This is a genomic window from Acidovorax benzenivorans, from assembly GCF_028680575.1.
Taxonomy (GTDB): Bacteria; Pseudomonadota; Gammaproteobacteria; order Burkholderiales; family Burkholderiaceae_C; genus Acidovorax; species Acidovorax benzenivorans.
On record NZ_JAPCKI010000009.1, the window covers coordinates 1 to 112,584 of the forward strand.

The 112,584-nt window shown below is 64.9% G+C and carries 100 protein-coding genes, 3 tRNA genes and 1 pseudogene (1 of these 104 only partly in view); 36 read left to right on the top strand and 68 right to left on the bottom strand.

Features of this window, described 5'->3' with window-relative positions:
* Nucleotides 1-178 precede the first annotated feature (178 nt).
* Nucleotides 179-733 (bottom strand): hypothetical protein, encoded by a 555-nt coding sequence (locus OIN59_RS15870; protein WP_274112028.1) that lies wholly within the window; start codon nt 731-733, stop codon nt 179-181.
* Nucleotides 734-1,436: 703 nt separating this feature from the next.
* On the opposite strand from OIN59_RS15870, the gene hrcA reads away from it, so the two are divergent.
* The 4 genes from hrcA to greB all read left to right on the top strand — a co-directional run bounded on the left by hrcA (nt 1,437) and on the right by greB (nt 3,480).
* The gene (gene hrcA / locus OIN59_RS15875) at nt 1,437-2,429 is read left to right on the top strand and encodes a heat-inducible transcriptional repressor HrcA (RefSeq protein WP_274112030.1); all 993 of its coding nucleotides are present in this window, start codon (nt 1,437-1,439) and stop codon (nt 2,427-2,429) included.
* A gap of 50 nt (nt 2,430-2,479) precedes the next feature.
* Nucleotides 2,480-2,556 (top strand) — tRNA-Ile (locus OIN59_RS15880).
* A gap of 201 nt (nt 2,557-2,757) precedes the next feature.
* A tRNA-Arg gene (locus tag OIN59_RS15885) sits at nt 2,758-2,834 on the top strand.
* Between the two features lie 79 nt (nt 2,835-2,913).
* Nucleotides 2,914-3,480 (top strand): transcription elongation factor GreB, encoded by a 567-nt coding sequence (gene greB / locus OIN59_RS15890; RefSeq protein ID WP_274112031.1) that lies wholly within the window; start codon nt 2,914-2,916, stop codon nt 3,478-3,480.
* Nucleotides 3,481-3,550: 70 nt separating this feature from the next.
* Here the strand turns inward: greB and OIN59_RS15895 are convergent, their stop codons facing one another.
* The 4 genes from OIN59_RS15895 to OIN59_RS15910 form a co-directional block, all read right to left on the bottom strand.
* Nucleotides 3,551-5,830, bottom strand: coding sequence for a RelA/SpoT family protein (locus OIN59_RS15895; RefSeq protein WP_274112033.1), 2,280 nt, complete (start codon nt 5,828-5,830; stop codon nt 3,551-3,553).
* A 97-nt stretch (nt 5,831-5,927) separates the two neighbouring features.
* Nucleotides 5,928-6,131 carry a DNA-directed RNA polymerase subunit omega gene (rpoZ, locus tag OIN59_RS15900; RefSeq protein WP_005794722.1) on the bottom strand — a complete coding sequence of 68 codons (204 nt, stop codon included), beginning with the start codon at nt 6,129-6,131 and terminating at the stop codon, nt 5,928-5,930.
* A 16-nt stretch (nt 6,132-6,147) separates the two neighbouring features.
* Nucleotides 6,148-6,768, bottom strand: a complete 621-nt coding sequence (gene gmk / locus OIN59_RS15905; protein WP_274112047.1) for a guanylate kinase — start codon at nt 6,766-6,768, stop codon at nt 6,148-6,150.
* A gap of 36 nt (nt 6,769-6,804) precedes the next feature.
* Nucleotides 6,805-7,722: a YicC/YloC family endoribonuclease gene (locus OIN59_RS15910; RefSeq protein WP_274112049.1), complete on the bottom strand. Its 918-nt coding sequence runs from the start codon at nt 7,720-7,722 to the stop codon at nt 6,805-6,807.
* 75 nt (nt 7,723-7,797) lie between these two features.
* Here OIN59_RS15910 and OIN59_RS15915 point away from each other — a divergent pair, with 75 nt between their 5' ends.
* From OIN59_RS15915 to hemW, 5 genes are all read left to right on the top strand, one after another.
* Nucleotides 7,798-8,814 (top strand): serine/threonine protein kinase, encoded by a 1,017-nt coding sequence (locus OIN59_RS15915; protein ID WP_274112051.1) that lies wholly within the window; start codon nt 7,798-7,800, stop codon nt 8,812-8,814.
* Nucleotides 8,815-8,896: 82 nt separating this feature from the next.
* A complete protein-coding gene (locus OIN59_RS15920) occupies nt 8,897-9,799 on the top strand; it encodes a PP2C family protein-serine/threonine phosphatase (RefSeq protein ID WP_274112053.1) in 903 nt (300 codons plus the stop codon).
* Between the two features lie 126 nt (nt 9,800-9,925).
* Entirely contained in the window at nt 9,926-10,660 is a 735-nt protein-coding gene (rph, locus tag OIN59_RS15925; RefSeq protein ID WP_274112055.1) for a ribonuclease PH, read from the top strand.
* 49 nt (nt 10,661-10,709) lie between these two features.
* The gene (rdgB, locus tag OIN59_RS15930) at nt 10,710-11,309 is read left to right on the top strand and encodes an RdgB/HAM1 family non-canonical purine NTP pyrophosphatase (RefSeq protein ID WP_056641312.1); all 600 of its coding nucleotides are present in this window, start codon (nt 10,710-10,712) and stop codon (nt 11,307-11,309) included.
* Nucleotides 11,310-11,325: 16 nt separating this feature from the next.
* The gene (gene hemW / locus OIN59_RS15935) at nt 11,326-12,573 is read left to right on the top strand and encodes a radical SAM family heme chaperone HemW (RefSeq protein WP_274112058.1); all 1,248 of its coding nucleotides are present in this window, start codon (nt 11,326-11,328) and stop codon (nt 12,571-12,573) included.
* An 86-nt stretch (nt 12,574-12,659) separates the two neighbouring features.
* Here the strand turns inward: hemW and OIN59_RS15940 are convergent, their stop codons facing one another.
* Entirely contained in the window at nt 12,660-12,944 is a 285-nt protein-coding gene (locus tag OIN59_RS15940) for an I78 family peptidase inhibitor (protein ID WP_274112184.1), read from the bottom strand.
* A 388-nt stretch (nt 12,945-13,332) separates the two neighbouring features.
* Here OIN59_RS15940 and OIN59_RS15945 point away from each other — a divergent pair, with 388 nt between their 5' ends.
* The gene (locus tag OIN59_RS15945; protein WP_274112060.1) at nt 13,333-15,084 is read left to right on the top strand and encodes a sensor domain-containing diguanylate cyclase; all 1,752 of its coding nucleotides are present in this window, start codon (nt 13,333-13,335) and stop codon (nt 15,082-15,084) included.
* Nucleotides 15,085-15,475: 391 nt separating this feature from the next.
* Nucleotides 15,476-15,649 (top strand): hypothetical protein, encoded by a 174-nt coding sequence (locus OIN59_RS15950; RefSeq protein WP_274112062.1) that lies wholly within the window; start codon nt 15,476-15,478, stop codon nt 15,647-15,649.
* Nucleotides 15,650-15,697: 48 nt separating this feature from the next.
* Here OIN59_RS15950 and OIN59_RS15955 read toward each other — a convergent pair whose 3' ends face one another.
* The 10 genes from OIN59_RS15955 to OIN59_RS16000 all read right to left on the bottom strand — a co-directional run bounded on the left by OIN59_RS15955 (nt 15,698) and on the right by OIN59_RS16000 (nt 22,327).
* Nucleotides 15,698-16,132 carry a hypothetical protein gene (locus OIN59_RS15955; protein ID WP_274112185.1) on the bottom strand — a complete coding sequence of 145 codons (435 nt, stop codon included), beginning with the start codon at nt 16,130-16,132 and terminating at the stop codon, nt 15,698-15,700.
* A gap of 220 nt (nt 16,133-16,352) precedes the next feature.
* Nucleotides 16,353-16,440, bottom strand: a tRNA-Ser gene (locus OIN59_RS15960).
* 19 nt (nt 16,441-16,459) lie between these two features.
* Nucleotides 16,460-17,149, bottom strand: coding sequence for an urease accessory protein UreG (gene ureG / locus OIN59_RS15965; protein ID WP_274112063.1), 690 nt, complete (start codon nt 17,147-17,149; stop codon nt 16,460-16,462).
* Complete coding sequence (locus OIN59_RS15970; RefSeq protein WP_274112064.1) at nt 17,146-17,856, bottom strand: urease accessory protein UreF; 711 nt, start codon at nt 17,854-17,856, stop codon at nt 17,146-17,148. The genes ureG and OIN59_RS15970 overlap by 4 nt, the downstream gene beginning before the upstream one ends.
* A gap of 23 nt (nt 17,857-17,879) precedes the next feature.
* Complete coding sequence (gene ureE, locus OIN59_RS15975) at nt 17,880-18,545, bottom strand: urease accessory protein UreE (RefSeq protein WP_274112065.1); 666 nt, start codon at nt 18,543-18,545, stop codon at nt 17,880-17,882.
* Between the two features lie 75 nt (nt 18,546-18,620).
* Entirely contained in the window at nt 18,621-19,100 is a 480-nt protein-coding gene (locus tag OIN59_RS15980) for a GNAT family N-acetyltransferase (RefSeq protein ID WP_274112066.1), read from the bottom strand.
* Nucleotides 19,101-19,111: 11 nt separating this feature from the next.
* Nucleotides 19,112-20,830 (bottom strand): urease subunit alpha, encoded by a 1,719-nt coding sequence (gene ureC, locus OIN59_RS15985; protein WP_274112067.1) that lies wholly within the window; start codon nt 20,828-20,830, stop codon nt 19,112-19,114.
* A gap of 88 nt (nt 20,831-20,918) precedes the next feature.
* Entirely contained in the window at nt 20,919-21,224 is a 306-nt protein-coding gene (locus tag OIN59_RS15990; RefSeq protein WP_099654828.1) for an urease subunit beta, read from the bottom strand.
* 24 nt (nt 21,225-21,248) lie between these two features.
* Entirely contained in the window at nt 21,249-21,854 is a 606-nt protein-coding gene (locus OIN59_RS15995; protein WP_274112068.1) for a HupE/UreJ family protein, read from the bottom strand.
* A 170-nt stretch (nt 21,855-22,024) separates the two neighbouring features.
* Nucleotides 22,025-22,327, bottom strand: a complete 303-nt coding sequence (locus tag OIN59_RS16000) for an urease subunit gamma (RefSeq protein ID WP_274112069.1) — start codon at nt 22,325-22,327, stop codon at nt 22,025-22,027.
* A gap of 225 nt (nt 22,328-22,552) precedes the next feature.
* Here OIN59_RS16000 and OIN59_RS16005 point away from each other — a divergent pair, with 225 nt between their 5' ends.
* The gene (locus OIN59_RS16005; RefSeq protein WP_274112070.1) at nt 22,553-26,194 is read left to right on the top strand and encodes a hybrid sensor histidine kinase/response regulator; all 3,642 of its coding nucleotides are present in this window, start codon (nt 22,553-22,555) and stop codon (nt 26,192-26,194) included.
* Entirely contained in the window at nt 26,194-27,264 is a 1,071-nt protein-coding gene (locus OIN59_RS16010; protein WP_274112071.1) for a response regulator, read from the top strand. Before OIN59_RS16005 ends, OIN59_RS16010 begins: the two co-directional genes overlap by 1 nt.
* A 157-nt stretch (nt 27,265-27,421) precedes the next feature.
* Here OIN59_RS16010 and OIN59_RS16015 read toward each other — a convergent pair whose 3' ends face one another.
* Nucleotides 27,422-28,108 (bottom strand): DUF3334 family protein, encoded by a 687-nt coding sequence (locus OIN59_RS16015; protein WP_274112072.1) that lies wholly within the window; start codon nt 28,106-28,108, stop codon nt 27,422-27,424.
* 409 nt (nt 28,109-28,517) lie between these two features.
* Here OIN59_RS16015 and OIN59_RS16020 point away from each other — a divergent pair, with 409 nt between their 5' ends.
* On the top strand, nt 28,518-29,576 hold the full coding sequence (locus tag OIN59_RS16020) for a sensor domain-containing diguanylate cyclase (RefSeq protein WP_274112073.1): 1,059 nt from the start codon (nt 28,518-28,520) through the stop codon (nt 29,574-29,576).
* A 17-nt stretch (nt 29,577-29,593) separates the two neighbouring features.
* On the opposite strand, the gene OIN59_RS16025 is transcribed toward OIN59_RS16020, so the two are convergent.
* From OIN59_RS16025 to OIN59_RS16040, 4 genes are all read right to left on the bottom strand, one after another.
* Nucleotides 29,594-30,895, bottom strand: coding sequence for a UDP-N-acetylglucosamine 1-carboxyvinyltransferase (locus OIN59_RS16025; RefSeq protein ID WP_218341491.1), 1,302 nt, complete (start codon nt 30,893-30,895; stop codon nt 29,594-29,596).
* A gap of 231 nt (nt 30,896-31,126) precedes the next feature.
* The gene (locus tag OIN59_RS16030) at nt 31,127-31,585 is read right to left on the bottom strand and encodes a (2Fe-2S)-binding protein (protein ID WP_274112074.1); all 459 of its coding nucleotides are present in this window, start codon (nt 31,583-31,585) and stop codon (nt 31,127-31,129) included.
* Between the two features lie 20 nt (nt 31,586-31,605).
* On the bottom strand, nt 31,606-33,876 hold the full coding sequence (locus tag OIN59_RS16035) for a xanthine dehydrogenase family protein molybdopterin-binding subunit (protein ID WP_274112075.1): 2,271 nt from the start codon (nt 33,874-33,876) through the stop codon (nt 31,606-31,608).
* Nucleotides 33,877-33,996: 120 nt separating this feature from the next.
* Nucleotides 33,997-34,596, bottom strand: coding sequence for a Crp/Fnr family transcriptional regulator (locus OIN59_RS16040; RefSeq protein WP_274112076.1), 600 nt, complete (start codon nt 34,594-34,596; stop codon nt 33,997-33,999).
* Between the two features lie 123 nt (nt 34,597-34,719).
* Between OIN59_RS16040 and OIN59_RS16045 the strand changes: the two genes are divergently transcribed.
* Together OIN59_RS16045 and OIN59_RS16050 are read left to right on the top strand one after the other, a co-directional pair.
* Nucleotides 34,720-35,496 (top strand): SDR family NAD(P)-dependent oxidoreductase, encoded by a 777-nt coding sequence (locus OIN59_RS16045; RefSeq protein ID WP_274112077.1) that lies wholly within the window; start codon nt 34,720-34,722, stop codon nt 35,494-35,496.
* Nucleotides 35,497-35,553: 57 nt separating this feature from the next.
* A complete protein-coding gene (locus tag OIN59_RS16050) occupies nt 35,554-35,892 on the top strand; it encodes a darcynin family protein (RefSeq protein WP_274112078.1) in 339 nt (112 codons plus the stop codon).
* Here OIN59_RS16050 and OIN59_RS16055 read toward each other — a convergent pair.
* Complete coding sequence (locus tag OIN59_RS16055; RefSeq protein WP_274112079.1) at nt 35,889-37,082, bottom strand: MFS transporter; 1,194 nt, start codon at nt 37,080-37,082, stop codon at nt 35,889-35,891. The genes OIN59_RS16050 and OIN59_RS16055 overlap by 4 nt on opposite strands.
* Nucleotides 37,083-37,498: 416 nt before the next feature.
* Here OIN59_RS16055 and urtA point away from each other — a divergent pair, with 416 nt between their 5' ends.
* The 5 genes from urtA to urtE all read left to right on the top strand — a co-directional run bounded on the left by urtA (nt 37,499) and on the right by urtE (nt 43,298).
* Complete coding sequence (gene urtA, locus OIN59_RS16060) at nt 37,499-38,761, top strand: urea ABC transporter substrate-binding protein (protein WP_056641426.1); 1,263 nt, start codon at nt 37,499-37,501, stop codon at nt 38,759-38,761.
* 155 nt (nt 38,762-38,916) lie between these two features.
* Nucleotides 38,917-40,497 carry an urea ABC transporter permease subunit UrtB gene (gene urtB, locus OIN59_RS16065; RefSeq protein ID WP_274112080.1) on the top strand — a complete coding sequence of 527 codons (1,581 nt, stop codon included), beginning with the start codon at nt 38,917-38,919 and terminating at the stop codon, nt 40,495-40,497.
* Between the two features lie 20 nt (nt 40,498-40,517).
* On the top strand, nt 40,518-41,657 hold the full coding sequence (gene urtC / locus OIN59_RS16070; protein ID WP_274112081.1) for an urea ABC transporter permease subunit UrtC: 1,140 nt from the start codon (nt 40,518-40,520) through the stop codon (nt 41,655-41,657).
* Nucleotides 41,654-42,529: an urea ABC transporter ATP-binding protein UrtD gene (gene urtD, locus OIN59_RS16075; RefSeq protein WP_274112082.1), complete on the top strand. Its 876-nt coding sequence runs from the start codon at nt 41,654-41,656 to the stop codon at nt 42,527-42,529. Before urtC ends, urtD begins: the two co-directional genes overlap by 4 nt.
* Before the next feature lie 76 nt (nt 42,530-42,605).
* Nucleotides 42,606-43,298 (top strand): urea ABC transporter ATP-binding subunit UrtE, encoded by a 693-nt coding sequence (gene urtE, locus OIN59_RS16080; RefSeq protein WP_274112083.1) that lies wholly within the window; start codon nt 42,606-42,608, stop codon nt 43,296-43,298.
* Nucleotides 43,299-43,302: 4 nt separating this feature from the next.
* Here urtE and OIN59_RS16085 read toward each other — a convergent pair whose 3' ends face one another.
* Complete coding sequence (locus tag OIN59_RS16085) at nt 43,303-44,160, bottom strand: phosphatase PAP2 family protein (protein ID WP_274112084.1); 858 nt, start codon at nt 44,158-44,160, stop codon at nt 43,303-43,305.
* A gap of 309 nt (nt 44,161-44,469) precedes the next feature.
* Here OIN59_RS16085 and OIN59_RS25370 point away from each other — a divergent pair.
* Nucleotides 44,470-44,793, top strand: a pseudogene (locus OIN59_RS25370) (diacylglycerol/lipid kinase family protein); the annotation flags it as partial.
* Between the two features lie 89 nt (nt 44,794-44,882).
* Here the strand turns inward: OIN59_RS25370 and OIN59_RS25375 are convergent.
* Nucleotides 44,883-45,407, bottom strand: a complete 525-nt coding sequence (locus OIN59_RS25375) for a DUF2694 family protein (RefSeq protein WP_407655110.1) — start codon at nt 45,405-45,407, stop codon at nt 44,883-44,885.
* A gap of 197 nt (nt 45,408-45,604) precedes the next feature.
* Between OIN59_RS25375 and OIN59_RS16095 the strand changes: the two genes are divergently transcribed.
* Entirely contained in the window at nt 45,605-46,393 is a 789-nt protein-coding gene (locus OIN59_RS16095) for a metallophosphoesterase family protein (protein WP_274112086.1), read from the top strand.
* A 300-nt stretch (nt 46,394-46,693) separates the two neighbouring features.
* Nucleotides 46,694-47,776 (top strand): adenylate/guanylate cyclase domain-containing protein, encoded by a 1,083-nt coding sequence (locus OIN59_RS16100; RefSeq protein ID WP_274112087.1) that lies wholly within the window; start codon nt 46,694-46,696, stop codon nt 47,774-47,776.
* A gap of 21 nt (nt 47,777-47,797) precedes the next feature.
* Here the strand turns inward: OIN59_RS16100 and OIN59_RS16105 are convergent, their stop codons facing one another.
* A complete protein-coding gene (locus tag OIN59_RS16105; RefSeq protein ID WP_274112088.1) occupies nt 47,798-48,544 on the bottom strand; it encodes a haloacid dehalogenase type II in 747 nt (248 codons plus the stop codon).
* Nucleotides 48,545-48,718: 174 nt separating this feature from the next.
* Between OIN59_RS16105 and alaC the strand changes: the two genes are divergently transcribed.
* Both alaC and OIN59_RS16115 read left to right on the top strand, forming a co-directional pair.
* A complete protein-coding gene (alaC, locus tag OIN59_RS16110; RefSeq protein ID WP_274112089.1) occupies nt 48,719-49,945 on the top strand; it encodes an alanine transaminase in 1,227 nt (408 codons plus the stop codon).
* A gap of 161 nt (nt 49,946-50,106) precedes the next feature.
* Nucleotides 50,107-50,484, top strand: coding sequence for a DUF4288 domain-containing protein (locus tag OIN59_RS16115; protein ID WP_274112090.1), 378 nt, complete (start codon nt 50,107-50,109; stop codon nt 50,482-50,484).
* Between the two features lie 49 nt (nt 50,485-50,533).
* Here OIN59_RS16115 and OIN59_RS16120 read toward each other — a convergent pair whose 3' ends face one another.
* The 13 genes from OIN59_RS16120 to OIN59_RS16180 all read right to left on the bottom strand — a co-directional run bounded on the left by OIN59_RS16120 (nt 50,534) and on the right by OIN59_RS16180 (nt 61,175).
* Nucleotides 50,534-50,728, bottom strand: a complete 195-nt coding sequence (locus tag OIN59_RS16120; RefSeq protein WP_274112091.1) for a hypothetical protein — start codon at nt 50,726-50,728, stop codon at nt 50,534-50,536.
* Between the two features lie 48 nt (nt 50,729-50,776).
* Nucleotides 50,777-51,613: an urease accessory protein UreD gene (locus OIN59_RS16125; protein WP_274112092.1), complete on the bottom strand. Its 837-nt coding sequence runs from the start codon at nt 51,611-51,613 to the stop codon at nt 50,777-50,779.
* A 92-nt stretch (nt 51,614-51,705) separates the two neighbouring features.
* A complete protein-coding gene (locus OIN59_RS16130) occupies nt 51,706-53,103 on the bottom strand; it encodes an FAD-binding oxidoreductase (protein ID WP_274112093.1) in 1,398 nt (465 codons plus the stop codon).
* A 104-nt stretch (nt 53,104-53,207) separates the two neighbouring features.
* Nucleotides 53,208-53,993 carry an ABC transporter permease gene (locus OIN59_RS16135; RefSeq protein WP_274112186.1) on the bottom strand — a complete coding sequence of 262 codons (786 nt, stop codon included), beginning with the start codon at nt 53,991-53,993 and terminating at the stop codon, nt 53,208-53,210.
* Between the two features lie 134 nt (nt 53,994-54,127).
* On the bottom strand, nt 54,128-54,970 hold the full coding sequence (locus tag OIN59_RS16140; RefSeq protein WP_274112094.1) for an ABC transporter ATP-binding protein: 843 nt from the start codon (nt 54,968-54,970) through the stop codon (nt 54,128-54,130).
* A 71-nt stretch (nt 54,971-55,041) separates the two neighbouring features.
* Nucleotides 55,042-56,046, bottom strand: coding sequence for an ABC transporter substrate-binding protein (locus tag OIN59_RS16145; protein ID WP_274112095.1), 1,005 nt, complete (start codon nt 56,044-56,046; stop codon nt 55,042-55,044).
* A 106-nt stretch (nt 56,047-56,152) separates the two neighbouring features.
* The gene (locus OIN59_RS16150) at nt 56,153-57,016 is read right to left on the bottom strand and encodes a creatininase family protein (RefSeq protein ID WP_274112096.1); all 864 of its coding nucleotides are present in this window, start codon (nt 57,014-57,016) and stop codon (nt 56,153-56,155) included.
* Between the two features lie 30 nt (nt 57,017-57,046).
* Complete coding sequence (locus OIN59_RS16155; RefSeq protein ID WP_137746665.1) at nt 57,047-57,511, bottom strand: RidA family protein; 465 nt, start codon at nt 57,509-57,511, stop codon at nt 57,047-57,049.
* Nucleotides 57,508-58,827: an amidohydrolase family protein gene (locus OIN59_RS16160; protein ID WP_274112097.1), complete on the bottom strand. Its 1,320-nt coding sequence runs from the start codon at nt 58,825-58,827 to the stop codon at nt 57,508-57,510. The genes OIN59_RS16155 and OIN59_RS16160 overlap by 4 nt, the downstream gene beginning before the upstream one ends.
* 10 nt (nt 58,828-58,837) lie before the next feature.
* Complete coding sequence (locus tag OIN59_RS16165) at nt 58,838-59,425, bottom strand: NAD(P)H-dependent oxidoreductase (RefSeq protein WP_044398955.1); 588 nt, start codon at nt 59,423-59,425, stop codon at nt 58,838-58,840.
* Between the two features lie 29 nt (nt 59,426-59,454).
* Entirely contained in the window at nt 59,455-59,757 is a 303-nt protein-coding gene (locus tag OIN59_RS16170; protein WP_274112098.1) for a 2Fe-2S iron-sulfur cluster-binding protein, read from the bottom strand.
* A 179-nt stretch (nt 59,758-59,936) separates the two neighbouring features.
* On the bottom strand, nt 59,937-60,593 hold the full coding sequence (locus OIN59_RS16175) for a TetR/AcrR family transcriptional regulator (RefSeq protein WP_274112187.1): 657 nt from the start codon (nt 60,591-60,593) through the stop codon (nt 59,937-59,939).
* A 66-nt stretch (nt 60,594-60,659) separates the two neighbouring features.
* Complete coding sequence (locus OIN59_RS16180) at nt 60,660-61,175, bottom strand: nucleoside deaminase (protein WP_407655111.1); 516 nt, start codon at nt 61,173-61,175, stop codon at nt 60,660-60,662.
* 448 nt (nt 61,176-61,623) lie between these two features.
* Here OIN59_RS16180 and OIN59_RS16185 point away from each other — a divergent pair, with 448 nt between their 5' ends.
* Nucleotides 61,624-62,619: an isopenicillin N synthase family dioxygenase gene (locus OIN59_RS16185; RefSeq protein WP_274112100.1), complete on the top strand. Its 996-nt coding sequence runs from the start codon at nt 61,624-61,626 to the stop codon at nt 62,617-62,619.
* 94 nt (nt 62,620-62,713) lie between these two features.
* Here OIN59_RS16185 and OIN59_RS16190 read toward each other — a convergent pair whose 3' ends face one another.
* The 11 genes from OIN59_RS16190 to OIN59_RS16240 all read right to left on the bottom strand — a co-directional run bounded on the left by OIN59_RS16190 (nt 62,714) and on the right by OIN59_RS16240 (nt 74,585).
* Nucleotides 62,714-63,130 carry a VOC family protein gene (locus tag OIN59_RS16190; RefSeq protein WP_274112101.1) on the bottom strand — a complete coding sequence of 139 codons (417 nt, stop codon included), beginning with the start codon at nt 63,128-63,130 and terminating at the stop codon, nt 62,714-62,716.
* Nucleotides 63,127-64,134 (bottom strand): isopenicillin N synthase family dioxygenase, encoded by a 1,008-nt coding sequence (locus OIN59_RS16195; RefSeq protein WP_274112102.1) that lies wholly within the window; start codon nt 64,132-64,134, stop codon nt 63,127-63,129. Before OIN59_RS16195 ends, OIN59_RS16190 begins: the two co-directional genes overlap by 4 nt.
* Nucleotides 64,135-64,147: 13 nt before the next feature.
* Entirely contained in the window at nt 64,148-65,176 is a 1,029-nt protein-coding gene (locus OIN59_RS16200; RefSeq protein ID WP_274112103.1) for an ABC transporter substrate-binding protein, read from the bottom strand.
* A 365-nt stretch (nt 65,177-65,541) separates the two neighbouring features.
* Complete coding sequence (gene otnI / locus OIN59_RS16205) at nt 65,542-66,339, bottom strand: 2-oxo-tetronate isomerase (protein ID WP_274112104.1); 798 nt, start codon at nt 66,337-66,339, stop codon at nt 65,542-65,544.
* 44 nt (nt 66,340-66,383) lie between these two features.
* Nucleotides 66,384-67,073: a class II aldolase/adducin family protein gene (locus OIN59_RS16210; protein ID WP_274112188.1), complete on the bottom strand. Its 690-nt coding sequence runs from the start codon at nt 67,071-67,073 to the stop codon at nt 66,384-66,386.
* Nucleotides 67,074-67,090: 17 nt separating this feature from the next.
* On the bottom strand, nt 67,091-68,368 hold the full coding sequence (gene otnK / locus OIN59_RS16215; protein ID WP_274112105.1) for a 3-oxo-tetronate kinase: 1,278 nt from the start codon (nt 68,366-68,368) through the stop codon (nt 67,091-67,093).
* On the bottom strand, nt 68,365-69,276 hold the full coding sequence (gene ltnD, locus OIN59_RS16220) for an L-threonate dehydrogenase (protein ID WP_274112106.1): 912 nt from the start codon (nt 69,274-69,276) through the stop codon (nt 68,365-68,367). The genes otnK and ltnD overlap by 4 nt, the downstream gene beginning before the upstream one ends.
* Before the next feature lie 37 nt (nt 69,277-69,313).
* The gene (locus OIN59_RS16225; protein WP_274112107.1) at nt 69,314-70,681 is read right to left on the bottom strand and encodes a GntP family transporter; all 1,368 of its coding nucleotides are present in this window, start codon (nt 70,679-70,681) and stop codon (nt 69,314-69,316) included.
* A gap of 376 nt (nt 70,682-71,057) precedes the next feature.
* The gene (locus tag OIN59_RS16230; RefSeq protein WP_274112189.1) at nt 71,058-71,837 is read right to left on the bottom strand and encodes a FadR/GntR family transcriptional regulator; all 780 of its coding nucleotides are present in this window, start codon (nt 71,835-71,837) and stop codon (nt 71,058-71,060) included.
* A 306-nt stretch (nt 71,838-72,143) separates the two neighbouring features.
* The gene (locus OIN59_RS16235) at nt 72,144-73,400 is read right to left on the bottom strand and encodes an alpha/beta hydrolase family protein (protein WP_274112108.1); all 1,257 of its coding nucleotides are present in this window, start codon (nt 73,398-73,400) and stop codon (nt 72,144-72,146) included.
* Nucleotides 73,401-73,535: 135 nt separating this feature from the next.
* Nucleotides 73,536-74,585 carry an SDR family oxidoreductase gene (locus tag OIN59_RS16240; protein WP_274112109.1) on the bottom strand — a complete coding sequence of 350 codons (1,050 nt, stop codon included), beginning with the start codon at nt 74,583-74,585 and terminating at the stop codon, nt 73,536-73,538.
* Between the two features lie 146 nt (nt 74,586-74,731).
* Here OIN59_RS16240 and OIN59_RS16245 point away from each other — a divergent pair, with 146 nt between their 5' ends.
* A complete protein-coding gene (locus tag OIN59_RS16245) occupies nt 74,732-75,364 on the top strand; it encodes a TetR/AcrR family transcriptional regulator (protein ID WP_274112110.1) in 633 nt (210 codons plus the stop codon).
* 98 nt (nt 75,365-75,462) lie between these two features.
* Here the strand turns inward: OIN59_RS16245 and OIN59_RS16250 are convergent, their stop codons facing one another.
* From OIN59_RS16250 to OIN59_RS16310, 13 genes are all read right to left on the bottom strand, one after another.
* The gene (locus OIN59_RS16250) at nt 75,463-76,503 is read right to left on the bottom strand and encodes a patatin-like phospholipase family protein (RefSeq protein ID WP_274112111.1); all 1,041 of its coding nucleotides are present in this window, start codon (nt 76,501-76,503) and stop codon (nt 75,463-75,465) included.
* 187 nt (nt 76,504-76,690) lie between these two features.
* Nucleotides 76,691-77,458 carry an ABC transporter permease gene (locus OIN59_RS16255; RefSeq protein ID WP_274112112.1) on the bottom strand — a complete coding sequence of 256 codons (768 nt, stop codon included), beginning with the start codon at nt 77,456-77,458 and terminating at the stop codon, nt 76,691-76,693.
* Nucleotides 77,459-77,476: 18 nt separating this feature from the next.
* On the bottom strand, nt 77,477-78,301 hold the full coding sequence (locus OIN59_RS16260) for an ABC transporter ATP-binding protein (RefSeq protein WP_274112113.1): 825 nt from the start codon (nt 78,299-78,301) through the stop codon (nt 77,477-77,479).
* Between the two features lie 72 nt (nt 78,302-78,373).
* Nucleotides 78,374-79,405 carry an ABC transporter substrate-binding protein gene (locus tag OIN59_RS16265; protein ID WP_274112114.1) on the bottom strand — a complete coding sequence of 344 codons (1,032 nt, stop codon included), beginning with the start codon at nt 79,403-79,405 and terminating at the stop codon, nt 78,374-78,376.
* Nucleotides 79,406-79,709: 304 nt separating this feature from the next.
* Nucleotides 79,710-82,016: an NADP-dependent malic enzyme gene (locus OIN59_RS16270; protein ID WP_274112115.1), complete on the bottom strand. Its 2,307-nt coding sequence runs from the start codon at nt 82,014-82,016 to the stop codon at nt 79,710-79,712.
* A 177-nt stretch (nt 82,017-82,193) separates the two neighbouring features.
* Nucleotides 82,194-83,681 (bottom strand): nucleobase:cation symporter-2 family protein, encoded by a 1,488-nt coding sequence (locus OIN59_RS16275; protein WP_274112116.1) that lies wholly within the window; start codon nt 83,679-83,681, stop codon nt 82,194-82,196.
* Between the two features lie 209 nt (nt 83,682-83,890).
* Entirely contained in the window at nt 83,891-84,595 is a 705-nt protein-coding gene (locus tag OIN59_RS16280) for a GntR family transcriptional regulator (RefSeq protein ID WP_274112117.1), read from the bottom strand.
* A gap of 38 nt (nt 84,596-84,633) precedes the next feature.
* A complete protein-coding gene (locus OIN59_RS16285; protein WP_274112118.1) occupies nt 84,634-85,914 on the bottom strand; it encodes a C4-dicarboxylate transporter DctA in 1,281 nt (426 codons plus the stop codon).
* A 193-nt stretch (nt 85,915-86,107) separates the two neighbouring features.
* A complete protein-coding gene (ggt, locus tag OIN59_RS16290) occupies nt 86,108-87,886 on the bottom strand; it encodes a gamma-glutamyltransferase (protein WP_274112119.1) in 1,779 nt (592 codons plus the stop codon).
* Nucleotides 87,887-88,059: 173 nt separating this feature from the next.
* Complete coding sequence (locus OIN59_RS16295; RefSeq protein WP_274112120.1) at nt 88,060-89,310, bottom strand: M20 family metallopeptidase; 1,251 nt, start codon at nt 89,308-89,310, stop codon at nt 88,060-88,062.
* Nucleotides 89,307-91,091, bottom strand: coding sequence for a 2-oxo-4-hydroxy-4-carboxy-5-ureidoimidazoline decarboxylase (gene uraD, locus OIN59_RS16300; protein ID WP_274112121.1), 1,785 nt, complete (start codon nt 91,089-91,091; stop codon nt 89,307-89,309). The genes OIN59_RS16295 and uraD overlap by 4 nt, the downstream gene beginning before the upstream one ends.
* A gap of 64 nt (nt 91,092-91,155) precedes the next feature.
* Entirely contained in the window at nt 91,156-92,106 is a 951-nt protein-coding gene (puuE, locus tag OIN59_RS16305; protein WP_274112122.1) for an allantoinase PuuE, read from the bottom strand.
* 13 nt (nt 92,107-92,119) lie between these two features.
* Nucleotides 92,120-92,788, bottom strand: a complete 669-nt coding sequence (locus OIN59_RS16310; RefSeq protein WP_274112123.1) for a GntR family transcriptional regulator — start codon at nt 92,786-92,788, stop codon at nt 92,120-92,122.
* Between the two features lie 108 nt (nt 92,789-92,896).
* Between OIN59_RS16310 and uraH the strand changes: the two genes are divergently transcribed.
* The gene (gene uraH, locus OIN59_RS16315; RefSeq protein ID WP_274112124.1) at nt 92,897-93,247 is read left to right on the top strand and encodes a hydroxyisourate hydrolase; all 351 of its coding nucleotides are present in this window, start codon (nt 92,897-92,899) and stop codon (nt 93,245-93,247) included.
* A 155-nt stretch (nt 93,248-93,402) separates the two neighbouring features.
* Here uraH and OIN59_RS16320 read toward each other — a convergent pair whose 3' ends face one another.
* On the bottom strand, nt 93,403-93,888 hold the full coding sequence (locus OIN59_RS16320) for a hypothetical protein (protein WP_274112190.1): 486 nt from the start codon (nt 93,886-93,888) through the stop codon (nt 93,403-93,405).
* Nucleotides 93,889-94,112: 224 nt separating this feature from the next.
* Here OIN59_RS16320 and xdhC point away from each other — a divergent pair, with 224 nt between their 5' ends.
* Both xdhC and OIN59_RS16330 read left to right on the top strand, forming a co-directional pair.
* Complete coding sequence (gene xdhC, locus OIN59_RS16325; RefSeq protein ID WP_407655107.1) at nt 94,113-94,937, top strand: xanthine dehydrogenase accessory protein XdhC; 825 nt, start codon at nt 94,113-94,115, stop codon at nt 94,935-94,937.
* 467 nt (nt 94,938-95,404) lie between these two features.
* A complete protein-coding gene (locus tag OIN59_RS16330; RefSeq protein WP_274112126.1) occupies nt 95,405-96,649 on the top strand; it encodes a urate hydroxylase PuuD in 1,245 nt (414 codons plus the stop codon).
* Between the two features lie 101 nt (nt 96,650-96,750).
* Here the strand turns inward: OIN59_RS16330 and OIN59_RS16335 are convergent, their stop codons facing one another.
* Nucleotides 96,751-97,134, bottom strand: coding sequence for a RidA family protein (locus tag OIN59_RS16335; protein ID WP_274112127.1), 384 nt, complete (start codon nt 97,132-97,134; stop codon nt 96,751-96,753).
* A 1,048-nt stretch (nt 97,135-98,182) separates the two neighbouring features.
* On the bottom strand, nt 98,183-100,060 hold the full coding sequence (locus tag OIN59_RS16340; RefSeq protein WP_274112128.1) for a phosphodiesterase: 1,878 nt from the start codon (nt 100,058-100,060) through the stop codon (nt 98,183-98,185).
* 100 nt (nt 100,061-100,160) lie between these two features.
* Between OIN59_RS16340 and OIN59_RS16345 the strand changes: the two genes are divergently transcribed.
* Nucleotides 100,161-101,516, top strand: coding sequence for a glycerate kinase type-2 family protein (locus OIN59_RS16345; protein WP_274112129.1), 1,356 nt, complete (start codon nt 100,161-100,163; stop codon nt 101,514-101,516).
* 73 nt (nt 101,517-101,589) lie between these two features.
* Here OIN59_RS16345 and OIN59_RS16350 read toward each other — a convergent pair whose 3' ends face one another.
* A complete protein-coding gene (locus OIN59_RS16350) occupies nt 101,590-102,630 on the bottom strand; it encodes a porin (RefSeq protein WP_274112130.1) in 1,041 nt (346 codons plus the stop codon).
* Nucleotides 102,631-102,925: 295 nt separating this feature from the next.
* Between OIN59_RS16350 and OIN59_RS16355 the strand changes: the two genes are divergently transcribed.
* Nucleotides 102,926-103,549 carry a Crp/Fnr family transcriptional regulator gene (locus OIN59_RS16355; RefSeq protein ID WP_274112131.1) on the top strand — a complete coding sequence of 208 codons (624 nt, stop codon included), beginning with the start codon at nt 102,926-102,928 and terminating at the stop codon, nt 103,547-103,549.
* A 284-nt stretch (nt 103,550-103,833) separates the two neighbouring features.
* Nucleotides 103,834-105,954, top strand: coding sequence for a sensor domain-containing diguanylate cyclase (locus OIN59_RS16360; protein ID WP_274112132.1), 2,121 nt, complete (start codon nt 103,834-103,836; stop codon nt 105,952-105,954).
* 767 nt (nt 105,955-106,721) lie between these two features.
* Here OIN59_RS16360 and xdhB read toward each other — a convergent pair.
* Nucleotides 106,722-109,070: a xanthine dehydrogenase molybdopterin binding subunit gene (gene xdhB / locus OIN59_RS16365; RefSeq protein ID WP_274112133.1), complete on the bottom strand. Its 2,349-nt coding sequence runs from the start codon at nt 109,068-109,070 to the stop codon at nt 106,722-106,724.
* Entirely contained in the window at nt 109,067-110,773 is a 1,707-nt protein-coding gene (locus OIN59_RS16370; RefSeq protein WP_274112134.1) for a xanthine dehydrogenase small subunit, read from the bottom strand. Before OIN59_RS16370 ends, xdhB begins: the two co-directional genes overlap by 4 nt.
* Before the next feature lie 326 nt (nt 110,774-111,099).
* Here OIN59_RS16370 and OIN59_RS16375 point away from each other — a divergent pair, with 326 nt between their 5' ends.
* Both OIN59_RS16375 and OIN59_RS16380 read left to right on the top strand, forming a co-directional pair.
* Nucleotides 111,100-111,729, top strand: a complete 630-nt coding sequence (locus OIN59_RS16375; protein WP_274112135.1) for a GntR family transcriptional regulator — start codon at nt 111,100-111,102, stop codon at nt 111,727-111,729.
* 406 nt (nt 111,730-112,135) lie between these two features.
* Nucleotides 112,136-112,584, top strand: the beginning of a protein-coding gene (locus OIN59_RS16380) for a BMP family ABC transporter substrate-binding protein (RefSeq protein WP_274112136.1). It continues 637 nt past the right edge of the window; only the first 449 of its 1,086 coding nucleotides appear in the window; it begins with the start codon at nt 112,136-112,138; its stop codon lies beyond the right edge, outside the window.

Consider the following 112,584-nt stretch of genomic DNA (forward strand, 5'->3'; position numbering starts at 1 on the left):
AAACCCCGCAGGCGTCAACGAGGCAAACTATAGCTCGCTATCAATCAGGGCCCAGGCACTCAGCCAGTAGGTATTGGCCTGTTAGGCAGCGGGTAGCGAATGAACGGCAGCTATTGGAGGTGTGTTGTCCAACGTCGGGGCAGGGCCCTAAGCAGACGCCTGCGCAAGTCCCAAACGCTCATCTTTCTTCCACCTGCTGCGCTTCGTAGTACGAGCCACCTTCAACTGCTCCAGTTGCAAGAAAAATGGTAAAGGGGTGCCATGTGTCGTCGAACATCCACGCTTCGCCTCTCAACTCACCGCCATGAAGGGATAGATCGCGGAAGCCATCCCAAGAGATGCGGCGCGAGCGCCAAACGACGCCCCCGCCCCTTTGTCGAAGTTCAAAGTCTGTGGGACTGCAAAGCAGCAGACATCCAGTGCTCGGTACTTCCAAAGCAGACTCAATGTCACCCCCGAACTCCTCAAGTAGCTCCCCGGTCACCGTGTTCACCCTGTAACCTTGGCCGCCTGCCAGCACATTTGCTTCAAGTCCCTTTCCATCCGCGAAGACGGCTGAAAACTTCGTGAGCCCTGGCTGGAAATTTCCAACCCAGCAGCGGCTTTCGTCCGCGCAAAACTCTACGACCAGACCCTCGCGATGCTTACCTTGTCCGGTCGCACTGAATTGGTGCGGGAAATTGCCCACTCCAGGTAGTCCGGGAAGAATTCTGGGAGCACTCAAAAATTCCATATGACGCCTATGTCCGCTTCTGGCCGGGCCCTGTCGCTAAGCGGAGTTGCTAGCGGAACCAAAGTGGAAATTCGGAAACCGTACTACGACCGCCGGGACATTGGTTGCTGCCGGATCTCTGCCCAGTACTCGTCGGCCACGTCCGCATCAATGTCTGGCTGAATATTTGTCGCATAGAGTGCGTCTCTACCATCTCGACGCGGACCAGATATCCAATAGTGTTCACCAGTCTCGACGTCAAAGTAGTTTGACTTAAATCCAGTGCCTTTGAGGCTCTGAAACGCTTTGCCTTGGTAGTACAGAGTCGCTCCTGACTTCGACGCAGTCACGCGGCCGATTCGAGCAGGACCAGTCAGCCCGCCGGTCTTCGCCTCGATGTACATGATTCTGCTTTTCATAACTCTGGAGGTCCGCTGTTGGCCGGATTCTGCCCCACGGAAAGGGACGCTAGCGGGCCCTGAGCAGAAGGTGGGTGTAACCTCCCTGTCAACGGGAGGCCAAAATGTGGCGCTGAAAGCGTGCCATATCTGACGAAGATGTGGCCCAGGTCGCCCCGCGTTGGCGCTCCTCCTTGTACGACCAGCCCAATCTGGCGGATATGCTCGGCGGGCTGCTCAGCAGCTTGCGTGACCATCTCCACCGCCTCGGAGGCTGGGGCCTAGGCCGCTGGGCCAAAACACGATTACAAAAGTAAAATCATTCCATGCTCGATGACCGTGCCAAGTTGTTGCTCAAAGCCCTGGTCGAGCGTTACATCGCTGATGGGCAGCCCGTGGGCTCCCGGACCCTTTCTCGTGCGTCTGGGCTGGATTTGTCGCCAGCCACGATCCGAAACGTCATGGCGGACCTCGAAGAGTTGGGGTTGATTGCGAGTCCACATACTTCTGCTGGCCGTATTCCTACCGCGCGTGGATACCGATTGTTTGTGGACACCATGTTGACGGTGCAGCGAGAGTCTGTCATGCCGCCACAACTGGCCCCAGAGCAGCCCCAAAAGGTCATTGCAAACGCCGCGCAGCTGCTGTCCAACCTCTCTCAGTTCGTCGGTGTGGTCATGGCGCCTCGGCGCACCTCGGTATTTCGCCACATCGAGTTTCTGCGACTCTCTGAAAAGCGGTTTCTGGTCATCATCGTGTCTCCGGAGGGCGACGTACAGAATCGTGTGATCTTTACTGAGGTGGACCACTCGCAGTCACAACTGGTGGAGGCTTCCAACTTTCTGAATGCGCATTACGCGGGGCTTGCGATGGAGCGGGTGCGAGAGCGCCTGAAGTCCGAGGTCGATGTGCTGCGTGGAGAGATCGCATCGCTCATGCAGGCTGCGGTCAACGTGGGTTCCGAGGCGCAGGATGAGGTGGTGATTTCAGGTGAGCGCAACCTCCTGTCAGTCAGCGACTTCTCCAGTGATATGGGCAATCTGCGCAGGGCATTCGACTTGTTCGAGCAGAAGACACAGATTCTTCGCCTTCTGGACATTTCCAGCCAGGCCGAGGGGGTGCGCATCTACATCGGTGGAGAGAGCCAGGTGGTGCCATTTGAAGAGCTTTCGATTGTGAGCTCTCCCTACGAGGTCGATGGCAAGGTGGTGGGAACGCTGGGGGTGATAGGCCCTACGCGCATGCCCTACGATCGCATGATTCAGATCGTGGACATCACCTCCAAGCTGGTGTCCAACGCCCTCAGTCATCGCAAGTAAGCCCCTACAATACGGCGCTTGCCCCGTTGTATAGCGCTGGAGCATGGCTTGGGGCGTTAGCTCAGTTGGTTAGAGCAGAGGACTCATAATCCTTTGGTCGTTGGTTCAAGTCCAACACGCCCTACCACCCTCGCTTGCTGGGTGGACCAACAAACGACGTGTTTTGTCATTCAAATCACTCCGTTTGTTTTTGGAGCCCTCAGAGTGCATTACAATCTCGGCTTGCGCTGAATTGACTGGCTGGTTGAATGTCTCTGAATAGGGATGCAATCAGGAAGAAAGCAGATTTTGAGGGTCGCCAAAAAATCATGCTATAATTCAAAGCTTAGCGGCTGTAGCTCAGCTGGATAGAGTACTTGGCTACGAACCAAGGGGTCGTGGGTTCGATTCCTGCCAGCCGCACCAATGTTTAAAGCCTGCAATCGCGAGATTGCAGGCTTTTTCATTTGTCCAGGCGTATTGCGCCGATTGGAGAGTTCTGGCGATGAGCAAGGCTTTTACCAAGGAAACAGACGGTGCCGACGATGACGAGGGGTTGGCATTGCCTCCTTTGCCGCCGGGTGGCAAAAATTACATCACGCCGTCCGGGTATGCGCGTCTGAGGGGGGAGTTGTTGGACCTTATCGACAACGAGCGGCCAAAGATCGTGGATGTGGTGCACTGGGCCGCCAGCAACGGAGATCGGTCTGAGAACGGCGACTATCTTTACGGCAAGAAGCGCTTGCGCGAGATTGATCGGCGCATCCGTTTCTTGACCAAGCGGCTGGAGATCGCCGAGGTTGTGGACCCCAGTTTGCACGCGGGTAGCGAACAAGTCTTTTTTGGGGCTACCGTGACCTACTCGGACGACGAGGATGGTGAGCGCACGATCACCATCATGGGCATCGACGAGGCCGACAGCCGCATGGGGCAGGTCAGCTGGATTTCACCTGTTGCCCGGGCACTGCTGAAGGCCCGTGTCGGTGATGAAGTGCAGTTACCAACACCAGGCGGGGCGCGCCATCTCGAGGTGGTGGCGGTGCAATACCCACCCCGTGGCGCCGTAGCGTAGCCATTGCAAACAGTGACGGCCCGCACCCCACCTTCAGTGATCCCGGGACTTGATGTGCAGTTCCGGTGCGTTAGGGTTGTGGCGTGATCCGGGCAGCGCGCAGCACAGCCTGCGTGCGGCGCAGGTTGCGCAGTGCCAGCTCCAGATGGGCCTGGTCGCGTACCGCCACGATGAACCGCAGGTCCGTAGTGTCCAAAGCAGCTTCATCATCCATGTCCACATGGGTGATGTCGGCCTCTGAATTGGCAAGCTCTGCTGCCACACGTGCCAGCACCCCTTTGCCGTTGTTCACCGTAACGACAACGCCCGTCTCGAACATGCGGGTGGGCTCGTCCGACCAGTCCACAGCAATGAACCGTTCGCTGTCTTTGTGTTGCAGTCGCTTGGCGACGCTGCAATGAGCGTTGTGGACCACCAGCCCCTCGCCGCGGCCCAGATAACCTACGATGCTGTCGCCCGGCACCGGGCGGCAGCAGGTGGCGTATTGCACGGAGGCGTTCTCGCTACCGTCCAGGGTCACAGCGCCTTGCGACAGGGTTTCGTGTGATGTGTAGCGCTCGCGGGTCATGAGCAGGGCATCTGGGCGGTGTCCGTGCTCAGACATCAGAACCATGAGCCGCTTGGCTACGATGCTGGCAATGCGCTTGCCCAAGCCCAGGTCGGTCATCAGCTCGCTGCGCGAGCGGTTGCCGGTGAACCGCAACAGTTTGTCCCACAGCGGTTGCGTCTCTGCGTTGACGGGGGGCAACTGCTCCAAGCCTTCGGCGCGAATGGCTTGGGTCAACAGCTTTTCTCCCAGCCCCTCAGACTCTGTTTGGGCCAAGGTTTTGAGGTAGTGGCGAATCTTGGAGCGGGCACGGCCCGTACGCACAAAGCCCAGCCAAGCGGGGTTGGGTGTGGAGACGGGGGCGGTGATGATTTCCACCACGTCCCCGTTCTTAAGTTCGGTGCGCAGCGGGACCTGCTCGTTGTTGATTTTGGCTGCCGTGGTGCGGTCGCCCACATTGCTGTGAATGGCGTAGGCAAAGTCCACCACGGTGGCGCCACGCGGCAACGCCATGATCTGGCTTTTGGGCGTAAAGACGTAGACCGCATCGGGGAACAGATCCACCTTGACGTGGTCCCAGAACTCTGCCGCATCCCGGGTTTCGTTCTGGATGTCCAGCAACGATTGCAGCCACTTGGTTCCAAGGCGCTCGGCAGCGGTGCCTTCCCCATCCTGGGCTTTGTACAGCCAGTGCGCTGCCACACCAGCTTCGGCAATCACGTGCATTTCATCGGTGCGCATCTGGAACTCGATGTTCACGCCCGAGGGGCCTACCAGGGTGGTGTGCAGTGACTGGTAGCCGTTGAGCTTGGCAATGGCAATATGGTCCTTGAACTTGCCAGGCACTGGCTTGTACATCTGGTGCAGCACGCCCAGGGCGGTGTAGCAGTCGGTCACTGTCGGCACGATGACCCGAAAGCCGTAGATGTCTGTCACCTGGGCAAAGCTCAGGTGCTTGAGGTCCATCTTCTGATAGATGGCATAGAGCGTTTTTTCACGGCCGGCAAGCCGCACCTTCATGCCGATCTTGGAGAAGGCGGCATCCACTTCGACCTGTACCTTTTGAACCAGATCGCGCCGACGGTTCCTGGATTTGTTGACCGCCTTGGCCAGAGTGGCGTAGCGCCAGGGGTGCAGATGCCGGAAGGCCAGATCCTGCAGTTCGCGGTAGGTCTGGTTCAGGCCCAGGCGGTGGGCGATGGGTGCATAGATTTCCAGCGTTTCGGACGAGATGCGGCCCCACTTGCTGCGCGGCATATCCGACAGCGTGCGCATGTTGTGGGTGCGATCAGCCAGTTTGATGAGGATGACGCGCACATCACGCGCCATGGCCAGCAGCATTTTGCGAAACGACTCGGCCTGGTTCTCTTCGCGGGTGTTGAACTGCAGTTTGTCCAGTTTGGTAAGACCGTCCACCAGTTCGGCCACCGGGGCTCCAAACCGATCGATCAGGTCGGCTTTGGTCACGCCGCAGTCTTCCATGGCGTCGTGCAGTAGCGCTGCCATCAGGGCCTGGGCGTCCAGCTTCCACTCCGCACACTGTGCGGCCACTGCAATGGGGTGGGTGATGTAGGGCTCACCGCTGTTGCGCAGTTGCCCCAGGTGGGCTTCGTCGGCAAAACGGTATGCCTGGCGCACCTGCTCGATGCTGACGGCATCTAGGTAGTCCAAGCTGTCGGTCAGTGCGGCGAAGCTGGCCGCAGCCGCATTGGCGGCCGCAGCGGCTGCCGAGAGATTGCCTGTCGGGGACGGTTCACCCGGCCGGGGCTGCGTTGCAGAAGGTGAATTGAGCACCGCGTTCATGCCTTAAATGTAGCGCGGGACTGCGCCAGAGGACTTCCGGGCAAAAAAAAGCACCGCTGGCGCGGTGCTTTGGGGTGGGCGTTGCCCAGAAAGACGTTCAACCGGGAACCTTCTTGAGCATCTCCAGGCCCACTTTGCCTTCGGCGATTTCGCGCAAGGCGGTCACGGCGGGCTTGTTGCGGCTTTCGATGCGGGGGGCGTGGCCCTGGCTCAGCATGCGGGCGCGGTACGTGGCGGCCAACACAAGCTGGAAGCGGTTGGGGATCTTTTCCAGACAGTCTTCTACGGTGATGCGTGCCATCGTTTACTCCGGGGATTCAGGTGATATTGAGCGACTGGAAGGTGTCAGCACGGGCGCGGCGCTGGGCGGCGTACTTGAGTCGCTGGGCGTGAACTACGGCTTTCAGGTCGAAAAGCGCGCGCTCAAACAACTCATTGATTATAACGAAGTCGAATTTGCTGACCTCGGCCATCTCAGTAGCCGCGTTTTTGAGGCGCACCTCAATGACGTCTGCAGAGTCTTCGCCCCGGCGCTCCAGTCTTGAGCGCAGCTCTTCCCAACTGGGGGGGAGGATGAACACCAGCACCGCATTGGCAAAGGCCTGTTTGATCTGCAGCGCACCCTGGAAGTCGATTTCCAGAATCACATCCGAGCCTTGGGCAATGCGTTCTTCGATGGCCTTCTTGGATGTGCCATAGCGGTTGCCGTGCACATGGGCCCATTCGACAAACGCATTGCCTTGCACCATGGCGTCAAACTCGGACTCCGACGCGAAGAAGTATTCGCGGCCATGCTTTTCCTGGCCGCGGGGCGCACGGGTGGTGTGAGAGATGGAGGGGTGGACATGCGAGTCCAGCTCCAGCAAGGCCTTGACCAGGCTGGACTTGCCGGCACCACTGGGGGCCGCCACTACGATAAGGTTTCCTGGATAGTCCATGGTTGATGTGCGCCAGGCGCTATCAAAAAATGAGTTTTATTCGATATTTTGCACTTGCTCGCGCATCTGCTCGATCAGCACCTTCATGTCCACGCTGATGCGCGTCAGGTCCAGGGCGGCAGACTTGGAGCCCAGCGTGTTGGCTTCGCGGTGTAACTCCTGGATCAGGAAATCCAGGCGTTTGCCCACTTCGCCACCTTTTTTCAGCAGGCGCTCGATTTCATCCAGGTGCGAATCCAGCCGCGTGATCTCTTCTGCCACGTCGATGCGGATGGCAAACGCTGTGGCTTCGGTCAAGGCGCGGTCACGGGCAGCCTCGGGCAGGGTGGCGCCGTCGGTGAGGGCCATGGCCTCTTTCCAGCGTTCCATGAAGCGCAGGCGTTGCTGCTCCACCAGCAGCGGAACCATGGGTACGGCTTGTTCGGCCAAGGCGCGCAGCTGCTTGACGCGGTCCAGCAGCATCGTCGCCAGACGCTTGCCCTCGCGTTCGCGGGCGGCCAGCAAGGCGGTCAGGGCTTCTTCGGCCAGAGCAGGGATGGCCTCGCTCCAGTCCTCGGTGCCAGAGTGCGCATTGGCGCACAGGCGCAGCGCGTCAGCTACGGTAAGGGGGGCGGCCGTGGGCAGCCAAGCCTTGACCGAGTCTTGCAGCGAGTTGAGCCGCTGCAACAACCGTGCGGGCGGGTCTTGCAGACTGTTGTTGTCGTCTGAATCGAGGGCGGCTCGCACTTCGACCTTGCCACGCTTCAGGCGTGCCGTAAGTAGGCTGCGCAGCGTGGGTTCCATGGCGCGCAGCTCGTCGGGCAGGCGGAACGACAGGTCTAGAAAGCGGCTGTTGACGGATCGGATTTCCAGTCCCAGCCTGCGCGTCTGGGGGGCGCGGGCGTCGGTTTCAGCGCCAGTGGCAGATGCGCCATGCTGTGCGCTGGCGTATCCGGTCATGCTGTAAACTGGCATTGGACTTTTTGATGGTTGCTTGCGATCCGGCGATTATCCGGGTTCCGCCCTACCCCCGAGTCATCTTCGCAAAATATGTCAAAAATCAAACCGGCCCCCTTGCCGCCCGATACCGCGATTGGCGGCTACCGTGTGGTGCGCCGGTTGTCCTCCGGTGGTTTTGGTGTGGTCTATCTGGCCCTCGACGCCGAAGGCCAGCAAGTGGCCATCAAGGAGTACCTTCCCTCGTCCCTGGCCACCCGCGCTCCTGGCGAGCTGCTTCCGAAGGTGCCGTCAGAAAAGCTCTCGCTGTATCGCCTGGGGCTCAAAAGCTTCTTTGAAGAAGGGCGCTCACTGGCCCAAATCTCGCACGCATCGGTGGTCAGCGTGCTCAACTTCTTCCGCGAGAACGAAACCGTCTACATGGTGATGAACTACCTGGAGGGCGGGACCCTGCAGGACTTCATCATCACCGCGCGCGACCTCAAGACGCAGAAGGTGTTCCGAGAGTCCACCATCCGCTCGCTGTTTGACGAGGTGCTGCGTGGGCTGCGCATCGTGCACCAGCACAAGATGCTGCACCTGGACATCAAGCCCGCCAACATTTTCATTACCGACGACAACAAGGCGGTGATGATCGACTTTGGTGCCGCGCGCGAGGTGCTGAGCAAAGAGGGCAACTTCATCCGCCCCATGTACACCCCCGGATTTGCTGCCCCGGAGATGTACCGGCGCGACTCGCAGATGGGGCCGTGGACCGACATCTATGCCATCGGCGCCTGCATCTACGCCTGCATGCAGGGCTTTCCGCCCAACGAGGCGCCGCAGCGGGTGGACAAGGACCGCCTGTCACTGGCCCTGACCAAGTTGCGCGGCGTGTATTCTGACAACCTCATTGAGGTGGTGGAGTGGTGCATGGCGCTCGATCCGCTGTCTCGGCCCCAGTCGGTGTTTGCCTTGCAAAAGGAACTCAGTCGCGAGGGTGAGCGCCGCTACACCAAGCTCACCGTGGCCGAGAAAATGCGGTTGCAACTCGACACCCTGGTGTCAGACACCAAGAAGAATGTGCAGAAGGTGGGTGAAGCCACCGGTATCGGAGCCAAGCCCAAATGAACCAGACGCACGCAATGCGGGTTCGGGCGAGGCACATGTCCATGGATGGCGCCCAGGTGCATCCTTGTTTGCGTGAGTCCTTATGAAGTTCTCGGTATTCCAGATCAGCCGCCGTGGTGGCCGCGAGAAGAACGAAGACCGCATGGGCTATTGCTACACGCGCGAATCGGGCCTGTTTGTATTGGCCGACGGCATGGGCGGCCACCCAGAGGGCGAAGTGGCCGCGCAGATCGCGCTGCAGACCATCTCTGCGCTGTTCCAGCGCCAGGCCAAGCCGCAGCTCAAGGACGTGCAGGAGTTTCTGTCCGGCGCTCTGCTGGCGGCGCACCACCAGATCCTGCGCTACGCCACGGAAAAAGGCATGCTGGACACCCCACGCACCACGCTGGTTGCAGCAGTGTTGCAGGCGGGTACGGCCACCTGGATCCATTGCGGTGATTCACGCCTGTACATGGTGCGCGATGGCGACCTGCTGACCCGCACACGGGACCACTCCTACATGGAGCTGCGCAACACGCCACCGCCCGGGCTGGAGCGCATCAACCGCAACGTGTTGTTCACCTGCCTGGGCTCGCCCACCAAACCCATTTACGACATCACCGGCCCGGTGTACCTGGAGCAAGGCGACCGCATTCTGTTGTGCTCTGACGGCCTGTGGGGCACCCTCAGCGACGAAGACATTGCTGGCCAGCTGGGCCGCAACACCGTGTCGCACGCTGTGCCTGAGCTGGTGGAAGATGCACTGCGCAAGGCCGGTGACAGTAGCGACAACGTGACGGTGGTCGCCCTGGAGTGGGAGACGCCGGATGCGTTCGAGTCCACCCAGGGGGTGTCTACCGACAGCATCAGCGACGACGTGTTTGCCTCCACCATCCAGGCCGGCCCGCTCGATGGCTTGGTGGATGATCTGGACGACGCCGCCATTGAGCGGTCTATCGCCGAAATCAACGAAGCCATTCGCCGCTCTGCTGCTCGCAAGGCCTGAACAGCCATCGGCGCGGCGGGCTACATCCGGACTTCCTTCGTGCGGATGCATTGAACCGAGTTCTTTTCGCCTTCCTTCGCCCTCCGTACGGCGCAGGTGGGCGGCTTCCCTGACACAGAGAATCACATGACCACCTTTATCCGTACCAGCGACCGCGCCGCTGACCAGCTGCGCCCAGTGCGCATCACCCGCCACTACACCATGCACGCCGAAGGCTCGGTGCTGATCGAGTTTGGCAACACCAAGGTGCTCTGTACAGCCTCGGTGGAAGAGCGCGTGCCCCCACACAAGCGCGGCAGCGGCGAAGGCTGGGTGACGGCCGAATATGGCATGCTGCCCCGCGCCACCCACACCCGCAGCGATCGCGAGGCCGCGCGGGGCAAGCAGACCGGCCGCACGCAGGAGATCCAGCGCCTGATCGGTCGCTCGCTGCGTGCGGTGTTTGACTTGAAGCTGCTGGGCGAGCGCACCATCCAGCTCGACTGCGATGTGATCCAGGCCGATGGCGGCACCCGCACCGCCGCCATCACGGGTGCCTGGGTGGCGGCGCAGGATGCGGTCAACCAGCTGCTGGCCAACGGCAAGATCACCCAGTCGCCGCTACTGCAGCCCGTGGCGGCGATATCGGTGGGCATCGTGCAGGGCACGCCGCTGCTCGACTTGGAGTACGTGGAAGACGTGGACTGCGACACCGACATGAACGTGGTGATGACCGGCGCGGGCCACTATGTGGAGGTGCAGGGCACGGCCGAGGGCGTGGCCTTTACCCGTGCAGAGATGGACCAGCTGCTGGGGCTGGCCGAGCGCGGCATCGCTCAGCTGGTGCAAATGCAACAGCAGGCCCTGCAAAACACTCCTTAATTGATAGCTGTAGGCACATATAAATAGTGCGCCTGCGGCCATTCTGATCATGAAAATTGTTCTTGCATCCAACAACCGCGGCAAACTGGCCGAATTGCAGGCCATGTTTGCGCCCCTGGGCGTGGAACTGGTGCGCCAGGCCGACCTGGGCGTGGGCGAGGCCGAAGAGCCTTTTCGTACCTTTGTCGAGAACGCACTGGCCAAGGCGCGGTTTGCGTCCGAGCACACCGGCCTGCCCGCGCTGGCCGACGATGCGGGCATGTGCGTGGATGCCTTTGGCGGGCTGCCGGGCGTGGACACCGCCTACTACTGCACCCAGTTCGGCTACGAAAAAAGCGACGACAACAATGTGCGCGCCTTGCTGGAGCAATTGCAGGGCGTGACCAACCGCCGCGCCGCCATGGTCAGCACCCTCGTCGCTGTGCGCAGCCCGCAAGACCCGGAGCCGCTGATTGCCGTGGGCCGCGTGGTGGGCGAGATCACCACCGAACCCCGGGGCAGCAACGGCTTTGGTTTCGACCCTGTGATGTTCATCCCAGAGTTCGGCAAGACCTTTGCCGAGCTGCCTGTGGAGGTGAAAAACGCCCACAGCCACCGGGGCCGCTCGGCCGCGCAGATGCTGGCGCTGATGCGCGAGCGCTGGCTGTAGAAGGGGCGACAAGAACGTGGCCCACATCCCGATCACCCCGCAGGCAGAGGCGGAACCCGCCGTGGTGCGCGACATCCAGCACTACATGCGCCCAGGCCTGCTGCAGCTGCCCAGCCTGCCGCCGCTGTCGCTGTATGTGCACCTGCCCTGGTGTCTGAAGAAGTGTCCGTACTGCGACTTCAACTCGCACGAATTCCGCGCGGGCGGCAACGGTGGCGAGGTGCCAGAGCAGCGCTACATCGACGCCCTGATGGCCGATTTGGAGGCTGCGCTGCCTTTGATCTGGGGCCGCACGGTGCACAGCATCTTCATCGGTGGGGGCACGCCCAGCTTGTTTTCGCCAGCGGCCATCGACCGGCTGATCGGCGACATCCGCGCCCGCCTGAGGCTGGAACCGGACTGCGAGATCACGCTGGAGGCCAACCCCGGCACGTTCGAGAAAGACCGCTTCCGTGCCTTCCGCGCGGCGGGTGTCACGCGCCTGTCGGTGGGGGTGCAGAGCTTCAACGACCAGCACCTCAAAGCCCTGGGCCGCGTGCATGATCGCGCGCAAGCCCTGGCAGCGGTGGAGGAAGCCGCCGCGTCGTTTGACACTTTCAACCTCGACATCATGTATGCGCTGCCGGGCCAGACGCAGCCAGAGCTTGAGCAGGACCTGTTGACGGCGCTGGCCCTCAAGCCGCCGCACATCTCCATCTACCACCTCACCATCGAGCCCAACACCTATTTCGCCAAGTTCCCCCCGTCCATCCCCGAGGACGACCAGGCCTACGCCATGCTCGACCGCATCACCGAGATGACGGGTCAGGCCGGTATGGCACGCTATGAAATATCTGCCTACGCGCAGCCAGGCCACCAGTGTTTCCACAACACCAACTACTGGCAGTTTGGCGACTACCTGGGCATTGGCGCGGGCGCGCACAGCAAGCTGAGTTTTGCCCATCGGGTGGTGCGGCAGGTGCGGTTCCGCGACCCGTCGCGCTACATGGACAACGCCCTGGCCGGCCATGCCGTGGCGCAGGACGACGAGGTGCGCCGCGCCGACCTGCCGTTTGAGTACATGCTCAACGCCCTGCGCCTGCGCGAGGGCTTTGCGCTGCAGGACTTCATGGCCCGCACGGGCCTGCCGTTGACCGCCATCGCCAAGGGCCTGGAGGCCGCCGAACGCAAGGGCCTGATCGAGCGCGACATGGCGCGCGTGCGACCAACCGAGCGGGGCTTTGACTTTCTGAGCGATCTGCAGGAGCTGTTTCTGGCGGACTGACCGAGGCACCATCAGAAGATGCCTGTTGGCGACTCCCTGCGAGATCGGCAACAAGCTTTCAGGCCCGTCCGCAGCTTGGGGCCAGCTCAGCCGCACTTTGCCGCCATGATGCGGCCATTGCCGTCCACCTCCAGGTTAAGCCGCTGGGTGTCATATTCCTTGGTGATGATCTGCCCCGGGCGCAGGATGCGCGCCGTCTGGGCGCCCGAGCGCTGCCGTGCCGACTCCACGACCGATGCCGTGCTGTTTTGCCCCACGGCAAACTGGGCAGGCTGGGCGTTGCACATGCCTCCTGGCGTCGCGCCTGCAGGTGCCGGGCTGGCGGGTTGCGCCGGTGTTTGTCCGTAACCTGCACAACCGGTGATGGCCATTCCCCAGGCCAGGCAGCAGGCGACGGTGAAAGAGGTGCTTTTCTTCATCATGGTGGCTGGCTCCTGAGTGCAAAACGCCCACCATAGCGGAACGCAGGCGTCACTGGGGGGCTGTCGCGGTGTGGACCGGTTTCCAGCCGTAACGAGGATGTGAGCGGTACCCGATTCAGTTCCGGCGCAATTTTGACTTGCATCAAGAGGTTGTCGCACCGAGACAACATAACCAGCAGCCTTTGGCTTGGCCAGAGCGTCCAGACGGTTTGTTGTAAGGCCGGTTCCGCACAATGGAGCGACCGGCGTTGCGCGTCGGCGGTGGTAGACCCTGTGCCACTTGGGCCAGTGTGTTGCACAGGCTTGTGTTGACCGTGCCGTATACAACCTCCTGACCATGCCTGACGATTCCCGCCTCCGCCTCATCCGTGCTCTGGGTGACACTCTGGATGGTTTGGATGTGGCGCTGTGTGCGTTTGACGACAGCGACTGCACGATTGCCTGGAACCGCACCTTCTTCAAGTTCTTCCCGGAGCACGATGGGTATGTGCACGAGGGCGAGCCCTACGAGGCCAACCTGCGCCGCTTCTACAACCAGCGGCTGGATGCCCAGGAGCTGCCCAACATCGAGCGCTACATCACGGCCGGGGTAGAGCGCCACCGGGCGCAGACTCGCCCCTACAGCTTTGAGCACCGGGGGCTGCGCGTGCATGTGTCTTCGTTGCCTATCGATGGGGTGGGGCGGGTGCGCGTATGGCGTGCCGAGGCGCTGCCGGTGCAGAACACACATCCCGCACAGGCCGCACCGGCTGGCGCCGACATCCATGAACCCGGCTACCTGCGCAGTCCGGTGATCGAAAGCACCGAACTGTTTGACCGCATTCCTGATGGGCTGATGATCTGCGCCGAAGATCAGCGCATCCAGTGGGTCAACCAGCCCTTCATGCAGATGTACAACCTGTCGGACCGCGCCGTTGCCGCGGGCAAAGCGTTCGACGAGGTGTACCGCCACGCCTGGTCCGTCGAGGGGCAGGGCGATATGGCGCCGTTCTACGACGGCCTGTCGATCTTGCAGGAGCACATGCGTTTTGCGGGGGCGCCGTTTGAGGTGCCTTTGCCCCGCAGCCGCTGGAGCCGCGTCATCGCCAAGCAGGGCAGCGACGGCACGGTGTTCTATGCCCATGTGGACATCACAGAATTCAAGCGCCAGCAGCGTCTGCTGGCCCAGGCCGAACGCAGCGCCCGCGATAGCGAAGCGCAACTGCGCGAGAAGTCCATCCTGCTCGAAGCCACGCTGGAAAACATGGACCAGGGCGTGGCCAAGATCAGTGCCACCGGCGTCGTCGAACTGTGCAACCGCCGCGCGCTGGAGTTGCTGGAGCTGCCCGCCGAGCTGATGGAGTCCAAACCCACGCTGATGAACGTGCTGGCTTACCTGCGCGCGCGGGGCGAGTTCAAGGGCGCCTCCCAGGACATTCAGGACATGCTGCTGCACAGTAGCGGCGGGATTGATCAGCAGCAGGTGTACGACCGCCCCCGGCCCGATGGCCGCATCCTGGAGGTGCAGACCGTGCCCATCAAAGGCGGCGGTGCATTGCGCACCTTCACCGACGTCACCCAGCGCAAGCAGGCCGAGCAGCAGATCCGCCACGTCGCAGAGCACGACGGCCTGACGGGCTTGTTGAACCGCACGGCCTTTTTGCAAGCATTGCAGGCCGCAGCCACCGATGTGCACCGCCTGGGCCGTGGTTTTGCAGTGTTGTACGTGGATCTGGATGGATTCAAACCCGTCAACGATCGCTACGGCCACGCCGTGGGCGACCAGTTGCTGGTGTGGGTGGCCCGGCAACTGACACAGGCTGCGCGCGAGGATGACCTGGTGGCGCGGCTGGGTGGCGATGAGTTTGCGCTGCTACAACGTGGGGTGTCTGACCGCGAAAGCGCCTACCGCCTGGCCGACCGCCTGGTGCAGGCCCTGGGCCGACCCACCCAGATCGAAGCGCACGCGTTGCAGATCGGCGCGTCCGTAGGCATCGTCCTGTCGCCCAGCGACGGCGCCGAGGCCGAAGAACTCCTGCGCAAGGCCGATTCCGCGATGTACTTGGCCAAGGCCACCGGACGGGGCTGTGCGCGGATCTATGGCACCTGAGGACGGGGTAGCAGGGCAGCAGGGGCACGAGCTGTGTGACCGCACCATTGCCGCTGAATGCGCCGGTGCCAAGGGCCGCAGTGCTTACCACAGGCGCGCACTGTGCCAGAGGAATCGGCGCCGTCCTACACACCAGCTTCGAGGCGCGACCTACCATTGGCCTGTCGATACCTCTCGACATCCCTCCCGCTTGCATCGCGCAAGTGTTCAGCCCGCAGCCTGCGGGCTTTTTTTTGCCGACCCCTGGTGCATCAAAACGGAGTGCGGAAAAAGCGACCGCGCCGTAGGTCTTTTGCTGCGCAACAAAGCCCCAGCGCCCATCTGTTGGCACCATTGCGGGCACTGGTGATGTCGTCATCATCCAGCCATCGCAGCGCGCTACACCACAAGAATGATCCTGTACAAACCCGGCACGCAATTCCTCTACAAGGGCAGAACGGTCAGCGTGGACTACGTCATCATCAAGCGCACCGGCCTGTGGATTCGACTGGCACACAGCGAAGAGGTGTGCCGCCCCGAAGATTTGCCCCCGATTGCGCAGCAGGGTGCGGGGTTGGTGAGGTAGAGGGGGGAGCCCGCAGGGCCGAGCGTGGTGACGCAATCAGTCGAGGCGCTACCGGAGCTGCTGGGATAGCCATAGCAGTCCCCAGACTATCGCCACCAGCTGAACTAGGTTCACGGACAACGCCGCCGAGTGCACACGGCGAAAGTGGCGGATCGCGCTGCTGCCACTCGCTTCGATTTGCGCTCCCAGTTGCTGCATTGCCTGCAGCAAATGCTTGCGCAGCAGCGCGACGACACAGGCATTGACCGCCACACCGATGGCGAAAGGGTACCTGCCCCAGAGCATGTAGCTGACAAACGCGCCCAGCGACGTCCAAAACGCCGCGCGGTAGTACACGTTGAAAAAACCCCGAACGAACCGCGCGTCCAGTGGGGTGTCATGTTTCAGCGTGAGAAGGGGCAGGCCACCCATCAAAAAGTAGGCGGTAGTGACCAACAGGGCCACCGTGAAAAAGAACGAGGCGTAGATAGCGGACGACAACATCATTCTCCCTGCGGAACTGCTGGCCACTTGCGGGAGTAGGCTGGCATCGAAGTTCAGCGTCCTGCCCATGGATGCGGCAAGGCTCTGTGAAATGACAGTCAGTCTAGGGGGAAGCGCCGTTCTTGTGAATCCGGTGGGGGGCGGATATCGCAACAACAGGCATGTTGCTGTGCTGGCGTGTATGCACATTTCTTTGTCAGAAATGCGTTGGGCCAAGAACTGGCGGAGACTGTGAGATTCGAACTCACGGACGGTTGCCCGTCGGCAGTTTTCAAGACTGCTGGTTTAAACCACTCACCCAAGTCTCCGGGAGGGAAGGCGCGAATTCTAGCTGACTGCGGGTGCTGATTTTTTCAGCATGCCCCGAGTCTCGATGAACTTCACCACGTCAGCCACGCCCGCCAGGGTTTTGAGGTTGGTCATCACAAACGGTTTGAGGCCCTGGGCGTTGGTGCGCATGCGGGTGGTGTCGGCGTGCATCACGTCCAAGTTGGCGCCCACGTGGGGGGCCAGGTCGGTTTTGTTGATGATGAACAGGTCGCTTTTGGTGATGCCAGGGCCGCCCTTGCGGGGGATTTTTTCGCCGGCAGCGACGTCGATGACGTAGATGGTCAGGTCGCTGAGTTCGGGACTGAAGGTGGCGGCCAGGTTGTCGCCGCCGCTCTCGACGAACACGATGTCGGCGTTGGGGAACTCGCCCAGCATGCGGTCGATGGCTTCGAGGTTGATGGAACAGTCTTCGCGGATGGCGGTGTGGGGGCAGCCGCCGGTTTCCACGCCCAGGATACGGTCTGCGGGCAGGGCGCCGCTCACTGTGAGCAGGCGCTGGTCTTCCTTGGTGTAGATGTCGTTGGTGATGGCGATGAGGTCGTAGTCATCGCGCATGGTTTTGCACAGCATTTCCAGCAGCGTGGTCTTGCCCGAGCCCACAGGGCCGCCGATGCCCACGCGCAGCGGGGGCAGGTTTTTGGTGCGGTTCGGGATGTGATGCAGGTTGCTGGTGGTGGTCATCGTCATGATCGGAAGAGGCGGGAGTATTGGGTTTCATGCTGCGCCGACAGGATGGCCAGCATGGGAGAAAAGGCCTGGCGCTCGCTGTCCATCAGGCCGATGGCGTGGTCTGCTGCGGCAGGGATGGCATCGGCCAGCCGCGCCAGGATGCGCTGGCCTGCGCTTTGGCCCAGTTGCATGGATTTGAGGGCCGCCTGCACCATGTTTTCCGCCCATCCAAAGGCGTAGGCCAGTAGCACATCGCGCACAGGTGCCTGGGTGGTGGATGCGGCCAGTGCAAAGGCCACGGGGTAGGTGGGGGGCAGGGCGGCCAGGTAGCGGATGGCGGGCAGGGCCTCTTCATTGCCTTGGTGCTGGTTGCGCAGCCAGTCGGCCATCGACCGGCCCATCTGCTCGGTCTGCAGGCGCAGTTCGCTGGTCTCGCGGGTGTGTTGCACCCAGTCGTTGAGCTCGCGCACATGCGCCCAGTCGGCGCGGCGCCAGGCGCCCATGGCCTTGGCGATGAGCGCCATGTCGCCGCGTGCCTGGGTGATGTGCAACTGGTCCAGCAGCCAGTCGGCCACGGCGGCCTCGCTCGCCAAGCCTGCGTTTTCAATGGCGCTTTCAAGCCCTTCGGAATACGAAAAACCGCCCACCGGCAGTGCAGGTGAGGCTAGCCAGATGAGTTGCAGCAGGCTGGCAGCGGGCAGGGACGTGGGGCGGTCGAGGCGCATGGCGGCGAGGGGGGGGCAGCCCATCAGTGGCTGTGCCCGTGCTCTCCGTGGTCATGGTCATGGCCGTGGTTGCAGTGGGGGCCGTGCACGTGGCCCTGGGCAACAACCGGGATGGCCACGGGGCGGGCACTGGCCGGAGCGGCGTCATGTTTGTGCTCGTGCGCATGGTCGTGACTGGCATCGTGAGAGTGCCCGTGATCGTGGCTGTGCCCGTGGTCATGGCCACCACTGTGTCCTGCCGCGTAGGCGCCACCTTCGGGCTCAAACGGCAGGTCTTGCGCCGTAACGATCAAGTGCATGGCGCGCAGCATGTCGGCCAGCACGTGGTCGGGTTCGATCTTGAGGTGGTCGGGCTGCAGCTCGATGGGCACATGGCGGTTGCCCAGGTGGTAGGCGGCGCGGGTCAGGTCAAACGGGGTGCCATGGTGGGCGCAGTGGGTGATGACCAGCACGGACTGCGGTGCCGCAACCACACGCACCATGGAGCCGTCTTCGGCCACCAGCACATCGCCGCCGCGCACCACGGTGCCGCGTGGCAAGAAGACGCCCAGTTCGCGCCCGGCGGAGTCGGTGGTCGCAAAGCGGCTTTTCTGGCGCACGTCCCAGTCCAGCTCGATGGTGGTGGCGCGCTTGAGCAGCACGGGAGCGAGGCCTTGGCCTTGGGGGAGAAGTTTGGAGACCTGGATCATGGCAAGAGGGGAGGACGGTGCAGGAAGGGCGAGGACAACATTGTGGCCCTGGCCGGGCAGTGATGCGAGGCGGCTCTACAGTGCGCGGCTCATGTACCGGCTGTGAGGGTCTGGCCGGTAGCTGCCGAACGGGGCGCAGTCGGTAAAACCATAGCGCAGGTACAGCTGGTGCGCGGGTTCAAAGAAGGGCTGCGTGCCCGTCTCCAGGCTGATGCGCTGGTAGCCCAGGTCCACCGCCTGACCCAGGATGTGTTCCAGCACGGCGCGGCCGACACCCTGGCCACGCGCGCTGGCCGCTGTGCGCATGGACTTGAGTTCGGCATGTTCGGCATCCAGGTGCTTGAGCGCGCCGGTACCCACCAGCTCGCCGTCGCCCCGCCAGGCCGTCCAGAAGCGGATCTCGGGCTGGCGCAGCTGCACCATGTCGAGCGCGTGCACGCTCTCCGGCGGCGAGGTGGCACGCATGTCCTTCAAATGCTCCTGCATGAAGGCTTCGATGCGCGGATCGGTCAGGTCGTCCAGGCGGATCTGCAGGTCTTGCAGCAAGGCGTTCATGGGCTTCGACCTCAGAACAAAAAGTAGCGCTGCGCCATGGGCAGCACGGTGGCGGCCTCGCAGGTGAGCAGCTGGCCGTCGGCGCGCACGGTGTAGGTCTGCGCGTCCACCTCCATCTTGGGCGTGTAGCTGTTGTGCACCATGTGCTGCTTGCGCACGCCACGGATGTTGCGCACGGCGCTCAACGTTTTGCGCAGGCCAAAGCGCTCGCCAATGCCGGCCGCCAAACCTGCCTGCGAGACGAAGGTGAGCGAAGTCTTGGCAATGGCGCCGCCAAACGCACCAAACATCGGCCGGTAGTGCACAGGCTGTGGCGTGGGGATGGAGGCATTCGGGTCGCCCATAGCGGCCATGGCGATCAGGCCGCCCTTCAAGATGAGCGCGGGCTTCACGCCAAAGAAGGCTGGCTTCCAAATCACGATGTCGGCCCATTTGCCGACTTCGAGCGAACCCACCTCGTGGCTGATGCCGTGCGCAATCGCGGGGTTGATGGTGTACTTGGCCACGTAGCGCTTGATGCGCGTGTTGTCGCTCCGGGCCGTGTCGCCCTGCAGGCTGCCGCGCTGCACCTTCATCTTGTGCGCCGTCTGCCAGGTGCGCAGGATGACCTCGCCCACGCGGCCCATGGCCTGGCTGTCGCTGCTCATCATGCTGATGGCGCCCAGGTCGTGCAGGATGTCCTCGGCGGCAATGGTTTCCTTGCGGATGCGGCTTTCGGCAAAGGCCAGGTCCTCGGCAATGCTGGCATCGAGGTGGTGGCACACCATGAGCATGTCCACATGCTCATCGAGCGTGTTGTGCGTGTACGGCATGGTGGGGTTGGTGGAGCTGGGCAAAAAGTTGTCTTCGCCCACCACGCGCAGGATGTCGGGCGCGTGCCCGCCGCCCGCGCCCTCGGTGTGGAAGGCGCAGATGCCGCGCCCGCCCACGGCGGCGATGGTGTTCTCTACAAAGCCCGATTCGTTGAGCGTGTCGCTGTGGATGGCGACCTGCGTGTCGGTGGTTTCGGCCACGTCCAGGCAGTTGCTGATGGCCGAGGGCGTGGTGCCCCAGTCTTCATGCAGCTTCAGGCCCATGGCGCCTGCGTTGATCTGCTCGTGCAGCGCATCGGGCAGGCTGGCGTTGCCCTTGCCGAGAAAGCCCAGGTTCATGGGGAAGGCGTCGGCCGCCTGCAGCATGCACTCCAGGTTGAAGGGGCCGGACGTGCAGGTGGTGGCCAGCGTGCCCGTGGCGGGGCCGGTGCCGCCGCCGAGCATGGTGGTCACACCGCTGGCCAGGGCTTCTTCGATCTGCTGCGGGCAGATGAAGTGGATGTGGCTGTCGATGCCGCCTGCGGTGACGATGTTGCCCTCGCAGCTGATGACCTCCGTGCCGGGGCCGATGATGATGTCCACGCCGGGTTGCACATCAGGGTTGCCCGCCTTGCCGATGGCGGCAATGCGGCCTGCGCGCAAGCCGATGTCGGCCTTGAAGATACCGGTGTGGTCCACCACCAGGGCATTGGTCAGCACGGTGTCGACCGCGCCTTGTGCATTACTGCGTTGCGACTGCGCCATGCCGTCGCGAATGGTCTTGCCGCCGCCAAACTTCACCTCTTCGCCATAGCTGCCTGCACGCAGCGTGTAGTCGGCCTCGACTTCTAGAAGGAGTTCGGTGTCGGCCAGGCGCACGCGGTCGCCCACGGTGGGGCCGAACATCTCGGCGTAGGCGCGTCGTCCAATGGTTGCCATGGGGTTGCTCCGCAAGAACTGGGTACTATGTTTTTGATAGCTGCTAGCGCTTATTCAGTGGGCGCTAGAGGCTGTTTTTGTTCAATGTTCAGAGCGCGCCGTGTGTCAGGCCTTGAAAGCCAAACACCTTGCGCTCGCCCGCGTAGTCCACCAGCTCCACGGTGCGCTCCTGGCCGGGCTCAAAGCGCACGGCGGTGCCGGACGCAATGTTCAGCCGCATGCCGCGCGCGGCGGCGCGGTCAAAGCCCAGGGCGTTGTTGGTTTCTGCAAAGTGGTAGTGCGAGCCGACCTGGATGGGCCGGTCGGCCATGTTGCGCACCACCAGCGTGAGGGTGCGGCGGCCGGTGTTGAGCAGGTGCTCGCCGGGTTCGGTGATGAGTTCGCCAGGGATCATGGGGGCTCCAGATCAAATGAAGGCTTAGGCCATTTGCGCCAGCAGCGCGCCACCCATCAGGGCCACGGCCACGCCAGCGGCGCGGCTGATCCACACGGTGCGCTGGCGCAGCGCCCAGCCTGCCGCCAGGCCTGCGCCATGCAGCAGCACGGTGGCGGCCAGCATGCCTGCCAGGGTTTGCCAGGCGCTGCTGCTGCCTGCCAGCTCAACGCCATGGGCCACGCCATGGAACACAGCAAACACGCCCGCGCCCAGCGCGGCCACGATGCCCGGCACGCGCAGGCGGGATACGACGAGCAGGCCCGTGGCCAGCAGCGACGTCGCAATCATGGGCTCCACCGCAGGCAGTGCCACGCCTTGCAGGCCCAGCACCGCGCCTGCCAGCAGCATGGCCGCAAAGCCCACGGGGCCCCACAGCAGTTCGCGACCGGCGCCGCGCGCGGCCAGCGCGCTCCACAGGCCCACGGCCACCATGGCGGCCAGGTGGTCCAGGCCGAACAAGGGGTGCACAAAGCCGCTGATGAAACCGCTGTGGCTGTGGGCTTCTACGCCTGTATGGGCGCTAGCGCTTATGGATAAAGCGCTGGCAGCTATCAGAATAAGAGCGGATTTGGTGCGAGGGGAAAGCATGGGGAATCTCCAAAAAAGGGGGCAAGCCGTGTCAGCGTTCTTGCCGTTGGTGTACAGGCGTGGAGCGAGGCGCGCGGTATTGCGCCAGTGCCACCGTGGAACTGGCTTTGCCAGGCCACCGGTGGCGTCCCCCTTGAGGGGGAAGGCGCGAAGCGACACAGGGGGGGGCTTCATATGATCGGCTGGTGCACGGTGACGAGCTTGGTGCCGTCGGGGAAGGTGGCCTCTACCTGGATGTCCGGGATCATCTCGGCGATGCCGTCCATTACGTCTGCGCGGGTCAGCACGGTGCGGCCCTCGCTCATGAGTTGCGCCACGGTCTTGCCGTCGCGGGCGCCTTCCATCACGGCTGCGCTGATCAGGGCCATGGCCTCGGGGTAGTTGAGCTTGAGGCCCCGGGCCTTGCGGCGCTCGGCCAGCAGGGCGGCGGTAAAGATCAGCAGCTTGTCTTTTTCGCGAGGCGTCAGTTCCATGTCGTTGTACTCAATCTGGGGATGGGTGGGCTCGTGCGGCTGGCTAAGCCAGGTGGGGCACCCGGTTAACCGCCATGGTTTACCGAGCGGTCGCACACCAGCGGATTCATCATAGGCAGCAAGCCCCGTGCCCGCCATACGCCAGAGGGCGCAGAGGCGGTGCTTGCCGGGGGGCGGTCGTGGCATGGAAACTGCACCTGCAGTGCTTGCCGTCACCCCATTTCCATGCCATTGCCCACCGCCCCCCTTGCTCCCGCCGATGCGGCATCGGTGCGGCCGTCTGGGCAGGATGCGGACGCCCAGGCCCCGCAGCAGGTGGTGGTCAAGGTCCGGCGCGACTACAACAGCTGGGTGGCCACCGAGACCATGGAGGACTACGCGCTGCGCTACACCCCCCAGCGCTTTCGCAAGTGGTCCGAATGGCGGGTGGCCAATACGGCGTTTGGTGCGGCGTCGTTCCTGATCCTGGAGGCCGTGGGCGCCACGCTGCTGGTGCAATACGGTTTCATCAACGCCTTCTGGGCCATTGTGGCGACGGGGCTCATCATCTTTCTGGCCGGTTTGCCCATCAGCGTGTATGCCGCGCGTTATGGCGTGGACATGGACCTGCTCACGCGCGGCGCGGGCTTTGGCTACATCGGCTCCACGCTCACTTCGCTGATCTACGCCAGCTTTACTTTCATCTTCTTCGCGCTGGAGGCGGCCGTGATGGCCTATGCGCTGGAGCTGGCGCTCGACATCCCGCCCACCTGGGGCTACCTGATCTGCGCCATTGTGGTGATTCCGCTGGTCACCCACGGCGTCTCGGCCATCAGCCGCCTGCAGGTGTGGACGCAGCCGCTGTGGCTGGTGATGCTGGTGGTGCCGTTTGCATACGTGCTGGTGCGCGATCCTGGTGCATTTTCTGGGGTGATGCACTACGGTGGTGAATTGGCGCGCGGTGCTACGTTTCAGTTGCCCTTGTTTGGTGCGGCACTCACGGTGGGTATTGCGCTCATTACCCAGATGGGGGAACAGGCCGACTACCTGCGCTTCATGCCCGCCAGCACACCCGCCACGCGCGGGCGCTGGTGGCTGGGCGTGCTGGTGGGCGGGCCGGGCTGGGTGGTGCTGGGCGTGCTCAAGATGCTGGGCGGCGCGCTGCTGGCCTATTTGGCCCTCACCCACATGGTGCCGGCCGAGCGTGCGGTGGACCCGAACCAGATGTACCTGGCCGCGTATGAATATGTGTTCCCCAACTACGGCTGGGCGGTGGCGGCCACGGCGCTGTTTGTGGTGGTGTCGCAGCTCAAGATCAACGTGACCAACGCCTACGCGGGGTCGCTCGCGTGGTCCAACTTCTTCTCGCGCCTCACGCACAGCCATCCGGGGCGGGTGGTGTGGGTGGTGTTCAACACGCTGATCGCCTTCATGCTGATGGAGATGAACGTGTTCCGCGCCATGGGCGAGGTGCTGGGGCTGTACTCCAACATCGCCATCGCCTGGATCATGTCGGTGGTGGCCGACCTGGTCATCAACAAGCCGCTGGGCCTGTCGCCCAAGGGCATCGAGTTCAAGCGCGCACACCTGTACGACATCAACCCGGTGGGCGTGGGCTCGATGGCGCTGGCGTCCGTCCTGTCCATCAGCGCGCACCTGGGGCTGTTCGGCCCGTTGCCGCAGGCGTTCTCGGCCGTGATTGCGATGGCGGTGGCCTTTGTCACTGCACCACTCATTGCCTGGGCCACCGGGGGGCGCTATTACATTGCGCGCCAGTCAGAACCCGCTGCGCTGGCCGATGTGGTGGCGGTGCCCCTGCATGGCCCGCTGCGCCGCAATGCCGAAGGGGGGCTGGGCACCGAGGTGGGCAGCTACCGGCGCACCACCGTGCAGCGCTGCGTGATCTGCGAGCGCGAGTACGAGGCGCCCGACATGGCCCAGTGCCCTGCCTACCGGGGGGCTATCTGCTCGCTGTGCTGCACGCTCGATGCGCGCTGCGGCGACCTGTGCAAGCCCCATGCGAGCATGGCGGTGCAGTGGTCAGCCGCGCTGCGCTGGGTGCTGCCACGCGCCACATGGCGCTACCTGGACACGGGCTTGGGCCACTTTCTGCTGCTGATGCTGGTGATCGCGCCGCTGCTGGCCTCGGTGATGGGGCTGCTGTACCACCAGGAGCTCAACACCATTGCGCAGGCCGCCACCGACACCGAGGTGATGGCAGCACCCGAAGTGGCACTGCGCTCGGGCCTGCTCAAGGCCTACTTGGCGCTGCTGGTCATCTCGGGCATCGTGGCCTGGTGGCTGGTGCTGGCGCACAAGAGCCGCCAGGTGGCGCAGGAGGAATCGAATCGCCAGACCGGCCTCTTGGTGCGCGAGATCGAGCTGCACCGCCAGACCGACGAGGCGCTGCAGACAGCGCGCAGCGTCGCCGAGCAGGCGCGCCAGGTGGCCGAAGCGGCCCAGCGCGCGGCCGACCAGGCCAATCAGGCCAAGAGCCGCTACATCAGCGCCATCAGCCATGAGATCCGCACGCCGCTCAACTCCATCCTGGGCTATGCGCAGCTCATGGGCGAGGACGCGGGCGTGCCGCCGCACCGCAAGCAGGCGGTGCATGTGATCCGCCGGGGCGGCGAGCACCTGTTGTCGCTCATCGAAGGCACGCTCGACATCGCGCGCATCGAGTCCGGCAAGCTCACGCTCGATGTCACGCCCATGCGCTTTGCCGATGGCCTGCATGAGATGGCCAGCCTGTTCGAGCTGCAGGCCGCCGCCAAGGGCCTGGCGTTTCAGTTTGACGTGCTGGGCGTGATTCCGGAAGTGGTGCGTGCCGACGAAAAGCGCCTGCGCCAGATCCTCATCAACCTGCTGGGCAACGCCGTCAAATTCACGGCGCAAGGCACCGTCACGCTGCGCGTGCGTTATGCGCGTGAGATGGCGCGCATTGAGGTGCAGGACACGGGGCCGGGCCTCACGGCCGAAGAGATCGAGCGCATCTTCGAGCCCTTTGCGCGCGGCGGATCGGGCGGTGGCAGCACCGCTGCTGCGCCGGGTGCGGGCCTGGGCCTGACCATTGCCAAGATGCTCACCGCGCTCATGGGCGGCGAGCTGACGGTGAGCAGCACCCCGGGCGTGGGCTCGGTGTTCCACGTCAAGCTGTTTCTGCCCGAGGTGCATGGGGATGCGCTGGGCAAGACGGCGGCACCCGTGGCCGTGCAAGCCCTGCGCGCCCGCAGGGGTTACGCAGGCGAGCGCCGTCGCATCCTGGTCGTGGACAACGAAGAGCCCGACCGCGAGCTGCTGGTGCAATTGCTCGAACCCCTGGGCTTTGAACTGCGCCAGGCCGCCAGCGGGCATGACGCGCTGGACCTGCTGGCCACCGGCTACCGGCCGCATGCGATCTTCATGGACCTGGCCATGCCGGGCATCGACGGGTGGGAGACCTTGCGGCGCGTGCGGCAGATGCACCTCATGAACGTCCACTGCGCCATTGTGTCGGCCAATGCGTTCGACAAGGCGCTGGACAACGACGTGGACATCCGCCCCGAGGACTTCATCGTCAAGCCCGTGCGCCACAGCGAACTGCTGGACTGGCTGGAGCGCCGCCTGGGCCTGCAGTGGCAACACGACGAAGCCACAGAGACGCCGGCCGGGACTGGCCCAATGGTTGCGTCCACAGCGCCTGCGCCCCTCACGTACCCTGATGCCATCGCGCTGTCGGCCTTGGCGCAGGTGGTGGCGCTGGGCTACTACCGGGGCATCCTCAACACCCTGGACGACATCGAACGCAGCCAACCCGCGCACGGCGCTTTTGTGGGCACCATGCGGCAACTGGCCAAGCAGTTCCAGTTCGACGCCATGGGCCAGATCCTGGAGCAGGCGCCATCGTGATGACCACCGCAAACCCATCTTCCTTGCAGGCGCCTGCAGCGCCCGGCGCAGCGCTGGACCGCAGCGACAGCGACGTGGTGCTGATCGTGGACGACGTGCCCGACAACCTGGCCGTGCTGCACGACGCGCTCGATGAATCGGGCTACACCGTGCTGGTCGCCACGCATGGCGAGGCCGCGCTGCAGCGCGCTGCGCAGGCCCTGCCCGACATCGTGTTGCTCGACGCCATGATGCCCGGCATGGACGGCTTTGAAGTGGCCCGGCGCCTCAAGGCTTCGCCTGCCACGGCGCACATCCCCATCATCTTCATGACCGGCCTGACCGAGACCGAACACCTGGTCGCTGCGCTGGAGGCGGGGGGCGTGGACTACGTCACCAAACCCATCAAGCCCCGCGAAGTGATGGCCCGCATGGGCGTGCACCTGGGCTCTGCCCGCAAGGCCCGGCAGGACGCCCGCCAGGCCCGCGAGGCGCGCAATGCGCTTGATGCCTTTGGCTACGCCAGCATCACCGTGCGTGCGGTGGACGGCCGCATCGTGTGGCAGACCCCGCTGGCGCGCGAGCTGCTGCAAAGTTACTTTGGCGAAGTGGGCCCGGACGGCGCGCCCACCGCCTTCGGCCAATGGGCGCCCGAGCCGGTGCAGGCCTGGCTGCGTCGCCACGTGCTGGCCGACAACGCCGCCGAGCTGCTGGCCGCATCGCTGGCCGAGCCACCGCGCCTGGCGGTGGAGCAGGGCGCCCGCCGCCTCACTTTCCGCTTGCACCAGCAGGCCGGAGACAGCGAGGGCGGAGGTGACTGGCTGATCGTGATGCGCGAGGTGTCGGACGCCAAGATCATCGAGTCCATGAGCCTGTCCTTCAAGCTCACCGCGCGCGAGGCCGAGGTGCTGTACTGGGTGGTCAAGGGCAAGATCAACCGCGACATCGGCGACATCCTGGGTGCCAGCCCTGCCACGGTAAAAAAGCACCTGGAGCGCGTGTTTGCCAAATTGGGCGTGGAGACGCGCACCGCCGCTGCGGCCATGGCCATGAACCGCATCCGGCAGCTGCACCCGCAGTTTGAGGGGTGACAGGGCGCGGTGGTGCGGCGTGGCTACGGCTGGTGTAGGACGAGCCCGGGGAGCGGGCTGGAGCAGGCTCGCTTGTGTCTTTAACCAGGTTTTTAAGTCAAAACGGCTGCTGGCGCTTGTATATTAAGCGTTGGAAGCTATCATTTTTGTAGTATTTCTACATCCCCAGCGACTTGAGCAGTGCATCCGTATCGTCCTGGCCAGCAGGCGTTGGGGCGGGCACGGGTGGGGCTTCTTGCGACTGGGCCATCAGCGCGTCGGCGTCCGGCACTTCCTGCGCCTCGAAGTCGTAGAGCTTGATGAACTCGGTGCGGTCGATGGCCAGTTCCAGGTAGAAGATGTTGTTGTTGCTGGTGTAGAAGGTCACGCGCCGGGCCTCGGGCTTGTCCAGGTTGGCGTCCACGCTCAGCATCACCTGCTTGTTCAGCACCAGCATCTTGGGCTGGTTCTGCGTGATGTGGGTCTGCAGCTCGCGGCGCACCTTGCCGGTGAAATCGCCCACCACCTGGTTCATGAGCTCGCCCATCACGTTGCTGACCTCGTCGGACGTGTAGGAGCTGACCAGGTCGTCCTTGGACATGCCCATGTTCAGCAGGTAGTTGGCATACAGCTCCATCGCGGCCTGGGCCGAGAAGTTGATGATGACCAGGCCCGAGAAGCCGCCATCGAACAGCACAAAACAGCCGATGTCGGGTTTCAGGCAGGTCTTGCTGATGCGCTGCACCATGCCGGAGTAGTGGATCTGGCTGTGGGTGGCCACGTTCAGCACGCGGGTGACGGAGTTGCACAGGCTGATCAGCAGGTCTTCAGTACCGTAGACGGTGGATTTTTCGGGGGTGCTCATGGTGTGGGGGCAGAAAACAACGTGGTGCACAGCATAGGCGATGACGCCCCCGGAAACCAGAGTGCAGGCCCTGCCTTGGTGCTTGCTGGCTACGTGGCACGCCAACGATTGACATTCGACGGGGCTGGGATATGGTGCTTTCCACCCAGCAATATCAAGAGAGGGTGCCCAATGGGCCATGTCTATTCCTATGGCCTGACCGACTTCCAGGCGATTGCCACAGAGGCTGCTGTGCTGGCCAGCGGTGGTGGTGGCCGTTACCATGGCGGCGCCACCAACGCCTGTGGCGTCGTTTGCCGCGCTGCTGCGCAACATCGGCTATGCGGGTGGTATGCCCCCAGCCTGAGCCTTGAAGCCCGCGCCGACGCGATACAGAATACAGAACGAAACGCTGTCAAATAAAGTGGTCATGGCTATGGGTGAAGCGGACCTGAACAAGGAGCGGCTGGAGTTGGCCCTGGAGGCTGCCGGGCTCGACCTGTGGGAGAACGACCTCATCACCGGCAACGTCACGCGCAAGGCAACCAAGACGTTTGAAGAGCTGGGGTTCTCCGAGGATGAAATCGTCTCGGGCGTGCAGGACATTTATGGCCTGTTCCACCCCGACGACATCGACACCGTGCGCAAGGCGGTGGCCGACCACCTGACGGGCGTCACCCCGCAGTACCGCTGCGAGTTTCGGTTGCGCTCCAAAAGCGGCGAGTGGGTCTGGTTCGCCAACTATGGCCGCATCATGGACGGCCATGGCGAGACACGGGGCAAACGCTTGATCGGCGTCACGTTCAACATCCACGACCGCAAGTGCCGCGAGACCGAGATCGCCCAGATCAACCAGCAGCTCACCGAGCAGAACCGGCTGTTGCAGCAGCTCAACGCCTCGCTGGAGCAACTGGCCGCCAACGACTCGCTCACGGGCCTGTCCAACCGCCGCACGCTCATGGAGCTGGGCGCCAAGGAATACAAGCGCACAGAACGTTTTGGCCACCCGCTGTCCTTGCTGGTGGCGGACATCGACCTGTTCAAGACCGTCAACGACCTGTACGGCCACCTGGCGGGCGACCGCGTGATCTGCGCCGTGGCTCAGGTCTGCGCTGCGCGCAAACGCAGTGGTGTGGACATCGTGGCGCGGTTTGGTGGCGAAGAGTTCGTCATCGTGCTGCCGGAGACCGATGGCCCCAGCGCGCTGCAAGTGGCAGAGTCGCTGCGCCGGGAGGTCGAGACCTTGCTGGTGTGTGTGGGCGATGAGGGGCAGGAGGTGGCGGTCACCGTGAGCATTGGCGTGGCCACCCTGCACAAGGGCTCGGGGATGGATTTTGAAGAGCTGGTGAACCGCGCCGACAAGGCGCTGTACCGCGCCAAGGAGTCGGGGCGCAACACCGTGCACTGCGTGGATGCGCACCCCGCGCCCGCCCGGGTGCATGTGCTGCCCAACCCGGGCGAGGCACCGGGCGGCGTGGTCGCAGCCTGAGGCCCGCGGGCCGCCGCTCACTCCTCGCTGGTCCACTCCACCTGCACGCCCAGGCTGCGCAGGTTCTCCACGAAGCGCGGGTGGGCGCGGCGGATGGGCGTGGCGTTGCGGATCTCGGAGCGCCCGGGCGTGCTCGCCGCCACCATGAACAGCGCGATCGCCACGCGGATGATGTAGGGGCTCTCGACCACGGCCGGGCTCAGGGGGTTGCCGCCGAAGGTGACCAGGCGGTGCGGGTCGGACTGGAACACGTGCGCGCCGAACTTCGACAGCTCGCCCGCCCAGCCCAGGGCCCCGTCGTACACCTTGTTCCAGAACAGCGCGTTGCCCTCGGCGCGCACGCCCAGGGCAATGAAGATGGGCAGCAGGTCCACCGGAAAATACGGCCAGGGCGCTGCCTCCACCTTGGTCAGCACATTGCTCGTGAAGGGCGTCTGCACCTTGAGCGGCCCGTCGCACGCCGCGCGCGACCAGCCGTCCTCGTGCGTGACGGTGACGCCGAACTTGGCGAAGGTGCGGTCGATGAGCGGAAAGTTCCCGGGCGCGCTGTTCTTCACCACCACGTCCCCGCCGGTGATCGCGCCCAGGGCGAGGAAGGTCGTGATCTCGTGGAAATCCTCGTCGAAACGGAATTCCCCGCCGCGCAGGGCCGTGCCGCCGTGCACGGTGATGCGCGAGGTGCCCATGCCCTCGATGCGCACGCCGATCATGGCCATGAAGCGGCAGAACTCCTGCACGTGCGGCTCCGACGCCGCGTTGGTCAGCACCGAGGTGCCCTCGGCCGTGGCGGCGCACAGCACGAAGTTCTCGGTGGTGGTCACCGATGCGTAGTCCAGCCAGTGGTGGTTGGCCTGCAGCCGGCCCGCGCTGCGGATCAGCAGCGAGCCCTCGGCCCGCTCGACGGCGCCCCCGAAGCGGCGGAACACCTCCACGTGCGGGTCGATCTCGCGCACGCCCAGCGTGCAGCCCTTGACGTTGTCCTCCAGCCGCGCCACGCCAAAGCGCGCGAGCAGCGGGGGCACCAGCATGATGGACGAGCGCATCTCCTCGGGCAGCCGGTGCTGCGCGGCATCGAACACCGTGGCGTGGTGGTGCAGGTCGAGCGTGCCGGTGGCGTGGTCCATGCGGACATCGCTGCCCAGGGTGCGGAAGATCTCCAGGATCTTGCGCACATCGGTGATGTCGGGCACGCCCAGGAGCTTGAGCGGCTCGTTGGTGAGCAGCGTGGCGCATAGCACGGGGAGCACCGCGTTCTTGTTGGCGGAAGGCGTGATGCGGCCCCGGAGCGGGGTGCCGCCGTGGACGACGAGGTTGGACATGGGTGGGGCAGGGGCTGAAGAAGGGGCCGGGCAGGCTGGGGGCCTGCGCGAGGTCGATACTCTAACTGGGTCTGGTTTCCCGTGGTGGTGGAAGGCCTGAATGCTATGAAATAAATAGCACACCGCGCTTGGCAGGCGTGCGCGGGGGCCATTCCAGAGGGGGCATCCTGGCGCCCGCCTGGCGCCTGGCCCCCGGAGCTTGCCGCCATCCCCTGGGGCACGGGGCGGGCGTCACGCCTTTTCCGTGGCCGCCTGGTGGATTGCCGCGCGAATCCGCTGGTAGGTGCCGCAGCGGCACGTGTTGCCCGACATCGCCGCGTCGATGTCCGCATCGCTGGGCCGTGGCGTCTTCTTCAGCAGCGCACAGGCCGACATCAGCTGCCCGCTCTGGCAGTAGCCGCACTGCGCCACATCGACGGCGGTCCATGCTGTGCGCAGCGCGGTGGCCTCGGGGCCCTGCAGGCCCTCGATGGTGGTGACGTTGGCACTGCCCACGGCCGACAGGGGCGTGATGCAGGCGCGCACCGGTTCGCCGTTCAGGTGCACGGTGCAGGCGCCGCACAGCGCCATGCCGCAGCCAAACTTGGTGCCGTTCATCTGCAGTTCGCCGCGCAGCACCCACAGCAGGGGCGTGTCGGGTTCGGCGTTGACGGCGACGGGTTGGCCGTTGAGGTTCAGGGTCGTGGTCATGGGGGCTCCGGTGCGTTGGGTCAGCTGAGCTTGAGCGGCAGTGCGCGCAGGCGCTGGCCGGTCAGGGCAAACAAGGCATTGGCCACGGCGGGTGCGATGGGCGGCACGCCGGGCTCACCCACGCCCTCGGGGGGCTCGGCGCTGGCGATGATGTGCGTTTCCACGCGGGGGCAGTCGGCCATGCGCAGCAGGGGGTAGTCGTGCAGGTTGCTCTGCTGCACCTGGCCTTCTTTGATCGTCACTTCGCCCCACAGCGCAGCGGTAAGGCCATACACCACGGCGCTTTCCATCTGCTGGGTGATGAGGTTGGGGTTGATGGCTGCGCCACAGTCGATCACGCACACCACGCGGTGCACGCGGATGGCCTTGTCGGCGCCCACCGATACCTCGGCCACCTGCGCCACGATGGAGCCGAACGACTGGTGCAGTGCCACGCCGCGCGCACGCTGCACGCCCGACGCATCGGGCGGCAAGGGCTGGCCCCAGCCCGCCAGCTCGGCCGCCTTTTGCAGCACCTTCAGGTGGCGCGGGTGCTTTTGCAGCAGCGCGGCGCGGAACGCCACCGGGTCTTTCTTGGCGGCATGGGCCGCTTCGTCCACAAAACTCTCTTTGAAAAAAGCCTGGTGCGAATGCCCCACCGAGCGCCAGAAGCCCACGGGCAGCGGCAGGTCGATGATCTCGTGGGCAATGCGTGCGTGCGGCCACTCGTAGGGTTGGTCGAACGCGCCTTCGGACGCGGTCTTGTCCGGCCCGGCGCCCGGCAGGCCAAAGGTGCGGGCCAGCACCTGCGGCACGATGGCCTGGCCTGCCGACACGTTGTGCCAGGCCACCAGCTGCCCCTGCGCGTCCAGCCCGGCCTTGAATCGGGCCACGCACGCGGGGCGGTAAAAGTCGTGCTGCATGTCCTGCTCGCGGGACCACAGCGTCTGTACCGGCGCGCCGCCCGCTGCCTTGGCAATGGCGGCGGCCTGGGCCACGTAGTCCACCTCCAGCCGTCGGCCAAAGCCACCGCCCAGCAGCAGCTGGTGCACGGTCACTTTGTCTTCATCGATGCCCAGGGCCTTGGCAGCGGCCATGCGTGCCAGGCCTGGCACCTGGGTGGATGTCCACACGCTGGCCGCACCGTCCTTGAACTGCGCCGTGCAGTTGATCGGCTCCATGGCGGCGTGGGCCAGGTAGGGGGCGCGGTAGTCGGCGGTGAGCGTGGTTGCGGCGCCTTGCAGAGCCTGGTCCACGTCGCCCACGCTGTGGTAGCCAAAGCCCTGGGCCTGGTCCAGCGCCTGGGCAAGTTGGGTCATGACAGTGGCGCTCGACAGCGTGGCGGCGGGGCCGTGGTCCCATTGCACGGTGACTGCGGCGGCAGCCTTCTTGGCGTGCCAGGGCGTGTCGGCAATCACGGCCACGCCGCCGGTGCCGCCGTGGTATGGCACCACGGCCAGCACCTGCTTCACGCCCGGCATTTTTTGCGCGGCAGCGCCGTCAAACTGGGCCACCTTGCCACCGCGCGTGGGGCACATCACCACGCTGGCATGCAGCAGGCCGGGCGGGTGGGCGTCAATGCCAAACACCGCCGTGCCATCGAGCTTGGAGGGCGCCTCGATGCGTGTGAGCGGCTTGCCGATCAGCTTGAATGCGGCGGGCTCCTTGAGGGTGACCTTGCCCGGCGGTGGCTGCTGTGCCGCCAGTGCCGCCAGTTCGCCAAACGTGGCGCGCTGGCCTGCCGCGTGTTCCACCACACCTGCGGTGGCCTTGCATTCGGCGGCCTGCACGTTCCATTGCGCGGCCGCTGCGTTGATGAGCATGGCGCGGGCGTGAGCCCCGGCCTCGCGCATGGGGCGCCACAGGTCCTTGATGCTGCTGGAGCCGCCCGTCATCATCACGCCCACCTCGCGCATGGTCTTGGCCGTCAGCCAGCCCGCCACGGCCTTGATGGAGCCGTCGTTGTCGGGGTGGAACGGCAGGCCGTCCACCACCGTGGCCAGGTTGTTGTAGATGTCGTCGATGGGCGCCATCTCCAGCCGCACCTGGGCCCAGTCGGCGTCCAGCTCTTCCGCCAGGATGGCGGCCAGCCCGGTGTGCGCGCCCTGGCCCATTTCGGACTTGGCCATCATCACCGTCACCGTGTTGTCGGCTGCTACCTTGAGCCAGCCATTCAGCGCCACCTGGCCCGTGCCCTGGGGCAGGGGCTGCGCGGTGTGCAGCCGCTGGCGCGGGGGCACCACGCCCCAGCCGATGACCAGCGCGCCGGCTGTTGCGGCGCCACCGAGAAGCACTGTGCGTCGTTTCACCATGGGTTGTCCTGAGCGGTTGAGAAAGTGCACGCCGGCGCCTTCGATGGCAATCACCGGGTGGCAAGGGCAGGGGGCCATCCTAGCGCCACTGCGCAGCGCTGCGTTGCTGGCGAATGTCGGCTATGTGACGCTGCGCCGCACGCGCATGGCAATGCGGTTGAGCCCGACGGGCGTCAATCCCAGGTGGCGGGCCAGGTCTTTTTGCGGGATGCGCAGCGCCAGGTTGGGGTGTGATGCCAGGAAGGCACGGTAGCGGCCCTCGGGGGTGAGGGTGAGCAGTTCGCGCTCACGCGCCTCCTTGCGTGCGGCGTACACCAGGGTCAGCTGATACAGCGCCTTTGCCCAGGGCAGGTGGCGTTCGGCCAGCGCGAGCAGTACGCCGTGGTCGATGCGCTCCAGGGTGGCGGACTCGATGGCCGTCACCATGAAGGCCGTGCGGCCGCCCGGCTGCAGGGCGGACACGCTGGCAAAAAAGCGTCCTTCTTCGGCAAACGACTTGATCCATTCCGTGCCGTCATCCTGCAGGTAGCTCAGCTTGAACAAGCCCTCTTGAACGGCGTAGACGTACGGGTGCTGTACCCCCTGCAGAAAGACCGTGCCGCCTGCCTGTACCGCGTGTGTGTTGATGGCGCGCTCTGCCGTGGCCCAATCGGGCAGGGCCTGCGTGCCCGCCGCCTGTGTGAGGAGTGACCAGAAGGCGGGGTGCTGGATGGGGGGCATGGCGCGCAGTATGCCGCGTAGCGGCGCCGTGTCGCGCCCGCCGGGCATGGGGTCGATCTCCCCTCCGTTCGCAATTAACCTGGGTTGATGACAACGGACGGAGCCATGCCTAGAGTGCGGCCCATGTCACACGCTCGCAATCCCGCCACCACACGCCAGGCCACGCCCGCAGGCCCTTTGCCACGCACCATCGTCACTGGCGCCAGCTCGGGCATCGGCCGAGCATTGACTCTGGAGCTGGCCCGGCGCGGCGTGCCCGTGCTGGCCGTAGCTCGCCATGCCGAGCCGCTGCAGGCGCTGGCAGACGCCCATGGGCTGATCGAGCCTTGGGTGGCCGACCTGTCCCGCATTGAAGAGATTGACGACCTGGCGGCGCAGTGGCTGCTGCACTATCCCGATATTGGCGCGCTGGTGAACAACGCAGGCATCCAGCACGACCTGCGTGTGGACGATGCCGGCTACAGGGCACAGGACATGCGCGCGGAGGTCGAGCTCAACCTGCTGGCGCCGATGGTGCTGACGCGCGCGCTGATGCCCCATTTGCAGGCCCAGCAGCGCGCATGGGTGGTCAATGTCGGGTCGGTGCTGGGCTCTTGCCCCAAGCGCACGGCGGCGGTTTACAGCGCCACCAAGGCCGGGCTGGACCTGTTCACCCAGGGGCTGCGGGTGCAGATGCAAGGCAGCCCGGTGCGGGCGGTTCATGCCGTGATGCCGCTGGTGGACACGCCCATGACCCAGGGCCGAGGACGCGGCAAGATCCCTCCCAATGTAGCTGCGCAGGCCCTGGTTCGTGGCCTGATTGCGGGACACACCGACATCCGCATCGGCAAGGCGCGCACGGCCTGGCATCTGCAGCGCTGGGCGCCTGGGCTGCTGGCCCGCATGCTGCGCTCCGCCTGAGCCAGGTCCGTTGGCCCAGTACCTGTCATTCCCCATTGAACCCAGGAGATCACCCCCATGGCAACCCGTTATGCCTTCTTCATCCACCTGCGTGCCCTGCCCGAGTGGCTGCGTCTGCCCCGTGAGCAAAGGCGCGTGCTGGGCGAGGCGCACCTGCATGCCCTGCTGCCCCGCTACCAAGGTGCCCTGCGCTTGCGCCACTTCGACGCCGAGGCATTTGCAGCGCCTTGCAGCGACCTGATGCTGGTGGAAACCGATGACCCGCTCAAGCACTACGACTTCATGGAACGGCTGCGCGATTCACCCCTGCTCACCGTGCCGTATTTCGAGGTGCTGCAGATCCTTCCTGCCATCGAGGACGGCTATGTGGCGTTCGAGCAGTCCGGCACGACCTAGACCGCCTTGCAGTCGGCCAGCTGCGCACTGGCTGTAGCTGTGGCTGCGGGCTGCCGGTCCAGCCAGGCGATGTAGGCCGTGAGTGCCAGCGCACTCAGCGTGACGCCTGCCGCCACCAGCGGAATGGCCTGCAGCGACCACCCGGCCGTGATGACTGCGCCCCCCAACCAGGCACCGATGGCGTTGCCCAGGTTGAACGCCCCGATGTTGAGCGTGGATGCCAGGCTGGACGCGTCGCCCGCCTGCGACACCACCCGCGCCTGCAGCGGTGTGCCCGCCGCAAACGACACCATGCCCCACACCACCACGGTGATGACGGCAGGCCACAGCCACACGCTGGTGAACGAAAACGCCGCCAGCACCCCGGCCAGCACGGCAAAGATGCCCATCAGCGAGGGCAGCAGCTTCCAGTCCGCCAGGCGGCCGCCCAGCAGGTTGCCAATGGTCAGGCCCACGCCGCACAGCAGCAGCACGCCGCTCACGTTCTGGGGCGAGACGCCGGTCACGTCGCGCAGGATGGGCGTGATGTAGGTGAACAGCGTGAACATGCTGGTGGATGCGAGCACGCTTACCGCCAGCGCCAGCCACACCTGCCGAATGCGCAGCACGCGGAACTCGCCCAGCGCGCTGCCGCTGATCTGGTGGCGCAGGTGCGGTACCCAGCGCACCACGGCGGCCACGGCCAGCACCCCAATCACCACCACGGCCCAGAAGGTGGACCGCCAGCCCAGGTGCTGGCCCAGCAGCGTGCCCAGCGGCACACCCAGCACGTTGGCCAGCGTGAGCCCGGTGAACATCAGCGCCATGGCCTGGGCGCGCTTGTGGGGCTCCACCACGCTGGCCGCCACCACGGCGCCAATGCCAAAAAACGCCGCGTGGCAGAACGACGTGACCACGCGCGCCACCATCAGCCACGCGTAGCTGGGGGCCAGCGCGCAACCCACGTTGCCCACGATGAAAAGCACCATCAGCCAGGTCAGCGTGGTCTTGCGCGGCCAGCGCGCGGTGGCCACCGCCAGCAGCGGCCCACCCACGGCCACGCCCAGCGCGTAGGCCGACACCAGCATGCCGGCGGCGGGGATGGAGACGGACAGGTCGCCCGCCACTTCGGGCAGCAGCCCCAGGATCACGAATTCGGTGGTGCCAATGCCAAAAGCGGCAATGGCCAGGGCCAGCAGGGGGAGGTTCATGGTGCGCAGCGGGGCAAAAAGGCGGCACCAGGGCCGATGGAGGCCAGGCGCGCAGAGACTAGGGAAAACCCGCAGATTCTACGGACGCTCCACAACCTTTGCTGGCCAAGGTTTTTGCATGAAATTGGCCTGTAGCGCTTGTTGAATATACGGTGATAGCTATTGTTTTTATAGTGAATGCAATCGTGGCGACAGCCCACCCCTGGCTGGCGTTGGGGGGCCGTGATGTGCCCCGCAATGACCCGGCGCCGGGCTCGTAGGCCCCAGGCGTGTACGCCACCCGGCGTATTTCGCCAACCGGCCCCGCTCTCCAGAATCCATTCCATCGCCCGATCCACTGTGGCTCCACACCGGGGCCCACCGAGCGAAGCGGTTTGATTGATTCCCTGATTGAAACCACCACCGGAGAAGCACACATGCAACGTCGTTATTCCCTCAAGGCCCTCGCGGCCGTCGCTACGCTCGCTGGCCTGTCTGCGCTGCCAGCCCATGCCCAGGACACGATCAAGGTCGGCATCTTGCACAGCCTGTCGGGCACCATGGCCATCTCTGAGACCGTGCTGAAAGACACCGTGCTGATGGCCATCGACGAGATCAACGCCAAGGGCGGCGTGTTGGGCAAGAAGCTCGAACCCGTGGTGGTGGACCCAGCCTCCAACTGGCCCCTGTTCGCCGAAAAGACCAAGCAGCTGCTGGGCCAGGACAAGGTCTCGGTCATCTTCGGCTGCTGGACCTCGGTGTCGCGCAAGTCGGTGCTGCCCGTCGTGGAAGAAATGAACGGCCTGCTGTTCTACCCCGTGCAGTACGAGGGTGAAGAGCTGTCCAAGAACGTGTTCTACACCGGTGCCGCGCCCAACCAGCAAGCCATCCCCGCAGTGGACTACCTGATGAGCAAGGACGGCGGCAGCGCCAAGCGCTGGGTGCTGCTGGGCACCGACTACGTCTACCCCCGCACCACCAACAAGATCCTGCGCGCCTACCTCAAGTCCAAGGGCGTGAAGGACAGCGACATCGACGAGAAGTACACCCCGTTCGGCCACTCGGACTACCAGACCATCGTGGCCGACATCAAGAAGTTCAGCCAGGGCGGCAAGACGGCGGTGGTCTCCACCATCAACGGTGACTCCAACGTGCCCTTCTACAAGGAACTGGGCAACGCAGGCCTGAAGGCCAAGGACGTGCCTGTGGTCGCCTTCTCGGTGGGCGAGGAAGAACTGCGCGGCGTGGACACCAAGCCGCTGGTGGGCCACCTGGCCGCCTGGAACTACTTCCAGTCCATCAAGAGCCCGGCCAACACCGAGTTCATCAAGAAGTGGAGCGACTACGCCAAGGCCAAGGGCATCGCAGGCCACAAGGACAAGCCGCTCACCAACGACCCGATGGAAGCCACCTACATCGGCATCAACATGTGGAAGCAAGCGGTTGAAAAGGCCAAGAGCACGGATGTGGACAAGGTGATTGCCGCCATGGCGGGCCAGACCTTCAAGGCGCCGTCGGGCATCGTCAGCAAGATGGACGAGAAGAACCACCACCTGCACAAGAGTGTGTTCATCGGCGAGATCAAGGCCGACGGCCAGTTCAACGTGGTGTGGAAGACCCCTGGCCCTGTGAAGGCCAAGCCATGGAGCCCTTACATCGAAGGCAACGACAAGAAAAAAGACGAACCCGAGAAGAAGTGATCTCCCCCTGAGCGGCTACGCCGCTTCCCCCTCTCTCACGCTGCGCGTGGGAGGGGGACGCCCCCAGCGCGGCGGGGCGGCCCTTGCGCGGGGGCGCTGGCATGGGCTGCGCTCACCGCAGAGGCTGGTCGTTTCTTTCACCCACTGGCCCTTCCATGCTTTTCTCTTTTTTCTCCCGTCTGATCGCCTGCGTTGTGTTGTGTGCAACTGCGCAGGCGTACGCACTTACCGCTGAGCAGGCCCTGGCCATGGCCGCTGGCGAGACTGACGACCGCGTGGCCGCCGTGCAGCAAGCTGTGGTGGAGCCCAGCGAACGCACCGCTGCCTTCTTGCAGGCGCTGGCCGACGACGCGGTGAAGGTGGCCGATGGCAAGGCGCTGATCGTGCGCGATGACAAGGGCATCGATCCTGTCACTGGCGCCGAGGTCCCTGTGCCCGCCGATGCCGAAGACATCATCAACAACAACCGTATGCGCGGCGAGATCGACACGGCCCTGGCGGGCCTGGCGCTGTTTGGCAAGGACGAAACCAAGCGCATGGCCGCCGCCAAGGCCCTGGCCAAGGAGCCTGATGCAGGCCGTCTGCCCCTGCTCGACAAGGCACTGGCGCAGGAGACCAACGACAAGATCAAGACCCAGCTGGAGCTGGCCCGCGCCGCCACCTTGCTGGGCAGCGACGACGCAGCACAACGCATCGCTGCCGCCCAGGCACTGTCGCTCAGCGCCACGCCTGATACACGGCTGCTGCTCAACGAGCGCGTCACCGTCGAAGAAGACGCCAAGGTCAAGGCCGCGCTGCAGGCCGCATTGCGCGCCATGGAAAGCCAGCTCGCCTGGGGCGAGCGCCTGGGGGCTGCGTTCTCGGGCATCAGCCTGGGCTCCATCCTGCTGCTCGTTGCCTTGGGCTTGGCCATTACCTACGGCCTCATGGGCGTGATCAACATGGCCCACGGCGAGCTGATGATGATCGGCGCCTACGCCACCTATGTGGTGCAGGGCATCTTCCAAAAGTATTTTCCGGGCGCGTTCGACTGGTACCTGGTTGCCGCGCTGCCGCTGGCCTTTGGCGCCTCGGCCGCCGTGGGCGCGGTGCTGGAGCGCGGCGTGCTGCGCTTTCTGTATGGCCGCCCGCTGGAGACGCTGCTGGCCACCTGGGGCATCAGCCTGGTGCTGATGCAACTGGTGCGCACGATTTTTGGCGCCCAGAACGTGGGCGTGGAAAACCCCGCGTGGATGAGCGGTGGCGTGCAGGTGCTCTCCAACCTCACGCTGCCCTACAACCGGCTCGTCATCATCGGCTTTGCGATTGCCGTGCTGCTGGGCATGGGCTACCTCATTGGCCGCACGCGGCTTGGCTTGTTCGTGCGTGGCGTCACGCAAAACCGCCCCATTGCCTCGTGCATGGGCGTGAACACGGCGCGCATCGACACCATGGCCTTTGCGTTGGGCTCGGGCATCGCAGGCCTGGCAGGCTGCGCGCTGAGCCAGGTGGGCAATGTGGGGCCTGACCTGGGCCAGAGCTACATCGTCGATGCCTTCATGGTGGTGGTGCTGGGTGGCGTGGGCCAGCTGGCGGGCACGGTGTATGCCGCGCTGGGCCTAGGCATTCTCAACAAGTTCCTCGAAGGCTGGGCAGGCGCGGTGCTGGCCAAGATTGCGGTGCTGGTGTTCATCATCATCTTCATCCAGAAGCGGCCCCAAGGCATCTTCGCGGTTAAGGGCCGCACGGCAGATTGAGTAGCCACGCGACAACCATCATGACGACTCCATCTCCTACCCCTCTCCAACTGCCCGCACCCGCGCCGCTGCTCACGCGCGGCGGCTGGTCGGCCTTCATCGTCGCGCTCATCGTGGTGTGCGCCGTGGCCCCGGTGCTCAACCTGTGGGTGCCTGCAGGCAGCCTGTTTCACCTATCTGACTACGCCGTGGCGCTGCTGGGCAAGATCATGTGCTACGCGATCTGCGCGCTGGCCATGGACCTCATCTGGGGCTACACGGGCATCCTGAGCCTGGGCCACGGCCTGTTCTTTGCGCTGGGCGGCTACGTGATGGGCATGTACCTCATGCGCCAGATTGGCCGCGACGGCAACTACAAGAGCGACCTGCCGGACTTCATGGTGTTCCTGGACTGGAAGGAGCTGCCCTGGCACTGGGCGCTGTCCGACAGCTTCATCGCCACGCTGTTCCTCATCGTGGCCGTGCCGGGCGTGATCGCGTTTGTGTTTGGCTACTTCGCCTTCCGCTCGCGCATCAAGGGCGTGTATTTCTCCATCATCACGCAGGCCATGACGTATGCGGCCATGCTGCTGTTCTTTCGCAACGAGACGGGCTTTGGCGGTAACAACGGCTTCACGGACTTCAAGCGCATCCTGGGCACGCCCATTGCCACGCAGAACATGCGCATGACGTTGTTCGTGCTGACGGGGTTGTCGCTGCTGGGCTTCTTCCTGCTCGCCCGCTGGCTGGTGCGCAGCAAGTTTGGCCGTGTGCTGCAGGCGGTGCGTGATGCCGAAACGCGCGTCATGTTCTCGGGCTACTCGCCGCTGCCCTACAAGCTCACCATCTGGACCATCAGCGCCATGATGTGCGGCGTGGCGGGCGCGCTGTATGTGCCGCAGGTCGGCATCATCAACCCCGGCGAAATGAGCGCCGCCAACTCCATCGAGATCGCTGTGTGGGCGGCCGTGGGGGGCCGCGCCACGCTGATCGGGCCCATCGTGGGCGCGTTCATCGTCAACGGGGCCAAGAGCTGGCTCACGGTGACGGCGCCGGAGTTCTGGCTGTACTTTTTGGGCGCGTTGTTCATTGCGGTCACGCTGTTCCTGCCCGATGGCGTGGTGGGGCTGGTCAAGAAGCTCAAAGCAAAAATGACAACAACGAAGGGAGCCGCGCAATGACGCCCGATCTGATGGAAGAAGGCGCGCGGCGTTTTCAGGCAAAGCTGGCGCCCGCAACACTGGGGCAGACCGAATCGGGTGGCCGCGCTGCAGGCTTCTCGCGCATTGCCACGCCGGGCGAAGTGGACGTGATCCACGGCCGCATCTTGTACCTCGAAGACGTGCATGTCAGCTTTGACGGCTTCAAGGCCATCAACGGCCTGAGCCTGGACATCGCCCCCGGCGAGCTGCGCTGCATCATCGGCCCCAATGGTGCGGGCAAGACGACGATGATGGACATCATCACCGGCAAGACGCGGCCCGACAAAGGCACGGTGTTCTTTGGCTCCACCATCGACCTGCTGCGCCACAACGAGCCTGAGATCGCCAGCTTAGGGATCGGCCGCAAGTTCCAGAAGCCCACGGTGTTCGAGCAGCTCAGCGTGTTCGAGAACCTGGAGCTGGCTTTGAAGACCCACAAGGGCGTGAAGTCCAGCATGTTCTTCCGCCTCGACTCCGCGCAGTCAGACCGCCTGGCCGAGATCCTGCACACCATTCACCTGGCCGACAGCGTGACGCGCCAGTCGGGCAACCTGAGCCACGGGCAAAAGCAGTGGCTCGAGATTGGCATGCTGCTGATGCAGGACCCCAAGCTGCTGCTGCTGGACGAGCCGGTGGCGGGCATGACCGATGAAGAAACCGCCCGCACGGCCGAGCTTTTCCTCACGCTCAAGGGCAAACATTCGCTCATGGTGGTGGAGCACGACATGGGCTTTATCCGCACCATCTCCGAGAAGGTGACGGTGTTGTGCGATGGGTCGGTGCTGGCCGAAGGCACGCTCGACCAGGTACAGGCCGACGAGCGCGTGATCGAGGTGTACCTCGGTCGGTGAAGGTATTTACTATCAAAAATATAGCTGCTTGCGCCTGTTGAATAAGCGCTAGCGGCTCAAAACACCATAAGCCACCATGCTCACCGTCCAAAACATCAACCAGTTCTACGGCGGCTCCCACATCCTGCGCGACGTGAGCCTCACCGCCACCCCCGGCAAAGTCACCGTGCTGCTCGGCCGAAACGGCGTGGGTAAAACCACGCTGCTCAAAAGCCTCATGGGCCTGGTGCCCATCAAAAGCGGCAGCATCAGCTTTGACGGCAAACCCATCGACAAGGCCACCCCCTACGACCGGGCACGCGCAGGCATCGGCTTCGTTCCCCAGGGGCGCGAAATTTTCGGCCGCCTCACGGTGGAAGAAAACCTGCGCATGGGCCTGGCCTACAAAAGTGGCTCGACACCTGTGCCTGCACACCTGTATGAACTCTTCCCTGTGCTCAAGCAGATGCTCAAGCGCCGGGGCGGCGATCTGTCGGGTGGGCAACAGCAGCAACTGGCCATCGCCCGCGCACTGGCCCCCGGCCCGCGTTTGCTGATCCTGGACGAGCCCACCGAAGGCATCCAGCCCAGCATCATCAAAGACATCGGCCGCGTGATCCGCATGCTGGCCGATCAGGGGGAGATGGCGATCTTGCTGTGCGAGCAGTATTACGACTTTGCACAAGAGCTGGCCGACGACTACCTGGTGATGGAACGCGGCGAGGTTATTGCACGCGGGCCGGGTAGCGAGATGGAAGCCAAGGGCATTCGCAACCTCGTCGCGATTTGATGGCTCATGGCTTTTGTGCGGCAGCGCCGAGGGCCGCGCTGCGCCAGCGCAACACGCTCTCCATGATCAGCACCGTGCACACCATCCACGTGCCGCCCAGCAGCCAGCCTGCCAGCACATCGCTGGCGTAGTGCACGTGCAGCACCACGCGGCTCCAGCCGGTGGTGAAGATCAGCGCGCCGGCCAGCACCACCGCAGGCAGGTGCCAGGCGCGGGGCAACAGCCGCGTGGCCAGGTAGGCCAGCATGGCGTAGGCCACCATCGACGCGCTGCTGTGCCCACTGGGAAAGCTGTAGCCGCTGGCCTCTGCAATGCCGTGCGTGTGCTCGGGCCGCACGCGCTCGAACAGATTCTTCAGCACCTTGGTCAACGCGCCGTTGCCTGCCATGGCCACCAGCCAGCCCGTGGCCAGCAGGCGGTGCCGGCGCAGCCACAGCGCGGCGGCCATGCCCAGTGCCAGTGTTGCCAGCACCCAGGTTTCGCCCAGGTGGGTGAGGGCGGAAAACCACTGCAGCACGGCGGCGGATGCCTGTGCTTGCAGGCCTGCGGCAAGGGCGTCGTCCAGTGCGCCCCAGGTGCCTGGGGCGTGCCCACTTTCGGCCAGCTCTGCCAGCGCGGCTCCTGCCAGAGTCAGCGTGCAGGCCGATGCAGCCATGGCTACCACCAACACCCAGCGCGCTTGCGCCGGAAACATGCGGCCCAGCGGGGCACCTGCGTGTTGTCGCAGGCCGCGCAAGCCGGTTAACGCGGCGCTTCCCAGCAGGGCAAACGCCAGCACGCCGGCCATCCACCAGCCTACGGGGTGTTGCGCCAGCAGGGCACCGATGTCGGTGGCGGCCAAAGCGCCGAGGGTTGTGGTCATTGGGGGCGATAGTCCTTTTCTGTCTGCTTGTGGAGGAGGTTGTGTTTGGAGAGAAGCCGGGGGTTGTACCGAAGTTCCCAGCATCCCGCGCCGCAGTGGGTGTATTGCGTCTTCATTGCAGCTGTCGGCGCAGGCTGACAGAGCGAAGGCGTGGCTACCGGCTGCGCGGCGGACGACCGCTTGTCACCATGGAGTGCCCTGCAGTCCGTACGGGCTTGCCGGTGGTGGTGTGGGTCCGTGGGCCTACTCGGCCGCTGCGATTTGTTCTGCGCACTGTGGGGTTGCTCTTGTTTGTTGCAGAGTTTTTGCATGACACCTTCGGAACACACCCTACCTCCACAGCCCCGTGGCCCTATCCATCTGGTGGTGCCCCGGCGGCCAGGTGCTGACCTGGACCTGCTGCGCGCCAAGCTGGAGGGTGTGCCGGCCCTGCAGGCGCACGACGTGGTCTGGCACGTGCCTGACCGGCGCGCCGACATCGTGCAGCTGGCCGAGCACGCTGCCCAGGCCGCGCAGGACGATGGCGGACTGGTGGTGGCAGCCGGGGGCGACGGCACCATCAACGCGGTGGCGTCGGCCGCGTTGCGCGCGGGGGTGCCGCTGGGGGTGGTGCCCATGGGCACGTTCAACTACTTCAGCCGCGAACACGGCTTGGCGCTGGACCCCGAGACCGCCGTGCAAGACCTGCTGCGGGCGCTGCATGCGGGCGACCTGCGGCCGGTTCAGGTGGGGTTTGTGAACCGCCGCATGTTTGTCGTCAACGCCAGCGTGGGCCTGTATCCCAAGATGCTGGCCGACCGCGAGATGGCCTCACGCCGCTTTGGCCGCAAGCGCTGGGTGGCCATAGCGGCTGCGGTGTGGAGCCTGTTTCGCCCCGCATCGGGCCGCCGCTGGCGGGTGGTGATGAAGACGCACCAGGGCGCCGAGGCGCGGCAGGAAGAGCATCTGGTTACCACCCTGTTTGTGGGCAATAACCCTTTGCAGCTGGACCGCATGGGCCTGCCGCAAGCGCAGAAGGTGGCCGATGGCGGGCATCTTGCCGTGGTCATGCTCAAGCCACAGGGCCGCTGGGCCATCGCCCGCACCGTGTGGAACGCGGCCACCGGCCAGTTGCACAAAGACAATGCGGTGGTCAGCATGGCGTGTTCTGAGCTGACCGTGGCGCCCGCCAGCTGGCGGCCCCCGCAGGTCAAGGTGGCGTTTGACGGCGAGCGTGAATGGATGGTACCGCCCCTGCATTTCCGCATCAGCGCGCGGCCACTGTGGCTGGTGGCCCCCAGCCCGTTGGAACGTGACGGTGCAGCGCAGACCCCACCACCAGAAGAGATCGCTTTCGCAGCCTCCGCAACCGACACGCCTGCGCCCGGCACTACCCCCGCCCCCGGCTTGCTGCCTGCATGATGGGGCTCCCCTTGCGCCTGCCCACTGCCTGCGACCACCTGCCATGACTGTTCTGATGCACCTGTCGGACTTGCACTTCGGTGCGCACGACCCGTTGGTGTGCGCTGCTGTGCAGCGGCTGGCGCAACGCCTGGGGGTGGCAATGGTGGTGGTGTCGGGCGACCTCACGCAGCGCGCCACGGCGCAGCAGTTTGAACAGGCCGCGCGGTTTGTGCAGGGCCTGCATGCGCGCAGCACCCTGGTGCTGGCGGGCAACCACGACCTGCCCCTGTTTGCGTGGTGGATGCGCTGGGGCCGTTCGTATGAAAGGTTCTCCGAACAGTTCGGCATGGACCAGGAGCCCGTGCGGCAGATGGGCGCGTTCTACGTGGTGGGGGTGAACACCACGCGCCCCTGGCGGCACGAGCGCGGCAGCCTGTCGTCTGCGCAGATCGAGCATGTGGCCCTGTTGCTGGCACGTGCGCCCCCCGGCGCCTGGCGCGTTGTGGCCAGCCACCACCCCCTGGTGGCACGCGATGCCGGGGACCGCGACCACCGCCCCCACCGCGCAGACGAAGCCGTGGAGCGCTGGCGCATTGCCGGTGCGCAGATGCTGCTGTCCGGCCATGTGCACCAGCCACGCCTGTTGCAACCCCTGCCGGGGCTGTGGGCCAGCAGCGCGGGCACGGCGGTGTCGCACCGCCTGCGGCACGGCAGCCCCAACAGCCTGGTGGTGCTCAGCACCGAGGCCTCTGGCGCTGCGCCAGACGGCCGGGCGCGAATGGCGGCACGGTGGGACTATGACAGCGCGGTGGGGGAGTTTGTGTGTGTGGACCGGGTAGCTGCCGGATGACGCCGGTAAGTAGTCTTTTTTGCTATCGTATAAATAGCATTTAACGCATGTGGATGTAGCGCTTGCGACCAAAAAGGCTTGATTTTTGTATCGGGCAGCCCTGTGGCCACTCGCCCTCGCCTTGGGTGGCAGAGGTCGGTCGGGCGAGCGCTCCGCAGTCCGCACTGTGGTGCGGTTTGGTCTGGGGTGTTTTCACCGGTTGACCAGTCGCTGGGCGACGCCTATTCTGGGCGGCAAAGGGCAGGCGTTGCCCTCGTCCCCACACACCCAAGCACCGGCCGCCCCACGTCCCAGACATCCATGCACAAAGAATTCCATCACGATGCCGTGCGCCGCCTGCAGGCGTTGATCGAACGCGAAACGGGCAAGCCCCTCAGCGAGGCGGCGCAGGCCGAAATGGCGGACATCCTGCATGGCATGGAAAACCCCGAAGGTGCTGCTGCCGACGGCCTGGCCGTGGCGCCGCGCGAGGTCACCATCCTGCTGGCCGACCTGCGCGGCTTCACCGCACTGTCGGGCTCGCAACCCGCGTCGGTGGTCATCGCCGCGCTCAACCGCTGCCTGGCCCGGTTGTCCGAGGTGGTGTTCAAGTACCAGGGCACCATCGACAAGTTCATGGGCGACTCGATCATGGTGCTGTTTGGCGCACCCGTTGCGCGCGACGACGATGTGGACCGCGCGTTGCTCTGCGCCGTGGAGATGCAGATCGCCATGCGCGAGCTGAACCTTGCCCACCTGACTGAGCGCCTGCCCGAGGTGTTTCTGGGCATCGGCGTGAACACAGGCACCGTGATGGCCGGGCGTTTTGGCTCTGATGTGTATTCCGAATACACGGTGATCGGCGAGGCCGTCAACCTGGCCTCACGCATCGAGGCGCTGAGCTTGCGGGGCCAGGTGCTCATCAGCGACTCCACGTACCAGCGCTGCTGGGGCCTGGTGTCGGCGTCCGCACCCATGCAGGTGTTCGTTAAGGGCCGCACGCAGCCCGTCAGCCTGCGCGAGCTGATCGCCATCCCGTCGCACAAGCTCAAGGTGCCCCGCCAGGAGTTCCGCCGAAGCCACCGTGTGGATGCACGCCTGCCCTGCCTGTGCCAGCGCATGCAGGACAAGATCGTGGTGCCCCACATCGTGCACGGCGCCATCCGAGACATTGGCTACCACGGCCTGCTGGTCGAGCTGATCGAGCCGCTGGAACCCCACAGCGAGATCAAGCTGGAGTTTGAGCTGCCGCTGGTGGACTACCGCGTGGCCGACGTGTACGCGCGCGTTGTCACCCTCAAGCAGGAGGGCGACGAGTGGGTGGCCGGGCTGGAGTTCACCTCCATCAGCGCCGAATGCCGCTCCAAGGTGCAGATGTTTGTGCAGTTGCTGGTGGCGCACTGACGCGGCTGTGCCCCGGGGTGATCAACACCCCAGCATGCTGGCGAGATCGTTCAGGTCCGTGGCATGCAGGTCATTGCCCGGCTGCGGCGACACATCCTTGGGCTGTGCCGCGCCAAATTCGTGCGGACGTTCGATGTACGCCGTGCGCAGGCCACAGCCCCGCGCAGCAGCCAGGTCGTCGTGGTGCGCTGCCACCAGCGCCACCTGCTGCGGTGGCAGGTCAAACACCCGCGCCACACCCAGGTAGGTGTCGGGGTGCGGCTTGTAGGCCTTGAACACCTCGGCGCTCAGCACACAGTCCCAGGGCAACCCGGCGCGCTTGGCCATGTCGGTCAGCAGGCCGATGTTGCCGTTCGATAGCGTGGTGAGGGTGTAGCGCCGCTTGAGCCGGGTCAGGCCCTCCACACTGTCACCCCAGGCGTCCAGCCGGTGCCACACGCGGTTGAGGTGGTGGCGCTCAGCCTCACCCAGGTGCGCCAGGCCAAAGCGCGGCAGAATCGCGTCCAGGATCTGCCGGTGCAGGGCATCGATCAGCGTCCAGCCCTGCTCACCGCGCATCACCCGCGCCATGGCGGGCTGGTAGCCCGAGCGCCACGCCAGTGCAAACGCATCGGCATCTACCTGGGGATAGAGTGCCCGCACCTCGCGCGCAATGCTGCCGTGCCAGTCCACCACGGTGCCAAAGATGTCGAAGGCCAGCACCTGCACCTGGGCAAAGGGATGGTCGCCAGGCAGGGCAGTGGGGCTGGTGGATGGGAAGGTGTTCATGCGCCCATCGTAGAAGGGATGGCGAGCCCTCGTCCTCACTGCGGCATTGCCGCCACACTGCGCACAAAGGGCTGGAGCGTTGCCCGCAGCTTGCGCTACATTGGCAGCGGGCCAGCCTTTCTGCCGGCCACGTCGCTCGGACGGTTCCGGGCGCTTACGTGAAAGTCACACCGCATGTCTGCATCGCAGGGCAAGCGCCGTTTTGCGCGCATCGATCGCCTCCCTCCCTACGTCTTCAACATCACGGCCGAGCTGAAACTCGCCGCCCGCCGCCGGGGCGAAGACATCATCGACATGAGCATGGGCAACCCCGACGGGGCCACACCACCGCACATCGTCGCCAAGCTCACTGAAGTGGCCCAGCGGCCCGACACCCACGGCTACAGCGCCAGCAAAGGCATCCCGCGCCTGCGCCGTGCCATCAGCCACTGGTACAAAGACCGGTACGCGGTGGACATCAACCCCGACACCGAGGCCATCGTCACCATCGGCTCCAAGGAGGGCCTGGCCCACCTGATGCTGGCCACGCTGGATAGGGGCGACACCGTGCTGGTGCCCGACCCGAGCTACCCCATCCACATCTACGGCGCGGTGATTGCCGGTGCCGACATCCGCAGCGTGCCTGTGGCGCCCGATGTGGACTTTTTTGCCGAGCTGGAAAAGGCCATCCGAGGCAGCTACCCCAAGCCCAAGATGATGATCTTTGGCTTCCCCAGCAACCCCACCGCGCAGTGCGTGGAGCTGTCGTTCTTCGAGCGCGTGATCGCCCTGGCCAAAAAGCACGACATCCTGGTGGTGCACGACTTGGCGTACGCCGACATCGTGTACGACGGCTACCGCGCCCCCAGCATCATGGAAGTGCCCGGCGCCAAGGACGTGGCGGTGGAGTTTTTCACCCTGAGCAAAAGCTACAACATGGCCGGCTGGCGCGTGGGCTTCATGGTGGGCAACCCCGACCTGGTGGCTGCGCTCGCCCGCATCAAGAGCTACCACGACTACGGCACCTTCACCCCCCTGCAGGTCGCGGCCATCGCCGCGCTGGAGGGCGACCAGCAGTGCGTGAAAGACATCGCCGCCCAGTACCAGCGCCGCCGTGACGTGCTCTACAAGGGACTCACCGAAGCGGGCTGGGCGGTGGACTGCCCCAAGGCCAGCATGTACATCTGGGCCCGCATCCCCGAGCCATATCGCACGCTGGGCTCGCTGGAGTTTGCGCGGCAGTTGCTGGACAAGGCCAAGGTGTGTGTGTCGCCGGGCATCGGCTTTGGCGACCAGGGGGACGAGTACGTGCGGTTTGCGCTGATCGAGAACGAGGCTCGGATTCGGCAGGCGGTACGGGGGATTCGCGCAATGTTCAAGGCGGATGGGTTGTTGAAAGTGCCTGCGGTGGCGCCGGTGTGAGCTAGCGAGGACTGCCGGTTTTAGGATCACACTACACACTGACTCCGAGTGGTTGGCCTTTAAAAGGCCACCGTTCGGTGTCAGAAAAAACCGCCGCAGAGCATTTCAATTGAACGGCTGGTGCTCTATTTGGTCCGGGCCACATGCATGAGAATTCTTCAATGGCATACGACAAGAATATTTCACCTGTGGGCTGGTATGTGGTTTCCTACCTGCTGCGCTTCGTGGAGTTGAATGACGACAGGAAAGACGATGATGAAGCTCGATTTCTGTCTTGGGAAAACACCGTTCTTGTACGCGCGTCGAGCCTCGATGAAGCCCATCAAAAGGGCCTATCGGTTGCTCGCGAGAACTCGAAACCCTACAAGGGTGGGCCTGACGGTGTGCCTGTTCAATGGAAGTTGGTAGGTATCACTGATGTCCTGCCTATCTACGAAGAGCTCGGAGATGGGGCGGAAATCATGTGGACTGAGCGTGCCCCTCGAAAGCTCAAAAATCTCAAACAGATGGTCAGGCAAAAGGGGGCTTTTCGGCAGTAGATGTCAACCTCGGCGCGGAGGCTGGAAATCATCGGCTGTCGAAATCAATCTAGCTCGCCCTGGGGATGCTTTCCCAAACCAGCCCTGCGCCAAAACTGAATATCACCAGCAACACGCCATACCACCCGGTGAACCAACTGAGTGCATTGGCCAAAAAGATGGCTGCAATCAGCGCGAGAAGCACCGAGATCCCGATCCGCCAGTGGAGTGCCAACGTCGCGATGAATTCAATAAGGGCGTCCATAGAGCCTTTCAATAATGGCCACAAGGGGGCAGTCTCACGATGCCCACCCTACATTACCCAAATCCTCGGCGCCTCTCCCGCCAACCCCCACAGCGCCTCCCGCCAAGCCACCCGCACGGCCTTGAGCAGCTTCATCGCAGGCTCCACCTGCGGCGCCAGCACGCGCACGATCACCATGCGGTCGTTGGGGCTGGTGGCACCTGCCGTTGCTTTGACCTGGGGGTGGGCGTCCATCACCGCGCGGGCAGCATCCAGCGCGGCGTCGCGGCGCGTGCGGTCCAGCGGGGTGCCTGCGGCAAAGAACATGCTGGCCATGCAGCGGTGGCCTGCCAGGCCCAGCGGGCTGCTCAGCAGACGGTCATCGGCGGCATCAATCACGCCGCGTTCCAGCCACAGGTCGGGCACTTCCAGGTGCTGGGTGAAGCGGCCTTGTTCAAACGGCTGGCCCGCGTGCGGCAGGCCCAGTGCCGTCACGTCCCAGGCGATGCATTCGGCGCCGGGGGCGAGGTTCAGCGTGAGGTGGTTTTCAGCATGGCAGGCGCTGTAGCACAGGGCCTCCAGCGGCAGCCATTCCAGGCGCGCGCCTTCGGCTAGGGTGAGGTGGCTGCGTTGCAGCGCCAGCGGGCCGGTGGACCGGTAAAAGCGTGTGGCGCCGGGTGTGGTGACCAGCCCGTGGGCGCCGGGGCCTACGGTGGTGGTGATGTCCAGCGTGTCGCCGCCCACCAGGCCGCCAGGCGGGTGCACCAGCACGTTGTGGCAGATGGCGTCGCCCTCGGGGTACAGGCTTTGCAGAATGCGCAGCGGCCCGTTGTGCTCATAGCGGGCCACGGTGCGGGCGTTGTGTTCTGCCGTGTAGTCGAGCTGCAGGCGGGCGTGCCAGGGCATGGGTTCAGTGTTTTGCTACTAAATGAGTAGCTGATTATGCCCTGCAGACAAGCGGTAGAAGCCTGTTGGGCATCAGGCTGCCACGGTTTGGCCTACGCTGTTTGGCGTACGGGCGCTGCCGCAGGTGTCGATGGGTCGGCCGCATACCAGCTGCGCAGCTTGCCGGGGTTGAGCAGGCCCTGCGGGTCAAAGCGGCGCTTCATGCCCACTACGGCCGGGTCCAGATTGTTCTGCTTGCCGTCTTCCACGATGTACACGTGTGGGTTGTTGATCTGCACGCCGTGGTCACGGTAGATCTGCATGATCTGGTTCAGGCGCTCTTCGGTGGTGTAGCGGATGATCTGCAAGCCGCTGCAGTTGAAGGCGCCTTCCTTGGTGCGCAAAAACTCCAGGTGCATCATCACCTCGCCCTTCAGCGCGGCCTCCAGTGCGCGCACTTGCTTGAGCCGGTGCATGGGGTTGAAGCCGCTCTGGATATAGGTCAGGCCCTTGTCCACCTTCAGCGCGTGCAGGGTGGTGTGGTTCCAGGTGTATTCGAGCAGGGTCTTGTGGCTGCTGGCCACTTCGTCAGCCGTCTTGCGGTAGGTGACCTGGCCACCGTGCTGAGCCACCATGTCGCGCATGCCGTCTTCGGAGTGCGGGGCCACCAGCAGCAGCACCGCATGCTGGTCGGCGGGCAGGTGCTCGGCCAGGCTGGTGAAGTATTGCGGGATGGGCGCGGCCACAAAACACACCTCTTTTTTCTCCAGGCCGGGGGCGCTGCCAAAGCGGTCGGCAAACTCCAGCGCGGCGTCGAACTGCGCAAAGGTGGCGATGCATTCGGTCCACTCCACAGCGGGGGTCAGGGCTACTTCCAGCTCCAGCACGATGCCGTTGGTGCCGTAGGTGTGGTGCAGCAGCATGGCCTCGGGGCCGCGCAGTTCGATGATCTGCGGCTCGGGCTCCACCGTCATCGCGCGCACGGCCAGTACGTTGCCGGGCGCGGCCAGTGGCCCGTGGTTGATGGAACCCGCGCCCCCAAAGCCGCCGCCGAACAGCCCGCCCAGTGTGGCGCTGCGGTAGGTGCTGGGCAGCCAGCGCAGCTCTTGCCCGTGGGGCTTGGCCTGCGCATCAAAGTCCGCCAGCCGGATGCCCGACTGCGCACGACCCACGCCGCCGCGCACCCAGCCAAAGGCGTTGTAGCCCGACAGGTCCAGGATCACGCCGCCGTGCAGCGGTGTGCTCTGGCCGTAGTTGCCGGTGCCGCTGCCGCGCACGGTGAGGGGGATGCCCGCGCTGGCGCAGGCGGCCACCACCTGGCGGATTTCTGCTTCGGTGCGCGGGCGCACGGCGATGTCGCCGCGCTTGCCAGCCAGGTCGCGCTTGAGCACGGGGCTGAACCAGGCAAAGTCCTGCGACAGGCGGCCCACGCGCAGGGTGTCGGCGATCCAGTCCAGGTCGGGCAGCAGGTCGGGCAGTTGTTGAGCGGTAGTGGCGTTGGCGTTGTTCATGTCGTTATCTCCTAGGGGCCGATGAAGGCCGTTTTGGGGCGAAAGGGGGGCCTGCACCGCGCAACCTGAAGGTTGTGCGCGGTGTGGTGTCAAAAGTGTGGAGTTCAGTCCTGTGAGTTCTCGGATGCGTGCCAGCCGCCAAGGGCCACACGCGTGAGCCACGCCATCAGCACGAACAGCGCCATACCCGTCAGCGAGATCAGCAGCAGCGCAGCAAACATGCGCGGGATGTTGAGCTGAAAGCCCGCTTGCAAAATTTGGTACGCCAGCCCCGCACCCTGGCCGCCGGTGCCCGCCACAAACTCGGCCACCACAGCACCGATGAGCGCGAGGCCACTGGAGATGCGCAGCCCGCCAAAGAAGTAGGGCAGTGCGCTGGGTATGCGCAGGCGCAGCAGGGTCTGCAGCCGCGTGGCGCGGTTGAGCTGGAAGTAGCTTTGCAGATCGGGCTCCACACTGCGCAGGCCCAGCGTGGTGTTGCTGATGATGGGGAACAGGGCGACCAGTGCGGCGCAGATCACCATGGAGGCGGTTGGGTCCTTCACCCAGATGATGATGAGTGGCGCCACGGCCACGATGGGCGTGACCTGCAGCAGCACGGCGTAGGGGAACAGCGCGGTCTCGATGCGTTTGCTCTGCACGAACAGGAACGAGATCAGCACGCCTGCCACGGTGGCCACCACAAAGGCCAGCACCGTGATCTTGACGGTGACCCAGAGCGAGCCGCCCAGCGCGGCCCAGTCGGTGAACAGCGTCTTCATCATCAGGATGGGCGAGGGCACCAGATAGGGCGGCAGCTCCATGGCCGTGACCAGGCCCTGCCACAGCGCTATCAGCACCAGGCCAACGAGCACGGGGTACACCACGCGCTGCACGCGGGGCTGGGCCATTAGCGGCGGGCGCTTGGGTGTGGCCTTAGTGGCGGGTTTGGCCGCAACTGCTTGCGCTGGCGCCGAGCGTGGGGAGGCTGTGGGGCTGGAGGTAGCCACCGGCGCAGTCATGGGTGTGGAAGGGAAAGGGGTGCTCATGCCACGGTCTCCTCGGTGTCCACGCTGGCGCGCAGCAGGCTGTCTTGCAGCAGCTTGGCGTAGCGGCTGAATTCGGGCGACACCATGAAGTCGGCCGTGCGGGGGTAAGGGGCGTCGATGCGGAACTCTTCGACCACGCGGCCAGGGCGCGCGGCCATCATGACCACGCGGCTGGAGAGGAACACGGCCTCGTGGATCGAGTGCGTCACAAAAATCACGGTGAGCTTCTTCTTGCGCCACAGATCCAGCAGGTCGGCATCGAGCTTGTGGCGCGTGATTTCATCCAGTGCGCCAAAGGGCTCGTCCATCAGCAGCAGGTCGGGCTGGGTGACCAGGCCGCGCGCAATCGACACGCGCATCTGCATGCCGCCCGACAGCGCCCGGGGCAGCGCGTTGGCAAATTTCGACAACCCCACCAGTGCCAGTGCCTCGGTCACGCGGGCATCGGCCTCAGCACGCGGCACGCCCGCCAGGTCCAGCGGCAGGCGCACATTGGTCTGCACACTGGCCCAGGGCATGAGCGTGGGCGACTGGAAAACAAACGCCATCTTCTTGCCGCTCTCTTCCAGTTGCGCCACGGGCTTGCGCCACAGGTGCAGGCGGCCATCGGTGGGCTCCAGCAGGCCCGCCACCATTTTCAGCAGCGTGCTCTTGCCGCAGCCCGAGGGGCCGAGCAGGGTGACGAATTCGCCTTCCTCAATGGTCAGGTCTACGGGCAGCAGGGCCTGGGTGCCATTGGGGTAGGTTTTTTCGGCAGAGAGCACCTCCACGGCGGGCGTGGAATAGGCGGCCGGTGTGGGGGCTTGCACCAGCGGGGGGGAATCAGCGGGGGATGTCATGGTCGCCTTTCGATGGATGCGGCCGGGCGGGCAAGGGGGCGCACCGGCCGCTGTTTCAGGGCTGTCAGGGCTCAGGGCAGAACCTTGAGGTCTTTGACGAACGACGTGGTGTAGGTCTCGGCCAGCTTCACCTTGGAGGGGTCAATGAGCTTGGCGTCCACCAGGAAGTCGTAGCTGGCCTTGGCGCGCGCGTCGGTCATGATGCCGATGCCCATGGTGGCTGCGTCGCCACCCGTGGCCATGCCCATTTCCTTGAGCTTGGCCACGCTGTAGGCCAGTTGCTCGTCGGTCATGTTGGGGTTGTCCTTCTTGATGAGCGCGTTGGCGGGGGCTGGGTCGGCCAGGTAGCTCTTCCAGCCTTCCATCGACGCTTTTACGAACGAGGCCACGGCGGCGCTGCGGTCCTTCACCGTCTTTTCCATGCACGAGATGGTGGTGGCGTAGGCGGGGTAGCCCTGGTCGCTGAACATCAGCGTGTTGGCCTTGACGCCCGCCTTGGCAATCGCAAACGGCTCGGACGTCAGGTAGCCCTGCTGGGCGGCGTTCTTGTCGGCCACGAAGGGCTGGATGTTGAAGGTGTAGGGGCGCGTCTGCGAGTCGGTGAAGCCGTACTTGGCCTTGAGCCAGGGCCAGTAGCCGCGCTGGGCCGACGAGGCGATCAGGATGGTCTTGCCCTTGAGGTCTTCGAACTTCTTTACGTCCTCGTGCGCGATGAGCACCTGCGGGTCTTTTTGGAAGACGGCCGCCACGTTGACCACGGGCACGCCGCCTTCACGCATCTGGATCATCTGCAGGTCGCTCGACCCCATCACGCATTCGGCCTGGCCTGCGGCCATCATTTGCACGATGTTGACCTGCGGGCCACCCATCTTGATGGTTACGTCGAGCCCATACTTTTTGTACAGGCCCGTGGCCACCGCCTGGTAGAAGCCGCCATGCTCGGCCTGCGCGTACCAGTTGGTCATGTACGTGAACTTCTCTTGCGCCTGGGCAGTGCCCGACAGGGTGCCCAAGGCACCAACAGCGAGCAGTGCTGCTGCACCAAGTTTGGAAAGGCGGGTGGCGGTCTTCATCATGGTTGTGCTCCGGTAGGGTGGTGGAGGTGGAACGAAGGGGCAACGAGGGGAAAACGAAAAGAGAAACTGGGGGGACTACGGGGGGCCGTGGCTGCATTCGCAGGTTTCAGGCCAGTGCGGACGAGTGCTCCACGTGGCCGGTGTGGTTGGCGCGGCCCCAGGTGGGCTCGGGGCGTGCGGCCCACTGCAGGTGGTGCAGCTCGGTGATCGCAGCGGCCCAGCTCACGGCCAGCGAATCGAGGATGGCGTGGCCCTGCTCGGCGGTGGCGGGCAGCGGGTCGCCAATGATTCCGCTGGGGCCAAAGTCGCGTGCGCTCCAGGCGCAGGCGGGGCGGCCGTCGGGCGAGAGAAGGGGCGAGTCAAAAACGGGTGGGTAGTTGACCACCGCGCGCTCCATGTGCACGGTGTCGGGGGCCAGCGCCAGCATCAAGGCGGTCTCGGCGTGGCCCGCGTGCATGGCCAGTTTCTTTTCGGTGTCGGACAGGTACTTGCCCGCCACATGCGGCACACGCCAGGTGAAGCTGGGCACCACGATGAAGTCGCCATGGCGCAGGCGCAGTTCGCGCGCGCACATCTCCATCACCTGCGGCTGGCCGCCGTGGCCGTTGACGAACAGCAGCTTGCGAAAGCCTGCGCGGTAGACCGACTCGCCCACCTCGTTCATGGTGGCCAGCAGGGTCTCGCCGCTCAGCGTGACGGTGCCAGGGAAGTGCAGGTGCTCTTCGGACTTGCCGTAGGTAATGGGGGCCATCGCAAACGCGGGCACATCGGCGGGAAGGCGGGCCAGCGCATGGCCCACCACGCCCGCGCTGATGACTGTGTCCACCGCGCAGGGCAGGTGCGGGCCGTGCTGCTCGGTGGCGCCGGTGGGCAGCACGATGACGGTGTTTTCCTTGTCTGGCAGGTCGGCGATCTCGGTCCAGCTCAGGTAGGGCAGGTAGCGGTGGGGCGGGTTGTAGCCGTGCAGCATGGGAGACTTTCGTGAAGTGTTGGGGGTGGATCAGCGCTGGGGCAGATACGCGGTCGCTTCGACCTCGATCAGGATGTCGGGCGTGGGCAACATGCCGCTCACTTCCACCACGGTGGACGCGGGTGGCTCGCCGGGGAAGAACAGCTTGCGCACGCGGCTGTACTGCGGGAAGTGGTCCAGGTTCTTGAAGTACTGCACCAGCTTGAACACGTCGGACATCTGGCCGCCTGCGGCCTCGATGGTCTGGCGGATGCGGTCCAGCACATACCAGCTCTGCGCGAGGATGGGGCCCTCCTTGATGTCACTGCTGAACTCGCCCGTGCGGCCAATCAGCGTGGCGGCCTCGTCAGGGATGTCGGCATAGCCGCGAACGATGCGGCTGGCGGCAGGGTCTACGGCGATGATCCCGCTCAGGTAGATGAAGTCGCCTGCACGGCGCCAGGCGGCGTAGCGGGCCAGAGGCTGGGCGATTCCAGGCGCAGATGTTGGGCTCATGCGAGGCTCCTTGCGGATTGGGTTGTCGGCACATGCCAGGCGGCGGGCGCATGGCCGCTGGCGACGCGGCCTTGGCGCAGCACCACGCGGCCCTGCGCGCCTTGTGTGCGGGATGGAAAGCCCCAGTGGTCGGCCTGTGTGAAGACCAGCAGGTCAGCCACGGCGCCGGGCTGCAGGGGCAGCGCGGCGGGACCGGTGCGCAGCCAGTCGGTGCGGCACAGCGATTCGCTCCATTGGTCGAACGGCGCATCGAGCTGCGCGGCCAGCACGCCCGTGGCGAGGGCTTCCAGCGGGTCGAAGCTGCCCACGGGGCAGAAAGGGTCTTGCACGTTGTCGCTGGCCACCAGCACCGGAATACCGCGTGCGCGGGCTTCCTTCACCAGCGTGAGGCCACGCTGGCGTGGCGTGCGGCCGGTGGTGGCGTCTTGCAGCAGTAGGTTGGTAATGGGCAGCGTGACCAGGGTGATGGGGCTTTGCGCCACAGCGTCCAGCGTGGCGAGGGCGGTGGCCTCGTCTTGCGCCGCCAGCGCGCAGGTGTGGCCACAGACCACATGGCCTTCGAAACGCAGCTCCTTGAGCAGTGCGGCGGTGGTCGCCAAGCCCTGGGCACCGGGGTGTAGTTCTTCGTCCACATGCAGGTCCACGTTCATGCCGTGGTGTTGTGCGGCTTCGAACAGGTGGCGCAGGGCCTGCGCGTCCCAATTGGTGGAATGCACGAAGCCGCCCAACAGCGCGCCGGGCCCGCTGGCTGCCACCGTGGCGGCCAGCCGCATAGCGATGCTGCGGTCGGCGTACAGGTGCAATGGGATCAGGCTCACGCGCTCCAGCGTGATGCGGTCGGCCCAATCATGGGCCAGTGCACGCTGCACGTTCCAGGCCAGCGGCTGGGCGTCGGGCTCCCACCAGTCGCAGTGGGTGCGCAGGTGCACGGTGCCTGCGTCGTAGGCCCATTGCAGCGCGCGGCTGGCGCGGGCATGGATGTCGGCTTCGGTCCAGCCTTGGCGGTCCACCATCATGGCGTCGATGGCGCCCAGCAGGCCGGGTTTGACCACCCCCATGCGCGGCAGGGTGAATGCCTTGTCCAGGTGCGTGTGCGCATCAACCAGACCGGGCAGCACCAGCGCGCCCGCCACGTCCCACACCGCGCCCTGTGGCACAGGCGATGTGCCGTGGGGCAGCACCCGCACGATGCGGCCCTGGGCCAGGTGCAGGTCGGCCAGTGCGGGCTGATGGCCCTGTTGCGGCCATGCGGCGGGCAGCAGCCAGCGCGGCAAACGGGCGCGCAGGATGTGGTCGGGAGTGTTGGATGCGTGCATGCCGTGGCCCTTACGCAAAGCGCGCCATGGCCTGGCCCACGCGGGCCTTGAAGGCCGCCAGGCGGGGCGGTGTGGCCACGTTCATGTGGTAGTAGGCGTGGTAATCCACCCGTGCCTTGCCGCCCGTGAGCAAGCGCATGTAGCGGGTGATGGACTTGCGCGGCGGGTCGCCCATAAAGAGTGCCGTCCAGCGTGGGCGGCCGTAGGTCACCACAGCCGAGATGCGCTTGATGTGCGTGAGCGAGGGCTTGACGTTGTGCGGGTCGCTGATGTCAAAGGCCACGCCGGGCATGAGCACGCGGTCGAAAAAGCCCTTGAGCATGGCAGGCATGCCAAAGCACCAGGTGGGAAAACAGAACACCACGGCCTCGGCCCAGAGCAGCCGGTCCACATAGCCCTGCACGGGCAACTGGTTGCTGGGAACCTCGTGGTAGCCCAGGCGCTCCTCGCGTGTCATCACGGGGTTGAAGCCCTCGGCGTACAGGTCGCAGTCGTCCACCTCATGGCCCGCGCCGCGCAGCTGTTGCACCACCTCGGTGTGCAGAGCGGCGTTGTAACTGGTTTCTACCGGGTGGCAATAGATCACGAGGATGCGCATGGCGGGTGTCCTTCGGTTGGGGGATGGGCCTAGAGGTCCAGCGTGAGCGTGGCGCTGTGGCTGCGCGCGCAGCACACGGCGACGTGCGTGGCTTGTTCGTCGGCACTTAGGCAGCTGTCGCGGTGGTCGGGCTCGCCGTCCAGCCAGCGGGTCATGCAGGTGCCGCACACGCCCTGTTCGCACAGGGTCTCCAGGGCCACACCGGCGAGCTGCAGCACGTCGGCCATGCTCTCGCCGGGGGCAACGGGCAGGCGTATCTGGCTGCGCTGCAGGATCAGCTCGAACGGTTGTTCTGTGCTGGCGACGCTGGCTGTTTCAGGGGCTGTCTGCATTGTTTGACCATGTGATTTGATCGATTGGTCAAACTATTGCAAAGGCTGTGCCAGCCACAAAAATCGGTAAAACGTCTTTGTGATGGATCAATGCTGCTTATTGGCGCCGCGTGCTGGTGCAAAGCGCCCGGGATGGGCGCCTCGGCACCGGGGGACTGCCCAAAAATGGGCAGGGGGCCTTAGTCTGGTGCGAGGCCGCAGCCCAGCAGCACAAAGCTGGTGAGTTCGCGCACGATGGGCTCGCGGTCGATGGGCTCGTCGGGCGCCAGGCCCAGCATGATGTGCACTTGCACGCCGTAGTCGGCGTAGTGCTGTGTCATGCCCCAAATCTGCATGAGCAGCAGCGTGGGGTTGACGGCGCGCATGCGGCCTTCGGCAATCCAGCGGTTGATCAGGTCCGCCTTCTGCTGGGTGGACTTGACGGCCACGGGCCAGTATTTGCCCAGGTTGCGCCCGCCGCCCAGCACCTCGGTAGTGAAGATGCGCGACAGGCCCGGGTTGTCGAGCGCGTAGTCGAGCTTCTTGCGCACGTAGCTGCTCAGCACCTTCTTGGGGTCGTCGCTGTTGTTGTCGAAAATGAAAGCACCCGACCAGCCGTTGAGCACCGAATACAGCAGCTCTTCATACAACTCTTCCTTGCTGCTGATGTAGTAGTGCAGCTGCGGCTTGGTCAGGCCCGCGCGCTCGGCAATGGCTTTGGTGGATGCCCCCTTGAAGCCATGGCGGCTGAACTCGGCAATGGCCGCTTCGCGGATGGCGCCCAGGATGCGTTCGCGGCCCTGTTTGGCGCGGCTGAGCAGCGCGCCGGAGGCGGCTTCGGCTTCGGATTCGGTCATGGCGGTGGTGCGAGGCATGGTGGGTTGCAGGGTGTGCGCCGCAGATTCTGCCCGCGCAGGAATGGTTCAGACTTTCCAGAACCCGATGTGGGGCGCACTGGCTTCTTCGACCAGCGCAGGGCCGATGCATTCGATGGTGTGGGGCGATGCGGCAAACACGTCGCGGCACGACAGCTCGGCATCGCGCTGCTCGGCGCGTTCGCCCCGAAACACGCGCAGGCGTTCGGCATCAATGCCAAACACCACGCGCCCAATGCCCGACCAGAAGATGGCGCCCGCACACATCACGCAGGGCTCGGCCGACGAATACAGCGTGGCCTTGGCCAGGGTGTCGCGGCCCACGCGCGGGCTGAGCTGGCGCACGGCATTGGTCTCGGCGTGGCCGGTGCAGTCGCCGGTCTCGGTGGTGTTGCAGTAGGCCTCGGCCAGCAGGTGGCCTTCGGCGCTGATGACCACCGCACCAAATGGGCGGTTGCCGCGCGCGCGGGCAGTGCACGACCACGCGATGGCCTGGCGCAGGTAGGTGCCGTCGGTGTCGTTGACGGTTGTGGGGTCGTCAAAACTGGCGGGGGGTGCAGACATGAGCGCGTGCATGGTGTGTCTCCGTCGAGGGTGTGGTGGGGTGCTTCGTCGTTGTGCAACGCCGGGCTGTCTGCAAGCCCGCCGTTGTGGTGGGCTGTGCTATGCATTTGGCATGCCAATCACAATCAGTGACATGTATGCATGCCTTTTGACGCGCTGTGCACAAGCCTCTGACTCCGTGGGAGCACACACGCAAGGCGCTGTGGGCATTCTTCTTGCATCGCCATTGGCAAGAGTAGAAGCGTTCACTGCGTTGCCCCCTATGCAATCTTGCACGAGGCGATGCCAGTCGGAAATTGCTCTTGAAGCCCGCTGTACGCACAGCGGTGTGCGCTTGCACACCGTGCTTCAAGGGTTGAACGGACGGCCGCTGCAGGCGGTGCCCCCCACTCTTGAAGCACCCAGCGGGAGGGCCTTTCTTCCTTCCACTTGTCTTCAGGAGAACTGCATGACCACCACTGCCACCTACGACCTCGCCGAGCTGCAAAAAGAAACGCGCATGGGCGCGATGGGCTCGGAAACCGCGAGCCGCGAGATCCGCCGCATCGACCTCAGCCACTTTGCGCAGCGCAAGACCGAGATTGCCGAACAGCTGTGGGACGCTGCTGTCGATGTCGGCTTCTTCCAGATCGTGAACCATGGCATTGACCTGGCCGAGGTGCGCAACGCCTTTGCGATGACCGAACGCTTCTTTGCGCTGCCCGACGCCGTGAAGGCGCAATACCCGCTCAAGAAGGCGCTCAACGTGGGCTGGGAAAGCCGCGCACAGGTGCGCCCCTCCACCGGCACGCCAGACCAGAAGGAGTCGTACCAGATCACCCGCCCGCACATGGCAGGCCTGTGGCCTACCGACGAAGAGCTGGCGGGCTTCCAGGCCACCATGCTCGCCTTTGAGGGCCAGTGCTGGCAGGTAGCGATGCAGGTGCTGTCGTGTTTTGCGTGGAAGTTGGGGTTTGACGAAGCCTTCTTTGCCCGTGCGCACGACCCCGCGCAGGCCAGCTACCAAAGCACCTTGCGCCTGCTGCATTACTTTGCGACCCCGCCCGAGCAGCAAGCGAGCCTGGGCCTGTGGCGCGCCGGGGCGCATACCGACTTTGATTGTCTGACCCTGCTCTTTCAGCGCCAGGGCCAGGGCGGCTTGCAGGTGTGCCCAGGCAAGGAGATGGACACCCAGGCCTGGACCTCGGTGGAACCCGACGAGCAGGCCATCACCTGCAACATCGGCGACATGCTGATGCGCTGGAGCGACGACCAGCTGCCCAGCAACTTCCACCGCGTGAAGAACCCGCTGCCGGGTGAGTACATGGGGCCGCGCTACAGCATCGCCTTCTTTGCCCAGGCCAACCGCGACGCCATCATCGAAGGGCCCGGCAAGAAGTACCCGGCGATTGCCGCGGGCGACTACCTGAACCAGCGGGTGGCGGCCAACTTCAAGGCTTATTGACGCGTGACTTGGGAGGCAGGGGTGGGCGCTTGTCCGCCCCGGCGATGCCTGGGTGGGCGGCTGCCGTCGATGGCCCGGCCGGGCAGGGGCAGGCTCAAGCGGCGTGGCGCGGTACACCCACGGCGCTTATCCGGAATACGTTGTCCTCCGGGTCGGCCAGCACCGCCTGCCATTGGCCGTAGTAGGTGGCGTAGGGTGGTTTGATGATCTTCCCGCCCAGGGCGGTCACCTTCACACTCGCCGTCTCCACCGCATCCGGCGTGTCCAGCATGAAGGTGGCGTAGCCCGTCACGCTGCGCGGTGGTGGTAACGCCGCGTCGGGTTGCCGGTCGGCCAGGCCCAGCAGGGCATAGGCCTCGGGCGCGTTGAAGCCAAGCTGGAAGTGCTCTGTCTCCACTGCACGGTAGATGGCCGAGCGCGTGCCGGGCGCCTCGGGCAACTGCAGCAAGGCTTGGTAAAACTGCAGTTGTGCATCGATGTCCTGGCACAGCAGGTTGAACCAGAGCTTCATGCCATCACCGTCGCGCTGGCCGGGGTGGTGGATGTGGTGGTCTGACCCAGGCCGTAGGTCTTGCGGTACATGGCCTGCAAGTGCTCGCCCACGGTGCAGGGTGCAAAGCGCGGCGACTCACCCGCAGGCACACAGGTGGGGACGGGGACCACCTGGGCCTCGTAGTCGGGCGTGTAGAAGAACGGAATGGAGTGGCGGGGTACGCCGCCACTGTGCACATTGCGCACGCGGTGCGGGTTGGACCGGTACAGCCCATTGGTCCAGCGCGGGATCATGTCGCCCAGGTTCACCACCAGCGCGCCTTCGATGGGTGTGGCGGCCACCCAGTCGCCAGTGGGCAGCTTCACCTCCAGCCCGCCATGGTGGTCCTGGGCCAGCAGGGTGATGGCGCCCCAGTCTGTGTGTTCGCCCGCGCCAAAGGTGAGCGCATCGGCGCTTTCGGGGTGGGGTGGGTAGCGCAGCAGCCGCAGCGTGAGCATGGGGCTTTGGTGTGTGTGGTCGAAGTAGTCCTCGGGCAGGTCGAGGGACAGTGCCAGCAGCTGCATCAGCCGCAGGGCCAGCTGCCGCATGGCGGCGATGTAGGTGCGGCTCTGGGTGGCCAGCTCGGGCAACCCCTCAGGCCACTGGTTGCTGCCGTAGGAGTGGTAGCCGCGCTGCACATACGGATGGTCTGCCGCGTAGTCCAGCCCGCAGTAAAAGCTTTCCTTGAGGTCCGGGCGCGCATTCGCGTCCAGTGTCTGCCCGCCCAGGCTTTCGTAGCCCCGCATGACGGGCGAGTGGTGCAGCGAAATGGCTTCCTTGGATGCCAGCGGCAGGTCGAAGAACTGCTGCATCAATGCAAACTGGCGCGCAATGACATCCTGCGGCACGCCGTGGTGGCGCACGTAGAAGAACCCTGCGCCCATGCAGGCCTGGCGCAATTGGGCTGTCACAGCGGTCACCGCCGGGGAGTGTGGTGCGCCGGACTGCAGCGCTCCGCTGAGGTCGATGAGGGGGATGCCCATGGCGAGCCTCTGGTCAGGCCTTGAGCTTGCGGTCGGCGGCCGTGGGCAGAAAGCGGTCGGTCCAGATGTCGGCCACCGCCAGGCTGCTCTTGAGGCCAAAGGCCGCCACTGTTTCGTCGATGGTGGCCTGTAGGCGCGCAGGTGTGGCAGCGCCCCAGCCGTTGGCGCGTGTCTCGGCGGTTTTCATCGTGCCGTCCACGATGAGCTGCAGGCGCTCGAATTCGATCTCTTCATGGGCCAGGGGCTCGCGGGCCTTGATGGCAGCAGCGCCGGCGCGCGGGTCGGCAATCGCATCGACCCAGCCGCGTGTGGTGGCTTTGACGAAGGCCTTCATGGCGTCCGGGTTGTCCTGCATGCTCTTGGCGTTGGCGATCAGCCCATTGCCATACGACTTGAGGCCATAGTCCGAAAAGCGGAACACCGTGATCTGATCAGGTGTCAGGCCCCGCGCCTTCAGGTTGAGCAGACCGGTGAAGAAGAAGTAAGCCGCCGCGTCGAAGTCGCCTTTGACGAAGCGTGTGTCCCCGATGTCGGGGGCCACGTTCTCCCACTTCACGCCGGTGCCATCAAAGCCCTGTGCCTTGGCAAAGGCAGGGAACAGCTTGCGCGAGGCGTTGAAGGGCTGGCCCAGGATGGTCTTGCCCGCCAGGTCGGAGGGCTTCTTGATGGCGCCGTCCTTGCGCACCATGACCGAGTTGGGGTTCAGGTCGTACTGGATGGCGACCGCTGCCAGCTTGGCCTGCGGATTGGCGGTGTTGAACTCGATCATGGTCGAGAGGTCGGCCGATGCCACGTCATAGGCACCACCCGCCACCAGGCTGATGGCAGAGGCGGAACCGTTGCCGGTGTCGATGGCTACATCGAGCCCCGCGTCCTTGTAGTAGCCGCGCTGCTGCGCCAGCAAAAAGCCCGCGCCCGAGGCCTCGACCTTCCAGCCCAGGTTGAACTTGAACTTTTGCAGATTGCCCTGGGCGCGCACAAACGGTGTGGCAGACAGCAGGGCGGCGGCGCCAGTGGCGCGGATGAGGGAACGGCGTTGCATGGTGGGGCACTCCTGGTCGTTGGCGGGGTAACCACGGCGGAGTGAAAAGCCAGGCTTCACACCCCTCCGAACGGGGTGCATGCAATCAACCGACAGGGCGCTGGGGCTGCGAGGTGGGGGCTCCGGCCTCCTGAAGACGCACAGTCCTGCGCGCCCGTGGTGGCGTCAGTCCATTGCATGCTTCAAGAGCAATTTCCGGGCGGTGGCCGCTGAACGCTTCTACTCTTGGCGTCTGCGTATTTGCAGGATCTGTGCCATGCGATCCCATCGCGTGAGCTGTGCCCAAATGCCCCCGCGTGCCACGCCATGGTGCGCGCTGCACCAGCGTCAGGCGTGCAGCGGCAACTGTGGTGCGGGGTAGGTCTTTACAGCCAGGGCTTGAGCCAGCCCAGCCCGTCGCTGGTGGCGTGGGCGGCGGCTCCGCGCGCGGGGCGGTATTCGCAGCCAATCCAGCCGTCGTAGCCCAGGCTGTCCAGCAGCTTGAACAGATAGGTGTAGTTGATCTCGCCCACATCGGGTTCGTGGCGCTCGGGCACACCGGCAATCTGGAAGTGGCTGACGTTGTCTGTGGGCAGGTACTGGCGCACCTTCATGGCCAGGTCGCCTTCCACGATCTGGCAGTGGTACAGGTCCATCTGCACCTTCACATTGGCGGCGCCAATCTCGGCGATCAGCGCATGGGCCTGGTCCTGGCGGCTCAAGAAGAAGCCGGGCATGTCGCGGCCATTGATGGGCTCCAGCAGGATCTGGATGCCATGGGGCGCGGCCTGCTCGGCGGCGTAGCGCACGTTGGCGATGTAGGTGGCGCGCACGGTGGCTGCGTCGGCCCCCTGGGGCACCAGCCCGGCCATCACGTGGATGCGGGGGCATTGCAGGGCCTGGGCGTATTCGATGGCTTTGGCAATGCCTTCGCGGAATTCAGCCTCACGTCCCGGCAGGCAGGCCAGCCCGCGTTCGCCCGCGTCCCAGTTGCCGGGCGGGGCGTTGAACAGCACCTGCTGCAGGCCGTTGGCTTGCAGGCGTGTGGCCAGTTCTTGCGCAGAGTAGGCGTAGGGAAAGAGGTACTCCACCGCCTTGAAGCCATCGCGGGCAGCGGCGGCAAAACGGTCGAGAAAGTCCACGTCGTTGTAGAGCATGGACAGGTTGGCGGCGAAACGGGGCATGGGATTCTTTCTGTCTGTGGGCAAAGCCGCAGCGTTTGCAGGCTTCACCACTGCGCGCCAAAAGTCTGGCGCAGTTCTTCGATCTGGGGCTCGGTCAGCGGCGTGGGGCGGGGCTGGCACAGCAGCCACAGGCGGGCAGTCTCTTCCAGCTCCTCCAGCACCGCCATCGCTGCGGCAGGCGTGTCGTGCCACACGTTGGGCCCCAGGCGTGCCAGCATCACGGCGCGCACAGGGCTGCCCTGTGCGGCATAGCGGGTGATGGTCTGCGCCACCAGCGCTGCCGCCGTGGCATCACCGGGGCGGTGGTAAGGGATGTGCGGCACGCGGCCCACCTTCATCACAAAGTAGGGCGTGATGGGGGGCAGCAGTTGCGCATCGGGCGCCAGCTGGCCACCTGCAGCGGTGTCGGCTTGCAGCGAGCAGGCCACCAGGTGCGTGCTGTGCGTGTGGATCACGCAGCGTGCTGGGGCTGCTGTCGATGCCGAGGCCTCGTAAATCTGCCGGTGCAGTGCAATGGTCTTGCTGGCCCGGTCGCCCGCCACCTGCTGGCCTTGGGCGTCCAGGCGCGCCAGTCGCTCGGGCTGCAGTGTGCCCAGGCAGGCATCGGTGGGGGTGATCAGGTAGCCATCGGCCAGGCGCACGCTGATGTTGCCAGCGGTGGCATGCACATAGCCCCGCTCAAACAGGCTGCTGCCCACGCGGCAGATCTCGTCGCGGGCTTGGGGCTCATCCATGAAGGCGGGGGTAGAGGTCATGCCAACAATTGTGCAAAAGCCTTGGTGAAGAAGTCGGTGCTACCGAAATTGCCCGACTTCAGCGTGATGTGCAACCCGTCCTTCGCGTCGGGGGCCACAGCATGGCACCACGGCACCCCGGGGTCGATCTGGGCGCCGATGCGCATTTGCGTGATGCCCAGGGCCTGCACGCAGGCGCCCGAGGTTTCGCCACCCGCCACGATGAGCTGGCGCACACCACGCTGCACCAGGCCGCGTGCAATGGCGGCAATGGTCTCTTCCACCATGGCACCGGCCTTCTCGGAACCCAGCTTGCCTTGAATGGCGCGCACGGCCGAGGGTTCGGCGGTGGAATACACCAGCACCGGGCCGTTGCCAATGTGGCCTTCGGCCCAGGCCAACGCTTCGGCGGCCACGTCCACGCCTGCAGCGATGCGCAGCGGGTCGATGGCCAGGGCGGGCTTGCCGGCCTTGATGAAATCCATCACTTGCTGGTTGGTCGCCACCGAGCAGCTGCCCGACACGATGGCCTGCAGCCCTTGTGCAGCGGGCAGGCGGGCGGCCTCGTTGCTGGGCGCCACGCCAAAGTTGCCCGGCAGGCCAATGGCCACGCCCGAACCCGCTGTGACCAGCGGCATGCCCTTGAGGGCAGGGCCCAGGCGCAGCAGGTCGGCGTTCGACACCGCATCCACCACAGCCATGCGCACGCCCTCGGCCTTCAGTTGGTCGATGCGTGCGCGGATGGCGGCCTCGCCCTGTGCGACCACGCTGTGGTCGATCAGGCCCACGCGGCTGGGCGTTTGCGCCTGCAGCACGCGCACCAGGTTGGGGTCCGTCATGGGCGTGAGCGGGTGGTTTTGCATGCCGCTCTCGTTCAGCAGCACATCGCCCACAAACAGGTAGCCCTTGAACACGGTGCGCTTGTTGTCGGGGAACGCGGGCGTGGCGATGGTGAAGCCGGTGCCCAGGGCCTGCATCAGCGCATCGGTCACGGGGCCGATGTTGCCGTCGGCCGTGCTGTCAAAGGTGGAGCAGTATTTGAAGTAGATCTGCTCGGCACCTTGCGCCTGCAGCCACTGCAGCGCCTCAAGCGACTGGGTGATGGCTTCGTCCTTGGGAATGGTGCGCGACTTGAGCGCGACCACGATGGCATCGGCCTCGGTATCCAACGGCGCCGTGGGCACGCCCATGGCTTGCACCACGCGCATGCCTGCGCGCACCAGGTTGTTGGCCAGGTCGGTCGCGCCGGTGAAGTCGTCGGCAATGCAGCCCAGCATGGCACGTGCGCGTGTCATGCCTTGTCCTTCCCTTCGGGCAAGGTAATGCCCGGGAAGATTTTGATCACGGCGCTGTCATCTTCCTTGGCAAAGCCTGCGGTGGATGCCTGCATGAACATCTGGTGCGCGGTAGCCGCCAGCGGCAGGGGGAATTTGCTGGCGCGGGCGGTGTCCAGCACCAGGCCCAGGTCCTTCACGAAGATATCGACGGCCGACAGCGGCGTGTAGTCGCCCGCCAGCACATGGGCCATGCGGTTTTCAAACATCCAGCTGTTGCCCGCGCTGTTCGTGATCACTTCATACAAGGCGCTGGCTTCCACGCCTTCGCGCAGGCCCAGGGCCATGGCTTCGGCGGCCACGGCAATGTGCACACCGGCCAGCAGCTGGTTGATGATCTTGACCTTGCTGCCCGCGCCCGCCTTGTCGCCCAGGCGGTACACCTTGCCGGCCATGCCGTCGAGCACGGCGTTGGCTGCGGCATAGGCCTCGGGTTTCGCCGAGGTCATCATGGTCATCTGGCCCGATGCGGCCTTGGCGGCGCCGCCGGAGATGGGCGCGTCCACATAGTGCAGGCCCAGGGCGTTCAGGCGCGCTTCCAGCGCCACCGACCAGTTGGGGTCTACGGTGGAGCACATCACAAAGGTGCTGCCGGGCCGCATGGTGCTGGCCGCGCCGCCTTTGCCGTCGTCGCCAAACAGCACGCTCTCGGTCTGCGCGGCGTTGACCACCACCGACACCACCACATCACTCACTGCCGCCAATGCAGCGGTGGTGGCGTGGGCCGTGCCGCCGTCGGCCACAAAGGCATCGGCCACGCCGGGGCGCACGTCGCACACGTGAATGGTGAAGCCGTTGTTGCGCAGGGTCTTGGCAATGCCAGCGCCCATGGCGCCCAGGCCGATGATGCCGACGGTGGGTTTTGTCATGTTGTCAGTCCTTCAAAGAAATTCAAAAAGGGGGCGTTCAGGCCACCAGCACCCAAAGCAAAGCCGTGAGTGCAAAACCCGCCAGGCCCAGCACCGTGGTCAGCACGGTCCAGGTGCGCAGGCCATCGCCCACGCTGAGGCCCAGATAGCGGGTCACGATCCAGAAGCCCGAATCGTTGACGTGTGACAGGCCCAGGCTGCCAAAGCCGATGGCAACCGTGAGCAGCGCCACTTGCAAGGGGGAATACCCGCCACCCGCCATCGCATCGGCCAGCAGGCCGCAGGTGGTGATGATGGCCACGGTGGCTGAGCCCTGCGCCGCGCGCAGCGCCAGCGAGATGATGAACGCCAGCAGGATGAGCGGCAGGTGAGTAGCGGTGAGGCTTTGCGACAGCGCCGCGCCAATGCCGCTGGCGGTGAGCACCTTGGCAAACACGCCACCCGCGCCTGTCACCAGGATCACAGTGGCAGCCGGGGGCAGGGCGGATTCCATGATGGCGTTGGTGCGCTCGCGGTTCCAGCCCTGGTTGCGGCCCAGCAGGAACATCGCCAGGCCCACGGCCACCATCAGGGCAAAGATGGGCGAGCCGATGAAGCCCAGCACATTGCGCAGGTTGTCGCCCTTGGGCAGCAGCGTGGCACCAGTGGTGCCCGCCATGATGAGGGCCAAGGGAATGATGATCAGCGCCATGATGGTGCCCACGCCGGGCGCTTTAGCCGCTTTGCTGGTCTGGCTGTCTTCGCTGTTGCCAAAGGCTGCAAACTGCTCGGCCGTGGTGGGCAGCATGGGGTAGCCCTTGCGGTTGAGCCAGCCCGCCACGACCTGCGACAGCGCCGCCAGCGGGATGCAGATGGCCAGGCCAATGATGGTGATCCAGCCAATGTCGCCCTTGACGATGGCCGCTCCGCCCACGATGCCGGGGTGCGGTGGTACTACCACGTGCGCGGCCAGCATGATGCCCGCTACGGGCAGGCCGAACTTGATGGGGTTGACGCCCGCCGCCTTGCAAAACCCGTAGACGATGGGCACCAGGATGATGAAGCCCACGTCAAAAAACACCGGGATGGCCAGCACCAGCGCAGCGGCGGTGAGGGCCATGGGCACCCGTGTGGGGCCCAGCAGCTGCGTGAAGCGGTTGGCCAGGCTGGCTGCGCCGCCCGACACCTCGATCATCCGCCCCAGCATGGAGCCCAGCGCTACCAGGATGGCCACCGACCCCAGCGTGCCGCCCATGCCCGCAACCAGCGTGCTGATGATGTCGCCAATGGGCATGCCGGTGGCAAACGCCACCAGAAAGCTCACCAGCATCATCGCCACGAAAGCGTGGACCTGCCAGCGGATGATGAGCAACAGGAGCAGGCCAATGCTACCGGCGCCGATGCCGAGGAGTGCGAGGGTGGACATGAACGGGGTATCTCCGGGATGGAAGGTGCTGCGCAACGGGACTGGCCCGTGAAGGGTGCCGAACGAGGCCTGGATGGCACCTTTGGTTGGTACGTTTATATGGTTATCATACAAATTATCGAGCACTCCATTGGTACGGGTTAACCCGCGTCTGGTGGGCCGTGTGCGCGGGTTGTGACGCGGGTCTAAAGAGTTTTAGGGCTCAAGTGCTTGTGGAATAAGCGCTGGTAGCTATCAAATAGATAGCAAAATAGCTTTGATGGTTTTGTACTGTGCGGCGAGCCCATCAACCACCACCCGCAAGCCCCGCGCAGAGATGTGCCAGGTCCGAAACCAGGGCCTGTTCAAGCCCTCTGAACAGGTGCTTGAACTTGGCTCAGAACACCAGCGGTGCCGATGCCGCCACCAGCGGCTGGGCCAGCCGCGCGCCGTCCTGGGCCCAGAACGTGAGGTCGGCCTGCTCGATGCGGGCCAGTGCGTTCTTCATGTGCTGCGCCGCCGCCGCGCGTGCGGCCACCGCGTCGCCCGCCTCGATAGCCCGCACGATCTGCGTGTGCTCGTGCGTCACCGCATCGGCAAAGTCGGTGCGCCGCGCTTCGTTGGCGCGGGTCACGCGGGTGGCGCCTTTGAGGAACTGCGCCAGATAGTCCAGCGTGCTGATCATGAACGGGTTGCCTGCCGCCTGGGCGATGGCGCGGTGGAACAGCACGTCTTCTTCCACCCCGTCACGGCCGACGCGCACGGCGTCGGCGATCTGTTGCATGGCCTGGCGGATGGCGGCGATGTCGGCATCGGTGCGCCGCAGTGCGGCCAGCTCGGCCACTTCGGATTCGAGCGCACGTCGCACCTCCACGATCTGCATCACGGCCTCGCGCGACGCCGCGAGGGGCACATCGAACTGCAGCGGCTCGATGCCGGGCGCCAGTACATACACACCGCTGCCCTGCCGCGAATCCACCAGCCCCAGCGACTTGAGGCGCGAGATCGCCTCACGCACCACCGTGCGGCTAACCTGGAACTGCTGCGCCAGCACGGCCTCGGTGGGAAGCTTGTCGGCCGCCTGGATGCGGCCTGTGCGTATTTCTGCCTCCAGTGCGCTGGCTACCTGGTCGGAGAGCTTGGCGTTGGGTTTGACGGCGGAGAACGGCGAAGACATGGGTGAGGCGGGCATGAGTGGCGGCGGCAGTCCCGAAGGACGGCCGACTGTACCCCAAGACCCCAAGCGTTAGCTCAGGGAGCCGTGCCGTGCGCCCTCGCCCCTTGCCCAGGTTTCGCGCAAGTACCCGTCAGATCGAAACTGGCGTCTCGGGATGTTTGCATAGGCGTCTGCACATGGGCTTTTTCAAATGATCAACCTTCCGCCGTTGCCTGAACAGCGATGACTGGCCACGCACCGCTGAGGGCAGCACACGATCTGCTGGTGCTGGGCCAGCGTTGGGTGTCCGGCACCGCGAAGGTCAGATCAATTTGCCACCTTTAACCGCTGCATAAGCCAGTTCGCTGTGAAATCAAAGTGCTCACGCATGTGCAATTCCGCCGTGTGGCCGTCGCCTCCATAGACCAACTGGGTCACGTTGAAGCCGAGAGCAGCAAGAGATGAAGGTTCATCTTTGGACACAAGATCTTCGTGGATCCCGTTCACCATCAGAATGGGCTTTTGCAACTGCGCCATCGTCGGCGTCTTCAATTGGCGTGAGAGTTGGAAGGCTTCATAGTAATTGCACATTGTTTGCCGAGGTGTTGTGCGCGGATCCATGTTCGCAAACATGGTGTACGGCGCGACGATCCATGCAGGAGCAATCATGCAATGCGCGCTCCCAAAGCTGGAGTCGCTAGGGCCGCCAATGTTGACAACCGCTTTGTAGAGATCATTCTTCAACCCGCCAAGCGTTGCCAAATAGCCTCCCATGCTCCAGCCATACACAGCCACTCGGCTGGCATCCAGATCACTGCGTTGTTTGATGTAGTCGGCAATGGCGTCGAACATCACATGGGAGTCGGGGTGGAACCCCAGCTGGTTCTCCCCGGTATCTGGGTTCTCCACAACGATCGTTGCGAACCCACGACCTGCGAAGTAGTCGCTGTGCCGGATCATCTCCGTCTTCAAGTTGTCGAGGCCGCCAAGAATTACCAAAGTCGGCAGCTTTGCATCGCCGCTGGGGCGTGTGGATGGGGTGCGGAAGTAGCCCATGAACTCTTTGCCGCCGGTCTTGAAGGCAATCCGCTGGAGCGGTTTTCCCAAGGCTGCATAGGCTTGTTCGGTTGCGTGCAGATCCGCAGCGGGGACCCGCTTGGGGATCCGGTTCATCCGCAAGTAGAAAGCGGCCTTTTTGTAGGCGGCCGATGCCTCCATGTTGTCTCCCCGCTCAGCGGCCGCGCGTGCTCTTTCTGCATACATCTGCGCGGGCTTGCTGAACGTTGCTTGCCAGACCGGTTGCGATGGCCCCGTGTGTTCTGGCAGCGCTCCAACGACTTCGTCAAAGGTCCGCGCTTCGATCCCGGCATCTTCTAGCCACCAGCAGATGTTGAACTTGAACGAAGGATGCATGTGAGCGATGCCCCCGGGGTACTCCGCCTGCCCCTTTTCGCAGAAATCGGCCATGCTGCTCGCGGCCTTGACGGAAGGAACGCTCTGCGCTGCGGACTGTTGCGGCGCTGCCGCGATCAGCAAACTGGTTCCGAAGGTCGTTAAAAGTTTCAAAGCCATTTTGTTCTTCACGGTCTTTCCTTTCTTGGGTCACTCGTTGAGGCGCGGCAAGGCGCTGAGATGACGGATGGTTGACGGGGTGCGTTGCGCACGCTTGGTTTGGCTGCTCACGCCCGTCACAAGAACGACGCAGCCGTGTGCCTGGCGCTATCGGTTCGGCACACTTGGCAGCCAGCCATGGCCGCGATACCAGGCGACCGTGTCAGCCACCGTTTGCTCCACCGGGCGAAACTTCAACTGAAGTTGTTGCGCACTTTTGGCGTGATTGAAATGGCTGCGCCCCGCTTCTTTGCGCATCAGCCGCACAGTGGCCAAGCTGAGCAAGATGGGTTTGCCGGTGATGTGTGCGTAGAGTTCTTGCACGCCCGCCAAGAGATACAGGAGCGGAAAGGGCAGATTGCGCGTGGGCGTTTTGATGCCCGCGATCTTTCCTACCAAAGGCACCAGTTCCTGCATCGTCATGTGGCGGCCGGCCGCCAGATAGCGTTCGCCCCGCAGCCCCTGCTCTGCCGCTGAAATCTGCGCATTTGCTACGTCGCGGGCATCCACAACGGAAAAGCTGCCGGGCACCAGCCCCGGTAGTTTTCCAAGCACCACATCGTTGACAAACTGCCCGGAGGAGGTGGGGCCGATATCGGCTGGCCCCCACATCCATCCCGGCAAGATGAAGCTCGCATGCATGTCCGGGTGCGCCGCCAGAAAGGCCGACACGGCTTGATCGGCCAGTATTTTGCTGCGGTAGTAGTCGTCCTCGGCATCTGCCAGGTCACGCAGGCAGGTCTCATCAATGGGCACGCCTGGCTCGCCATTGAGCACCGCAATGGACGAGGTCTGAATGAAGCGTCGGATGCCCGCGTCATATGCCCGTTCGATGAGGTCCTTCGTGCCGTCTACATTGATGCGCTTGAGTTCTGCCCAGTGGCTACCGCCTTTGAAGTTGTCCCTGAAGAACGCAGCGGTGTGAAACACCACGTCACAACCCTGGAGTGCGCGGGAGAAGGCGGGCACGTCCGCCATGTCGCCCTGCACCAATTCGACACCTTCCACCCCTGCAAACTGCTGCTGACCTTTGGCTTTCGAGCGCACGAGTGCCTTGACGGAATAACCCCGCGCGACCAGTTCGCGCACAAGATTGTTTCCGAGGAGACCGGTAGCGCCCGTGACAAAAGCGGCCCGCAAGCCCTTGGATTGTTTCATGTCGATTGAACTTCAAAAATCAAATGATCTTTCAGTTTATCGGCGTGCAAACTAAATATCAAGTGATATTTGAAAGCTGTGCTTAGCCTGGCTGCACCGGCACGTGCCCCGGGTTTATCTCGAAAGTTCATGTGATATCTTTGGGCATGAGCCCCACGACAGCTAGAAAGCGCCTGAGCCGAGAGGAAAGCCAAGCGCAAACGCGCGAACGCCTGATCGAAACTGCGCAGCAGTTGTTTGTTGCGAACGGGTATGGGGGCGCGTCCATCCGCGACATTGCGAACAAGGCGGGCTACTCCCAAGGCGCGTTCTATTCCAACTTTTCGAGCAAGGAAGATGTGCTCCTGGAGTTGCTGCGACGTCACATGGCGGCAGAAGCGGCCCAGCTATCCCGGCTTATGTCCAACGATGGGCGGGACTCCGAGCGGATGCTTGCCGAACTTGATGTCTGGGCTTCCACACTCAACCAGGATGCCGATTGGTGCATGCTTTCCATCGAGCTGCAGTTGCATGCCAACCGCAGTAAGACCTTTGCTGCGGAGTACCAAAAGGTGTGGGATCAGCATCGGTTCGAACTTGGCCGCGTGATAGGCCAGTTGTTCAACAAGCTTGGGCGAGTTCCTCCTGAGGAGCCAGGGGAACTGGCTGCCGCTTTCATGGCACTCTCGCATGGCCTGGCGTTGCAGCGAATGTCCACGCGCCCTGATTCCTCGGGGCGGCTGATCATGGCGTTCCTACGCGGCCTGATTGCCAATGCGGAGCGTGAAAATGCAGAGTGAGTGCGGGTGGCAATGTTCAGATTTGTGTTGACTGCAACGCAGTGATCATCTTGCCGCTTGGCTAGGCGCCGCCCGCCGTATTGCGCAGGGCGATGTGCCTACTTGGCAGTCGTCGGCGCAGTGCATGGCTCACTCATTCCTGCCATGCCGGCCAGCCGCTGCAAGCGGGAGCGGTTCTCCATGCAGGCCTTGTACTCAGTCTCCTGCGCCTTCTGCTGGGTCAGTTGCGCGGCGCGCGCGCGCTCGGCCTGCAACTGGGCGATGCGCTCGCGGATCTGCGGCATCACGGCCAGGGCGGCTTTTTCGCCTTCCACGATGGCATTGGCGCGCTGGCTGAAGTCAGCAGCGCCGATGTCCAGCACCTGGGGACGGATGATCACGTCGGCCCGGGCCAGCTCGGCTTGGCCCAGTTTCTGGCCCATGATGGCAATCGACTGGTTCAGCGCGCCCAGCATGTTGCCCGGCGTCTGGCCACGGGCCTTGTTGGAGATGTCCACGGCAATCACGATGTCGGCGCCCAGTTGGCGTGCGGCATCCACCGGCACGGGGCTCACGATGCCGCCATCCACAAAGTGGTATTTGCCGATGGTGACGGGCTGGAACACGCCGGGCACGCTGCTCGATGCACGCACGGCCTGGCCGGTGTTGCCGCGTGCGAACACGGTGCGCTCGCCGTCTTCGAGCCGTGTGGCCACCACCACAAAGGGCTTGGCCATCTGCTCCAGCGGCTTGCGGCGCACCTGCTCGTTCACATAGTCTTCGAGTTTCTGGCCCAGCACCAGCCCGCCGGACGAGAGCTGCAGGTCGCGGATCTTGGCCTCGTCCAGCGCCACGGCCTTTTCCTGCATGTCAAAGGCGTTCATGCCGCTGGCATACAGGGCACCCACCACGCTGCCCGCGCTGGTGCCGGAGATGACGGCAGGCGCAAAGCCATTGGCCTCCAGCATCTTGATCACGCCGATGTGCGCAAAGCCCTTGGCTGCGCCGCCTCCGAGGGCGATGCCAATGCGAAGGGGTGCCGCGGTGGACGGCTGCGCATCGACGGCCACCGTCGGCCGGGCTGGTGTCGTGCCGCCGCAGGCCGCCAGGCCCAGGGCGGTGCAAAGTGCCAGGGAGTGCAAAAGAAGCGACGGGCGCATGCCGGGAAATCCTGCTATCCAGAAGGGGCGGGCAGTATATGCCGCCGTGCGGCGCGTTGGGCAACTGCTTGTGCCAAGGGGCTGCCGGCGCATCCCTTGCGCTGGCGGTGTTCCCCTTCCCGAATCGCGCTAGCGATTCGGGAGAAGGGTGAAGGCGCTGAAGGCGACTCAGGGGATGCAACCCTACCTACTCTCCCTGCGACCCGCGATGCGCCCAGCCCGTGGTGCGTTTTTCAATCCAGCTGAACAGCTCGTACATGACCATGGCCATCGCTCCCACCACCATCAGGCCTGCAAACGCCAGGCCCATCTGCATGGACGAGCCCGCGCTGATGAGCAGGTAGCCAATGCCTTCGTTGGCAGCAGTCATCTCCGACACCGTGGTGCCCACAAAGGCCAGGGTGATGGCGACCTTGAGCGAGCCGTAGAAGTACGGCATGGAGCGTGGCAGGCCCACCTTGGTCAACACATCCCAGCGCTTGGCGCCCAGCACGCGCAGCACGTCTTCCAGCTCGGGCTCCAGGGTGGCGAGGCCGGTGGCGATGTTGACCATGATGGGGAAGAAGCTGATAAGAAAGGCCGTGAGGATGGCCGGGCCCACGCCAATGCCGAACCACACCACCAGGATGGGCACGAACGCTGCCTTGGGCAGCGCGTTGAAGGCCGTCATCAGCGGGTACACGGCGGCGTAGGCCAGGCGTGAAGAGCCGATCACAAAGCCCAGCAGCACCCCCACCACGATGGCGATGCCAAAACCGGCCATGGTCACCCAGAAGGTACGCCAGGCGTGGCCTGCGATGACGCCGCTGAACTCCGTCAGCTGTACGCCGATGGCCCAGGGGCTGGGGAAGAGGTATTCAGGGATGCTGAAGGCCGAGCAGATGATTTGCCACAGCAGAATGGTGGCGGTCAGCAGCAGCCAGGGAGACCAGCGCTCTACAGTTTTCTTGTGCATGGTGGGGCGGTTTACGGGTTACTGCTGGATGGGCGCGCCTGCTTTGCGCAGTGCGCCGATGTGGCCGCGCAGTTCATGCACGATGTCGGTGAATTCCTTGGTGTAGGTCACCTCCAGGTCGCGCGGGCGGGGCAGCTCGATCTCCTTCCTCACCACAAACCGACCCGGGCTCTTGCTCATCACGTACACCGTGTCGGCCAGGAAGACCGACTCGCGCAGGTCGTGTGTGACCAGGATCACGTTGAATTTCTGCTCGGTCCACAGGTCGCGCAGGATGCACCACAGCTCCTCGCGCGTGAAGGCGTCGAGCGCGCCAAAGGGCTCGTCCAGCAGCAGCATCTTGGGCTCGTGGATCAGCGCGCGGCAGATGCTGGCGCGCTGCTGCATGCCGCCGGACAGCTGCCAGGGGAACTTGTCCTCGTAGCCCGCCAGCCCCACTTTTTGCAGCAGCTTGCGGGCACGCTCTTCGTACTCCTTGCGCTTTTGCTTGAAGTGGCTGCGGTAGGGCTCGACGATCTCCAGCGGCAGCAGCACGTTGTCCACCGTGGTGCGCCAGGGCAGCAGCGAAGGCGCCTGGAAGGCCATGCCCGAGACCTTGAGCGGCCCCGTCACCGGCTGCCCGTCGATGAGGATCTTGCCCATCGACGGCATCTTCAGCCCCGTGGCCAGCTTCATGAAGGTGGACTTGCCGCAGCCCGAGGGGCCGACGATGGCGATGAACTCGCCCTGCCGCACCTGCAGGTCGATGGCCTCCACCGCAAACTGGTTCTTCGCGCGCAGTTCGTCGTTGTAGGCGAGCCAGACGTCGCGGAAGTCCACAAAATAATTGTCAGCAGCCTGCATGGAAGTTTTTGTGCTCAGAAAGGCCACAAGCGCAATAGCATAATGCGCCTGCAGCTATCAAATTGATAGTAATTACTTCTTCGGCAGGATGTTCAGCTCAGCGGTGCTGGGCAGAAAGCTGGCGTTCCATACATCTTCGGCGTTCACACGTGTCTTGGTGTTGAACGCGTCCGACACCTGCGACGCCATCAGCGAGAGGCGGCCGGCCTTGAGCTGGCCAAAGCCTTCTGCACGTGCGTCGGGGCTGTTGATGACGGTGTCGATGGCCAGTTGCAGGCGGCGGGTTTCGAGGGGCACGTTCACGATGCCATCGCGCGCCTTCACATGCTCAATGGCGGCGGCGGGGTTGGCGATCACTTCCTTGGCCCCCTTGGTGAAGGCAGACAGGAACGCCTTGATGGCGGCCGGGTTCTCCTTGATGAGCTTGGGCGACGCGATGATCACGTTGCCGTAGAGCTTCACGCCGAAGTCCGCGTAGGGCAGCACCACCACGTCGGCGGCCTTGGCGCCACGGGCTTCCAGGTTGAGCAGCGAGGTGAAGGTGAAGCCGGTGATGGCGTCCACATCGCCGCGCACCAGCATGGTTTCGCGCAGCGGCGGGTCCATGGCGGTCCAGGTCACGGCGCCGATGCCGTTGGCCTTCTGGAAGATGGGGAATGCGCGGCGGCCCGCGTCGAAAACGGGTGCGCCCAGCTTCTTGCCCGCCAGGTCGGCGGGCTTGGTGATGCCGCTCTTTTTCAGCGCCATGACCGAGGCGGGGGTGTTGTTGTAGACCACCATCACCGCGACGGGCTTGTTCTGCGCGTCGGGGTTGTTGGCGTGGAACTCCATCACGGCGGCCAGGTCGGCAAAACCCATGTCATATGTGCCCGAGGCCACGCGCTGCACGGCACCGCCTGATCCATTGCCCGCGTCCACCGCGACGTCCAGCCCTGCGGCCTTGAAGTAACCCTTGGCCACCGGCTGCAGGAACAGCGCGGAGGGGCCTTCAAAACGCCAGTCGAGCTGGAACTTGATGGGCGTGGTGGCCTGGGCCTGTGCCAGCGAGGTTCCGCCGATCAGAGCCAGGGCGGCAGCGGTTTGCATAAACAGTCTTTTTTTCATCGGGGGCTCCTGTCGGGCGAGGGGAAATGCGGTGAGGGAAGGCATGGGCCCCATCCAAGGGGCATATACCTGCAGTCAGCAAAAACGATGCCCGGTTTGCGCATGTGGGTGTTTTGCTGCGTTCCATTGTTCACCGAAGTGGTGCATGCAAACATGCTGAGTTTCCCGAAATGGTGCAGACGCAGTGCGAGGGGCTGTCGCGCCCATGAAAAACGGGGCCCGTGGGCCCCGTTGGAACGGTGGGTGGACTGGCCTGCGCATGGCCTGTTCACGGCCTACTTAAGGCCAGCGCAGCACGGTGCACTCAGCGTGGCCGGGCGGCCGCGCTCGCCACGGCCAGGGCCGTCATGTTGAGCACACGGCGCACGGTGGCGGCCGGGGTCAGGATGTAGGCCGTGGCGGCGGCGCCCATGAGGATGGGGCCCACCGTGACGCCACCGCTGGTGGTGGTCTTGAGCACGTTGTAGAGGATGTTGGCGGCATCCAGGTTGGGGCAGATCAGCAGGTTGGCCGAGTCCGTCAGGGTCGAGTCCGCCATGTAGGCGTTGCGGATGTTCGGCTCCAGCGCGGCATCACCGTGCAGTTCGCCATCACACTCGATCCCGGGGTGGGCGGCCACGAAGAGGTCGCGCGCCTCGCGCATCTTGCGGGCCGATGCGCGCTTGGACGAACCATAGCTGGAGTGCGACAGGAAGGCCACCTTGGGCGGAATGCCAAAACGCTGCACCTCCTGCACCGACATCCAGGCGATGTCGGCCAACTGCTGGGCCGTGGGGTCTTCGTTCACATAGGTGTCGGCAATGAACAGCGTGCCCCGGTTGGTCATCAGCGCGTTAAGGGCGGCGTAGTTGTTGGCGCCTTCCTGGCGGCCGATGATGCTGTGGATGCGCTCCAGGTGCGTTTCGTACAGGCCCACCAGGCCGCAGATCATGGCGTCGGCATCGCCCAGCTTGACCATCAGCGAGGCGATGATGGTGTTGGAGCGGCGCACGGCGGCCTTGGCCACTTCGGGCGTGGCGCCATTGCGCTTCATCAGCGCGTGGTAGTGCTCCCAGTATTGGCGGAAACGTGGGTCGTCCTCAGGGTTGCACACCTCCACGTCCTTGCCGATCTGCATGCGCAGGCCGGCCTTTTCAATGCGGGCGGCGATGACGGCGGGGCGGCCGATCAGGATGGGGTGGGCGATCTTGTCGTCGATGGCCATCTGCGCTGCGCGCAGTGCGCGCTCGTCTTCGCCGTCAGCGTAGGCCACGCGCTTTTGCGCATCGGGCAGGGCCTTGGCCGCGTTGATCACGGGGCGCATCAGCATGCCGGTCTGGTACACAAAACGCGACAGCGTCTCTTTGTAAGCCTCCATGTCTTCGATGGGGCGCGTGGCCACGCCCGATTCGGCTGCAGCCTTGGCCACGGCGGGCGCGATCTTGAGGATCAGCCGCGAGTCGAATGGCGTGGGGATGAGGTAGTCGGGGCCAAAGGTGAGCTCCTTGCCTGCGTAGGCGCTGGCCACTTCTTCGCTGATGTCGGCCTTGGCCAGGTCGGCGATCTGGCGCACACAGGCCAGCTTCATGGCCTCGGTGATCTTGGTGGCGCCGCAATCGAGTGCGCCCCGGAAGATATATGGGAAACACAGGACGTTGTTGACCTGGTTGGGGTAGTCCGAGCGGCCCGTGGCGATGATGCAGTCGGGGCGCACGGCCTTGGCCAGCTCGGGGCGGATCTCGGGCTCGGGGTTGGCCAGCGCCAGGATGATGGGCTTGGGCGCCATGGTCTTGACCATTTCGGCGGTGAGCACACCCGGGGCCGAGCAGCCCAGGAACACGTCGGCGCCGTTGACGGCGTCGGCCAGCGTGCGGGCGTCGGTCTTGCGGGCATAGCGGGCCTTGGACTCGTCGTAGCCGCCGGGGCGGCCTTCGTAGATCACGCCCTTGGAGTCGCACATGAAGATGTTCTCCACCTTCACGCCCAGGCCCACCATCACGCCCACACAGGCAATGGCGGCAGCGCCCGCGCCCGATACGGCGATCTTCACCGCACCAATGTCCTTGCCCACCAGCTCCAGACCATTGAGCAGCGCGGCGCTGCTGATGATGGCCGTGCCGTGTTGGTCGTCATGGAACACCGGGATGTTCATGCGCTTGCTGAGTTCGCGCTCGATGTAGAAGCACTCGGGCGCCTTGATGTCTTCGAGGTTGATGCCGCCCAGCGTGGGTTCCAGCGCAGCAATGATCTCGATGAGCTTGTCGGGGTCGCGCTCGGCCAGTTCGATGTCGAACACATCAACGCCTGCGAACTTCTTGAACAGGCAGCCCTTGCCCTCCATCACCGGTTTGCTGGCCAGCGGGCCGATGTCGCCCAGGCCCAGCACGGCCGTGCCGTTGGTGATCACGGCGACCAGGTTGCCGCGCGATGTGTAGTCAAACGCCTTGGAGGGGTCGGCGGCGATGTCCAGGCAAGGGTAGGCCACGCCCGGCGAGTAGGCCAGCGACAGGTCGCGCTGGTTGGACAAAGGCTTGGTGGGGGTGACCGAAATCTTGCCCCGTGTGGGGTTGCGGTGGTATTCGCGTGCAGCGTCGCGCAAGGCCTGTTCGGCGGCGGAAATATTCTGTGTCATGCGGAAATCCTGGAAGTCCTGAGCGGAAAGCAAAAACAAGGGTACCCGATGGCGTGGGCGGCGGACATGCAGGTTTATGCGTATGCAGCATGAAGCCAAAACCCCCTGGCAGCCGTGGCGGACAGGGGGCGGGCCACGCGGGTGGTGGCAGGTTTTCGGCAGCGGGCAGGCGAGACGCTAGTGGGCGTCGGCCTGGCGTGCGGCGTTGACAGCGGCGGAGGTGTCGCGGCTGGCGCCATTGAAGAAAACGTTCAGGGCCACCGCCGTGATCGAGGCCAGGAGGATACCGGATTCGATCAGGGGGTGGATGGCATGTGGCATCCACTGGCGGAAGCTGGGCGCGATCAGCGGGACCATGCCCACGCCGATCGACACGGCCACGATCATGGCGTTGAAGCGGTTGGTCTTGAAGTCCACCCCGCCCAGGATGCGGATGCCCGTGGCCGCCACCATGCCGAACATCACCAGCCCCGCGCCGCCCAGCACCATGGTGGGCAGCGACTCGACCAGCGCCGCCATCTTGGGCAGCACGCCCAGCACGATCAGGATCACGCCCCCGGCCACACACACAAAGCGGCTCTTGACACCCGTGACGGCCACCAGCCCCACGTTCTGCGAGAAGCTGGTGTACGGAAAGGTGTTGAAGATGCCCCCCAGCAGCGTGCCCAGGCCGTCGGTGCGCAGGCCGCGCGTCAGGGCCGCCTGGTCCACCTTGCGGTCGGTCATCTCGCCCAGGGCCAGGAACATGCCGGTGGATTCGATCATCACCACGATCATCACCAGGGTCATGGTCAGGATGAGGATGGGGTCGAACACCGGGGCTGCGATCTCGAACGGCAGCACCAGGTCAAACCACTGCGCCTTGGCTACCTTGTCGAAGTGCATCAGGCCCATGCCCACGGCCACCACCGCACCGATCACGATGCCCAGCAGCACCGAGATGTTGGCGATGAAGCCCTTGGCGAACTTGGCAATCAGCAAGATGGACAGCAGCACCAGGCCCGAGATGCCCACGCCGGTCAGGTCCGCGTATTTGGGGTTGGGCACCGTGGGCACCACCGCAAACCCCTTGGGCACCGGTGGCAGTGACGAGCCGGGGGCTCCGGCAGCGGCCTGCGCATCGGCCAGCCACTTGAGGTGCTCGGGGTTGGGCACGCTGGGCGCCGTGGGGCCCACAGGGTTGCCGAAGATCCAGTTGATGCCCACGCGCATCAGGCTGATGCCGATCACCGCAATGATGGTGCCGGTGACCACCGGCGGGAAGAAACGGAGCATGCGGCTGACCAGCGGAGCGATCAGGATGGAGATGACGCCCGCGCCGATCACCGAGCCAAAGATCAGCCCGGCCCCAGCCGTGCCCCCGGTGCTTTGCGCCATCGAGATCATGGGCGCCACCGAGGCAAAGGTCACCCCCATCATCACCGGCAGCTGAATGCCAAACCAGCGCGAGGCGCCCAGCGCCTGGATCAGCGTGACCAGTCCGCACACAAACAGGTCGGCCGAGATCAGTTTGGCCACCTGGTCGGGCGTGAGGTTGAGCGCACGCCCCACGATGAGCGGTACCGCCACGGCGCCCGCATACATCACCAGCACATGCTGAAGGCCCAGCGCCGTGAGTCGGCCCAGGGGCAGGTGTTCGTCCACGGGGTGTACGGGCGGGTTCATGGGTGTCCTTCGGGGGTTGGGGTGTGAATACGGAATGGACACCTGTGCCAGATGGTGCACAAGTGTCCATACAAAAATCGTATACAAAATGACCGGGCGCGCTTATCCCGGTAAACCCTTAGAAGATGGCGCAGCAAATCGACCGCCCGCCTTCAACGAAGGTCGTCGGGAGGTTTGGGGGCGGATAAGTACCGCGTGTGCGGCTTGGCCTAGCCCCGGTCTGTGGATGCCGCCTTGGTGCGTTGACCGGTCAACGGTGCGAGGGATTCACGCAGCCGGTCGCGCACCAGCGGTTGGCCGGGGTTCAGGGCGCCCTCCACATGGCCGATGTGGGCCAGCATGCGTTCGCGGGCCAGCGCGGTGTTGCCGGCCTCCAGCGCCTCCACGATGGCGGCATGTTCGGCGCAGGATTGGCTGGCCGCGTGTTGCGACTGGTACAGCGAGGCGGCCAAGGTGGTGCGCGCCGTGAGGTCGCGCAGGATGTCGCTCAGGCTGCGGTGGCCCATCGCCTCGGCCAGGCAGACGTGAAAGTCTGCGAGCAGAAAGGCGCGTGTGGCGGCATCGGCGCCTTCGATGGCCTGCTGCTCGTCGGCAATGTGCGCCCGCAGGCGGCGGGTCACGGTTTGCAGAGGGCGGCCCGCATCGGCCAGGATGCCCGATTCGATGATGCGCCGGGCCGAAAACGCATCGCGTGCATCCTCTACCGAGGGCTCCACCACGTACCAGCCCCGGCGCGAGCGCACTTCAACAAAACCTCGCGCCTGCAGCTGCATGAGGGCTTCGCGCACCAGCGTGCGGCTCACGCCGAACAGATCGGCCAGCTCCTGCTCGCCCAGGCGCTCGCCGGGCGAGAGTTTTTGTGCAAGGATGGATTCCACCACCTGCTGGGCGATCTGGGTCTGGTTGATGCTCATGGCTGGATTGTCGCGTGCTGCACAGATGCCATGCCCGCTCAGGCGCGTGGCGATGGGGGCTCGCGGCCGTCGAGCACGGCATGGGCACGTTCGCGGTCGATATCGCCCTCCCACGCCGCCACGGCCACGGTGGCGACGCAGTTGCCGACGAGGTTGCCCAGCGCGCGGGCGATGCCCATGAACCAGTCCACCGACAACACCAGTACCAGGCCGATGGCCGGGATGGCAGGGATCGCCTGCAAGGTGGCCGCCAGCACCACGATGGCCGAGCCCGGCACACCGTGTGCGCCCTTGGAGGTGACCAGCGAGATCGCCAGGATCGTCAACAGGTCGGCCATGGAGATTGGCGTGTTGGTGGCCTGGGCGATGAACACGGCTGCCAGCGTGATGTAGATCGAGAACGCGTCCAGGTTGAATGAGTAGCCCGTGGGGATCACCAGGCCCACGGTCGATTCGCGGATGCCCATGTGCTTGAGCTTGGCCATGATCTGCGGCAACACGCTGTCGGATGATGTGGTGGCAAACACCACGGCCAGCTCCTCGCGCAAGTAGCGCAGCAGCTTGAACAGGCTGAAGCCCGACAGCCGCATGATGAGGCCCAGCACCACCACGACGAAGATGGCCACGGCGGCGTAGAACAGCGCCACCAGCATGCCCAGCTGCTTGAGGGAGCCCAGGCCATACTTGCCCACGGTGAATGCAATGGCGCCGAGCACACCCAGAGGGGCGAGTTTGATGATGATGCCCATCGTCTTGAACAGCACGTGCGACAGGTCTTCGATCAGCAGCGTGACCCGTGCCCCGCGCTCACCCAGCATGGCCAGTGCACAGCCAAAAACGATGGAGAACAGCAGTACCTGCAAGACATCGCCGTTGGCGAACGCGCTCACGGCCGTGGTGGGAATGAGCTTGAGCAAGAAGTCGGTGAAGCCGCCCCCGGTGAGCTTGCTGGCGTTCTCGGCGTAGGCGCCCATGGCTTTGGGGTCCAGCGCCTTGGGGTCCACGTTCATGCCCACACCCGGCTCGAACCAGAAAGCCAGCGCCAGGCCCAACAGCAGCGCGATGGTGGTCACCAATTCAAAGTAGATCAGCGACTTGATGCCCACCCGGCCCACCCGCTGCAGGTCGCCGGTGCCTGCGATGCCATGCACCACCACGCAGAAGACGATGAGCGGGATCAGCATCTTGATGAGCTTGATGAAACCGTCGCCCAGGGGCTTGAGCGCGATGGCGGTGTCGGGCCAGACCAGGCCTACCACCACACCGGCTATCAAGGCCAGCACCACCTGGCCAAAAAGGGATTTGAAAAACCGGGGCATGCCAACTCCTTCAGTAGCTTTTTGAACGCAAATCTTGCATACAAGAACTGTAGGCAAGTCTGGTGGTGGGCGGTATGAGGGTATGCCCGCATGGTGTCGCGAAGGCTGCAATGAAAAAGGCCACGCCCTTGTGGGGCGTGGCCTGGCACATACAGACAACTAAACACAGCCCGCGCGAGGCGGGGGTTGGCAATCAGTAGCCGAGCGTCTTGCCGTCGGGGTTGCGAGGGTCGGAGTAGCCGTACAGCGCGCCGCCCCGGATCTGGATCGTCTGCGTGCGGCCCATCGACGGCTTCACCGCGATGTTGTGGCCGCGCTGCTTGAGCAGGGCGATGGTGTCGGGCGACAGTCCCTTTTCGACGCGCAGCTCGTCCGGCGTCCACTGGTGGTGCACGCGGGGTGCGGCAGCGGCCTCGGCAGGGTTCATGCCGAAGTCGATGGTGTTCACCACTGTCTGCAGCACCGTGGTGATGATGCGCGCGCCGCCGGGGCTGCCGGTGACCAGCGTGGGCTTGCCGTCTTTCAGCACCAGGGTGGGCGTCATGGACGACAGGGGGCGCTTCTTGGCGGCTACCGCGTTAGCGTCACCACCGACCAGGCCGTAGGCATTGGCCACGCCGGGCTTGGCCGAGAAGTCGTCCATCTCGTTGTTGAGCAAGATGCCCGTGCCCTTGGCGACGATGCCGCTGCCGAAGTTGGTGTTCAGCGTGTAGGTCACGGCCACGGCGTTGCCGGTCTTGTCCACCACCGAGTAGTGGGTGGTCTGGTCGCTTTCATACGGCTGTGGCTGGCCGGGCTTGATGCTCTTGCCGCTGCGTGCGGTGTTGGCGTCGATGCCCTTGGCCAGCGATGCGGCGTATCGCTTGGAGGTCAGGCCCTTGAGCGGGATCTTCACGAAGTCCGGGTCGCCCAGGTACTCGGCGCGGTCGGCATATGCCAGCTTCATGCTCTCGGCCATGTAGTGGATGGTCTGCGCGCTGTTGGGGCCCCACTGGGCCAGGGGCAGGGGTTCCAGCATGTTCAGGATCTGCACCAGGTGCGGGCCGCCCGAGGAGGGTGGGGGCATGGTCACGATCTCGTAGCCACGGTAGGTGCCGCGCGTGGGCACGCGCTCGGCCACCTTGTATTCGCGCAGGTCCTGCAGCGTCAGGGCACCGGCGTGTGGGGCCATTTCGGCGGCGATCTTCTGGGCGATCTCGCCTTCGTAGAACGCCTTGGCGCCCTGTTGGGCGATGAGGCGCATGGACTGGGCCAGGTCTTTTTGCACCAGCGGGTCACCCACCTTCAGGGGCTCGCCGTTCTTCCAGAAGATGGCCTGGGTGGCAGGCCATTGGCCCATGTTCTTCTTCTCTTGCTGCAGGATCTTGGCGAGCGTTTCGCTCACCGGGAAGCCCTTGTCGGCCAGTTCGATGGCCGGGGCGATCACACGCGACAGGGGCAGGGTGCCCCAGCTCTTGAGTGCGTGCTCCATGCCCGCCACGGTGCCGGGCACGCCTACGGCGTAGTGGGTGTACAGCGACTTGCCGTCCACCACGTTGCCCTTGGCATCCAGGTACATGTCGCGCGTGGCCTTGATAGGTGCGACTTCGCGGAAGTCGAGGGCCACACTCTTGCCGGTCTTGGCGTCGTGCACCACCATGAAGCCGCCACCACCCAGGTTGCCCGCATTGGGCAGGGCCACGGCCAGCGCAAAGCCGATGCCCACGGCCGCATCCACTGCGTTGCCACCGGCCTTGAGGATGTCCAGGCCGATCTTCGAGGCAAGCTCCTGCTCGGTCGCGACCATGCCATTGCGCGCCACCACGGGGTGGAACACGTCCATGTCAAAGTCGTACGCGGCGCTCGCGGCCTGGGCCGAGGCGGTCTGCTGTACGGCAGGTGCGGTGGCCGCGGGCGGCGTGCTGCCGCAGGCGGTGAGGCTGGCCAGGGCCAGCGCGACGCTGCCAGCCAGCAGCGTTTGGCGGATGTTCATGAGGTATCTCCTGGGTTGTTTGTTGGTCTTTGAAAATGACGACGGGCGCACCCACCGGATGGATGCGCCCGCGTCAGTGTAGGCCGGTCACTGGGCTGCAGGAGGCAACCCGGTCATGACATTGAAACGCTGTAGTGATGCGCTTCTGGCATTACCGTTTCTTATGCAGCGGCTCAGGCCAGCAGGTCGCTCAGCGTGCGGGCAATCACCTTGGTGGCGCGGCGCAGGTCTTCCAGCTGCAGACGTTCGTCGGCCCGCTTGGCATGCGATTCGAGCACCGTGCGGGGGCCTGCACCGTAAATCACGCCGGGAATGCCGCGCTCTACGTACAGGCGCACATCGGTGTACAGCGGCGTGCCCACGGCGGGCACAGGCTCGCCAAGCACCGTCTGCGCGTGTTTCTGAATGGCCTGCACCAGCGGCGCATTGCCCGCCAGCGGGGTCATGGCGTTGGCCAGCAGCAAGCGCTTGATGTCCACGCTGATGCCCGCGCGCTCGCCCGCAGCCTGCTCGATGATGCGGCGGATGTTGGCTTCGACCTCCACCGGGTTCTCTTCGGGGATCATGCGGCGGTCGAGCTTGAACATCACCTTGCCGGGCACCACGTTGGTGTTGGTGCCACCCTCGATGCGGCCTACGTTCAGGTAGGGGTGTTTGATGCCTTCGACCTTGGACGTGACCTTCTTGTACGCATCGTTCTGCGCATACAGCGCGTTCAGGATGTGCACGGCGCCCTGCAGGGCATCCACTCCGGTGTGGGGCACGGCGGCATGGGCCATCTTGCCGTGCACCGTCACTTCCATCTGCAGGCAGCCGTTGTGGGCGGTGACCACTTCGTAGCTGAAGCCTGCGGCAATCATCAGGTCGGGCTTCGTCAACCCCTTTTGCAGCAGCCAGCCGGGACCGAGTTCGCCGCCAAACTCTTCGTCGTAGGTGAAGTGCAGCTCTACCGCGCCCTGGGTGGGTCTGGCCACGGCTTCCAAGGCCCGCACGGCAAAGGTGAAGCTTGCAAAGTCGCTCTTGCTCACGGCGGTGGCGCGGCCGTACATGGCGCCATCGACGATCTCGGCACCGTAGGGGTCGTGCGTCCAGCCTTCGCCCGGAGGCACCACGTCACCATGGGCGTTCAGCGCAATGGTCTTACCGCCGCTGCCCTGCGCACCGTACTGGCGACGCACGATGAGGTTGGTGATCGACTCCATGCCGTAGGCCAACACATCGGCGGCGGGCACGGCATGTTTTTCTGCCGTGTAGCCAAACTCGGTGAGCAGCTCTGCCGTGCGCTCGGCGTGGGGGGCGTTGTTGCCGGGTGGGGTGTCGGTGGGCACACGCACCAGGGCCTGCAAGAAGCGCACTTCTTCGTCAAAGTGCTGGTCGATCCAGGCGTCCAGGGCGGCGTAAGAGGCCGGTGTGGGAGTGGTCATGGGTGGGTTTCCTCGGCAAGCTGGTGCAGCACCTGGGTGAAGGCGTCCACGGCCAGCTGCATGTCGTTGTTGGTGGTGGATTCGAGTGGGTTGTGGCTGATGCCGGAGTTTTCTCCGCGCACAAACAGCATGGCCTGCGGCATGATTTCGTGCAGCTTCATCGCATCGTGGCCCGCGCCGCTGGGCATGCGGAACACGGGCACGCCCAGGTGGTCCACCGCACGCTCCCAATGGTGCTGCAGGGCCGGGGCGCTGGGGGCGGCGGCGGCGCGCATGGATTGCTCCAGCGTATTGCGCAGGCCGCGCCGGGCAGCAATCTGCCCCAGCTGGTCCAGCACATCTCGCACCAGCGCGTCACGTTGCGGATCGGTGGGCGCACGCAGGTCCAGGCTGAACTGGCAGCGGCCCGGCACCACATTGATGGAGCCGCCGGGCACGTTGAGCAGGCCGATCGTGCCCACCGAGTCTCCGTCCTGGGCGGCGCGCTGCTCGATGTACAACGCCAACTCCGCCACGGCCACAGCCGCATCGCGGCGGCGATCCATAGGGGTGGTGCCTGCGTGGCTGGCGGTGCCGATCATCTCGCCCACAAAGCGCACACCACCGTTGATGGAGGTGACCACGCCCAGGGGCAGGTCCAGCTCGTTGAGCACCGGGCCCTGTTCGATGTGGACTTCAATGAAGCCCAGGTACTGTGCCGGGTCGCGCTGTAGCTTGGTGATGTCGTCAATGCACAGGCCCGCATGCTGCATGGCCGCGCGCATGGTCACGCCATCGGCATCCTTCTGGTCGAGCCATGCGGGGTTGAAGTGCCCGATGAGCGCGCCCGAACCCAGGAAGGTGGCTTTGTAGCGCTGGCCTTCCTCTTCGGCAAAAGCGATGACCTCGATGCCAAACGGCAGGCGGCGACCCGCGCGGTGCAGCTCGCGCACGCAGGCCATGGGCACAAAGATGCCCAGGCGCCCGTCGTACTTGCCGCCATTGCGCACGGTGTCGTAGTGGCTGCCCGTCATGAGGTACTTGCCCTGTGCTGCGTCAGGGGCCGGGTGGTAGCGCCCCACCACGTTGCCCACAGCGTCCACCTCGACCTCGTCAAAACCGCAGTCGCGCATCCAGTGGCTGATGCGTTGGGCGCAGGCGCGGTGCGCGTCGGTCAGGTAGGTGACGGTGAGTTGGCCCTTTTCGGCAAAGCCAGGGTCGGAGTGTTCGGCCAGCTTTTCATGCCAGTCCCACACGTCGTTGCCCAGCACGGGCTCGGCGGCGAACTTGTCGGCGAGGCGGATCTCGGCAATGCGGTGGATGTTGCGCAAGGCCTCGGCCACCTCAAATTCCGGGTGGTTGTCGAGCCGCCGCGCAAAGGTGTCGATGATCTGCTGCTTGTTCAACCCCGCGCCGCGCGGTCCGCGCACGGCCAGGATGAAGGGGAAACCAAAACGTGCGTTGTAGTCCGCATTGAGCTGCTGGATGCGCGCGAACTCTTCAGGCGTGCACTGCGTCAGGCCCGCCTTGGATTGTTCGTTGGTCGATTCGGCCGTGAGGTTTTGCGCCACCATGGCCTTGCCCGCCAACTCGGGGTGGGCGCGGATCAGGCCCAGCTTGGCGTCTGGCCCGGCGGTACGCACCACCTGCGCCAGCGCGTGCTTCAGGTGCGCCAGCGTCCGGAAGGGCCGCTGCGCCAGGGCCTGCTCGGCAATCCAGGGCGAGTGTTCGTACAGCCCGTCCAGCAGCGCCAGGGCCTCGGCGGGGCTGGCGGCGTTGAATTGTTCCAGGGTCAGTGGCATGGTAGGTGCTTCAAAAAAGTGAGCTGCTCGCGCTTATTGAATAAGCGCTGGAGGCCAATTTGACTCATAAAGCTGGCGCAGGGTGGTGCTGCGCCCAATGGCGGGCAATGTCGATGCGCCGCGCGACCCACACCTGGTCGTGCTGTGCGATGTGGTCCAGAAAGCGCTGCAGCGCCGTGATGCGCCCGGGGCGGCCCAGCAGGCGGCAGTGCATGCCAATGCTCATCATCTTGGGCGCGTTGTCGCCGTTGGGGTCGCCCTCGGCGTACAGCGCATCGAACGTGTCCTTCATGTACTGAAAGAACGGGTCGGCGTGTGAGTAGCCCTGAGGCAGCGCAAAGCGCATGTCGTTGCAGTCCAGCGTGTAGGGCACGATGAGCTGGGGCGCTGCGCTGCCATCGGTCTTTTGTACCTTCATCCAGAAGGGCAGGTCGTCGCCGTAATAGTCGCTGTCGTATTCAAAACCGCCATAGTCGGCCACTAGGCGGCGGGTGTTGGGGCTGTCGCGGCCGGTGTACCAGCCGGTGGCGCGCTGGCCGGTCATGCGTTCGATGATGGCCATGGCCTCGGCCATGTGGGCGCGCTCGACTTCTTCGGGGATGTGCTGGTAGTGGATCCACTTGAGGCCGTGGCAGGCGATCTCGTGGCCCAGTTCCACAAAGGCCGCAGTCAGCTCCGGGTGGCGTTGCAGTGCGGTCGATACACCGAACACGGTAAGGGGCAGATTGCGCTTTTCAAACTCGCGCAGGATGCGCCACACGCCGGCCCGCGAGCCGTATTCGTAGATCCCCTCCATGCTCATGTGCCGCTCGGGGTAGCTGGCCGGGTTGAACATTTCAGACAGAAACTGCTCGCTGCCCGCGTCGCCATGCAGCACCGCGTTCTCGCCGCCTTCTTCGTAGTTGAGTACGAACTGCACGGCAATGCGCGCGCCGCCCGGCCACTGTGCATGCGGTGGGTTCTTTCCGTAGCCGATGAGGTCGCGGGGGTAGGCCTGGGTTGCGTCGTAGATCATGGTTTAGTGGGTTTCAAGAGGCCAGGGCGGCAGCCAGGTCGCTGGCAGGGCGCTTGCGGTCAAAGGTCAGGCTGGCTTCGACATGTTCGAGGTGGCTTTGCATCAGGGCGACAGCGCGCTCTTCGTCGCGCGCGGCCAGGGCCGCCACGATGTCGGCATGCTCCTCGTGCGAGTGTTCTGCTGCGCTGGCCGACTGGTACATCAGCGTGATGAGAGCGCAGCGCGAGATCAGGTCGCCCAGCATCTGCGCTAGCACCTCGTTGCCCATCAGTTCGGCCATGCGCACATGAAAGTCGCCCAGCAGCTCGGTGCGGGTGCTGGCGTCCTGCGTGCCCATGGCGGCCTTTTCGCTGGCGACATGGGCGCGAAGGGCCTTGAGCTTGGCAGGGGTCACGCTGCGCACAAAGGCGCGGGTCATCTCGGTCTCCAGCATGCGGCGCACGGCAAACACCTGCCGCGCCTCCTCGACCGAGGGCGTCGCCACAAACGCGCCACGCGCGGGCTCCAGCGTGACCAGGCGGTTCTGTGCGAGCTGGAACAGCGCCTGGCGCACCAGCGTGCGCGACACGCCAAAGTGGTCGGCCAGCTTTTGCTCGGCCAGCTTGGTGCCGGGTTGCAGGCGGTGCTCTACGATGGCGCGAGTCAGCGCGTCGACGATGGCGCTGGTGGAGGAAGATTCCATGGCTGCATGATACGGTGGATGGTGAAAAGTGTATACACTTTTGGTCTACACACTGCGATCTGGCAATCGTCGTCGATTGGACAGACTCTTACTTCAGGAGATTCCCCCATGGGATTGAGCACCCACGTTCTGGACACCATGAACGGCTGCCCTGCCGCCGGTATGGAGGTGGCGCTGTACTCCACCGATGGCGACAACGCCACCCTCATCAAGCGCCTGGTGCTGAACCACGACGGCCGCACCGACGCCCCGCTGTTCGACAACGCCAGCCTGCGCACCGGCACCTACCGGCTGCGCTTTGATGTGGCAGGCTACTTCAGGGCCCGTGGCGTGCAACTGCCCGAGCCGAATTTTCTGAACCAGGTGAGCCTGGACTTCGGCATTGCGCACGCCGATCAGCACTACCACGTGCCGCTACTGGTCAGCCCCTGGAGCTATTCGACTTACCGGGGATCGTGATGTGAAGCCCCCTGAGTCGCTTCGCGCCTTCCCCCTCAGGGGGACGCCGCCAGCGCGGCGGGGCGGCCCTTGCGCGGCGGCACTGGCCTGTGCAGCGCCAGTTGCTTAGGTTGGCTCGTCCCCGCACATTCAGCGCGGGTGCAAAACGCCAGCGTCTAAAGCTGCCCTTCGGTGAGCGTATCGAGCTGAAAGTGCCCGCCCTTGTCCCACAGCCAGGTCTCGGTGTAGGTGACCTTGCCCATGCGGGCCGGGACGGGGAAGGGCGCAGCGGCGCGCACGGTGCGCTCAATCTCGGTGACCACCTCGGGGGCATGGCGCGGGGCGCGCATCCAGTGCAGGCGAGTGATCTTGCCGGAGCGGTCGATGTCGAGCTGCAGCACGCCGATGGCATACAGCTGCGGCGGCAGTTTGCCCTTGAAGATGCGCTCGCGGTTCAGACCATACAGGTGCGTGGCGGCATCCTGGCGGTAGGCCAGCGGTGTGGCGGCGGCCGAGGGGCGCGCAGACCCGGCGGCGGCTGGCACAGGGCCTTTGATGCCACTGGCATCGGGGCCGATGGAGGGGACGCTGTCGGGTGCGGGAGGCGACGCGGGCTCTGGCGGGGACTTGCAGGCCGAGACCAGCGCCGCGCCCACGGCCATGATGCCTGCCAGCAACCAGTGGCTGCGCTTTCCGGTGGAGCGGGGAGAGGGCGTGTCGGGCATGGTGTGAGAGGTTCCTGAAACTGCGGGCACGATAACCCAGCGGCGAAGGGGGTGCGTTACAAAATGACGACGGACGCAAATCGGGGGGCAACAGCGGCCTCGCCTGAAGGGTGAGCCGCTTGCCTGGCCCCTGTTTTGCGCCAGTCATGAAAAGGATGTCAGTGACGAATTTGCAAATGCTGCTGGACGGTCTGAAGGCCGCGCCAGCCTGTCTGGTGACCGTGGAGTCTACCCAAGGGTCTGTGCCCCGGGAGCCCGGCGCCTGGATGGCCGTGTTCGCCGACCGGCTGGTGGGCACCATCGGTGGCGGGCATCTGGAGCTGCAGGCCATTGCCGAGGCGCGCCGCCGCCTGGCGGGTGGGCCGGTAGCGTCCCCCGGCCCCATGCGGTTTGCGCTAGGCCCGGCGCTGGGCCAATGCTGTGGCGGTGTGGTGCACCTGGGGTTTGAATGCCTCACGGCCCACGACGCCCCGGCATTGGCCCGGCGCCTCACGCCCCGCCTGCACCCGGTGGCCCTGTTTGGCGGCGGGCATGTGGGCCACGCGCTGGCCCGCGTGCTGGCGCCCCTGCCCTTTGCGCTGACCTGGATCGACAGCCGGAACGGCATCTTCCCGCCCGACCCGCCCGAGGGCGTGGTCTGCGAACACTCGGAGCCGGTACAGCTCGCCGTGCCCCGTCTGGCACCCGGCAGCCGTGTGCTGATCATGAGCTTCAGCCATGCCGAGGACCTGGACGTGGTGGCCGCCTGCCTGCGCCGCCAGCGCGAGCAGGGCGATCTGCCCTTCATCGGGCTCATCGGCAGCAAGACCAAATGGGCCACCTTCAGCAACCGCCTGCATGGGCGCGGGTTTGTGCCCGAGGAGCTGGCGCAGGTGACCTGCCCCATCGGCATCCCCGGCATTGGGGGCAAGGAGCCCGAGGTGATTGCCGTGGCGGTGGCGGCGCAGTTGCTGCAAACGCTGCAGGCATTGCCAACCGCCGAATGAGGGTAATTCCGGCCCCGGATGCCCCAGGTTGGGGCTGGAATCGGGAACAATTCCTGCATACACTTTGACGTACCGGTCGCAGCGGTGCCCCGGCCAGAAACCCACTGGCCAAGGTGCGCGACCTTAATGTCTGCTCAGAGCGCCCGCAGTGGTGAGCAGGTTGCAAGAACGTGTTTGTGATCTCCCAGGGGTCGCGCAGCGGTCTTTGCGGGATGGGATGCAAGGCGCGGTGCGCAGCCAATAGCTCGGCTATTGGCAAGTGCCGCAACGCCGCAGACCGCCCGCAAAGACCACTGCCCGAAGGGTTGGAGCGAAATCGGGCGATTGAACGCCTCGGCTGCTTGCATGGGCATGAGCCCATGCGACGCATCCGAGGCATCCACTCATCCCGATTGCGCGCCAACGCGATCCCCTGCAAGATCGCAAACACGTTCAATGTGGCGCGCACGCGCCATCAAGGTTGAGATATGGAAAGCTACTTTCTCGACTGGGCCAACCTGCTTTTGCGCTGGGTCCATGTCATTACGGCCATTGCCTGGATCGGCTCGTCGTTCTACTTCGTTTTTCTGGACAGCAGCCTCACGCCGCCCGAGGACGAAGACCTGAAAAAGCAGGGCGTGAGCGGCGAACTCTGGGCCGTGCACGGCGGCGGGTTTTACCACCCGGTCAAGTTCGCGGTGTCGCCGCCACAGTTGCCCAAGCACCTGCACTGGTTCTTTTGGGAGAGCTACAGCACCTGGATCAGCGGGTTTGCGCTGTTCACCGTGTCGTACCTCTACAGTGCCAGCACTTACCTCATCGACAAGTCGAAGATGGACTGGGCGCCTGCCACCGCCGTCGTGGTGGCGCTGGGCTTCTTCGTGGTGTTCTGGCTGCTGTACGACGCCATCTGCCGCATCTTCGGCCAGCGCAAGAACGGCGATGCCATCGTGGGCGCGCTGGTGCTGGTGCTGGTGTGCGTGGCCTCGTGGCTGGCCTGCCACTGGTTTGCGGGCCGCGCGGCCTTCCTGCTGGTGGGGGCGATGATCGCCACATCCATGAGCGCCAATGTTTTCTTCTGGATCATCCCCGGCCAGCGCACCGTCATCGGCCAGATCAAGGCCGGCCAACCGGTGGACCCGATCCACGGCAAACGGGGCAAGCAGCGCAGCGTGCACAACACCTACTTCACGCTGCCCGTGCTGTTTGCCATGCTGAGCAACCACTACAGCTTCACCTGGAGCCACCCGCAAAACTGGCTGGTGCTGATCCTCATGATGTTTGCGGGCGCCGCCATCCGCCAGTTCTTCGTGATGCGCCACGGCTACAAGCTGGGCCGCAATGGCAACCCACTGCCCTATGCCCTAGTGGGCGTGGCCGTGATCGCGGGCGCCATCGTGTGGATGCGCCCCGCGCAGGTGGTCACCCCCGTAGCGAATGCTCCTGTTTCAGGAGCTGCCAGCGCAGATAAAACGGGCGCTAGCGGCCAAAATGACTTCAAGGCCGTGCAGGCGGTGCTGGAGCAGCGCTGCTACATGTGCCACGGCGAGCAGGTGCAGATGAAGAACCTGCGGCTTGACTCCCCCGACAGCGTGAAGCAACACGCCCAGGCCATCTACCAGCAGGCCGTGGTGCAAAAGCTCATGCCCATGAACAACGCCACGGGCATTACCGATGCCGAGCGTGCGCTCATCGGCCGGTGGTTTGAGGCGGGGGCCTCTACGGGGCCTTGAGGTTTGCGGAGTGGGGTGGCGGGAAATGAAGGCTGGCAGAGCCAGCCGCAGGGCCCCGCGTGCAACGACGGGTCAGGCATCACCCTGCGCTCAAACGTGGCCTAGCCTTTGACGACGGTGGCGTCGATCTCCACCACCTGCCCCGGATATCCCAGGCGGGCGACCCCCAAGAGCGTCGCCGGAGGCACTTGCCCGCCAAAGTGCTCGGTCACTGCACTCCAGGCCGTTGAGAGATCGGCCTGTTCGCCGACAACGTAGACAACCAAGCGGCGAATATCCAGCGCGGCAAACCCGTGAACAGCCAGGACTTTGCTCAGATTCGCCAGGCACTGCAATGCCTGCGCGTACGGCTCTCCGGGCGCCACGATCGAGCCATCGGCGGCTTGCGGCACTTGGCCTGCAAGGAAGAGCTGACTGCCAACCTGCTGCGCGTATTGATAGTGCGGTGTGACCGGCAGGCCTGCGGCGGTTTCGGCTTCGTTCATGGGTGGTGCAGAGCGAGATATGGCGCGAGTTCTCTCTGTGGCGCCTGACGTTTGGCATGAGGAGTGACCGAAAGGCGCAGCCTCTTGGCCGTCCCCTTGACAGGGGGGGCATCGTTGCAGGTGCTCAGTGATCAGCAGCCTGGTGCTCGAGTTGATACCACTGCTCACCCTCTGGCGCCCGGTTGGACACCAGCCCCACAGAGAACTTTGCAGCTGACCGCAGTATTGGCTGGGGTCGCGGACTGGTCCGCGAGCTGAAGTCGCCATTCCACCTCCGGTGATGCTCTACGTGCACGACTTTGGAGTTTGCTCGGAAGACCAGAACGAATTCGCCCTCATTCACTTCGGCAGGGAGTGTGGTACGGCACTTGAACCAGCCAATTTCTAGCACCCGGCAGTTGCTCTCGCGGGTTGAGTACGGGCCAAAGGCGAACAGTTCATTCCAGTCCAGTGGGAGTACGTTTGCCAGATCTACCTCGCGGACCTTCTCGGATCGAACCAACTTTCCGAGGGCTGTGCTGAACTCACCTGCTGGCTCGGCAGTAGTACAGGCGACGAGTATTGGGAGGACGCTCGCAAGCGCCATGGCTCTTGCGAAATTCAGGAGTGGGTGCATTGAGGTCTGACGTGATGTATCCCGCGAATCTTGCGAATTAAGCTGGACTGCGCGGGATATTGTGGACACGGATTCCTCTTGAAATTGGCTTGCAGTCTGGGATTGGTTTCGATGTGCTGTGAAGGTATCTGGGTATAAAAATTCCTCGAAACCCGGCACGCCTCAGCCGAACAAACTATAGCTTGCGAAGTTGAAAGGCTGGGTGGCATCGACTCCAGTTCGAGGTGTGCACGGCGTCAATGACCGGATCGGGGAGAGGCGCTCACAGGCGCGCCTGGCGCCAAAGCCAACTGGCCTGCCGCGTGAATCGTCTAGTCCCTACGGCCGACTGAAGCCACGCTGCGGGGCGCGGGCCTCTGCGTCATGTGCAGGCTCATTACGGTTTGGTCGCTTCACAAGCCCATCAACCCCCCCCGCCGCTCCCTCCAACCCCTACGCCGCCAGCACGTCCTGCAACGCCCGCGTGGCGGCCAAGGCACCCAGGCTCGACTCGGTAAAGCCGCCGTGCAGCACTACCCCCGTGGCTGCCTGCTTTGCCTCGTGTTTGGCCACCGCCGCCAGGTTAGCCACTTCTTCGGCATGCCGAAAACGGCCGGGTGTGATGCGCACCGCGCCAATGGCCAGCGTGGTGCACGGAAAGAACCGCTGTACGCCATGCCGGTCCTCGGCGTGGATGCCGCCCGCCAGCCGGGCGCTGTCGTCAAACAGCGTGACGGCCTCGCGCGCAAACTCGTCCACGATGTTCTTGCAGCGCTGCAGCCAGTTGCTGCTCTGGAAGATCAGCATGAAATCATCGCCGCCCACATGGCCCACAAAGTCGCGCCGTGCATCGCAATGTGCGGTGGCCAGGCGCGCCACCAAGCGGATCATCTGGTCGCCGCGCCAGTAGCCGTAGTGGTCGTTGAAGGGCTTGAAGTTGTTCAGGTCCGCATAGCAGGCCACGAACTCGGCTCCGCTTTCCAGCAAGCGCTGGATGTGCAGGCTGATGGGAATGTTGCCAGGCAAAAAGGTCAGCGGGTTGGCGTGGCGCGCTGCCTCGATGCGGGTCTCGGTCACGGCGCGCACCAGCTGGTCGCCCGTGCCCAGGCCCAGGTAGCGGCCGTTGTCGGTGACGATGTAGCCGTCGCTCAGGTAGCGCTGGTCCTGCGAGGTGAGGATGCCCACAAGCTGGTCCACATCGCAGTCCAGCTCGACCACACGCGGCGCCAGATTGGCAAACGCCAGGCAGGACTTGCGGCCATGCACCTCGCGAAAGTACGGCGTGGCGTAGTGGTTCATGAACTGCTGGCGGTTGATGAGGGCCACCGGGCGCGACCCTTCCACCACCGCCAGCGCGTGCAGGTCCGTGTGCTGGCGGAACAAGGCCGCCACGGCATCGTTGCTGGTGGCAGGCGATGCGGTGGGTGCCTGCACCACCAGCAGGCTGCGCAGGATGCCCGGACGCGCGGTCTGCCCCAGGTGCGGCAGCACGGCCACGCGGCGGTCGTGCATCACCTCCAGTGCCGCGTCGTCCACCGCCTCGCGCGGGGCCATGGCCGGGCGGCCCAGCAGCCAGCCCTGGCCCAGGGGGATGTCCAGGTCGCGCAGCGCGCGCAGGTCGTCGCGGGTTTCGATGCCTTCGGCGATGAGCTGGGTGCCAAACACGTCGGCAATGCCTTTGATGGCCTGCAGCATCTGCAGGTTCTCGGGGTGGTCGCTGATGTCGCGGATGAAGTATTTGTCGATCTTCACGAAGTCGGGCTTCACCTCGGACCACAGCCTGAGGCTGGAGCGGCCATCGCCAAAGTCGTCCAGCGCCAGCCGCGCGCCGCAGGCATGCACGGCCTTGATGGCCTGGCGCAGCTGGGGCATGTCGGTCACGCGTTCGTGCTCGGTGATCTCCAGCACCAGCATGCGGGCGCTCAGGCCCAGGCTGCGCACGGTGTTGCCCAGTTCTGTGGCGCCGATCAGCTGGACGCCATGCACCAGGGCGTCGGCGCTGATGTTCACAAACAGCCGGCCGGGGGCGTCGTGGCGTCCCCATTGCTCCAGCGCGGTGAAAACGCACAGCAGCTCAAAGTCCTGCAGGATGCCCTCGCGCTGTGCCAGGTCGAGCAGGTTGTCGGGGGTGTGCAAAGGGGTGTTCTGGGGGCCCCGGATCAGCGCTTCGTGCGCGTACACCTGGCCCTCGCGCAGGTCGGCCAGGGGCTGGAACACGCAGTACAGCCCGCCCTCACGCATCAGCCGCGCCAGGGGGCCGGTGCCATGGCGGGCGGCGGGTGACAGCAGCGCCATCATTGCCTCCAGTCGGCTCCATGGGGTGTTGTGCATGGCTGTTGTGGGTCCCTGAGCAAGGTGCTGACGATACCTGTGGCGTGTGACAGACTGGTTACAGCAACGTGACTGGTACTGCCGCTGCACAATGCGCGGCATGCACCCAGAAAACCAGCCAGCCAGCCCCTCCCTGCCGGACTACCGCACCCATCCCCGCGCTTTTCTGAAGGCGCTGTTTGATGCCGCCGTGCACAGCGCGCAGCCCTTGCATGGCATGCGCCAGTGGTTGCCCCAGCCGCCCAGTCGCGAGAGCGGGGGGCGCACCCTGGTGCTGGGCGCGGGCAAGGCGGGTGGCGCCATGGCCCAGGCACTGGAGGCCCTGTGGCCGCAGGACGCGCCCCTGTCGGGCCTGGTGGTCACGCGCTACGGGCATGTGCCGCCCCGGCCCGCGGGCGTGCCCCAGCGCATCGAGGTCGTCGAGGCTGCGCACCCCGTGCCCGATGCGGCCGGGCTGGCTGCGGCGCAGTGCATCCTGGACCTGACCCAGGGGTTGACGGAGAACGACCTGGTCCTGTGCCTGATCTCAGGCGGGGGCTCGTCCCTGCTCACCTTGCCCTGCGATGGCGTGACGCTGGAAGACAAACAGCGCATCAACCGCGCTCTGCTCGACAGCGGCGCCCACATTGGTGAGATGAACTGCGTGCGCAAGCACCTCTCGCGCATCAAGGGCGGGCGACTGGCGGCGGCCTGTGCCCCGGCGCGCGTGGTCACGCTCACCATCAGCGACGTGCCGGGAGACGACCCCTCTGTGATCGCCAGCGGCCCCACCGTGCCCGATGCGACCACCTGCGCCGATGCGCTGGCCATTCTGGCGCGCTATGGCATCGACGTGCCCCCGGCCATCCGCACCGCGCTGGAGGCGGGCGGCCTGGAGACACCCAAACCCGGCGACGCCCGTTTTGCCGGCCATGCGGTGCACATGATTGCCACGCCCCAGCAGGCGCTGGAGGCCGCCGCCGCGCTGGCCCGTTCGGCGGGGCTGCCCGCGTATGTGTTGTCGGACGAGATCGAAGGCGAATCGCGCGAGGTGGGCAAGGTGCATGCGGCGCTGGCCCGTGCCGTGGCGCGGCGCGGCCAGCCGTTTGCGGCGCCGTGCGTGATCTTGTCGGGGGGGGAGACCACGGTCACCGTGCGTCCGCGCGCTCAGGGCGTGCCCCGGGGGCGGGGCGGGCGAGCGGGCGAGTTTTGCCTGGGCCTGGCGCAGGCGCTGCAGGGCGAGCCCGCCGTGTGGGCGCTGGCGGCCGACACCGACGGCATCGACGGCAGCGAAGACAACGCGGGGGCCTTTGTGTGTCCTGACACATTGGCGCGCGCCGGCGCTGCAGGCCTGCGCATCGACGACCACCTGGCGCGCAACGACGCCTGGGGATTTTTTGCGGGGCTCGACGACCTGCTGGTCACCGGCCCCACACACACCAACGTGAACGATTTCCGGGTGCTACTGATTTTGTAGCTGCTCAGGCATATTGCACTGGCGCTTGGGGCCGCTGGGGCTTGAAAAAGGCCCCAGGCGCCATGTGCAGGACTCAGAACCGGTGGCGGATGCCCACGCCAAAGCTGTTGCCCTTGGTCTGGTTGGTGATGCGGTCGTTCATGGCCATCACGTACACATCCGTGCGCTTGGACAGGAAGTAGTCGTACCCCACGGTGAAGGTCTTGCGCGAGATGTCGGTGGCTGTCATCTTGGTCTGTGCCCACGATGCCAGCACCTTGCCTGTGGCGCCTGCAGGCACCGACACCCCCAGTTGTGTGGTCTTGGCCTTGTTGGTGGTGTTGTCGGCCTTGGCCTGGCCGTAGCTGGCAAAGGCCTTCACGATGGCAAAGTCGTAGGCGCCGCCCAGCATCCAGTCGGTCTTGGTGGTGCCCAGGTAGGTGCTGGGCACGGCGGGGTTGCTCATCTGGTCGCGCTCGTAAAAGCCGGTGACGGTGATGGGGCCGTTGAAGTACAGCGCGTTGATGCCCACGTTCTTCTTGCTGCTGTCGCCGGCGACCTCGCCAAACTGGTAGTGCAGGTTGGCGGTCAGCCCACCCAGGTTGGGCGTGCTGTAGATGATTTCGTTGGACCAGCCCGTGTCGGACGGCGTGGTGGAACCCCAGCCCGTGCCGTTGAACAGGGGCACGTTCATGTGCAGGATCAGCGGAGCGAACGTGAACGAGTCGCCCAGCGGGTTCGACAGGATGGAAGGCAGAAAGTTGGGAGCCATACCGCGCCCCACGGTCACGGTGCCCCAGCTGTCGCTCAGGCCCACGTTGGCATCGCGCGAGAAGAAGGTGTCGTTGGCAAAGCGGCCTTGAATGCCGCTGTCCACCTTGATGAACGAGGTGAGCGCAAAGTTGGCCCTGAGCCCACCGCCCAGGTCCTCGGTGCCCTTAAACCCGAACCACGAAGTGGTCATGCCGCCGCTGTTGACCACCTTGCTGCTGCCAGCGTCACCGGCGTTTTTCATGGAGCCGACAAACACGTCGGTCAGGCCCATCAACTGGACCGAGCTTTGGGCCTGTGCCCCGGTGGTGCACAGCAGCGCGCCGCCGAGCGATAGAGACAGTGCGATCAGGTTTTTTTTCATGGAGTCATTCCTGGGGATGAAATCGCCGGATGTCCGGCTGGTGCAAGAGGGAGTGGCGGCCCCCTGTTGCACCGTGGTGCACGGGTGGGGGCAGCCGGTGGTGCATCGCAAGTTCCATGCCCTGGTGAAACACCTTTTTACAACGCTGCTGAACCCTTCTGCACGCGCTCTTGCACGTTGGTGGCGCAGTTTTCGTGTGTTTTGGCGCAAACCTGGGGCGCGCGGGGCGGGCGAGATGGTGCGCCTTTGATGTGGCTCAATGCCGCAGGCGCAGCCGCACGGCAAAGTGGTCTCCATGCTGCCATCTACCCTTTTTTCTCTGCCCGCTGACACCGAGGTGATCGCTCCCGGCGAAGTGCTGCGCAGGCGCAACGAGGTGCTGACGACGGTGTTGCACCTCGAAAGTGGCCGCGTGCTGCGCGGTGTGCTGGACGACGGTTTTCTGCGCCACCAGTTGGGCGCGGTCGAGGGGCCGTTCTGGCTCGACGCCGCTTCGGCCCTGATGGGCCTGCCACTGCCGGTGGACATGGTGGCCGACACCCGCGTGCATGTGCGGCGCGTTCCCATCGAAGAGTTTCGCCGCAGCCTGGCCGCCATGCCCGCAAGCGCGCGCAGCCTGTTGCTGGACATGGCCCAGGGCTACCGGCAGCAGTCTGAACTGGCTGTGAGCCGCCTGGCACAAGACGCCGAATCGCGCTGCGCGCAATGGCTGCTGAACCATGCCCAGTCCGACCACAGCGGCGCCATGCAAGTGACCCTGCACCAGCGCAAACGCCTGATCGCCGCCCAACTGGGCATCGCACCCGAGACCTTCTCGCGCGTGTTGCGCCACTTGCGGGAGCTGGGCCTGATCCACGGCACCGGCAATGTGCTGGCGCTGCCCCAGCCGCGGGCATTGCAGTCGATGGCGGGCTGCTAGGGCCTCCTTTGCACAAACCGCCGCGCCGCGCGCATCTGTGGCGCCAGGCCGATGCGGCAAGGCCTGCTGCGTAGGGTCTTTTGGCTGCACACACAGCGCCGGGTGCCCTCCGCAGATCCCTGTCCTGCGCTTGCAGGCTCAGGGTTTTTCCTTGGCTTTTACCAAGGGTTCCACCCAGGCCCCTGGGCACAGGGCCTGCGTATATTCGTTGGGACATGTCTGTCGTGACCCGTCCCAATGCCCCATTCTGAGCGTGCCCACCAGCCTCCTGTGCGGGAGCGTCCATGACGCCGCCCCCCGCCCCTGCGGCTGCGCCGGACCCCGCGCCGGGCTGGCTGGTGCCCGGAGCACTGGTGCTGCGGCTCATGCTGGTGGCGGCGCTGGCGGTGGCCCTGTCGGGGTCCGTGGCGGCCTGGCTGGTAACGCGCGCCTCGGGGCAGGAGGCCATGCGCCGGATGGTGAGCCAGCAGACCGATGAGGTCGAAGTGGTGGCCCGGTTGCTGGCCAGCAAAATCGAACAAAGCCAGAAGGTGCTGCGCACCGTGGCTGCAGGCATCACGCCGGGCATGCTGGAGTCACCCTCGTCGCTGGAATGGCTGCTGCAGCAGGGCCTGCCCGCCGTGCAGTTCTTCGACACCATGCAGGTGGCCCGCGACAACGGCGAACTGCGCCTGAGCCTGCGCGCCGGGCAGCTGGAAAAAGCCGCCGACCTCGACCCCACTGAACGCGATGCCCTGCGCCGCACGCTGGTGGATGGCAAGCCGCTGGTGTCTGAGCTGATCACCGGGCGCACGGGCGAGGCGCGGGTCATGTTCACCATGCCGCTGCACCGCGAAGACGGCACGGTCATGGGCGTGGTGGCCGGGGCGTTGCGCCTGCAGTCCCAAAGCCTGCTGCCGCCGTCCATGACGCTGCCTGCGCGCGATGACTCGCAGCTCATCGTCTTCACGCGTGATGGCACCATCCTGTCGCACTCCGACCCCACCCGCGTACTGGGCCAGGTGCGTGACGAAGTGGGCCTGGCTCCCGTGTACACGCGCTGGCAAAGCCAGGCCCAGCCTGTGGTGGGGCGGGGCATGACCCATGTGCAGTCCGACCACATCGTGAGCATGGCGGGCATGCCGCTGCCGCAGTGGATCGTGGCGCGGGTGAGCCAGTCGCAGGCGCTGCTGGCACCGCTGCGCGGCGCCCAGCGCGAAGCCTGGTGGCTGGCGGTGGCCAGCATGGCGCTGTGCATGCTGCTGGCCGTGGCCCTGATGGGCTGGATGGCGCAGCCCCTGGCGCAGCTCACCTTCAAGGCGCGCCAACTGCTCAAGACCAGCACGCGCCAGCGGCCAGAGACAGAAATGCACTGGCCTCAGGCGGGGGGCGAGGTGGGGGACCTGGTGCGGGTGTTCCAGGGCCTGGTGCAGCAAGGCAGCCTGCAGCAGTCGCGCAAGGACACGGTGGTCGGCCAGTTTCAGGCCGTGCTGGACAGCGCCACAGTGGGCATCGTCATCACGCGCCACGGCATGCTGGAGGTGGTGAGCCACCAGGCCTGCGTGATGCTGGGCTACACCGCGCAAGAGCTGCAGGGCCGCCCCTCGCGCACCGTGTACGCCAGCGACGCGGACTATGCCCAGGTGGGCGACCGCGTGCGGGCCGAGGTGGCGGCGCACGGCGCGTTCGATGGCGACATCTGCTTTTTGCGCAAGGACGGCACCCCCGTGTGGGCCCGCGTGCAGGGCCGGGGCGTGCGCCCCGAGGAGGTGCACGGCGGCACCGTGTGGATCCTGGAAGACATCACCGCCGCGCGCGAGGCCCAGGTGCAGAAGTCCTGGGGCCGTATGCACGATGCGCTGACGCAGCTGTATAACCGCGCCGCGTTTGACGAGCGTCTGGGCCAGTTGATGACCGAGCGGTCTGCCCGCCAGCGCGCTCCCGCTCTGGAAGAGGAGGGTGGCGAGGCCCAGGGCGACGGTGTGGTGCTGTTCCTCGACCTGGACCATTTCACCGTGGTCAACGACATTGCGGGCCACGACGCGGGCGACGATGTGCTGCGGCATGTGGCCCGTTTGCTGGTGTCCCATGTGCGCCAGATCGGTTGGGCGGCGCGTCTGGGTGGGGACGAGTTCGCGGTGGTGTTGCCCGGCTGTGCGCTGGCGCGTGGCCAGGCGGTGGCCGAGCAGCTGCGTGCGGCGGTGCGCGCGTGGGAGCCGTCGTACCAGGGGCGCAGTTTTACGCTGGGGGTGAGCATTGGGCTGGTGGTGCTGGATGCCAGCCTGCAGGATGTGCCGTCGGTGTTGTATGCGGCGGACATGGCTTGTTATGACGCCAAGCGGGCGGGGCGCAACCGGGTGGAGACGCGGCATGCGCGGGATGTGTCGGTGACTTCTTCGGGGCGGATGGCGTTGGGGCCGGTTTGAGGTGTTTTGGGCTGTATGTGCTTTTGGGATAAGCGCTGGTAGCTATTGATTTTGTAGTGTTCGATCTGGTGACCTGATCATGAAGACCGTTCGGGCTGAGCCTGTCGAAGCCGGGGCGTGCTGATTTGAAAGGCGTGCTTGTGTTGAGGGCGGAGGCCGGGAGTCGCCCGGCATGCGAGTAACTTTCTTTTGTTTCGCCAAAAGAAAGTCACCAAAGAAAAGGCGACCCCCAGTCTGCGACCCCTTCGCTGCGCTACGGGGCAACCGCCCCGCCGCAGGCGCAGCCAGCAGGGGTGGGACAGCCGGACATCCAAACAGCCGAACAGCCATGCGGGCCATTGCTTCGCTCGGCCCTACCTCGCGGGCGCAAGCGCCTCGCGCTGCGCAAACCTGGGCCGAGCGCAGCAAAGGCCCGTGTGGATGTCCTACTCCCTTTGCCCCTCTGGATGCGCCGAGGAGCGCAGGGTTTGGCGGATCAGGGCTCGCGATTGTTTGAGCGTAGTGAAACGAAGCGAGTTCGAGCGAGACCCCGTCAAACCCGAGCACCGCAGGTTGCCCCGGCGCGAAGCGCAGGGGACGCAGACAGCGGGGTCGCCTTTCTTTTGGGTACTTTTCTTTGGCGAAGCAAAGAAAAGTACCTCGCATGCCGGGCGACTCCCGGCCTCCGCCCTCACCAAAGGCATGCGGCTCAATCAGCGCACGCAACCAAAAACTACAAAATCAATAGCTACCAGCGCATATCCCACTACCGCAAGCAGCCAAAAACATCACCCTCCCAGCCGCCCCAACGCCTTGAGCACATTCTCCGCAGTCGCCGGAGCCATCAACACCACCGGTGCCGCAGCATCCCCGCCACTACGCCCAGCCGCCACTGCATTGCGCAGCGCCTCATACACGCTGATCGCCAGCATGAACGGCGGCTCGCCCACCGCCTTGCTGCCACCCACGTTGTCCTCGCGGTTGGCTTCGGGCCACAGGTGGACCTTGAAGTGCGCCGGGATATCGCCCGTCGCCGGAATCTTGTAGGTGCTGGGTGCGTGGGTGGCCAAGTAGCCCTTGTCGTTCCACACCAGCTGCTCGGTGGTCAGCCAGCCCATGCCCTGCACAAAACCACCCTCGATCTGGCCGATGTCGATGGCCGGGTTGATGCTGTGGCCTACGTCGTGCAGGATGTCCACCTTCAGCACGCGGCTCTCGCCGGTGAGGGTGTCGATGGCCACCTCGGTGCAGGCGGCGCCGTAGCTGAAGTAGTAGAACGGGCGCCCGGTGAGCGTGGTCTTGTCGTAGTGGATCTTGGGCGTGCGGTAAAAGCCGTCGCTCCACAGCTGGATGCGGTTGGCATAGGCGGCCTGCACCACCTCCTCAAAACTGCGCACCGTCTTGGGCGATATCACCTGGCCGCCCGCAAACCGGATCGCGCCTGCGCCGCAGCCGTCCAGGCCGCACACGAACGAGGCCAGGTTGTCGCGCACGTTGCGCGCGGCGTACTGGGCGGCGCGGCCGTTCAGGTCGGTGCCGCTGCTGGCGGCGGTGGCGCTGGCGTTGGGCACCTTGCTGGTGTCGCTGGCTGTGACCAGCACACGGTGCAGGGGCACGCCCAGCTCGTCGGCCACGATTTGCGCCACCTTGGTGTGCAGACCCTGGCCCATTTCAGTGCCGCCATGGTTCACCTGCACGCTGCCGTCGGTGTACACATGGACCAGCGCACCCGCCTGGTTGAACAGCGTGGCCGTGAAGCTGATGCCGAACTTGACCGGGGTGATGGCGAGGCCGCGCTTGATGACCGGGTTGTGCGCGTTCCAGGCCGCAATCTCGGCCTGGCGCTGGCGGTAGCCCGAGGTCTGCTCCAGCGTGGGTAGCAGCTCGTGCAGGATGTTGTCTTCCACCGCCATCTGGTAGTGGGTGACGTTGCGGCCGCTGCTTGCGTCCTTGCCGTACAGGTTGGCCAGGCGCACGTCCTGTGCATCGCGCCCCAGGGCGCGGGCGATGTCGCCCAGGATGGCTTCGATCACGATCACGCCCTGCGGCCCGCCAAAGCCGCGGAAGGCGGTGTGGCTTTGCGTGTGGGTCTTGCAGCGGTACGACGCGATCTCGACATCACTCAGGTAGTACGCGTTGTCGGCGTGGAACACCGCGCGGTCGGCCACGGGGCCCGACAGGTCGGCGCTGAAGCCGCAATTGGCGGCCATCTGCAGCTTCAGGCCGGTGATGCGGCCAGTGTCGTCAAAGCCCACGTCGTACTCGTACGCAAACGGGTGGCGTTTGCCGGTGACCATGAAGTCTTCGTCCCGGTCCAGCCGCAGCTTGATGGGGCGGCCCAGCTTGTTGGCGGCCACGGCGGCCCACACGGCCAGGTGCCCGGCCTGTGTCTCCTTGCCGCCAAAGCCACCGCCCATGCGGCGGCATTCCACCTTGACCGCGTGGTTGTCTAGCCCCAAGGCGTGCGCCACCCAGTGCTGCACCTCGCCGGGGTGCTGGGTGCTGGAGTAGATCCACCACTGTTTTTGCTCCAGCGGCATGGCGTAGGCGATCTGGCCCTCCAGGTAGAAATGCTCCTGCCCGCCGACTTCAAAAGCGCCACTCAGGCGGTGGGCGGATTGCGCCAGGCCTGCCGCCGCATCGCCCCGCCGTACGAACACCGGCGGCAGCACATAGTTTTGGGCCTTCAGCGCATCCTGCACCGTCAGCACGGCGGGCAGGGGGGTGAGGTCGAGCTTCACGGCACGCACCGCGCGGCGTGCCTGCATGACCGAGTCGGCCACCACGAGGCCGATCACCTGGCCGACAAACTGCACGCTGTCCAGCGCAAACACGGGCTCGTCATGCCCGAACGCGGCCAGGATCTTGTCGCCGGGCACGTCGCTGGCCAGCACCACGCCACGTACGCCGGGCAGCGCGAGGGCGGAGGTAGCGTCCACCCCGTTCAGCGTGCCGTGCGCCACGGTCGAGAGGATGGGCGCCGCGTACAGCGTGCCTTTCACCTCGGGCAGGTCGTCGATGTAGTGCGCGGCGCCCGCTACCTGGGCGCGGGCGCTTTCGTGGATGTGCGACTGGCCCATGGCGGCGCGGGTGGGCGAGGGCAGGGCGGTTTCAGCGATGGTGTGGGGGGCGTTCATACGGCGGCCTCCAGCGTCAAAGTGTCCAGGCTGACCGAGGACTGGCCCTGGCTCTCCAGCCAGTAGCGCTGCAGCAGGCTGCCCAGCACCTGGCGGCGGTAGGCGCCGCTGGCACGCATGTCGGAGATGGGGCTGAACTCGGCCTGCAGCACCGCAGCGGCGTGCTGCGCGGTGGCCTCGGTCCAGGGCTGGCCGGTCAGTGCTGCCTCGGTCTGCCGCGCGCGGGCTGGCGTGGCGGCCACGCCGCCTGCGCCGATGCTGGCGCGCTGCACGGTGCCGTTGGCGATGTCGAGGTTGAGCACCAGGCAGACGGCGGAGATGTCGTCGTCAAAGCGCTTCGAAATCTTGTACGCCCGAAGGATGTTCGCCCCCACGCTCGGCACTGGCGTGTCCTCGCTGCCCCCCGAGGGGGCGCTCGCCGCCTTGGGGCGGCCCGGCGGCGGCTCGGTCTTGCTGCTGCCCGGAAGGGGCACCACGATGCGCACCAGCAGCTCATCGGCCGCCATCACGTTTTGCCGGTAGCCGGTGTACAGGCCCTCCAGCGGCAGCTGGCGCTCGCCCCGGGCCTGGCTGGCCAGCACCACCTGGGCGCGCAGCGCGATCAGCAGCGGCATGGAATCGCCAATCGGCGAACCGTTGGCCACATTGCCGCCCAGCGTGCCCGAGTTGCGCACCGGCAGCCCCGCAAATCGCGTGGCAAAACGGTGCAGCTGCGGCCACTGGGCGGTGAGCGCCGCAAATGCATCGGTCAGCGTGACTGCGGCACCGATGTGGATGGCATCGGCGTGCTGCACCACCTGTCGCAGTTCGGCCGCGCGGGTCACGTCCAGCACCTGGGTGTATTGCTTGTGCTGCTTGGTCACCCACAGCCCCACGTCGGTACAACCGGCCACCACCTGGGCCCCAGGGTGCGCCGCACGGGCTGCGAGCAGCTCGGGGAGGGTGGAGGGGGCGATATATGCCAAATCGGCCGATTGCGCCGGTGAATCATGCCGTAGTAGCTCTAATTTTTGTAGCAATTCGGATTCGTTGACCACCATGCCGGGCAGCGATGCCATCTGCTGGGCGGCATCGAGGATGGGGCGGTAGCCGGTGCAGCGGCACAGGTTGCCCGAGAGTTCTTCCTGCGCCAGTTCGCGGGTGATGGGTTCACCATGGCAGGCATGGTCGAGCGCCGACGGGCCGCCCCTAGGCGCGAGGGAATCCGGGGGCCCTTCCCCGGATGGGGGATGCGAACCACACGCAGTGGGGAGCGTGGGGGCAATGTGCCTTTGGTACATGCCGAAGAGGCTCATCACAAAACCGGGGGTGCAGAAGCCGCACTGGGAGCCATGGCACTGCACCATGGCCTCTTGTGCAGGATGCAAGGTGATGGCCTGGCGCACCGCAGCCGGGGCATCGCCCACCGGCTGGATCAGCGGGTCTTCCGCCAGGTCCTCCACCGTCCACAGCGCCATGCCGTCCACCGAATGCGCGAGCCGGATGCAGCTGTTCACGGCGCTGTAATGCAGCTTGCCGCCACGTTCTTCGCCCAGCACCACGGTGCAGGCGCCGCAGTCGCCTTCGCCACAACCTTCCTTGGTGCCGGTGCAGCCCAGGTCTTCGCGCAGAACCTCCAGCAATGTGCGGTCGGGCGCAACACCGTGCAGGGCGACGGGTTGTCCGCGGCGGATGAATCGGATGGGGCGGTGGGTCGTCGTCATGCGTGGGTGCTCGAAAACATGCAGGTGGCTGAAGGAGAGCGTATGCGCACCTGCTCGGGTGTGCATATGCGAGAGCGTATAACGAGGATGCTCTGTGCGCTATGACTGTGTGCATCTTGTGTCGGGCCATGGTGAACCCCAGGCACGTGGCCATGGCACTGTCAGGGGCAGATCTATACTGCCGCGCACCTTGGGTGCCCCTCGCTGCGCCTGGTTGTCCCTTGTCCACCGTCGGACTGCTTGCCCTCTTTTTCATGCCTGCTGCCAGTCGCCCTCGAAAACCCGTTGCCTCTCGCACAGGGCCTGTTGCCACGCTGGATCAACCGGTGTACGACGCCCTGCTGGACGCTGTCATGCGAGGGCAGCTGCGCCCTGGCGAGCGCCTGGTGGAACCCCTGTTGTGCGAGCGTTTTGGCGTGAGCCGCACGGTGGTGCGACAGGCCCTGCACCGGCTGGGTGAACTGCGTATCGTGGACATCGTGCCTAACAAGGGCGCTACAGTGGCCCGCCCCGGTCCGCGCGAGACGCGCGATATCTTTGCCGCGCGCCGGGTGGTGGAGGGAGGCATCGTGCGCGCGGTGGCCCGACGCATCACGCATGGCGAGGTCGATCGTCTCAAACAGCGCCTGCGGGCCGAGCACGAGGCCTTGCACCAGCAGGACCATGCCCGCTGGGTGGCGCTGGCGGGAGGCTTTCATCTTGCGCTGGCAGAGCTGTCGGGCAATGCGGAGTTGCAGCGCATCCTGTCCGAACTGATGACGCGCTGCTCGCTGATCGTGGCCCTGTACGAGGTGCCAGGGGAATCCACCTGTGAGCACGAAGAGCATGAGCAACTGGTCGAATGGCTGTCGCTGCGCGATGGTGCTGCGGCGGCCGATGCCATGGACCGCCACTTGCTCGCACTGGAGGCGCGCCTGCAACTGCCGCCGGATGACGGTGGCGTTGAGATGGCGTAAGGCGCCCGCCAGGGCTGCCCCTTTCCCCGGAGCACGGCCCCGTCCATAACGCCGCAACGGCGCTGGTTTGCTTGGCCTGCTCGACAGACAGGCTGCCCAAGTATTCACGTGCGCTTTCCGACGCGCCGCACTCCTGTCTCCATCGCGCTATTGCGTTTGGGTAGTTCGTTGAGCCCGGGCTGAAAAGCCTGTGCGCTGAGGCACCGTGATGGTGCGGGGGCGGGTGTTCAGTGATCTGATGGTGGCTTTGTGCACCAAAACAGTATCGTATACTTAAATAGAAATGTTAAAAATCATTTAAAAACAAATAGTTAATCAAAATTTTTGGCTGGCATGAATTGTGTATGTATACGATTTGATGCGATGGATGTCCTGTCGCACAGACCACGTACAGGAGTCACGTTTCATGCAACGCCGCCAACTGCTCACCCGGGCGCTCGCCAGCGCCAGCATTGCCGCATTGCCCACCTTGGGTCGGGCGGCGCCTTCAGGCAAGCCGCTCAAGATCGGCTTTGTGTATTCGGGCCCTGTTTCGGATGTGGGCTGGAGCTTTCAGCACGACCTGGGGCGGCGCATGGTCGAAAAGGAATTCGGCAAACAGGTAGAGACCGTGTTTGTGGAGAGCGTGCCCGAGGGGCCAGATGCCGAGCGGGTTATCCGCCAACTCGCGTCCGATGGCTGTGGCATGGTCTTCACGACGTCGTTTGGTTTCATGGACCCGACGGTGCGTGTGGCAGCCGACTTTCCTCAGGTGGCTTTCGAGCATTGCTCGGGCTACAAGACCGCCGCCAATGTGGGCGTGTACCAGACGCGCTTTTACGAAGGCGCCTACTTGCTGGGCACCATCGCCGGGCG

Excerpts from the sequence above, each read along its gene's own strand:
- OIN59_RS15870 (WP_274112028.1), bottom strand. The coding sequence starts at position 733 with ATGGAATTTTTGAGTGCTCCCAGAATTCTTCCCGGACTACCTGGAGTG.
- hrcA (WP_274112030.1), top strand. The coding sequence starts at position 1,437 with ATGCTCGATGACCGTGCCAAGTTGTTGCTCAAAGCCCTGGTCGAGCGT.
- greB (WP_274112031.1), top strand. The coding sequence starts at position 2,914 with ATGAGCAAGGCTTTTACCAAGGAAACAGACGGTGCCGACGATGACGAG.
- OIN59_RS15895 (WP_274112033.1), bottom strand. The coding sequence starts at position 5,830 with ATGAACGCGGTGCTCAATTCACCTTCTGCAACGCAGCCCCGGCCGGGT.
- rpoZ (WP_005794722.1), bottom strand. The coding sequence starts at position 6,131 with ATGGCACGCATCACCGTAGAAGACTGTCTGGAAAAGATCCCCAACCGC.
- gmk (WP_274112047.1), bottom strand. The coding sequence starts at position 6,768 with ATGGACTATCCAGGAAACCTTATCGTAGTGGCGGCCCCCAGTGGTGCC.
- OIN59_RS15910 (WP_274112049.1), bottom strand. The coding sequence starts at position 7,722 with ATGCCAGTTTACAGCATGACCGGATACGCCAGCGCACAGCATGGCGCA.
- OIN59_RS15915 (WP_274112051.1), top strand. The coding sequence starts at position 7,798 with ATGTCAAAAATCAAACCGGCCCCCTTGCCGCCCGATACCGCGATTGGC.
- OIN59_RS15920 (WP_274112053.1), top strand. The coding sequence starts at position 8,897 with ATGAAGTTCTCGGTATTCCAGATCAGCCGCCGTGGTGGCCGCGAGAAG.
- rph (WP_274112055.1), top strand. The coding sequence starts at position 9,926 with ATGACCACCTTTATCCGTACCAGCGACCGCGCCGCTGACCAGCTGCGC.
- rdgB (WP_056641312.1), top strand. The coding sequence starts at position 10,710 with ATGAAAATTGTTCTTGCATCCAACAACCGCGGCAAACTGGCCGAATTG.
- OIN59_RS15940 (WP_274112184.1), bottom strand. The coding sequence starts at position 12,944 with ATGGCCATCACCGGTTGTGCAGGTTACGGACAAACACCGGCGCAACCC.
- OIN59_RS15945 (WP_274112060.1), top strand. The coding sequence starts at position 13,333 with ATGCCTGACGATTCCCGCCTCCGCCTCATCCGTGCTCTGGGTGACACT.
- OIN59_RS15950 (WP_274112062.1), top strand. The coding sequence starts at position 15,476 with ATGATCCTGTACAAACCCGGCACGCAATTCCTCTACAAGGGCAGAACG.
- OIN59_RS15955 (WP_274112185.1), bottom strand. The coding sequence starts at position 16,132 with ATGTTGTCGTCCGCTATCTACGCCTCGTTCTTTTTCACGGTGGCCCTG.
- ureG (WP_274112063.1), bottom strand. The coding sequence starts at position 17,149 with ATGACGATGACCACCACCAGCAACCTGCATCACATCCCGAACCGCACC.
- OIN59_RS15970 (WP_274112064.1), bottom strand. The coding sequence starts at position 17,856 with ATGCGCCTCGACCGCCCCACGTCCCTGCCCGCTGCCAGCCTGCTGCAA.
- ureE (WP_274112065.1), bottom strand. The coding sequence starts at position 18,545 with ATGATCCAGGTCTCCAAACTTCTCCCCCAAGGCCAAGGCCTCGCTCCC.
- OIN59_RS15980 (WP_274112066.1), bottom strand. The coding sequence starts at position 19,100 with ATGAACGCCTTGCTGCAAGACCTGCAGATCCGCCTGGACGACCTGACC.
- ureC (WP_274112067.1), bottom strand. The coding sequence starts at position 20,830 with ATGGCAACCATTGGACGACGCGCCTACGCCGAGATGTTCGGCCCCACC.
- OIN59_RS15990 (WP_099654828.1), bottom strand. The coding sequence starts at position 21,224 with ATGATCCCTGGCGAACTCATCACCGAACCCGGCGAGCACCTGCTCAAC.
- OIN59_RS15995 (WP_274112068.1), bottom strand. The coding sequence starts at position 21,854 with ATGCTTTCCCCTCGCACCAAATCCGCTCTTATTCTGATAGCTGCCAGC.
- OIN59_RS16000 (WP_274112069.1), bottom strand. The coding sequence starts at position 22,327 with ATGGAACTGACGCCTCGCGAAAAAGACAAGCTGCTGATCTTTACCGCC.
- OIN59_RS16005 (WP_274112070.1), top strand. The coding sequence starts at position 22,553 with ATGCCATTGCCCACCGCCCCCCTTGCTCCCGCCGATGCGGCATCGGTG.
- OIN59_RS16010 (WP_274112071.1), top strand. The coding sequence starts at position 26,194 with ATGACCACCGCAAACCCATCTTCCTTGCAGGCGCCTGCAGCGCCCGGC.
- OIN59_RS16015 (WP_274112072.1), bottom strand. The coding sequence starts at position 28,108 with ATGAGCACCCCCGAAAAATCCACCGTCTACGGTACTGAAGACCTGCTG.
- OIN59_RS16020 (WP_274112073.1), top strand. The coding sequence starts at position 28,518 with ATGGCTATGGGTGAAGCGGACCTGAACAAGGAGCGGCTGGAGTTGGCC.
- OIN59_RS16025 (WP_218341491.1), bottom strand. The coding sequence starts at position 30,895 with ATGTCCAACCTCGTCGTCCACGGCGGCACCCCGCTCCGGGGCCGCATC.
- OIN59_RS16030 (WP_274112074.1), bottom strand. The coding sequence starts at position 31,585 with ATGACCACGACCCTGAACCTCAACGGCCAACCCGTCGCCGTCAACGCC.
- OIN59_RS16035 (WP_274112075.1), bottom strand. The coding sequence starts at position 33,876 with ATGGTGAAACGACGCACAGTGCTTCTCGGTGGCGCCGCAACAGCCGGC.
- OIN59_RS16040 (WP_274112076.1), bottom strand. The coding sequence starts at position 34,596 with ATGCCCCCCATCCAGCACCCCGCCTTCTGGTCACTCCTCACACAGGCG.
- OIN59_RS16045 (WP_274112077.1), top strand. The coding sequence starts at position 34,720 with ATGTCACACGCTCGCAATCCCGCCACCACACGCCAGGCCACGCCCGCA.
- OIN59_RS16050 (WP_274112078.1), top strand. The coding sequence starts at position 35,554 with ATGGCAACCCGTTATGCCTTCTTCATCCACCTGCGTGCCCTGCCCGAG.
- OIN59_RS16055 (WP_274112079.1), bottom strand. The coding sequence starts at position 37,082 with ATGAACCTCCCCCTGCTGGCCCTGGCCATTGCCGCTTTTGGCATTGGC.
- urtA (WP_056641426.1), top strand. The coding sequence starts at position 37,499 with ATGCAACGTCGTTATTCCCTCAAGGCCCTCGCGGCCGTCGCTACGCTC.
- urtB (WP_274112080.1), top strand. The coding sequence starts at position 38,917 with ATGCTTTTCTCTTTTTTCTCCCGTCTGATCGCCTGCGTTGTGTTGTGT.
- urtC (WP_274112081.1), top strand. The coding sequence starts at position 40,518 with ATGACGACTCCATCTCCTACCCCTCTCCAACTGCCCGCACCCGCGCCG.
- urtD (WP_274112082.1), top strand. The coding sequence starts at position 41,654 with ATGACGCCCGATCTGATGGAAGAAGGCGCGCGGCGTTTTCAGGCAAAG.
- urtE (WP_274112083.1), top strand. The coding sequence starts at position 42,606 with ATGCTCACCGTCCAAAACATCAACCAGTTCTACGGCGGCTCCCACATC.
- OIN59_RS16085 (WP_274112084.1), bottom strand. The coding sequence starts at position 44,160 with ATGACCACAACCCTCGGCGCTTTGGCCGCCACCGACATCGGTGCCCTG.
- OIN59_RS25375 (WP_407655110.1), bottom strand. The coding sequence starts at position 45,407 with ATGCGGAAATGCAGGGGCGGTACCATCCATTCACGCTCGCCGTCAAAC.
- OIN59_RS16095 (WP_274112086.1), top strand. The coding sequence starts at position 45,605 with ATGACTGTTCTGATGCACCTGTCGGACTTGCACTTCGGTGCGCACGAC.
- OIN59_RS16100 (WP_274112087.1), top strand. The coding sequence starts at position 46,694 with ATGCACAAAGAATTCCATCACGATGCCGTGCGCCGCCTGCAGGCGTTG.
- OIN59_RS16105 (WP_274112088.1), bottom strand. The coding sequence starts at position 48,544 with ATGAACACCTTCCCATCCACCAGCCCCACTGCCCTGCCTGGCGACCAT.
- alaC (WP_274112089.1), top strand. The coding sequence starts at position 48,719 with ATGTCTGCATCGCAGGGCAAGCGCCGTTTTGCGCGCATCGATCGCCTC.
- OIN59_RS16115 (WP_274112090.1), top strand. The coding sequence starts at position 50,107 with ATGGCATACGACAAGAATATTTCACCTGTGGGCTGGTATGTGGTTTCC.
- OIN59_RS16120 (WP_274112091.1), bottom strand. The coding sequence starts at position 50,728 with ATGGACGCCCTTATTGAATTCATCGCGACGTTGGCACTCCACTGGCGG.
- OIN59_RS16125 (WP_274112092.1), bottom strand. The coding sequence starts at position 51,613 with ATGCCCTGGCACGCCCGCCTGCAGCTCGACTACACGGCAGAACACAAC.
- OIN59_RS16130 (WP_274112093.1), bottom strand. The coding sequence starts at position 53,103 with ATGAACAACGCCAACGCCACTACCGCTCAACAACTGCCCGACCTGCTG.
- OIN59_RS16135 (WP_274112186.1), bottom strand. The coding sequence starts at position 53,993 with ATGGCCCAGCCCCGCGTGCAGCGCGTGGTGTACCCCGTGCTCGTTGGC.
- OIN59_RS16140 (WP_274112094.1), bottom strand. The coding sequence starts at position 54,970 with ATGACATCCCCCGCTGATTCCCCCCCGCTGGTGCAAGCCCCCACACCG.
- OIN59_RS16145 (WP_274112095.1), bottom strand. The coding sequence starts at position 56,046 with ATGATGAAGACCGCCACCCGCCTTTCCAAACTTGGTGCAGCAGCACTG.
- OIN59_RS16150 (WP_274112096.1), bottom strand. The coding sequence starts at position 57,016 with ATGCTGCACGGCTACAACCCGCCCCACCGCTACCTGCCCTACCTGAGC.
- OIN59_RS16155 (WP_137746665.1), bottom strand. The coding sequence starts at position 57,511 with ATGAGCCCAACATCTGCGCCTGGAATCGCCCAGCCTCTGGCCCGCTAC.
- OIN59_RS16160 (WP_274112097.1), bottom strand. The coding sequence starts at position 58,827 with ATGCACGCATCCAACACTCCCGACCACATCCTGCGCGCCCGTTTGCCG.
- OIN59_RS16165 (WP_044398955.1), bottom strand. The coding sequence starts at position 59,425 with ATGCGCATCCTCGTGATCTATTGCCACCCGGTAGAAACCAGTTACAAC.
- OIN59_RS16170 (WP_274112098.1), bottom strand. The coding sequence starts at position 59,757 with ATGCAGACAGCCCCTGAAACAGCCAGCGTCGCCAGCACAGAACAACCG.
- OIN59_RS16175 (WP_274112187.1), bottom strand. The coding sequence starts at position 60,593 with ATGACCGAATCCGAAGCCGAAGCCGCCTCCGGCGCGCTGCTCAGCCGC.
- OIN59_RS16180 (WP_407655111.1), bottom strand. The coding sequence starts at position 61,175 with ATGTCTGCACCCCCCGCCAGTTTTGACGACCCCACAACCGTCAACGAC.
- OIN59_RS16185 (WP_274112100.1), top strand. The coding sequence starts at position 61,624 with ATGACCACCACTGCCACCTACGACCTCGCCGAGCTGCAAAAAGAAACG.
- OIN59_RS16190 (WP_274112101.1), bottom strand. The coding sequence starts at position 63,130 with ATGAAGCTCTGGTTCAACCTGCTGTGCCAGGACATCGATGCACAACTG.
- OIN59_RS16195 (WP_274112102.1), bottom strand. The coding sequence starts at position 64,134 with ATGGGCATCCCCCTCATCGACCTCAGCGGAGCGCTGCAGTCCGGCGCA.
- OIN59_RS16200 (WP_274112103.1), bottom strand. The coding sequence starts at position 65,176 with ATGCAACGCCGTTCCCTCATCCGCGCCACTGGCGCCGCCGCCCTGCTG.
- otnI (WP_274112104.1), bottom strand. The coding sequence starts at position 66,339 with ATGCCCCGTTTCGCCGCCAACCTGTCCATGCTCTACAACGACGTGGAC.
- OIN59_RS16210 (WP_274112188.1), bottom strand. The coding sequence starts at position 67,073 with ATGGATGAGCCCCAAGCCCGCGACGAGATCTGCCGCGTGGGCAGCAGC.
- otnK (WP_274112105.1), bottom strand. The coding sequence starts at position 68,368 with ATGACACGCGCACGTGCCATGCTGGGCTGCATTGCCGACGACTTCACC.
- ltnD (WP_274112106.1), bottom strand. The coding sequence starts at position 69,276 with ATGACAAAACCCACCGTCGGCATCATCGGCCTGGGCGCCATGGGCGCT.
- OIN59_RS16225 (WP_274112107.1), bottom strand. The coding sequence starts at position 70,681 with ATGTCCACCCTCGCACTCCTCGGCATCGGCGCCGGTAGCATTGGCCTG.
- OIN59_RS16230 (WP_274112189.1), bottom strand. The coding sequence starts at position 71,837 with ATGTCTTCGCCGTTCTCCGCCGTCAAACCCAACGCCAAGCTCTCCGAC.
- OIN59_RS16240 (WP_274112109.1), bottom strand. The coding sequence starts at position 74,585 with ATGAAACAATCCAAGGGCTTGCGGGCCGCTTTTGTCACGGGCGCTACC.
- OIN59_RS16245 (WP_274112110.1), top strand. The coding sequence starts at position 74,732 with ATGAGCCCCACGACAGCTAGAAAGCGCCTGAGCCGAGAGGAAAGCCAA.
- OIN59_RS16250 (WP_274112111.1), bottom strand. The coding sequence starts at position 76,503 with ATGCGCCCGTCGCTTCTTTTGCACTCCCTGGCACTTTGCACCGCCCTG.
- OIN59_RS16255 (WP_274112112.1), bottom strand. The coding sequence starts at position 77,458 with ATGCACAAGAAAACTGTAGAGCGCTGGTCTCCCTGGCTGCTGCTGACC.
- OIN59_RS16260 (WP_274112113.1), bottom strand. The coding sequence starts at position 78,301 with ATGCAGGCTGCTGACAATTATTTTGTGGACTTCCGCGACGTCTGGCTC.
- OIN59_RS16265 (WP_274112114.1), bottom strand. The coding sequence starts at position 79,405 with ATGAAAAAAAGACTGTTTATGCAAACCGCTGCCGCCCTGGCTCTGATC.
- OIN59_RS16270 (WP_274112115.1), bottom strand. The coding sequence starts at position 82,016 with ATGACACAGAATATTTCCGCCGCCGAACAGGCCTTGCGCGACGCTGCA.
- OIN59_RS16275 (WP_274112116.1), bottom strand. The coding sequence starts at position 83,681 with ATGAACCCGCCCGTACACCCCGTGGACGAACACCTGCCCCTGGGCCGA.
- OIN59_RS16280 (WP_274112117.1), bottom strand. The coding sequence starts at position 84,595 with ATGAGCATCAACCAGACCCAGATCGCCCAGCAGGTGGTGGAATCCATC.
- OIN59_RS16285 (WP_274112118.1), bottom strand. The coding sequence starts at position 85,914 with ATGCCCCGGTTTTTCAAATCCCTTTTTGGCCAGGTGGTGCTGGCCTTG.
- ggt (WP_274112119.1), bottom strand. The coding sequence starts at position 87,886 with ATGAACATCCGCCAAACGCTGCTGGCTGGCAGCGTCGCGCTGGCCCTG.
- OIN59_RS16295 (WP_274112120.1), bottom strand. The coding sequence starts at position 89,310 with ATGACCACTCCCACACCGGCCTCTTACGCCGCCCTGGACGCCTGGATC.
- uraD (WP_274112121.1), bottom strand. The coding sequence starts at position 91,091 with ATGCCACTGACCCTGGAACAATTCAACGCCGCCAGCCCCGCCGAGGCC.
- puuE (WP_274112122.1), bottom strand. The coding sequence starts at position 92,106 with ATGATCTACGACGCAACCCAGGCCTACCCCCGCGACCTCATCGGCTAC.
- OIN59_RS16310 (WP_274112123.1), bottom strand. The coding sequence starts at position 92,788 with ATGGAATCTTCCTCCACCAGCGCCATCGTCGACGCGCTGACTCGCGCC.
- uraH (WP_274112124.1), top strand. The coding sequence starts at position 92,897 with ATGGGATTGAGCACCCACGTTCTGGACACCATGAACGGCTGCCCTGCC.
- OIN59_RS16320 (WP_274112190.1), bottom strand. The coding sequence starts at position 93,888 with ATGGCCGTGGGCGCGGCGCTGGTCTCGGCCTGCAAGTCCCCGCCAGAG.
- OIN59_RS16330 (WP_274112126.1), top strand. The coding sequence starts at position 95,405 with ATGGAAAGCTACTTTCTCGACTGGGCCAACCTGCTTTTGCGCTGGGTC.
- OIN59_RS16335 (WP_274112127.1), bottom strand. The coding sequence starts at position 97,134 with ATGAACGAAGCCGAAACCGCCGCAGGCCTGCCGGTCACACCGCACTAT.
- OIN59_RS16340 (WP_274112128.1), bottom strand. The coding sequence starts at position 100,060 with ATGCACAACACCCCATGGAGCCGACTGGAGGCAATGATGGCGCTGCTG.
- OIN59_RS16345 (WP_274112129.1), top strand. The coding sequence starts at position 100,161 with ATGCACCCAGAAAACCAGCCAGCCAGCCCCTCCCTGCCGGACTACCGC.
- OIN59_RS16350 (WP_274112130.1), bottom strand. The coding sequence starts at position 102,630 with ATGAAAAAAAACCTGATCGCACTGTCTCTATCGCTCGGCGGCGCGCTG.
- OIN59_RS16355 (WP_274112131.1), top strand. The coding sequence starts at position 102,926 with ATGCTGCCATCTACCCTTTTTTCTCTGCCCGCTGACACCGAGGTGATC.
- OIN59_RS16360 (WP_274112132.1), top strand. The coding sequence starts at position 103,834 with ATGACGCCGCCCCCCGCCCCTGCGGCTGCGCCGGACCCCGCGCCGGGC.
- xdhB (WP_274112133.1), bottom strand. The coding sequence starts at position 109,070 with ATGAACGCCCCCCACACCATCGCTGAAACCGCCCTGCCCTCGCCCACC.
- OIN59_RS16370 (WP_274112134.1), bottom strand. The coding sequence starts at position 110,773 with ATGACGACGACCCACCGCCCCATCCGATTCATCCGCCGCGGACAACCC.